Raw genomic sequence first — 111317 nt, forward strand, 5'->3', positions numbered from 1 at the left:
AGTTCATGCCGACCTCGACGGTCTGCTTGCCCTTGGAGCGCACATAGACCTGGCTGGCCGGGTCCTCGCCCACCAGCACCACCGCCAGGCCGGGGGTGATCCCATGCCCGGCCTTCAGCTCTGCCACATGTTCCGCCACCTGGCCCCGTATCCGGGCCGCAAAGGCCTTGCCGTCAATCACAGTTGCTGCCATTTGCTTTCTTCCTTGTTGCCGCCTTGTTGCCGCCTTGGGGTCGCGCCCGCCCGGGCCCGGCCTTCATACTTCCCGGATCACCCGCGCCTCGCGGGCGATCGACCAGTCCACCAGCTGCCGCCACAGATCCTCGATCAGGCCGGGGTCCAGCCCCTGGCCTTCGGCGGCGGCGCGGGCGTTCATGACCACTTCCTCGACCCGTTCGGGGATCCGCGCCGGCCAGCCATTGCCCTGCTTCAGCTCCACCGCCCGGTCGATATAGCCCGCCCGCGCGGCCAGCAGGCTGATCAGCTCGCGGTCCAGCCGGTCGATCTGCGCCCGCAGGCTGGTCATATCCGTGCAATCCTGCGGCGGGATGGATGTGCTCATGTCTTGAAACTCTCACGGCCCGGGATCGGTCCCGGGCCGTGAATTGCGCATATCGCGGCTCAGAACAAGCCCTCGATCTGGCCCGCGTCATTCAACCGGATGGTCTCTGCCGCCGGTTTGCGCGGCAGGCCCGGCATGGTCATGATCTCGCCGCAGACCACCACGATAAAGCCCGCGCCCGCGCTCAGGCGCACCTCGCGCACCGGCACCGAATGGCCCGTCGGCGCGCCGCGCCGGTTCGGATCGGTGGTGAAGGAATACTGGGTCTTGGCCATGCAGACCGGCAGGTTGCGATAGCCGGCCTCTTCCCATTCCTTCAGCTGGTTGCGGATCTTGGCATCGGCCAGAACCTCGTCGGCGCGGTAGATGCGCTTGGCGATGGTCTCGATCTTCTCGAACAGGCTCATGTCGTCGGGATAGATCGGGGCAAAATTCGCCTTGCCCGATTCGGCCAGTTCGACAACCTTGCGCGCCAGCGCCTCGGAGCCTTCCGAGCCCAGCTCCCAATGGCGCGACAGCACCGCCTCGACCCCGTGATTGGCGCAATAGTCCCTGACCGCCTGCACCTCGGCATCGGTATCGGTGACGAAATGGTTGATCGCCACCACCACCGGCACGCCGAAGGATTTGACGTTCTCGATATGGCGGCCCAGGTTGGCGCAGCCCTTGTTGACCGCGGCCACGTTTTCCGCGCCCAGATCGCCCTTGGCCACGCCGCCGTTCATCTTCATCGCGCGCACGGTCGCCACCAGCACCACCGCCGAGGGCGCGATGCCGGCCTTGCGGCACTTGATGTTCATGAACTTCTCGGCGCCCAGATCGGCGCCGAAACCGGCCTCGGTCACCACGTAATCGGCCACTTTCAGCGCCGTCTTGGTGGCAATGACCGAGTTGCAGCCATGCGCGATATTGGCAAACGGGCCGCCATGCACAAAGGCCGGGTTGTTCTCCAGCGTCTGCACTAGGTTGGGCTGCATCGCGTCCTTCAACAGCACGGTCATCGCGCCCTCGGCCTTGATGTCGCGGCAATAGACCGGGCTCTTGTCGCGGCGATAGGCCACGATGATGTCGCCCAGGCGCTTCTCAAGGTCCTTCAGATCCCGGGCCAGGCACAGGATCGCCATCACTTCCGAGGCCACGGTGATGTCGAACCCCGCCTCGCGCGGGAAGCCGTTCGAGACCCCGCCCAGCGAGCAGGTGATCTGGCGCAGCGCCCGGTCGTTCATGTCCACCACACGACGCCACACCACCCGGCGGGTGTCGATATCGGCCTCGTTACCCCAGTAGATGTGGTTGTCGATCATCGCGCTCAGCAGGCTGTGGGCGCTGGTGATCGCATGGAAATCGCCGGTGAAATGCAGGTTCATCTCTTCCATCGGCACGATCTGCGCATAGCCGCCCCCGGCGGCCCCCCCCTTCATGCCGAAGTTCGGCCCCAGAGACGCCTCGCGGATACAGATCATCGCGTTCTTGCCGATCCGGTTCAGACCGTCGCCCAGACCCACCGTGGTCGTGGTCTTGCCCTCGCCCGCAGGCGTCGGGTTGATCGCCGTCACCAGGATCAGCCGGCCATCGGCGCGGTCCTGAACCGAATCGATGAACCCCTGGCTCACCTTCGCCTTGTCATGGCCATAAGGCAGCAGCTCATCCGCCGCGATCCCAAGCTTCGCGCCAATCTCCAAGATCGGCAACTTCCGCGCCTCGCGCGCTATCTCAATGTCACTCTTGTACGCCATGGGTGCGATCCCCCGCTTGATATCCCTGTATACCGGCGCACACGCGCCGGGCTGGTGACAGCAGTAACGTCGCATTTGCGCGGGCAGGATGTGGATTCCGACATAATCGCGACGCGAAACGTCGCGCACCGATTTCGCGCGTCGCGGATCGGAAACCGGCGCTGCGTTATGGCGCCCAGGGGCGCTGATCGGGGATGAACAGGGTCAGCTCATCGCCCAGTCGCAAGGCGCCGGGCCGTTCCACCCAGGCGGTGACACCGCGCCGATCCTTGGCCGCGGGCTTGAAAGCAGCGCCATGTCCCGGTTTATCGGCCTCGACCTCGCGACCGGGAAAGACGCAGGGGCGGTTTTCCATGTCGATGGTCAGGGTGGTCCCGTCCCCGCTCTGCAGGCGCGAGGAAGGCGGCACATGGGTGAAATCGGGAATGCCGCTGATCACGATCGAGGCACCAAGCCAGGCCGGGTCGAGCCGGTCGAGCCCCATCTCGGCGGCAATCGCTGCCATTTCCTCGGCCGACAGGACGGTCAGCTGGCGGGCATTGCGGATCTCGGTATCGCGGTCGTAAAGGTTGCGCACCCGCACACAAGAGGGGCGCGTGACCCCCTCGTGCCGCTCACCGGTCACCCCGGCAAAGCCCAGGTCCAGCATGTCGACCGGTTCGGCCCGCAGCGAGCCGCCCGCAGGTACCCGGCCCAGCCATTCGACCCGGCCGATATGGCCGCTTTTCTCGAGAACCGGCATCACATTTCTCCGTCTTTGATTACCGTCGCAACCCTAGCGGTCTCGTCGCGATTGGCCAGCCGAAATGGAAAAGGCCCGGGCGATGCCGGGCCTTTTCTGGGATGTACTGGTCGCGATCAGGCGGTGGGTTCGGGTTCCATCCCGCCTGCCGGCGGCGCCTTGGGCTTGGTCTTGGGGATCGCGGTCACACTGGCAGCATTGCCCTGATCCGTACCCTGATCCTCGTCATCGCCGGCATGGGGCGGTTCGCCCTTCATCACCCGCTTGATCTCTTCGCCGGTCAGGGTTTCGTATTCCAGCAGGCCCTGAGCCAGGCGATCCCAATCCTCGCGGCGTTCGGTCAGGATGGCATGGGCCTGATCATAGCCCTGCTGGATGAAGCGTTTGACCTCTTCCTCGATCAGCTCCTTGGTATGAGCCGAGACCGAGAACCCGGCGGTATTGCCGGAATAGCCCTCATGCGCCTCGGCATAGTCGATATTGCCGACCTTGTCGGACATGCCCCAGCGCATCACCATCGCACGGGCCAGCTGGCTGGCCTGCTGGATATCGCCCGCCGGGCCGTTGGACACGTGATCCTCGCCGTATTTGAGGATCTCGGCGGCCTTGCCAGCCATGGTCATCGCCAGTTTTTGCTGGCATTCGTCACGATGCCAGTTCAGCCGGTCCATTTCCGGCAGGCTGACCACCATGCCCAGCGCGCCGCCGCGCGGGATGATCGTGGCCTTGTAGACCGGATCGCACATCGGCAGGGCAAGCCCCACCACCGCGTGACCGGCCTCGTGATAGGCGGTCTTTTCCTTCTGGTCCTGGGTCAGCACCATCGAGCGGCGCTCGGCCCCCATCATGACCTTGTCCTTGGCGTTCTCGAAATCCTCCATGGTCACGAAACGCCGGCCCACGCGGGCGGCCATCAGCGCCGCTTCGTTCACGAGGTTGGCCAGATCGGCGCCTGAGAAGCCGGGCGTGCCGCGCGCGATGATGCGCAGATCGACATCAGGACCCAGCGGGGTCTTGCGGGCATGTACGCCCAGGATTTTCTCGCGCCCCTTGATATCGGGGTTGCCGACGGTGACGTTGCGGTCGAACCGGCCCGGGCGCAGCAGCGCGGGGTCCAGCACGTCCTTGCGGTTGGTGGCGGCCAGGATGATGACACCCTCGTTGGCCTCGAACCCGTCCATTTCGACCAGCAACTGGTTCAGCGTCTGTTCGCGTTCGTCATTGCCGCCGCCATAGCCGGCACCACGATGGCGGCCCACGGCGTCGATCTCGTCGATGAACACGATACAGGGTGCGTTCTTCTTGGCCTGTTCGAACATGTCGCGCACACGGGAGGCACCGACACCAACGAACATTTCCACGAAATCCGAGCCAGAGATGGTGAAGAAGGGCACGCCCGCCTCGCCCGCAATGGCACGCGCCAGCAGCGTCTTACCGGTGCCCGGAGGGCCCACCAGCAGCGCACCCTTGGGGATCTTGCCGCCCAGGCGGCTGAATTTCTGCGGGTTGCGCAGGAATTCGACGATCTCTTCCAGCTCTTCCTTGGCCTCATCGATGCCCGCCACGTCGTCAAAGGTGACGCGGCCATGTTTCTCGGTCAGCATCTTGGCCTTGGACTTGCCGAAACCCATGGCGCCACCGCGCCCGCCGCCCTGCATCCGGTTCATGAAATAGACCCAGACACCGATCAGCAGCAGGAATGGCAGCAGGGTGATGATGAAGGACTGGAACCCCGATTGCTGCTGCTTTTCCGCGCGCACCGGGATGTTCTTGTCGATCAGCAGGGTGGTCACCTCGGCATCGCCAGGCTTGATGGTGACGAAATCGCGACCGTCACTGGTGCGGTAGCGGATTTGCTCACCGTCGAGGATCACCTTTGTCACATTGCCTTCATCGACGGCACTGACAAATTCGGAATAGGTCTTTTCCTGGCTCTGCAAAGTTCCGCCCGACCCGCTGAAGAGGTTGAACAGAGCGAGAATCAACAGGAAAAGGACGACCCAGAAGGCGATGTTACGTGCGTTGCCCAAGGACATTCTCCCAATACTTTCCGGCCGCGGAACTCCGCAGCCAGCTTACCCCTTAAAATAGAGATGATCGGGCGAGGTTCAATGCGATAAAAGGGACGCGTAGAAGTCTTCTTCGCCACTTTCCAGTTCAGCGGTCCAGCCATTGGCCAATCCGGCCAGCGGCGCGGCGACCAAATCGGCACCGCTCCAGACCGACGGGCTGGCGATCAGCGCCGCATAGGGGCGCCCGGTCTGGCGCCAGTCGGGGCAGAGTTTCAACCCCGCAGCCCCCAGCGCGCGCAGCTCTCCGTCCTTCACCACGGGGCCGCGCAGCACCCAGCGCCCGTCCCATAACGCACCCTGCGGCACGGTGAGGGTTTCGACCGCCTTCCATTCGCGACAGAACCGGATCCGGCGCCCCTGCCCCAGGATCAGGCAGCCGCCCAGCTGGCTGGAGCGCTCGTGACGCAGGGCCGACAGGGCCTCGGCGACGGCCACACGGCGCGGCGGATATTCGCCGCCGCCGATCCAGCCGACGATATGCAGCAGCAACCGCCGTGCGATCTCGTCCGGCAGGGTGCGAAAGCCGCGCGGCTCCAGCAGCACATCGCCACCGTCGATCCGGGTCAGGTCGCGGGCCGCCAGAAAGGTGTACCAGTCCAGCGCCTCGCGCGCGCGGGCCATGTTCGCGGCCACCTCGGCCAGCCTCTGGGCGTCGATCCCCATCGGGGCCAGCCCCGCCAGCGCCTGACGCGCCTTGATCCGATCGTAGCGGATATCCTCGTTGGACGGATCCTCGGCCCAGGCGATCCCCTCGGCACGCAGGAAATCGCGCAGCGCGTCGCGGGTGATGCCCAGCAGGGGCCGGACCAGCACCACCCCGTCCTGCATCCGCCGGGGCGCCATCGCAGCGAGGCCAGACACGCCGGCAGAGCGGCCCAGTCGCATCAGCAGCGTTTCGGCCTGATCGTCCGCAGTATGGGCCAGCGCAACCGTGGTAACCCGGTTGCGCAGCGCCCAGTCGGTCAGCAGCCCATAACGGGCGCGGCGCGCCTGATCCTGCAGATTGCCCTCGCCGGTCCAACCGGTCCAGAGCAGCGTTTCATGCGGCAAGCCCAACCCGGCGGCCTGACGGGCGACCAGGGCCGCCTCGGAGGCGGACTCGGAGCGCAGGCCATGATCCACCGTTGCCACGCAGAGTTTGACCTCGCCCCGGGGGAAACAGCGGGCGAGGAGATGCATCAGCGCAACCGAATCCCCGCCCCCGGAAACAGCAACGCCCAGCCGCCGCGGCGGCTGGGCTGAAAACTGCGCCCTGAGATGATTTACGAGGTCCTGTGCGCCAATCGTCAAGAGCACCCCAGCGAGGCCATTTCCCGATGTGCATCAGCAACGGAAGCCGCCGACGGGAAGCGAACCGATACCTCGCCCAGCGTGACGCAGGCCTGGCTGGTCTGCCCCAACCGGCCCAGAGCCGATCCAAGTTTGTAAAGCGCCTCGGCAGAAAACGGTCCGCTTCCGTCGCCGGTAAAGCTGGCCAGATAGGCGCGCGCCGCTTCGCGGGTGTCGCCCAACCCGTCCAGTGCCTTGCCCCGTTTCAGATGTGCCTCGGCCGCCAGCGGGCTGCCGGGATAAGAGGCATCGAACTGGGTAAAGAGATCGGCCGCCTTGGCGTAATCGCCCGCCTCGAGCGCCTGCGTCGCGCTGTCGAATTCGGCCCGTTCGCCCACCGCCAACTCGGTCTGGGGCTGGCTAGGCTGGGGCGTGGCTGCCGGCGTGACCGGCACGTCGCCGCCCAGGGTGGTCCCCTGGGACAGTTTCGAGATGTCGCAGGCGGGTTCCAGTTCGCACAGGCGAAATTCCAGATCACCGACCCGGTTGGAGCCATCGGCCACCACCCGGTCGATCCGGGCGTTAAGCTGTTCGGTCAGCCGGGTCAGGCGCTGCAACTCGGACTCGATCGCATCGACCCGTTCCAGCACCGTCCCCCCCGCCGTCGAAGGCGTGGGCGATCCGGTGGTCGAAAACTCACGCTTGAGCCGCTGAACCTCGACATGCAGAACCGTCAGCTCCTGCCGGATATCGGCAAGGGTCTGCTGATCCTGCGCCGGTGCCTGACCGGCAAACGTCAGCGAAACGGCCAGAACGACGCCTGCAACTCTCATCCGCTTACCCCGTCAGATCCGTCGTCAGAACCGTCACGGCGCGGCGGTTCTTGGAATAGCAGGCCTCGTCGCTGCAAATCTCGATCGGACGTTCCTTGCCATAGCTGACGGTCTTGAGCCGGCTGCCGGCCACCCCGCGCGAGATCAGGAACTCGCGCGCCGCATTTGCGCGGCGGGCGCCCAGAGCAAGGTTGTATTCGCGGGTGCCCTGCTCGTCCGCATGGCCCTCGATGGTGGCGGTATAATCGGTGTTGGTCAGCAGCCATTGCGCCTGGGCGCCAAGCGTGGCCTGGGCCTCGGGCCCCAGTGTCGACTGGTCGACCGCAAACAGGACCCTGTCGCCGATCGCCTGGCTGAAATAGGCCGGCGAGGTGGGATCACCCACCAGGCCGCTTCCGGCGCCGGCGCCGTTCAGATCGACGGAATTGCCGTCCCCCAGATCCTCGGGATTGGTGCAGGCGGCCAGCGCGACCAGCGCGCCCATCGCAGCAAGCTTGCTCAATACGTTCATTTCAGGTGCCTCACCTATGCTTTTTCTTTGCTTGTTCATACCACATCGGCCCGGTCATGTGAACGCGGACAAGGGTGTGGAAAACCGGTGTTTACTTTTGCAACGGCGACCATGAAGGATCGCTGCCGCCATCGGGTGTGCGGACCGGGCGCAGGTTGCGGCCCGAGATATCGACCGAGTAGAGCGCGGCGCGCCCGCTGGCGCCTTGCGTCTCGCGGGTGAACATGATGACGCGCCCGTTGGGCGACCAGGTCGGCCCCTCGTCCAGGAACGAAGCGGTCAGCAACCGCTCTTCGCTGCCATCGGCGCGCATCACGCCGATATGGAACCGGCCCTTGCTCTGCTTGGTAAAGGCGATCAGATCGCCACGCGGCGACCAGACCGGCGTGCCATAACGGCCCTGCCCGAAACTGATCCGCGTCGCCTCGCCGCCCGCGGCGGACATGACATAGAGCTGCGGCGTGCCCGACCGGTCGCTTTCGAACACGATGCGGCTGCCGTCGGGGGCATAGCTGGGCGCGGTCTCGATCGAGGGGGCGCTGGTCAGCCGGGTGCTCTGCCCCGAGGCGATGTTCATGGCGTAAAGGTCGGTATTGCCGCCCTGGGCCAGCGAGAACAGCACCGTCTGACCATCGGGCGAGAAGCGCGGCGCAAAGCTCATGGTGCCGTCCTGGCTTTGCAGGACACGCTGCTGCACCTGGCCCACATCCAGGATATGGATGCGCGGGAAGCCACCCTGATAGCTGGTATAAAGCACCCGGTCGCCGGTTGGCGAGAAGCGCGGCGCCAGCACGATCGAGGAACTGTCGGTCAGATACTGCACATTGGCGCCGTCATAATCCATGATCGCCAACCGCTTGCGGCGCTGGTCCTTGGGGCCGCTTTCCGAGACAAAGGCGACGCGGCTGTCGAAATAGCCGCTTTCGCCGGTGATGCGGCTATAGACGGCATCGGCCACCTTGTGCGACATCCGGCGCCAGCCATCGGTGGTACCGGCAAATTGCAGACCGCTGCCCAGTTCGGCCCCGGCGAACACGTCCCACAGGCGAAAACGCACCGTCAGCCGGTTGCCCGAGACGCTGACCGCGCCGGTGATCAGCGCCTGCGCGTTGATCGCCTTCCAGTCGGCGAATTGCACCGGCGCATCAAACGAGGTGACCTGGCTGATATAAGCGGTCGAAGGGATCTCGCGGAACAGGCCGCTGCCGGTCAGGTCGGCCGCAAGCACGCGCGCGATCTCGGCCGCGTATTCGGCGGCGGCCGGGCTGTCGGGCACGAAATTCGGCGCCGCATAGGGCAAGGGTTCGATGATCCCCTCGTCAATGGTGATCCTGAGCGGCTGGTTCTGCGCCTGGGCCGCTCCGGCCAGCAGCGCTGCACCCAGAACAAGGCTGGTCAGAAATCTCATCATTTGATCCGCATCCTCTCGGGATTGAATGTCATTTCGATATCGCGCCAGTGATCGTATTTTTCACTGGGAAGATTATAGCCTTTGGCCCCGCAACGGATGATAGCACGACGCGCCGCCTCGTAAGCCTGTTTCGCGGCACCTGTCGATCCGCCGGAACTGTCGGTTAGCCGGATCGAGCCGATATCGGGGGTGCCATCGGCATTCATCCGCACCGAAACCACCACGGTTGTGCGCAGCGCCTCGCTGGAAAGCGATCCCACGTTCCAGCATTGCGATACCGCCACCCGCAACGACTCTTTCTCGCCGCTGGTCAGCGGCGGGCCGCTGGGGGCCGGTGCGGCGGCGGGCTCTTCGGAGGCGGCCAACGCCTGGGCCAGCGCCTCGTTCACCGCGTTGCGGCTGTCGTCGGTCTGGCCACCCGTTGCGGGTTTCGCCTCGGGTTTCGCTTCGGGCTTGGCCTCGGGTTTGGTCTCGGCGGTTTGTGTGGGCTGCTGCGGGCGCGTCTTTGGGCGGGGCGAGCGCGACGGCGCCACATCGGCCTGCGGATCGGTCTCGGGCTCGATCCGGTCGGTCGCCTCTTCGGGCGCGGTTGCAGGCTGTTCGGGCTGCGGTGCCTCGGCCCCCTCCTCGGCGCTGACCGGAGGGGTTTCGACCGGATCCGGACGCGCATCGGGGGGCGGAGCGGCGACAGGTTCGGGGGCAACCCGTTCGACCGGGCGCGGTTTGGGACGCTTGCCGGGCGGTTCGGGCAACAGCACTGTTTCGGGTTCCGGCCGCTCCAGGCTGGGCGCCTCGCTGGGCACCTGCGGTTCCGGCGTCGGCTGTACCGGTTCGGGCGCGGGCTCGGGCTCGGGTTGTGTCACGGGCTGTGGCTCGGGGCGCGCGGGCTCCGGCTCGGGCGCCGGCTCTAACGGCGCGGGCTGTTCGATGGGCGCGGTAGGCTGCTCCGGTTCGACGGGCTGAGGAGTGATCTCGGGCGCCTCGCGCGGCGCGCTCAGCGCGGCAAACTCCTCGGCCGAAATAACCGAGACTTCCTGCACCTCGAAAGGCAAAGGATCCGAGCGGAAGGCACCACCCAGAAAGGCCCATGTAACCAACGTGACATGGGCGAGCGCGGAAATCTTGGTGCCGGTCTGCAAACCGCTGCCTCACTCTCCGCCACTGTCGAGCCGTGGTCCGCCGGTATCGGTGACCAGCCCGACATTGGAAAATCCGCCCGCGTTCAGCGCGCCCATCACCTGCATGACCTGGGCATAGGGAATGCCGCCATCGGCGCGCAGATAGACGCGGTCGCTGCTGCGTTCGGCAGCAATGGCACGCAGGCGCGCAACCAGTTCGTCGCGCGGAACGGCGGTTGTCTGGATCTGCACCTCGCCCTCTGCCGTGACGGTGACGGTCAGCGGTTCCTCGTCATCCGAGGGCAGCGCGCCGGCGGCAGTCTTGGGCAGTTCGACAGGCACCCCCACCGTCATCAGCGGCGCAGCCACCATGAAGATGATGAGCAGCACCAGCATCACGTCCACAAAGGGGGTGACGTTGATCTCGGACATCGGCCGGGCACGTCCGCGACGGCGTCCACGCCGACGCCCGCCTGCCCCGCCTTCGGTTTGCTGGAGCGCGGCCCCCATGGCTCAGCTGTCCAGCTGACGCGAGAGGATGGTGGCGAACTCGTCGGCAAACGCCTCGTAGCCCGCAACGATCCGGTCGCTGTCGGCGCTGAGCTTGTTGTAGAAGATGACCGCCGGGATCGCGGCCAAAAGACCCAAGCCGGTGGCCAGCAGCGCCTCGGCGATGCCCGGCGCCACCACGGCCAGGTTGGTGTTCTGCTGCTCGGCGATCTCGATGAAGGCGGTCATGATGCCCCAGACGGTGCCGAAAAGCCCCACGAAGGGCGCGGTCGAGCCGACCGTCGCCAGCACCGGCAAGCCGCGTTGCAGCCCCTCGGCCTCCTTGGCGATGGCCACGTCCATCGACCGGTCGATCCGGGCCTGCGCCCCGGCGATCAACCCGCCATCGTTGCGGTGCGAGCGGCGCCATTCGACCATGCCGGCGGCAAAGATTTTCTCGGAACTGCCCTCGGGCTGGGCCCCGATCTGTTCGAACAGCTCGTCCAGCGGCTCTCCAGACCAGAAGGACTGGTCGAACCGGTCCGCCTCGCGCCGGGTCGCGCGATACAGGATGTGTTTCTGGATGATGATCGCCCAGGCCCAGAACGAGGCCAGGACCAGCAACAGCATCACCAGCTTGACCGTCAGCGTCGCGCGGGCAAACAGACCCCACATCGAGAAATCGATTTCCTGCGCCAATGCCAGGGCTTCTGTTTCCATGAACCTGCTCTTTGTTGCCCTACGGCCGGTTGTCCGGCCTTGTTTCGCAAGACGCTATAGCAGATTCCCGGCGATTTCCAACAGAACAGCGGAGCCGCCCAAAAATGTTACAGCAATGCGCGAATCTCCGCCGGAAGCCGCACCGGGCGCCCCTCGCCATTCATGCAAACGGCGGTGACGGTGGCCCGGAATATCTCGGCCTCTGCCCGCCGGACACTCTGCGCCATGGTCAGCCGCGCGCCCGAAAGGGCCACCACCTCGGTCAGCACGGTCAGGTCGTCCTCGAACCGCGCGGGCGCCAGATACTCGGCCTCGATCTTGCGCACCACCCAGACCAGCCCGGCCTCGCGCATCGCGTTCTGGTCGTTGCCCAGGTTGCGCACCCAATCCGAACGCGCGCGCTCGATATAGCGCAGGTAATTGGCGTGATAGACGATGCCACCCATATCGGTGTCTTCGTAATAGACCCGAACGGGAAACACATGCGTCATTGCGGGCGCTCCATGCGGGCGTACAATCTGAGCGCATGAGAGGCGTCCCGCGCCGCCCCCGGCAGGATCGGATCATAGGCCGCCCGGATCAGCCCGGCAATCTCGGGCCGCAGGATCGTTGCGTCACCGGCCAGCGCAAGCGGCGATTGCGCGCGAAACGCCGCCTCGGACCAGAGCAGCATCACCTGCACCACCTGGGCAAGCGCCAATGTCTCGGCCGGCTGCGCCGCCATCTGCGCATCCATCCGCACAAAGACAAAGGCCGCCCGGATCGCCCCGGCCTCATCAAAGCGAAAGGCGCGATACTGGTTGGCGCCCGCCCCCACAAGACGCGCAACCAGCGCCGCCAGATCCGGGATCAGCCGATCCAGATCGGGCACCGCCAACAGCTCCTCCCAGTCGCGAAAGAAGAAGACCATGCAATTGGCGCCCAGTTCGGGATCGGTCTCGGCCATCTTGTGGCCCGCCAGCGCCATCACCGCCTCGAAAGCGCCTTTCACGACCGAGAGCGTTTCATCCTCGACCCCGAACACGATCGGCACCACCGGCCGCCCCCAGCGGGCAAACTGAAAGCTGCCGTCGTCGCGGGTGAACAGGGTCTCGATCGTCTCGGGGGTCAACATGGCAGGCGGCTCCGCAAAAAAGGCGCCCCGTTTCTTGTCGAAACCGGCGCCAAGGTCCACCCCCGCCGCGGCGGAATTGCGGCCTTGGCCCTTCACTTTGCGAAAAGTATTCCGGGGGAGCCTACAAAATTCGACGAATTTTGTACGCGGGGGCAGCGCCCCCTTGCCCATCCCGGCCCCTAGCCGAACAGATCGCTCTGCCCCGGCGGGCGCGGCGCGTCCAGGCCCAGATGTGTCCAGGCTTTCTGCGCCAGCATCCGGCCGCGCGGCGTGCGCTGGATCAGACCCTGCTGCAACAGATAGGGCTCGATCACCTCTTCCAGCGAATCCCGGCTTTCGCTCAGCGCCGCCGACAGGGTCTCGATCCCGACTGGTCCACCGCTGTAATTCTCGGCGATGAGCCGCAGATAGCGGCGGTCGGCGCCATCAAGCCCCAGCTGATCCACCCCCAGCCGGGTCAGCGCATGATCGGCCAGTTCGCGGGTGATCCGCCCGTCACCCTCGACCACGGCGAAATCAACCACCCGGCGCAGCAGGCGCCCGGCGATCCGCGGGGTGCCGCGGGCGCGCCGCGCGATCTCGCGCGCGCCGGCCTCCTCGGCGGGGGCGCCCAGCTTGCGGGCATTGCGGCTGACGATCTCGAACAGTTCGTCAACCGTGTAGAACAGCAGCCGGGTCGGGATGCCGAACCGGTCGCGCAGCGGCGTGGTCAACAGACCCATGCGGGTGGTGGCCCCGACCAGCGTAAAGGGCTGCAACTCGATCCGCACGGTCCGCGCGGCGGGCCCGTCGCCGATCACCAGGTCCAGTTCGAAATCCTCCATCGCCGGATAGAGCACCTCTTCGACCGCCGGGTTCAGCCGGTGGATCTCGTCGATGAACAGCACATCGCGCGCTTCGAGATTGGTCAGGATCGCCGCCAGATCCCCCGCCTTGGCCAGCACCGGCCCCGAAGTCATGCGGAAATTCACTCCCAGCTCGCGCGCCATGATCTGCGCCAGCGTGGTCTTGCCCAGGCCGGGTGGGCCGTGGAACAGCGTGTGATCCATCGCCTCGCCCCGCTGGCGGGCCGATTGCACGAAAATGCGCAGATTGGCCCGCGCCTCGGCCTGGCCGATGAATTCGTCCAGCGCCTGCGGCCGCAGGGCGCGGTCATTGTCCTCGGGCAAGGGGTCGGGCCGCAGGGTGGGATCGGCGTCGGTCATCTGTCATCTCCCGCGAGGACGCCCGCCAGGGCGGATCGAGCGTACCTCATGTCTTGGGCGCCAGCAGGCGCAGCGCCGCGCGGATCAGGTCTGTCTCTCCGGCCTCGGGCGCTTCGGCGGCGGCCTGAGCCACAGCGGCGGCCGCGTCCGAGGGGCCATAGCCCAGATTTGACAGCGCCGACAGCGCGCCAGCGGTCGCAGCACCGGCGCCGCCGGGCGGCGCGGCCTTGCGCGGTGCCGGAGCGGCGGGTTCGATCACCTCGACCACCTCTACCGCGCCCTCCATCGCCTGGGCCACGGTGCCGCCCATCGCCATCACGCCCGGCGCCTTGTCCTTGAGGTCGAGCACGATGCGCTGCGCCGTCTTCGGCCCCACGCCTTTGGCCGACTTGACCGAGGCCCAGTCGCCCAGCGCAATCGCCCGGCTCACCCCGTCCGGCCCCAGCGCGCCCAGAATGGCCAGCGACACTTTGGCCCCGACCCCCTGGACCGAGCACAGCAGCCGGTGCCATTCCTTCTCGGCCAGCGACATGAAGCCAAAAAGCTGCATCAGGTCCTCGCGCACCACCATATCGGTATAAAGCGCCACCACCTCGCCCACGCCGGGCAGTGCCGCCAGCGTCCGGTCCGAGCAATAGACGATATAGCCGACCCCGCGCACATCGATCAGCACATGGTCGGTGGACCGATAGTCGAGCCGCCCCGTCAACTTGCCGATCATGCCCGCACCTCCCTCTGGCTCAGCGCCTGCGCGCTTCCGTAATAGGCGTGGCAGATGGCGATGGCCAGCGCGTCGGCCGCATCCGCCCCCTTGGGCAGACAGCCTGGCAATTGCAGCTTGACCATGTGGATGACCTGTTCCTTTTCGGCATGGCCCACGCCCACAACCGTCTTCTTGACCCGGTTGGGGGCGTATTCGCCCACCGGCAGCCCGGCCTGCGCCAGCGTCAGCAGCGCCACGCCGCGCGCCTGGCCCAGTTTCAGCGTGCCCGCCCCGTCCTTGTTGACAAAGGTCTGCTCGATCGCGGCCTGATCGGGCCGGTATTCTTCGATCACCTCGACGATCTGATTGTGCAGCGACAACAGCCGCTCGCCCAGGTCGTCGCCGTCGGAATGACACAGCCCATTGGCCACATGCGACAGCCGGCTGCCGCGCTGTTCGATGACGCCCCAGCCGAGCGTTCTCAGCCCGGGATCGATGCCTAGAATGCGCATATCTCCGCCCCGCCTGCCCATTGTTGTAACTTTTCTCACGGATTAGCACGAAAGGGGAACATTTTCCAAGCGCTTTACGCTCACGCATGTTTGCGACGCCTCGAAATCCGTTTTCGACTTCTGGCACGAAAACGACATGCTGCATTGCAGAAAGCGACAGGTTTTACCACCCGTTTTCACCAATGTTACAAAGGGATTTCGGCGTTTCGCACCTATGCACACAGCGCATGTCCAACATGCAATTTCCGTGCTTGTGCTGTCGATTTTCGACGCCTAGATGCCCCGCTGAAACAACGACCACCACTCACCAAACCACAAAGGACGCACGGATATGGCCGCACTGGACACCACCCGCTTCGCCCAAGGCTCCTTCGGCCTCGTTGGCCGTATCGCTGCCCTTGGCTCTATCATCGCAAACGCGTTTGTCGCCTGGAACGACGCCCGCGCCACCCGCAACGCGCTGACCGCGCTGAGCGACCGCGAACTGGAAGACATCGGCATGAGCCGCGCCGACATCGACGCCGTTGTCGCAGGCAAGACCGCCTACTGAGTTCATCCCGCTCCCTCGGGACAACAGCAAACGCCGCATGCAGATTACGTGCATGCGGCGTTTTTTCTTTGCCGAGGGAAAGTCAGCGCAGAATGGGCCCGATCTGTTCGGCCAGGAACAGGCTTGCCGGATCGGCCTGCATCACCCAGGCCCCGGCCTGTTCGACCGGCGTGCCCTCTGCCAGGCGCGACAGGCGGGCGTCATAGCTGTCCGGGCCAAGACTGGCCAACAGGAATGCCTTGAAAGCAAGAACCGCTCCGCAGAGCAACACAAGCGCGCGCAGCGGCATGCGGCCACCGCCGCGTCGCGGCTTCAGCTCGATCAGACCATCCTTGCGCATGCGGGCCGTATAGCCGCGCGACAGGGCCTCGTGCTTCTTGTTCAATCGACGAATGCGTTGGTCGAAGTCAACGTTGTTATCGACCATGGCAGCCTCCATACACCGGCCCCCACCAGCGTTGGATCCAAGCTACGGTCGAAATGAGGCAAAACCAAGGCCCATGCCTAAAATGCCCGTAAAACTGGCCTAAAATGCGTCGATTTTGCGAAGCAGCAGCGTGGTCCAGTCACCAATCACCCCACGATCGACAAGATTGGTTCCAGCCTGCGCATAAACCGCGATCACATCATCTGCCTGTTCGTTGAGAATACCGGACAGAATCGCATAGCCGCCAGGGCGCAGATGCGATGCGACGTCCGGGGCCAGCGCCACCAGCGGCCCTTTCAGGATATTGGCAAAGATCAGGTCATAGGGCGCCTGTGCCGCCAGATCGGGATGGTCAAAGCCCGCCGCCTCCAGACAGGTGACCGCGCCCGCCATGCCATTCGCCTTCAGGTTGGCCTCGGCCACCTCGACCGCAACCGCGTCGATATCCGAGGCCAGAAAATCGCCCTGCCAGACCCGCGCCGCCGCCATTGCCAGAACCGCGGTACCACAGCCGATATCGGCCACCTTGGCGGCGCTGAACCCCAGCTCGATCAACCCGTCCAGCGCGCGCAGACAGCCCAGCGTGGTGCCGTGGTGGCCGGTGCCAAAGGCCATCGACGCCTCGATCAGCAGCGGGATACGGCCCTCGGGCACCTTGTCGGCGTCATGGCTGCCATAGACAAAGAAACGCCCCGCCTCGACCGGCGACAGCTCGCGTTTGACATGGGCGACCCAATCCGTCTCGGGCAATTCCGACACCACGAAGGGCTGGGCGCCATGCACCGCCGCCAGCAGCGCCAGCGCGGTGTCGTCCGGGGTCTCGGTGAAATAGCCGCCGACTTCCCACAGGCCCGAGCCGTCCTCCAACTCGAACACGCCGATACCGGTGGGTTCGGGGGTCAGGGTCTCCATCGCCTCGCCCAGCGCCTCGGCCTGGGATTTGCCGGTCAGGGTGGTCAGCGCGGTAAAGGTGGGCATCAGCGTCTCCTGTATCTGTCAGGATGCGCGTAGGGCCGTGGCGGCGCGAGGTCAAGCCGTGGCAGGTGACGGCGGCCCAGGCTGACCACGAACCGCCAGCCCCAGAACGCGGCCCCCAGCCCCACCACGAGGCTGCACAGCGCTTGCGCATAGATCACGCCCTCGGCCCCATAGGCGCCCGCCAGCCAAAGCGCGGCGGGCAGCGTCAGCGCCCCGTCGCGCAGCCAGTTGGTCAGCGTCGCCCGCCGCGCCTTGCCCATCGCGTTGAAGGCAGCATTCGAGACAAAGAGCAGCGCGGCAAAGACAAATCCGCCCGCGCCCACATGGGTAAAGGCATGAAGTACGTCGAGCGCCGGTCCCTGCAGGTCGAACACCGCCCCGATACCGGGGGCGGCAAGGCTCAGCACCGCCCACATCACCAGCGTATAGCCAAGGCCGAACAGAACCGCGTCGCGATAGGTGCTGCGCAGGCGCGCATGTTCGCCGGCGCCAAAGTTCTGACCAAAGATACCGCCGATGGCCCCCGCCAGCGAGAAGATGCCGCCAAAGGCCACCACCGTCAGCCGCCCCACCACGGCCCAACCCGCCATCGCCTGATCGCCAAACTGCGCCATGACCGAGGTCAGGATGTAATTGCCGACCGGGGCGGCCAACTGGGTCAGGATCGCCGCAACCGCAATCGCCATGAAAGGCCGCAGCGTTCCCATGACGTCGCGCCGCCGGGGCCGGGCCAGCAGGTCGTGCGGCCCGGTGGCAAAGCGCAGCGCCATGGCCAGCATGACGAACCGCGACAGCACAACGCCCAGCGCGGCCCCGTCCAGCCCCATGCCAAGGCCATAGATCAGGAACGGGTCGATCACCATCGCGACCCCACCCGAGGTCAGGGTGACAGACATCGAGCGCACCCCGTCGCCCTCGGCCCTGAGCGCGCCGTTGGCAACCATTCCCGCCGCCATCACGCCAAGGGACGGGACCGTCAAAGCCAGATAGCGCGCGGCCAGTATTGCCGTTTCGCCGGTCGCGCCCGACAGGGCGACGATCTGGTGGCGGAACAGGAAAATCAGCAACCCGGCAAGGCTCTGAACCGCGAAGGCGATCATCATCGCGCTGGTGGCGTGCCGCCGCGCCAGCCCGCGCCGCCCTTGCCCGATCCCGCGCGAGATCAGCGCCACCGCGCCGATCATCAGCCCGATGCCGACGCTGACCGACAGGAACTGGATGGCAAAGGAAAACCCGATCGCCGCCATCAGACGCGGCTCTCCCAGCCGGGAAATCCAGTAGAGATTGGCCGCATCGACCAGAAAGACAAAGGTGATCCCCATCGCGCCGGTCAGGGTCATGCGGACCACATGGCCCATGGTCGAACCGCTGAGGAACCGCCCGCGCCGCTCCATCGGGCTATTCCGCCGGGGCGGGCATGTATTTCGACAGCACCGTCTCGTTGCCCGGTTCGGGATGGCGCGGGATCAGCAGCGACAGACCCAGCGAGATCAGCGCCATGCAGGCCGCCAGGGCAAACACCGCCGAGGGCGACACCACCCAGAGCAGACCAAGCAACACCGGCAGGAACACCGCCGCGATATGGTTGATGGTAAAGGCGACAGCAGCGGTGGGGGCGATATCGGCTGGGTCGGCGATCTTCTGGAAATAGGTTTTCAGCGCCAGCGCCAAGGCGAACAGGATATGGTCGATCACGTAAAGGATCGCCGCCAGCGTCACGCCCCAGCCGAACCAGTAGATGCCGCCATAGGCCGCAAAGACCAGCGCCAGCCCGGAATACTCAAAGACCAGCGTGCGGCGCTCTCCGAACCGGGCCACCGCCCGGCCCAACAGCGGCGCCACACCCATGTTGATCACCAGGTTGATCAGATAGAGTCCGGTCAGCTCGTGCACGTCGAACCCGAACTTCTCGACCATCATGAACCCCGCGAAGACCACAAAGATCTGACGCCGCGCGCCCGCCATGAATTGCAGTGCGTAGTACAGCCAGTAGCGCCGTCGCAGGATCAGCTTTTTGGTTTGCGGCGTCGGGGCATCGAACTGCGGATAGGCCAGCAGACAAAAGAGGGCGATCACCACGGTCAGTCCACCTGCCGCCATGAACACCGTATTGTAGCTCAGCTCGAACCGGTCCCAGGTCAGCACGATCAGCCCATAGATCACCAGCGTCGAGGCCGATCCCGTGGCCACTAGCCAGCCCAGCATCTGCGGCGCCCTCTCCTTGGACAGCCATTGCAGTTGCAGCGACTGGTTCACCGTCTCGTAATAGTGAAACCCGATCGAGCTGAACAGGGTCACCATCAAGAGCCCGCCAAGGCTGGGAAACCAGGCGGTGACCGCCGTGGCCAGCCCCAGCAATACCAGCGAGATCATCCCCAGCACCTGCTCGCGCATCACCAGGATCACCGCGATCACGCCAACGGCCAGAAACCCCGGAATCTCGCGCACCGTGTGCAGCAGGCCGATATCAGCGCCGTCGAAATTGGCCACCTCGATGACGAAATTGTTGAGCAGCGCGCTCCATGCATTGAAGGCGATAGGCATGGCGATGGCCATCACAAACAACAGCGTGATGGGTCGGCGCCAGAACGGCAGGCTGGCGGCCTGAGACAGGGGGACGGGTCGAAACATGGCAAATGCCTTACGCCCATTCCCCGATCTTGGCGAGAGCAAAGCCAGCGCCGCACATCCACCCTGCACCAGCGCGCAGGACAGTCCGGCACAGCCGCATGACCTAAATCAAATCACATATCGGAATGTGTCGCTATAACGGCGCAACTTTTGCAGCGCGGAGAGCGTCATGGACCTTGTCAGCCTTGTCGAACGCATCGGCGAAGCCCCAACCGCCGCCCTGTTCGGGCTGATCACCGGCATCACCTTTGGTGTCGCGGCCCAGCGGTCGCGGTTCTGCCTGCGCGCGGCCACGGTCGAATTCGCACGCGGCCGGATGGAGGACAAGGTGGCGGTCTGGCTGCTGACCTTCTCGACCGCGCTGGTCTGGGTGCAGGCGGCGCAGCTGATGGGGCTGATGAACGGTGCCGATGCCCGTATGATGGCGGTGCCCGGCAGCTGGTCGGGGGCGATCATCGGCGGGCTGATGTTCGGCGCTGGCATGGTTCTGGCACGCGGCTGCTCGGGGCGGCTGCTGGTGCTGGCGGCCACCGGCAACCTGCGCTCGGTCGTGTCGGGGCTGATCTTTGCGGTGGTGGCACAGATGAGCCTGTCGGGCCTGTTGTCACCCCTGCGCGACAAGCTGGCCGCGCTGTGGATCACCGAGGGCGGGCGCAACATGAACCTGCTCAGCACCTTTGGCCTGCCGGAATACGGCGGTTTGGTACTCGGCCTGGTCTGCGCGGTGCTGGCGCTGGTGCTGGCGCGGCGCCACAGGATCGGCGCGGCGCGGCTGGTCTTTGCCTCGGGCGTGGGCTTTGCCGTCGCGCTGGGTTGGGTGCTCACCTATGCGCTGAGCCAGGTCGCGTTCGAGCCGGTACAGATCGAAAGCGCCACCTTTACCGGCCCCTCGGCGCATACGCTGATGTTCTTTCTGGACCGCAACGCGGTTCTGGAATTCGACGTCGGGCTGGTGCCCGGCGTGTTCATCGGCGCGATGATCGCGGCGGCGCTGGCGGGCGAGATGAAGATCCAGGCCTTTGACGGGCCGGTCACCATGCGCAAGGCGATGATCGGCGCAGCGCTGATGGGGTTCGGCGGCATGCTTGCGGGCGGTTGCGCCATCGGCGCGGGCGTGACCGGAGGCTCGATCTTTGTCGGTACCGCCTGGGCGGCGCTGTTCTTCATGTGGGTGGGGGCCATGGCCACCGATTTCCTGATCGACCAGCGCGCCGCCAGCCCCAGGGCCGCATAGGCGCGCGATCACGAAAACGCGAGGTCAGGGATTATTTGCGGCGCGCTGGCGTCCTTTGATCTGCCGGTTGCATGAGGCGCCGGTTGCATGAGATCAGAAGGACACCCGATATGACCCTGAAACCGAGCCTTGCCCTGGCCGCCCTGTCGCTGGCCATCGCCACATCCGCCCTGGCGGGCGCCGCGATCCAGACCGGCGACACCGCCAAGGGCGCGGTGCTGACCGATGGTAATGGCCTGTCGCTCTATACCTTTGACAAGGACACGCCCGCCGTGTCGAACTGCTATGACGATTGCGCGGCGAAATGGCCGCCGCTCGAGGCCGCCAATACCGCCCGTCCACAGGGCGAATTCGGCATCGTGCTGCGCGCCGATGGCTCGCGCCAGTGGACCCACAAGGGCATGCCGCTTTACACTTGGATCAAGGATGCCAAGGCCGGTGACATCTCCGGTGACGGCGTCAAGGGCGTGTGGCATCTGGCCCGTCCCTGACGGCGGAGCGGTTGAATGGCGATCCTCGACCAGATCGAAGCCCTGATCCCCGACTTGCGCCGCTATGCCCATGCGCTGATGCGGGACCGCGAGGCGGGCGACGACCTGGTTCAGGATTGCCTGGAACGGGCGGTGGCCGGTCTTGGTGGCCGCCGCCCTGACGGCGCGCTCAGGGCCTGGCTGTTTCGCATCCTGATCAACCGGCATCGCGACCTGCGCCGCCGCGCGGCGCGCGCGGGACATCTGGTTGCGGTCGAGGATCTGGTGGTGGAACCGGCCCGTCCCGCAGGCCAGGACAGCCACATGGCCCTGCGCGAGACCGAGGCCGCCATCGCCCGCCTGCCCGAGGATCAGCGCCGCGCGCTCTTGCTCGTGGCGCTGGAAGGGGCCAGTTTCGACGAAGCGGCGGCGGCGCTCGACATTCCCAAGGGCACGCTGATGTCGCGGTTGGCACGCGCGCGGGCCAATCTGAGAACCATGACCGGGCGCGGGGACCCCGCCACTGGCCCGGCCCAAAGGGGTAAAGGCGCATGACCCAGGACCCGCTGAGCGACGAAGAGCTGATCGCCTATTTCGAGGATGCGCTGCCGCCCGCCGAGCGCGCCGCGCTGGAGGCGCGGCTGGCGCAGGATCCGCGCGCGCAGGCGCTGCTGCTGGATTGGGCCCGGCAGAACGAGGACATCCGCGCGCTTTATGGCGATATGCAGGAGGACGTGGTGCCCGCGCGGCTGCGGGACGCGCTATGCGCCCCCCGCGCCCCGCTGCTGCGCCAGGCGCTGGCGGCTTCGGCTGTGCTGATGCTGGGTCTTGTGGTCGGTTGGGCCGGGCATGCCCGGCTGGGTGACCCTTCACCCGCCCCGGCGCTGGCCGATGCGGCCCTGACCGCGCACAGGACATTTGTCGTCGAAGTGGTGCATCCGGTCGAGGTCCCGGCCAGCCAGCGCGACCATATGAACAGTTGGATGTCCAAGCGGATCGGCGCGCCGGTCAGCCCGCCGGACCTCTCCGCCTCGGGCTTTGCCCTGATGGGCGGGCGCATCCTGCCTGCGGGCAAATGGGTGGCCGGGCTCTATATGTATGAGAATTCCGAAGGCCAGCGGATCACCCTCTATGTGGCGCCGCAGGAGGAGGGTAACAGTACCTTGCGCTTTGCCGGGGACCGGCAGACCGAAAGTCTGCACTGGGCCAAGGGCGGGTTGGGCTTTGTCCTGACCGGTGCGCTGGCCCGTGAGGATCTGCGCCAGATGGCGACCAGCGCCTATGAGCAATTGCTCTAGCATCGGAGGTCGAAAAAGGGGGCGCTGCCCCCTCGGCCCTCGCGGGCCTCACCCCCGGAGTATTTCCGACCAGAAAGAAGCCGGAATGCGGGTCCTGCTTCTTTCTGGTAATAAGTACTCCGGAGCGCGAGGCGGAGCCTCGCAAAAGATCAAAGAAAGCTCTGTGGGTCGATATCGACACTGAGGCGCAGATCGCCCTTCAGCCGCAGCGGCGCGATCCAGCGGGCGATCGCCTCTTGCAGGGGGGCGCCCTTGGGCGCCTTGACCAAGAGCCGCACCCGATGGCGGCCCCGGACGCGGGCGATGGGCGCGGGTGCCGGGCCAAAGACCTGCGCCCCGATCTGGCGCAGGGCTGCGTCGTTGCGTGCCATGGCGGTGCCGAGATCGAAGACCGGCCCAGCCTCGGGGCCCGACAGGATGATCCCCGCCATCCGCCCATAGGGCGGCACTCCGGCGGCCTGACGCTCAGCCGCCTCGGCACGCCAGAACCGTTCCTCGTCCCCCGCAAGGATGGCGCGGATCACCGGGTGTTCGGGCTGATAGGTCTGCAACAGCGCCTGGCCCGGTTTCTCGGCGCGCCCCGCCCGGCCCGCCACCTGCCGCATCAGCTGGAAGGTGCGCTCGGCGGCGCGCAGGTCCGAGCCCTGCAGGCCCAGATCGGCATCGATCACCCCCACCAGCGTCAGCAAGGGAAAGTTGTGCCCCTTGGCCACCAACTGGGTGCCGATGACGATATCCGCCTCACCTGCCGCAATCGCCTCGATCCGCTCCTTCAGCGCGCGGGCGGTGCCGAACATGTCCGAGCTGAGCACCGCGATGCGGGCCTCGGGAAAACTGGCGGTGGCCTCTTCGGCCAACCGCTCGATACCCGGACCAACAGGGGCGAGCCGCCCCTCGGCGCCGCAATGAGGACAGGTTTCGGGGATCGGCTTGGTCTCGCCGCACTGGTGGCACATCAACCGTTTCAGGAACCGGTGTTCGACCATGCGCGCATCGCAATGGTCACAGCCGATCTGTTGCCCGCAGGCCCGGCACAGCGTGACCGGGGCATAGCCGCGCCGGTTGAGGAAAAGCAGCGATTGTTCCCCCTTGGCCAGCCGGTCGCTTACCGCCCGGCGCAGGTTGGGCGAGATCCAGCTGGAAGGCTGCATCGTCTCGGCCCGCATGTCGATGGCCTGCATCTGCGGCAGCACCGCCGGACCAAAACGCGAGGTCAGCTCCACCCGTTCGTATTTGCCCGCATCCGCATTGGCCCAGCTTTCCAGCGAGGGCGTGGCGCTGGCCAGCACCACCCGCGCGCCGCAGATCGCCGCGCGCAGCACCGCCATGTCACGCGCATTATAGAGTACCCCGTCCTCCTGCTTGTAGGAGGTGTCGTGTTCCTCATCCACGATGATCAGGCCCAGGTCGCGGAACGGCAGGAACAGCGCCGAGCGCGCGCCCACCACCAGCTGCGCCGCGCCCTGCCCCACCATGCGCCAGACGCGGCGGCGTTCGGTCATGGTCGCGCCCGAATGCCATTCGGCGGGCCGCGCCCCGAACCGCGCCTCGACCCGGCTCAGGAACTCGGCCGTCAAAGCGATCTCGGGCAGCAGCACCAGCGCCTGCCGGCCCATGCGCAGCGCCTCGGCCACTGCCTCCAGATAGACCTCGGTCTTGCCGGCACCGGTGACGCCCTTGAGCAGCGTGGTGCCGTAGCGCCCGCTGCGCAGCCCCGCGCGCAGGCTGTCGGCGGCGCGGACCTGATCCTCGGTCAGCGCCTTGCCGGGCAGATCGGGGTCGAGATGCGGATAGGGCAGATCGCGCGGGCTGTCCTCTTCCCGCACGGCGCCTTGTTTGACCAGCCCCTTGACCACTGACGCGGTCACCCCTGCCATTTCGGCCAGTTCCTTGAGGGTGAAGGCCAGCCCGCCATAATCGCGCAGCACCTCAAGCACGCGGGCGCGCGCGTCGGTCATGCGGTCGGGGTCCACACCGCCTAGCCGATAAACCTTGCGCATCGAGGGCGGATCGCCCAGGCCCGGCGCGCGGGTGGCCAGGCGCAGCATCGCGGGCATCGGCGTCAGCGTGTAATCGGCGGTCCTGCCCAGAAAACTTCTCATCTCCTCCCGCATCGGTGCAACGTCGAGTACCCGCAATACCGAGCGAATCCTGGAGCGGTCAAAGTCACCCCGCCCCGGCCCCCAGACCACGCCCAGCACCTTGCGCGGGCCCAGCGGCACCTCGACAAAGGCACCCACGAAACAGCCGCCTTCGGGCGCCTTGTAATCAAGCGTCCGGTCGAGCGGCTGCGTGGTCAGGACCGAGACCAGCGCTCCCTCTTCAAAAAACCCGCCGCTGTCCAAGCCGCCCGTGTCCAAGCTGATGGCTCCCGTCAAACCCGATGCGCAGGCACAGCCCGGCATTCGGGGTTTGCGCCGCCTGTCTCATGAGGTAAAGGCAAGCCAGACCGAGGCCAACCCATCAAAGGACTGCCCCATGAAATTCTTCGTTGATACCGCCGAGATCGACGCCATCGCCGAGTTGAACGACCTGGGTATGGTGGACGGCGTCACCACCAACCCCTCGCTGATCAAGAAATCGGGCCGCGATATCATCGAGGTCACGCGCGAGATCTGCGCCATGGTCGACGGGCCGGTTTCGGCCGAGGTGACCGCCACCGATGCCGAAACCATGATCGCCGAAGGGCGCAAGCTGGTCGAGATCGCCGGCAATATCGCGGTCAAGGTGCCGCTGACCTGGGACGGGCTGAAAGCCTGCAAGGTGCTGTCGGACGACGGCCACATGGTTAACGTGACGCTATGCTTCTCGGCCAACCAGGCGCTTCTGGCGGCCAAGGCGGGCGCAACCTTCATCTCGCCCTTCATCGGGCGGCTCGACGATATCAACCTGGACGGGATGGAACTGATCGAGGATATCCGCACCATCTATGACAATTACGGCTTCGAGACGCAGATCCTGGCGGCCTCGATCCGTTCGGTGAACCATATCCTGGACAGCGCCCGGATCGGCGCCGATGTGATCACCGCCCCGCCCGCCGTGATCAAGGCGATGGTGAACCATCCGCTGACCGACAAGGGGCTGGATGCGTTCCTGGCCGATATCAAGGCGGCGGATATCAAGATCCTCTGAGTAATCACTTTTGCTGCGCGCGCCATCGCGCGCGCAGCAAAAGACCGGGCCGGACCGCCAAGAAAATTCGGCGAATTTTCTTAGCCCCGCCGCACCGTCAGCCTGCCGGGTTTCTCCGGCGAGGCTACACCCACCGGTAGAAATCCGCTCGGGTGTTGATTTTTCGGCAGAAAAATCGCAATCCCGTGTTATAAAACGTCCCAACATAAAACGAGGCGTGAATGAGCAGCAGCCCGAAACTGGACGAAACCCTGCGCGAGGCGATCATCGCCAAGCCGCAGGCGGTACTGGATGACAAGGACATCATGCATGCGCTTGTCGCCGCGAACGAGCGGGCGATGGGCGGCAATGTCGTTGATCTGCGCGGCATCGCGATGGAACGGCTCGAGGCCCGGCTCGACCGGCTCGAGGACACCCATAGGTCGGTCATCGCGGCGGCTTATGAGAATCTCGCCGGCACCAATCAGGTGCAGCGCGCTGTCCTGCGGCTGCTCGATCCGGTGGATTTCGAGACCTTCCTGCGGGATCTGGGCACCGAAGTGGCCGAGGTTCTGCGCGTCGACGCGATCCGGCTGGTGCTGGAAAGCAGCCAGGCCGAGCGCGGCGCCTCGCTGGAGCGGCTCGACGATGTGCTGACCGTGGCGCAGCCGGGCTTTGTCGACAGCTATCTGACCGCCGGGCGCAACGCGATGCCCCGCCAGGTCACGCTGCGCCAGCTGCAACAGGCCACGCCCCAGGTCTATGGCCGCCGGGCCGACTGGATCCGCTCCGAGGCCTGCCTGAAACTCGATCTCGGACCTGGCCGCCTGCCGGGCATGCTGGCGATGGGGGCCGAGGATCCGCATCAGTTCACCCCGCAGCTGGGCACTGATCTACTTGCGTTCTTTGCCGGCGTATTCGAACGCACGATGCGCCGCTGGCTGTCGTGAGCCTGATCTCACCCGCCTGCCGCGATGCGTTGCAGCTTTGGCTGGACACGCAACGGGCACTGGCGGGTCGGGCCGAGAACACCATCACCGCCTATCGCACCGATGTGGTCGAGTTCATGTCCTTCATGACCCTGCATTTCGGCGCGACACAGGGGCTGGCGCCGCTGGCCCGTATCGGGGTTCCCGACATGCGGGCCTGGATGGCGCAGATGCGCGCGGACGGGATCGGCGCCCGCTCGCTGGCGCGCAAGCTGTCGGCGGTCAAGAGCTTCTATCGCTGGCTGGCCGAACGCGAGGGGTTCGAACCGACCGCCGTCCTGTCGACCCGAGCGCCGAAGTTCCAGAGGAAGCTGCCCCGCCCGCTGGCCGAGGATGCGGCGCGCGCCATGATCGACACGGTCGAGTTGCAATCGAGCAAACCCTGGATCGCCGCCCGGGACATGGCGGTGGTGACCCTTCTTTATGGCTGCGGGCTGCGCATCTCCGAGGCGCTGTCGCTCACCGGGCGCGCGGCGCCGCTGCCTGCCACGCTTCGCATTCGCGGCAAGGGCGGCAAGGAGCGTCTGGTTCCGGTGATCCCCGTCGCCCGCGCGGCGGTTGACACCTATCTGCGGCTTTGCCCCTGGCCGGTGGAGCCCGAGACACCGCTGTTTCGCGGCGCCCGGGGCGGCCCGCTGAACGCCCGCAGCATCCAGGCGGTGATGGCCAAGGCGCGGATGCAGCTGGGCCTGCCCGCCACCGCCACGCCACATGCAATGCGCCACAGCTTCGCCACCCATCTGCTTGAGGCTGGCGGCGATCTGCGCGCGATACAGGAACTGCTCGGCCATGCCTCGCTGTCGACCACCCAGGCCTATACCGCCGTCGACACCGCCCATCTGATGGATGTCTACAACCGCAGCCATCCAAAGGCCTGAGCGCCCGGCCCGAGCATCGCTTTTGCAGCAGACGAATTGCAACCCCGTCGGTTTTCCGTCATGAGAGGCGGATGACACCTCAGTTCCGCGCGCTCCTTGTTCATCTCTTTACCGCCACCGGCGCCGTCTTTGCCATGCTGGCAATGCTGGCGGCGGTAGATGCCAAATGGGACCTGATGTTCCTGTGGCTGGTGGTTGCCTTCTTTGTCGACGGGCTCGACGGGCCGATGGCGCGCCGCTACCACGTCAAGACCTATGCCCCCGAGTTCGACGGTGTGTTGCTGGACCTGATCATCGACTATCTGACCTATGTGTTCATCCCCGCATTCGCCCTGTTCAAATCCGGGTTGATGGATGGCTGGACCGGCTGGCTTGCGATCATCATCATCACCTTCGCCAGCGCCATGTATTTTGCCGACACGCGGATGAAGACCAAGGACAATTCCTTCTCGGGCTTTCCGGGCTGCTGGAACATGGTGGTTCTGGTGATCTTTGCGCTGGAGCCCAATTTCTGGGTCAGCCTGGTGCTGGTCACGGTACTGGCGGTATCGATGTTCCTGCCGCTGAAATTCGTGCACCCGGTGCGGACCGAGCGCTGGCGCGCCATCACCCTGCCAATGGCACTGGCCTGGACCTTTTTCGCAGGCTGGGCCGCCTGGGTCGGGTTTCACCCCGAAAGCTGGGCCCATTGGGGTCTGGTGGTGACCAGCCTCTATCTGATCTTCGCCGGTATCGCCCAGATGGTCATTCCCGAGAAAGACACAGCCAGTCCCTTCTGACCCCCGCCGCCCGATTGTCGGGCAAAAGCGAGGGGTGGTCCCGGATCAGGCGTCGAACCTGCACCCCCTGTTCCAGCGCCGTCGCGACCAACGCGTCGGTATCGACCGGATGGCCCGGACGTGTCGGCGGGGTTGGCCCATGGCGCAACGACAGGATCATCCTGCCTCGCGCCGACAACAGCGCAAGAGCGGCGCTCAGCCCCTGTTGCTGCGCTGTGGGCGTCAGGTGATGAAACACCCCGATCGCCAGGATCAGGTCAAAGCGCAAACCCAGCGCGCGTACCCGCGCGAGGTCCGGCAAGCTGTCATCGACCCAGGTGATCGCCGCGGCGGCATGCAGGCGCCGCCCCGCCGCCCGGAACTCCGCCACCGGCTCTGCTGCCCAGACCCGATGCGCTCGCCCCGACAGCCAAGCCGCGTCGCGCCCGCTGCCGGCGCCCAGATCCAGACAGCGCCCGGGTTCAGCGGGCAGATCGGCCAGAACCGGGGCCAGCACCGCCTCGCTGCTCAGCCCTTCCCAGACGGCGTACAGTGCCTCCGCTGCCGCCGCATAACCGCGCAGAACCGGGCAGTCGCGGGTCTCGCTCACATGATGTCTTCGATCTCGAAATCCTGACCGTTATGGGCAAAGCTCTCGCCCGCCCGCAGGTCCTTCATCGCCAGATAGATCGGGCTTTGCATCGAGATCCCCATATAGGTCTTGCCATCGACCTCGAACCGGGTGGTCGAGACGCAGACCACGAAGTTGCGCCCGCCAAAGGACACCACCGCGCCCGGCCCAACCGTGTCGGTCAACGCAAAGTCGGTGTTCTCGATCACGTCGATCTTGGCGTGATGGGCCTGCACCGGCGCATCAAAGGCAGCGGCCAGGTCACGACTCTCGCGCGAGGCAACCAGATCGTCCTTGTCATGCACCTCGCGGTCGCCCAGTTGCGCCTCTTTCAGAAAGGCTTCGTAATGCGCCTTGGCTGCAGCCAGTTCGGCCGCCTCCAGCGACATCAGCTTGTCCTGTACGGCCTGTTTCTGCGCGGCGCGATCGGTCATATGCGTCTCCTGTTTCGTGTTCCGGAGGATATCTGAACGGGTTGCCGCCCAGCTTGCCTTGATCTGGGTCAGATGAGCAAGCCCGCAGCCCCTTCCAGACGCAAAAGAGCCACCTTGGTTTCTACCCCGCCCTGCCCGGAAAATCCGGTCAGGCCACGTGCGCCCATCACCCGGTGGCAGGGGATGATCACCGGGATCGGATTGCCGCCACAGCACTGGCCCACCGCCTGGGCCGAGGAGCCCAGATCGCGGGCGATCTCTCCATAGGTACGGGTATAGCCAAAAGGGATCGCGGCAATCGCATCGCAGACCGCCCGTTGCAGAACCGAGCCGCGCACGCGCAGCGGCAGGTCAAAGACCTCGCGCTCGCCCCGGAAATACTCGGTCAGCTGCTCCGCCGCCCGGTCGAGCAGCGGTGTATGATCCGATCCGCCCCGCCCCCATGTGGCGCGGGTGATCGCGCCCTCTTCCTCGGTCAGGACAAAGGCGCCGGTGGGGGTATCTACGGTCAGGCTGGGCATGATCCGACAATGGCCCTGCCGTCGCGCGCGCGCAAGATGCCACGCCCCGACGCAACTTCATTTCGCCCTAAATACTCCGGGGAGCGCGAGGGGCAGCGCCCCTCGCCCGCTCGCCGCCGTCAGGCGGCGAAACCCCGGGTCAAAGAACCAGCCCTGCCACCCGGTAGGGCCGGTCGTGGCGCGCGTCATATCCTTCCATGTCTCCCGCCATCAGAAGCGCGTTCAGGATGGCTTCCTCCGCCGCCTCGATCACCGCTTCGAACAGGGGCGAGCAGGCGTCATTTCCCAGCACCTCACCCGGCCCCACCGAAAAGGCCAGCGCATAGTCGCCCGATCCGTTCGACAGGGACGAGCCGATGCGCGCCAGCCCGGCAAAGCTGCGGGTGGCAAGCCGGGTCAGGTTGCGGGACGAGAGCGGCGCGTCGGTGGCGATCACCAGTACGATGGAGCCGTCGGCATCCGCCTCGGGCACGCCCGCGACGGGGCGTCCGTCCACCCGCAGGGTGCCGCCGAAATTCGACTGTACCAGAACCCCCAGCATGTAATCCCCAACCCGCCGCGAAGCGGTTCCGATACCGCCCTTCAGGCCAAAGGAAATCGTGCCGGTGCCCGCCCCCACCGCGCCCTCGGCCACGGGGCCGGGGCGGGCGTTTGCAAGCGCCGCCAACATCTCGGCCACTGTCGGCCGGGCCGCGCGGATGTCATTGAGACGCCCGTCATTGGTCTCGCCCACCACCGCGTTGATCGAGGTGACATGTCCGTTGCCCGGCTGCGCCAGCGTGTACCGCACCAGCGCCTCGACCGCGCGCCCCACCGCCAGCGTGTTGGTAAGCAGGATCGGCGTTTCGATCTCGCCCAGTTCCTGCACCTGGGTGGCGCCCGCGAACTTGCCGAACCCGTTCAGCACCGACAGGCCCGCGCGGGGCCGGTCGGCAAAGACATTGCCCGGATGCGGTAGGATGGCGGTGACGCCAGTGCGGGTGCGGTCACCTTCGATCAGGGTCACGTGGCCCACGGCCACCTGCCCCACATCGGTGATCGCGTTTAGCGGACCGGGCGGGAACCGCCCGATCGCAAGGCCCAGATCACGGGCGCGGGGCATCTCAGCCCAGCGCCGCGTCGCAGCGGCCGCAGACGCCCGCATGGGCGTGGCGGCCGACATCGGGCAGGATCTTCCAGCAGCGCTGGCATTTCTCGCCCTCGGCCATTTCGAACACCACGCCGACGCCCTCGATTTCGGGCAGGCGGAAGGCCTCGGCAGGCGCCGGATCGGCGCTGACCGTCAGGCCCGAGGTGATGCAGAGATCGTCGATGTCGATCTGCGCCAACAGGGCGCGGGTCTCGGCATCCTCGACATGCACCACGGGGGCGGCTTCCAGGCTCGACCCGATCACCTTGTCACGCCGCTGGATTTCCAGCGCCGCCGTCACCACCCGGCGCACCCGGCGCACGCGGGCCACGTTGGACTCGTTCTGCGGGTTGCGCCAGCTGGCCGGGGTTTCGGGGAAATCGACCAGATGGACCGAGCTGCCCTCGCCCGGATAGCGCTCCAGCCAGACCTCTTCCATGGTGAACACCAGGATCGGCGCCAGCCAGGTGGTGAGCCGGTGGAACAGCAGGTCGAGCACCGTGCGCGCCGCCCGGCGGCGCGTCGTGTCGCCGTCGCAATAGAGCACGTCCTTGCGGATATCGAAGTAGAAGGCCGAAAGGTCCACGGTGGCGAAGTTGAACACCGCGCTATAGACCCCCTGGAAGTCGAAACCGGCATAGCCCTTGCGCACCTGCTCATCCAGCTCGGCCATCCGGCTCAGCACCCAGCGTTCCAGCGGCGGCATCTCGGCCGGATCCTCGATCCGGTCGGCCTCGGTGAAATCCGAGAGCGAGCCCAGCATGAACCGCATGGTGTTGCGCAGACGGCGGTAGCTGTCGGCCACCCCTTTCAGGATCTCGGGCCCGATGCGCTGGTCGGCGGTATAGTCGGTCTGCGCCACCCAGAGCCGCAGGATATCGGCGCCGTATTGCTTGACCACCTCGTCGGGCACGATGGTATTGCCCAGCGACTTGGACATCTTCATGCCCTTCTCGTCGAGGGTGAACCCGTGCGTGACCACGTTGCGATAGGGCGCGCGACCCAGCGTGCCGCAGGCCTGCAACAGCGAGGAGTGGAACCAGCCGCGGTGCTGGTCGGTGCCCTCCATATAGACATCGGCGATGCCGTCCGCGGTGCCGTCTTCGCGGTCGCGCAGCACAAAGGCATGGGTCGAGCCAGAGTCGAACCAGACGTCGAGCACGTCGAACACCTGATCCCATTCATCAGCCTTGTAGTCGTTGCCCAGGAAGCGTTCCTTGGCGCCCTCGGCATACCAGCAATCGGCGCCCTCGGCCTCGAACGCGGCAAAGATGCGGGCGTTGACCGCCGGATCGCGCAGCAGGAAGTCCGCATCGGTCGGCAGCGCGCCCTTGCGGGTGAAACACGTGAGCGGCACGCCCCAGGCGCGCTGGCGCGACAGCACCCAGTCGGGCCGCGCCTCGATCATGGAATAGAGCCGGTTGCGCCCGGTCTGCGGGGTGAACTTCACCAGCTGATCGATCGAGGTCAGCGCGCGTTCGCGGATGGTCTTGCCATAGCTGTCCTGCCCGTCGTTCACGGGCCGGTCGACGCTGGCGAACCATTGCGGCGTGTTGCGATAGATGATCGGCGCCTTCGACCGCCAGCTATGCGGGTAGGAGTGCTTGATCTTGCCGCGTGCCAGCAGCCCGCCGACCTCGACCAGCTTGTCGATCACCGTCTTGTTGGCATCGCCCTCGCCGCCCTTGCGGGACAGGATGTACTTGCCGCCGAAAAACGGCAGATCGGCGCGGAACGAGCCATCGTCCATCACGTTATAGGTGATGACCTGCTCGAGCATGCCCAGATCGCGGTAAAGCTCGAATTCCTCCATCCCGTGGGAAGGGGCGCAATGGACGAACCCGGTACCCTCGGTATCGGTCACGAACTCGGCAGCGCGGAAATCGCGGATATCGTCCCACTCGCCATTGCCGCCTTCGGCGCCGTGCAGCGGGTGGGTCAGACCGCCGATCTGCGACGGATCCACATCACCGACACGGCGATACATGTCCGGGTCGAGCCGGGCGCGGCGCATTACGTCATCGGCCAGCTTGTCGGCAAGGATGTATTTGTCACCCACCGAGGCCCAGCATTCCTCGGGCGTGCCTGTGATCTCGTAGAGGCCGTAGGCAATGTCCTTGCCATAGACCACCGCCTTGTTCGACGGGATGGTCCAGGGCGTGGTGGTCCAGATGACCACCTGCGCACCGTCCAGATCGCCGCTGTTCACCGCCCGGAACTTCACCCAGATTGTGAAGCTTTCCTTGTCGTGATACTCGACCTCGGCCTCGGCCAGCGCCGTTTGTTCGATGGGCGACCACATCACGGGTTTGGAACCCTGATACAAAGTGCCGTTCATCAGGAACTTCATGAACTCGTCGGCGATCACCGCCTCGGCGTGATAGTCCATGGTGACATAGGGGTCGGCCCAATTGCCGGTGATGCCCAGGCGCTTGAACTCTTCGCGCTGGATGTCGATCCAGCCCTCGGCAAAGCGGCGGCATTCCTGACGGAACTCGACAACGTTGACGTCGTCCTTGCTCTTGCCCTTCTTGCGGTACTGTTCCTCGATCTTCCATTCGATCGGCAGGCCGTGACAGTCCCAGCCGGGTACGTAACGCGCGTCGAACCCCATCATCTGGTGGCTGCGCACGATCATGTCCTTGATCGTCTTGTTCAGCGCGTGACCGATATGCAGGTGGCCGTTGGCATAGGGAGGGCCGTCATGCAGGGTAAAGGGCGCGCGGCCCTGCTTTTCGCGCAGGCGGTCGTAAACGCCGATCTTCTCCCAACGCTCCAGCCATTGCGGCTCGCGCGCGGGCAATCCGGCGCGCATCGGAAAATCGGTTTTCGGCAGGTTCAGCGTGTCTTTGTATTCGGGCGTTTCAGCGGTCGTGTCGGCGCACATCTCGGGCGTCCTTTGGCAATCATGTCGGTTGGGGGATATTCGGTTCGGTGCGATGGCTCAAGCACCTTTGCCCGGCGTCTCGATCTGGTCAGAGCGCCGGGGAGGTAATTCGAATAATGATGGCCGCACGGTGGGTCATGGGCGCCTTATAGGCAATTCCCGCACGGGGGGAAAGCGCCGTTGTGACACAGCCGGGCGCCTTACGCGCTTTAGCGTCAAACGGGGTTGCAATCGCATTCCCGATTGCGCATTCCAAGGGGCAACCAGCTATCCAAGACTTCGAGCATCATGAACAAACCTCTTCTGTCCCTTTCCGCCCTTGCCCTGATGACAACCCTTGCCGCCTGCAACGAACCGGCCACCCCTGTCGGACATACAACGCTCAGCCTGTCCGATACGGTGCAGCTGAGCGCTGCGGGCAAGACACCGGCCCCGGAAACGATCACACCGGTTCGGATCACCTTTCCCGACAGCCGCTCCTACTCTGCCGTGCCGCCGGCCTTTCACCCCAAGACCTGCCAGCTGAGCAGCAGCCATTTCACTGCCGAGGTCCAGGTGCCGAGTGAGGTCAATCTGCCCTCTTATGGCACCAAGACACCGCCGATGCGGGTGCGCTGCACGTCGGATCAGTTTGAATTCGACGAGACCGTCAAGCCGGTGAACCTGACGCAGCAAGCCTATTCGACAGCGGCAGCGGCACATATCCTTGTGGGGTACGGTCTGATCGGCGCCGCCGTCACCGCCAGCCAGGCCAGCCAGCGCGACAAATCGCAGGATGTCTATGGCTATCCGTTGAAGATCGAGCTGCAATAGCGCCAACGGTGCGGACGGGTCAGCCCTGAAACAGGGTCCCCACCCCATAGGCGATGGCCGCAGCAGTCCCGCCTATGGCCAGGGTCTCGAGCCCTGACCGCCACCAGGGCGCCAGCGACCAGCGGCTTTTGAGCGCGCCGATGGCAAAGAACACCGCCCCGGTCATCCAGGCTGAAACGGTAAAGGCCTCGGCCAGGCCCAGCAGAAACGGCACCAGCGGGATCATGCCCGCCACCAGAAAGGCCAGAAAGGTCGCGATCGCCGCCCGCATCGGGTGCGGATCGACCCCGCCCAGCCCGTATTCGCCGTCGATCATCAGCGCGATCCAGTTCTCGCGATCGGCGGTGATCGCATCGGTGGCCTGGTCCAGCACCTCGCCCGACAGGCCCTTCTGGGACAGGATCTCGCGCACTTCCAGGCGCTCGCCCTCGGGGTAATGGGCGATATGGCGCTCCTCGATCGCGCGCAGGCGGTGCAGGTTGTCCAGATCGGCCTTGGTGCCCGAGTAATTGCCCGCCGCCATGGAAAACCCGTCGGCCAGCACATTGGCCAACCCCAGCGCCACGATGACAAAGGGCGACAGCCCCGCCCCCGCCACACCCGCCACGATGGCGAAGGTGGTTACCGATCCGTCGATGCCGCCATAGACGACATCGCGCAGCACCCCACGCCCCGGTGGGGCGCCGATGCGTTGCGAGACCTCTTGCGGGCTATGTCCGTGTTCTGTCATGACGCCCCGTTTCTCTTGCCCCGGCGCAGGTGTCCTTGTTCCAGATCAAGGCCGCGCCTGTGACAGTATGGCACTTGCCGGGGGCGGCGCCATATCCGACTTTAACAGTCGGAAAAGAGAGATCCATGCCCAGCCCCCTGCCCCTGTTCCAGATCACGCCCGCCCAGATCGACCATGTCGTGCGGGTCTTCTACGCCCGTATCCGCACCCATGCCGAGCTGGGCCCGGTCTTTGCCGCCCATGTGCGGGATTGGCCCGCACATGAGGCGCGCATCGCCGCCTTCTGGCGCAACGCCATCCTGAAAGAACGCTGCTATGACGGCAACCCGATGCGGGTGCATGTCTCGCGTCCCGATATCCGGCCCGATCACTTCCCGCTCTGGCTTGCCCTGTTTCACGAGGTCCTGACCCAAGAACTTGCCGCCGAGACCGCCGCCCGCTGGGGCGCGCTGGCCGACCGGATCGGCCATGGGCTGAAGATGGGCCTCACCTCGATGCGACAGAAACCGGACGAAGTGCCCTTGTTTCTCTGAGCCCTTCTTCGTTTCGCGCAAAGTGCTCCGGGGGGGCCTACAAAATTCGACGAATTTTGTAGGCGGGGGCAGCGCCCCCTTTTACCACCTCAGATCAGCCACTGGTCTTGCCGACAATCCCCGTCAGGGCGCGGCGCACCACGCCCCGGACCGAGGGTCTGCGCCGCGCCGAAAACGGCAATGGCCGGCAGACCTCCATCGCGGCGACCCCCACGCGGGCGGTCAGCGCGCCGTTTATCAGCCCCTCGCCGAACCGGCGCGACAGTTTGCTCAGGACCGAGCCGCCCAGCACCGTTTCCAGCAGATCGTCGCCCACGGCGACGGCTCCGGTTGCCACCAGATGCGCCATCACCGCGCGGGTCAGTCGCCAACTGCCCAGCACCCCCGAGCGGCCGCCATAGATCTCGGCCACCCGCCGGATCATCCGGAGCGACGAGGCCAGCGCTGCCACCACATCGGCCAGCGCCAGCGGCACCAGCGCGGTGACGGTGGCCACCCGGCGCGCCGCCGCCTCGACCTCGCGTTGCGCTTCGGCATCAAGCGGCGCAAGCAGGCTGTCCTCGGCCAGCGCCAGCAAATCGTGCGCCTCGAACTGCTCGCCTGCGCGTTCGGCCAGCCGTTCGCGGCCCCAACGGGTTTCTTCGCGACCACGATAGAAGGTATCGAGTTTTCGGCACACCGCGCGCGCCTGCGCCAGATCGTTCTCGGCCAGTGCGGCATCCGCGGCCCGGCGCAGCCCGTCGACACGGCCCAGCCGCCCGATCGCCGCCAGTTCCCGCAGCGCGATCAGCAGCGCCACCAGCACGAACCCCGCCAGCAGCGCGGTCATGACCCAGCCCAGCACCGGGACACGCTCCATCAGCCCGGTGACAAAATCCCAGGCCGCAACCGAGATCACCGCCCCCAAAAGCGCAGCGGCCAGCCCCCAGAACCAGCGCGCCAGGCGCGATGGGCGCCGCGCCGCCACACGCGCGGCGGCCAACATGGCCGCGCCCTGCGGGCGATCCGTATCGGGCACCGGTGGCGCCTCGACCACCGCGGGTGGCGGCGTCTTCTCGTCCTTCAGGTCGAACAGGACCGGACCCTGGGTCATGACCGTCTCCATTCATAGCGGATATCGGGCAGGCGCTCTTCGTTGCCGGCGCCATCGGTGCGGGCGGCCTCGACAAAGCCGTGCCGCGCATAGAAACGCTGCGCCCCGGTATTGCGCTGAAAGGTCCAGAGTTCCAGCCGGTCGCTCTGCCCCATTGCATCAGCCAACAGGGCCGTGCCCAACCCCTGCCCCTGCGCCGCATTTGCAAGGTAGAGCGAGCAGATCTCCTGCCCGTCACGGGCGATGAACCCGGCCACTTGCCCTCCGAGAACCACAACCGTAACCCAGCCGCGCGCGATCATGACGCCGCAAAACCCGACCGTCTCGTCGCGCTGATACAGCTTGGGCATCCAGGGCGTGTCCTGAGCGAACCGATAGAGGATGTCTCCGGTCGGTTCGGCATCACCGGGCCGGGCCGGGCGCAGCGCCGCGCTCACAGCCGGTCCCCGAACAGGAACTGCGCCGCCCGGTCAAGCCGGATATGCGGCGGCCCGTCGCCCGGCTTCAGCTGCAGCGGCGCGGGCGCAAAACTCATCGCCTTGAACCCCGCCCCCAACCATGTCTCGGCCCCGGCACGGGCCGGGCTCAGCAGCTGGCCCGGCTCCTCGGGCAGGGCACCGGGGTAGAAGGCCGCCTGGCGTCCATCCTCCAGCAAGGAGCCACGCACACAGGGTAGGTCCCGCCCGTCATGGGCGCGCATCTCCTCGGTGGTGACGCGCAACGCGGCCAGCGCCAGCGCGGCGGTTTCGGCGCCGGCGAACTGCGCCCGGTCGCGCGCTTCACGGGTCAGCGCCTCGATGATCGCGGTCAGCTGAGGATGCTGTTTGTGATGCAGGTGATCGGCCTTGGTGGCGGCGAACAGGATCCGGTCCACTCGGCGCCCCAGCAGCAACCGGTTCAGCCAGGCGTTGCGCCCGGGCCGGAAGGCGCCCAGGATATCGGCCATCGCAAGGCGCATGTCCTCGACCGCCTGCGGGCCCTTGTGAATGGCGCCCAGCGCATCGACCAACACGACCTGCCGGTCGATACGAGCGAAATGATCGCGAAAGAAGGGGCGCACCACCTGCGCCTTGTAGGCCTCGAACCGGCGGGCCATTTCCCGGTGCAGCGAGCGGCGCGGTGCGGCGCCCGTCACCGGCAACGGCGCAAAGGTCAGCACCGGCGAGCCGGCCAGATCGCCCGGCAACAGGAAGCGCCCCGGTGTGCAGTCGGAAAACCCCGCCCCGCGCGCCGCCTCGAGATAAGCGGTAAAGGCCCGCGCCAGTTCCTGCGCCTGCGGTTCATCGTGGCGCGTGGTGGGATCGACGGGTTCGAGCGCCGCCAGATAGGCCGCCGCCTGGGGTCGGGGGCCGATGCGCGCCAGCACCCCGGCCGACCAGTCCTCGAAGCTCTTGTCCATCAGGCCGAGGTCGAGCAGCCATTCGCCGGGATAATCGACGATATCCAGATGCACGGTGCGCGGCCCCTGCAAGCCGCCCAGCAGACCACCGGGCCGTACCCTGAGCGACAGGCGCAGCTCGCTCACGGCGCGGGTGCTGTCGGGCCAGTGCGGCGCGGGGCCGGTCAGCGCCGCCAGATGCGCCTCGTAGTCGAAACGCGGCACGGTGTCGTCAGGCTGGGGTTGCAGGAACGCCGCCTCGATCCGCCCCTCCTGCGCCGCGACAAGGCCCGGCATGCGGCCCCGGTCGAGCAGGTTGGCGACCAGCGAGGTGATGAACACGGTCTTGCCCGATCGCGCCAGCCCGGTCACGCCCAGCCGGATCACCGGCTCGAACAGCGCCTCGCTCAGCGTATCCGAAACGGTCTCGACGCCGCGCATCACGCGGTCTGCGATGGTGGTGATGACCAAGTTCTGCCCCTGCCTGTTTCACCGCCAAGATAAAGAGCGCATCGCCCGGTTGCTAGGGTTGCCATGTTTTTTGCGAGGCTCCGCCTCGCGCTCCGGAGTATTTCGAACCAGAAAGAAGCCCATGCGCCCCTGCTTCGTTCCGCCCGAAATACGCCGGGGTAGGTGCTGCTTGCGGCGGCGGGGGCAGCGCCCCACTGGACAGGGCGGCAGGCGCAGGGTACCAGCGCGGCCATGCCACGCTATGCATTGAAAGTCGAATATCTGGGCACCCCGTTTGCCGGTTGGCAGCGGCAGAAGGACCTGCCCTCGGTTCAGGGCGCCATCGAGACGGCCCTGGCGCGGCTGGAACCGGGGCCCCATACCATCGCTGCGGCCGGCCGCACCGATGCGGGGGTGCATGGGTTGGGCCAGGTGGCCCATTGCGACCTGACCCGCGACTGGGACCCGTTCCGCCTGTCGGAGGCGCTGAACTATCACCTGAAACCGCAGCCGGTGGCGATCACCGCCGCCGCGCGGGTGGCCGAGGACTGGCATGCCCGCTTTTCGGCTACCGAGAGACAATATCTGTTCCGCCTGCTGATGCGGCGGGCGCCGGCGACCCATGATGCCGGTCTGGTCTGGCAGGTCGGGCACCGGCTGGACGCGCGCGCCATGCAGGCCGCGGCCGATCTGTTGCTGGGCCGGCACGATTTCACCACCTTCCGCTCGTCGATCTGCCAGGCCGCCAGCCCGGTCAAGACGCTGGACGAATTGCGCGTCGAGGCGGTGGAGAGCTTCTCGGGTCCCGAGATCCGGTTCCACGTGCGGGCGCGCTCGTTCCTGCACAATCAGGTCCGCAGTTTCGTGGGCACGCTGGAGCGCGTGGGCGCGGGGGCATGGGCGCCCGAGGATGTGCGCAGTGCACTGGAGGCACGCGACCGCGCCGCCTGTGGACCGGTCTGTCCGCCGCAGGGCCTCTATCTGGCGCGGGTGGGCTATCCCGAGCCGGTCTTTGCCGCCGACAGGTCCGCCGCCTCCTGATCCCAGCTATAGGCCCAGTGGACCAGCCCGGCCCGGCCCGCCTCGGTCAGGGTATAGACGCCCTTTTCGGCCCGTTCGAACCAGCCATAGTGATTGTCCCGCATCAGCCGGGTCGCGGCGGCGACACCGGTTGCGCGCGCCACAACGGCGCCGCGTGACGCGCCCTGTTCCGCCAGCCATGCCGCACAGCGCAGCGCATCCTGGCGATAGGCGGTGACGATGCCGTGGCGGGTGGCGCCGCCCGCGTTGGGGTCGCCCTCCAGCCGGTCGAACTCGCGCAGCAGCCGCCCTTCGCGCGCCTTGGACTTGCGCGGGCGATAGGGGCCGGGGTCGCATTGCACCTCGACCCGGCCATCGGCGCGCAGGGTGATCAGGCCCAGACCCAGCCGCCGGCACAGCGCCAGATTGTCGCGCAGCGCCCGCCGCGCCGTGCGCCCGCTCGGGCGCGGCACCGCGATATAGACACTGTCGCTGAGCGCCAGCCGGGCGACCGCCTGATGGAACAGCGACAGCGAAAACCGCAGCTTCATCTCGACGATCACCGGCGGCTCGTCACCGCGGCGTGCCACAAGGTCGGCCGCGCCCACCTCGCCCTTGACGACATATCCCTGCCGCTCGAACATCGCCTTGAGCGGCGGGTAGAGATCCTGCTCTCGTTGCATGGTTGCAGGCTAGGCACATCACCGCCGCAATACAATCGCTGCCCTTGCGCGGACTTGCCCGCCCGGTGCTGGCGGCCTAGCTGTGAAAACAGCCGGAAATTGCAGGAGCCTCGTCATGTTTCGCGTCTTTGTGATCTGCCTCTGCCTTTTGGCGGCGGGCGGGGCGGCGGCCCGCTGTACCGGTACGGACATGCGCGACCGGCTGACGCCCGAAGCCGAGGCGCGGCTGACGCGCGAGATCAAGCAGGTTCCATTTGCCTATGGCAATCACTGGGTCGCCACCAAAGGCAACCGCCGTATCCATGTGATCGGCACCCAGCATACCGGCGACAGCCGGATGCGGGCGGCGATGCGCAATCTGACACCGGTGATCCGGTCGGCCGATGCGGTCCTGCTTGAGGTGACCCAGCAAAAGCTGGCCACGCTCGACACCGTGTTGCGCAGTACGCCCGGGCTGCTCACCATCCCCAAGGGGCCCGGTCTGGACACGATGATGCGCGCCGAGGATTGGCGCCTGCTCAGCGTCAGGATGGCCATGCACGGGGTCGATGAACGGGTGTTGGCGCGGATGCAGCCCTGGTTCATCTCGATGAGCCTGTCCACCTCGGGCTGTGGCGGGCGCGGGTTGTTCGCCTATCGCGGCCTTGACGACCGCATCGAGAAGATCGCGATCCGGGCCAAGGTGCCGATCGGCTCGCTGGAAAACGTGGGCGACGGGATGCGGGCGCTGTCGGCGATCCCGATCCGCGATCAGATCCAGCTGCTGCTGCTCGATCTGAAGAGCGAGGTGAATTACGACGATCAGGTCGTCACCATGGCCAATGCCTATTTCGAACAGCGCCTGGCCGAGGCGATGCTGATCGAAAGCTGGACGCTTTACCGTGACCTGAAAATTTCGCGCAGCGAGGTGACGCGCCTGCTGCGCCAGTTCGACGCCCATATCCTGGACCGGCGCAACCGGGCCTGGATGCCCGTGATCCTGGCCTCGGACGCGCCGGTTCTGGTGGTGGCGGTGGGCGCCGCGCATCTGCCGGGCAAGACCGGCATTCTGAACCTGTTGAAACGGCAGGGCTACAGCCTGAGCCGGGCCGATTTCTGACCTTGCGAGTACCTATGCTGCGATTTCTACCTGCCCTGTTGTTGGTTCTGACGCCCTTCACCGCCCAAGCCGCCTGTGAAGGGCGCGACCTGCGGGACGACCTGTCGCCCGAGATGCGCACCGAGATGGAGCAGGCCGCCGCCGCGATCCCCTTTCCCGAGGGCAATCACTGGACCGCGACGCGAGACGACACGGTGCTGCACCTGATCGGTACGCTACATGTGAACGATGCCCGCATGGAGGCCACCGCCGCGCGGCTGGAACCGGTGATCGCGGGCGCCGATGCGGTCTGGTTCGAGCTGAACACACCCGATCTCGCCGCGTTCGAGCGCGAGGTGATGGGCAACCCCAAGGTGGCGCTGATCACCGAAGGCCCCACCCTGATCGAGTTGATGAGCGAGGAGGGATGGAACCGGGTCGCCCGCGCCCTGGCCGAGCGGAACGTGCCGGCCTGGATAGGCGCCAAGATGCAGCCCTGGGTGCTGGGCTCGATCCTGTCGCTGCCGCCCTGCCTGCTGCGCGATCCCAAGGCGAAACAGGGCATGGACCGGCGGCTGGCGGCCCTGGCCGACAGCCATGGCCTGCCGCAGCACTCGCTGGAAACCGGGGCCGAACTGCTGGCGCTGTTCACCGCCACCCCGATCGAACAGCAGGCCCGCGAGATGGACATGTTCTCGGCCATGCTGGGCGCCGATGCCGACCAGCTGGCAACCCTGAGCGCGATCTATTTCGAAGAGCAAAACGGCGCGTTCATGGAATTCTCGCGACATGACGCGATGACGCGCAGCGGCCTGACGCCCGAAGCATTCGACCCGCTTTGGGATAGCTTCATGCTGGAGCTGGTCGAAGGGCGCAACCGCAACTGGATGCGCCATATCCTGGAGATTCGCGACCAGACCGCGGTGATCGCGGTGGGCGCCGCGCATCTGCCGGGGGACCAGGGGCTGCTGAACCTGTTGAGCGAAGCGGGATACAGTCTGAGCCGCGCCGAATTCTGATCGGCCGCCAGACCAAGGGTCGCAGCCCGCACAGCGCCCCGTGACAAGCCTTGCCCGCGCCCCTATAAGGCGCGCAAATTCGACCATTCGCAGGATAGACACATGACCATTCAGGTATTCGGCCACAAATCCCCCGACACCGACTCCACCGGATCGCCCATCGTCTGGGCCTGGTATCTGACCGAGGTAGCGGGACAGGCGGCCAAACCGGTGCTGCTGGGCGAACCCAACACCGAAGCCGCCTTCATGCTGAGCCGCTGGGGTCTGGACAAGCCCGCGATCATCGCCGATGTCGAGGCTGGCGCCCCGGTGGTGATCGTCGACACCAACAACCCCGCCGAACTGCCCGCCAGCGTCAACGACGCCGATATCCGCCAGATCATCGACCACCACGCGCTGATCGGCGGGCTGAAAACCAAGGGCCCGATCGACATCACCCTGCGCCCGCTGGCCTGCACCGCCACCATCATGGTCGACCTGATGGGTGACGATGCCGCCCGAATGCCCGAGGCGATCAAGGGCGCGGCGCTGACCTGCATCCTGTCTGACACGCTGGAATTCCGCTCGCCTACCACCACCGATCATGACCGCGCCGTGGCCGAGAAACTGGCCGCCGATCTGGGCATCGACATCCCCGCTTATGCCGCCGAGATGTTCGCGGCCAAGTCGGATGTGTCGTCCTTCTCGGATGCCGAGCTGCTGCGGATGGACTCGAAAGAGTACAATGTCGACGGCAAGGAATTCCGGGTCTCGGTTCTGGAAACCACCGCGCCCAAGGTGCTGCTGGACCGCAAGGACAGCCTGATGGCCTCGATGGTCGACGTGGCCAAGGAAGACGGCGCCGATCAGGTGCTGCTGTTCGTGATCGACATCCTGAACGAGGAAGCCACCCTGCTGGTGCCCAACGACCTGGTCAAGACCGTCGCCGAAAAGAGCTTTGGCGCGTCGGTCTCGGGCGACACCGTGGTGCTGCCCGGCATCATGAGCCGCAAGAAACAGATCATCCCGAACCTCAAGGTCTGATCCGGCCCTGACCGATGAAAAGGCGCCCCTCGCGGGCGCCTTTTGCGTTGCGGCCTAGAGCGAGATTACCGGCATCCAATCGGCCTTGCGAACGCGGAAAGAGCCCTGTTGCACCAACAGACGCAGCACAGCGCGCATATGTCGGGCGCCATAGACGATCGCGATGGTCCCGTCCTGCTCCCTGTTCGCCTCGAGAAGCCCAAGCAGAACAGAGCAGAGCCTTTCGTCACGAATATCCAGAATGACCCGCATCAGCGCCTCTTGGTCCGGGGACCAGCCCAGCAGATCGTCGCGGCTGGACAGCTCGTCCATCCCTCTGTTTTCAACAAGCCTGTCGCGGGACATTGTCAGGAAGCGATGCAGTCCGACGCCGGTCGAATGGGCAGGCGCCACGAGCCGCAGCCATAGCGGAAGCCTTGCCCAGGCCTCCTCGAATTCCCGGGCGGACAGGTCAGCATGGATGATCTGCGCCCGGCCCGACCTTCCCTTGATACTGGGTTGCAGAACCAGGCCCAGCCGGTCGAACGCCATCCAGCGATAGCTTCTGGTCAGCTGTTTGACGACAGGAGAATTGACGCCCTCCGCCAACAGGAAATCATGCGCGAGCGCATCGCGATAGACAGTCTCGAAAAAGCTCTCATCACCCACATGCACCATCGGGAACAAGGTGACGGTGGGTTGATAATCCGGAGAAGAGAGAACATAGCACGCCGATCTCAGGCCAATGATGGAACTTTCGAGTATCTGCATGAACGGTCGGGCCTGTCGGGTTTTATGTCCCGAACATGGGGCAAGAACCGATGCGCTGCAATCGGGCTCCTTGGGCAGGGTTGCCCGGCAGCTTCACAACCACCGGGCAGCATCTCGGTTCAGGTCGGCGGCAGCCCGTCAAAGGCATGCACGCCTTCGGGGATGATGTGAAACGCCTGTTTCTCGGCGGCAAACACCGCTGCCCGGGGCCCCTTGAAAAGGGCGGGGTCGTCCAGCGTGCCGATCTTCAGGATCACCGCTGGCAGGCCGGGCCGATGCGAGGCGACCCCGGTGCCGCAGGTCGCACAGAAATCGCGGGTCACGCGGTCGGGGCGATCCTCCAGCCGAAAGCTCTTGGGCGTGCCCTTGACATAGCGAAAGCCAGCGGCGGGCATCACCATGAACAGGTTCGGCGCGCCGCCCGAATAGCTCTGGCAGGCACGGCAGTGGCATTGCGCCTTGAGCATCGGCTCTCCCTCGGCCTCGTATCGCAGCGCGCCGCAGTAACATCCGCCCGTAAGTTTCATTTGTGGTCTCCTGTTGTCGGTATCGCAGCACAGGATGGACGCAGGGGCCACGGGCGGCTAGTGTCATGAATGACATTATCCAGATCGAAATGGACAACACGCCTTGGACGTCCTCCTGCTGCATCCCACCCCCTGCCAACGGTCCAGCCTGGCCATCGCCGAGGACATGCTGGACAGCGCCAACCGGGTGGCCGCGCTGCGCGGCGAGGCGGCGCCGTTTCGCTGGCGCACCCTGCGCCCCGAGGCGGTCGGCCCGGGCACACCGGCGCCGGGGCTGGTAGTGCTGCCGGGGCTGGGGCTTGCCTCGGCTCACGACCTACGGGCCGCGATGGACAGCCCTGCCTTTGCGACGTTGAGTGCAGCGCTGCGCCACCTCGCCCAGCCCGGTACTCGCATCGCCGGTGCCTGCACCGGCGTCTTTGCCCTGGCCGCCGCCGGTCTGCTTGACGGGCGCCGCGCCACCACAACCTGGTGGCTGGCGCCGCTGCTGCGTGCCTGGTTCCCCAAGGTCCGGGTCGAGATGGGCGAGGTGCTGTACAGCGATGGGGCGCTGGTGACGGCAGGGGCGTCCTTTGCCCAGATCGACCTGATGCTGCATCTGATCGAGACCCAGGCGGGCTATGCCCTGGCCGAGGATTGCCGCCGCTTCCTGTTGGCCGACAGTCGGCCCAGCCAGTTGCCCTATCTGTCGGTGGCGACCCTGGTGGCGGGCGATCCGGCGCTGCAACGGGCCGAGCTGCATTTACGCCGCCATATCGCCCGGCAGGTGCCGCTGGCCGAACTGGCAGAGGCCGCCGGGCTGGGCGCGCGCACCTTTGCCCGCCGTCTGGCACGGGTCGCGGGCATGACCCCGGGCGAGTTTGCCCAGACCCTGCGGGTGACCGAGGCGATCCGGCTATACCGGGCGGGCGGGCTGAGCCTGGAACAGATCGCGCATCGGGTCGGATATGGCGATGCCACCGCCCTGCGGCGGGTGATGACGCGCCGCACCGGTCGGCGGCTGGAAAGCTTTCGCACCTGACCACTCGGCTTTGGCCATGGCCAATGCCGGGCGCTTGCGGCATATACGCGCTTGCGACAGTTTCAAAGCCGGACCCAGACATGACCCAGATCATCACCGCCCTTGCCGAGATTTCCGAGCGCTACCGCGCGCTGTTCGTCGATCTGTGGGGCTGCGTCCACAACGGGGTGACGGCCTATCCCGAGGCGGTCGCCGCGTTGCAGGCCTATCGCGCGGCTGGCGGCATCGTGGTGCTGGTCACCAACTCGCCCAAACCGCGTGCGGGTGTCGCAACACAGCTGAGCCAGTTCAAGGTGCCGCAGGACGCCTATGACACCATCGCCACCAGCGGTGACAGTGCGCGTTCGGCCATGTTCCGCGGCGCAGTTGGGCAAAAGGTCTATTTCATGGGCGAGTGGGAGCGCGACGCGGGCTTTTTCGAACCGCTCAAGCTGCTCGATTCCCCGGTTGAAATCACCCGTGTGCCGCTGCAAGAGGCCGAGGGCATCGTCTGTTGCGGCCCCTTCGACCCGATGGCCGACCCGGCGGTGAACCGGCCCGATTTCCTCTACGCCAAGACCAAGGGGATGAAGCTGCTTTGCGCCAATCCCGATATCGTGGTCGACCGTGGCGAAATCCGCGAATGGTGCGCCGGGGCACTGGCGCGGCTTTATACCGAGATGGGCGGCGAGAGCCTCTATTTCGGCAAACCGCACCCGCCGATCTATGATCTGGCGCGCCGCCGGCTGTTGTCCTTGGGGGCGGATATTGCCGATTCCGAGATCCTGGCGATCGGCGACGGCATCCAGACGGACATCGCCGGTGGCCAGGGTGAAGGTATTGATTCCCTGTTCATCTCGGGCGGTCTGGCTGCATCGGAAACCAAAACTGGCCACAGCCCCGACCCCGCAGCGCTAACAGCCTATCTGGACAGGGAAAACCGCATGCCAACTTATACCATCGGACAACTTCGCTGACGAATTAGGGCTTGATTTTCTGCGACTGCAAAGTAATAAAGTTGCCCAAGTATGGCGGGGTCTGACGCAAAATTACTCCGCCGCATGGATAGAGAGGGTGACATGTTGGACAACCTGCCGCGCGGAACGATCTGTATCGAAGATATCGAGATGGGTATGACCCGGTACCTGCGCAAGCAGGTGACCGACGAGGATATCGAGATGTTCGCCCAGGTCTCGACCGACCGCAATCCGGTGCATCTGGACGATGAATACGCCCGCGACACCATCTTTGAGGGGCGCATTGCCCATGGCATGTTGACCGCCGGGCTGATCTCGGCCGTGATCGGCGAGCAGCTGCCCGGCCATGGCACGGTCTACATGGGTCAGTCGCTGAAATTCCTTGCCCCCGTGCGGCCGGGCGATACGGTCTATGCCGAGGTCAAGGTGATCGACATCGACTTTGCCAAGCGCCGGGTCAAGCTGGACTGTCACTGCGCCGTCGATGGCAAGAAGGTGCTGGTGGGCGAGGCCATGGTGCTGGCCCCCTCGCGCAAGTTCGACTGAACGGCAGCAAAGCTGCCATTCGCCGCCTCGCCCCTCAGCAACACACGAAGAAGTGATCGTCGCTCGCGCTGCCCGGGCCCAGTCCGGGTAACGTTTTCCCCCTGCATTTCAACAGGTTGAACAATCCTGCGCAGATCGCAGCCCATTGAGCGCGCGCAGGACAATTCTGCTGAAAGCCAGACTGAACTTGCTATCGTTTGGACAAGACTCACTTAACTTGTTCATGAAGTGGAGTTCGAGATGCGAGCAATCGTTATCGGCGCAGGGATGGGAGGGCTGATGACCGCCCTGGCGCTGCGGCAATCCGGGGTCTTTTCCGCGATCGAGGTCTACGAGCAGACCAGGCAGCCAAGCACAGCCGGGGCCGGGCTGAACATTCCACCCAACGGGGCGCGGATCTGCCGTTGGCTGGGTGTCGATCTGGATGGCGGCGATCCCAAAGGACCGGATGGCGCGATAGATGGCGGCCGGGCCGCGATCCTGAAATCGACCCGGCAGTTCAACACCGATGGCAGCGTGACCGAAAGGCCGTTCGACCATGTCACCGCAGTCGGCGATGGCGCCGGGTTTCATCACATGCACCGGCTGGACCTGCTGATGTGCCTCTACAAGCGGGTGTTCGAGTTCGGCCCCGACAGTGGCACCCCCTGCCCGATATCCGTCCATATGGACAGCAGGCTGACCGGACTGGAGCAAAGCCAAGGCGGTGTGACGGCGGCGTTTGCCAATGGACATACCGCGACCGGCGACATTCTGGTTGGCGCCGATGGGATCAACTCGGCCACTCTCAGTCTGGCCTGGCCCAGTCCGCGCCCCAGGCGCTGGACCGAGGTCACCTGTTTTCGCGGCCTCATTCCGCGCGAAACCGTGGCGGCGCTGCGCAAACCCGATGGCAGCCCGCTGGATTACAACCCCATCCACTCTTTCAGCATGGACCGCCACAAGACGGACCGCAGCGGCGCGACCACCTATTGGGTGCGGGGTGGCGAGCTGTTGAACGTCTGGATCGCCCGCTACGAACCCGATTCAACCGCCTTTGAACAGGAAGAGGGCGACTGGTTTCCCATCAGCCGCGAAGAAATCACGCGCGACGTCGGCGCAGCCTTTGCCGAGCTTCCCAATCGCGACGACCTGGTCGCCCTGGCCGGGGCGATGGTGCGGCCCACGAAATGGGGGCTTTATGACCGCGATGCGCTGGATAGCTGGGTGCAGGGGCGCATCTGCCTGCTGGGCGATGCGGCGCATCCGATGCTGCCCACCTTTGGGCAGGGCGCCGCGCAGGCGTTCGAGGATGCCGCCGCGCTTGGCTGCGCCTTTGCCCTGCACCGCCGCGACGTGGCCACTGCCCTGTTGCACTATGAACGGGTGCGCCACTATCGCGCCAGCCGGTTCCAGCTGGGATCGAAATTCGCCTTCGATCATCTGCGCCCCAAGGATACCGAGGCGCAAAAAGCGCTGCTCGAAGGGCTGGACGAACGTGTCACGCCAGCGTTTTCCCATGACAAGCGCGGCGGCGAGAATGACGCCTGGATCTATGCCTTTGACGCCCGCAACATCGGCCCCACCCTGCCCGCCAAGAAATGGGGACCGTGGGATTATCGCGAGGCGTCGAAAGAGGATCATGCAAAGGCGACGCAGAGCCTCTGGCGGCCAGAGGTTCCGGCCGATGGCGCCCGTCGCGTGACCCGCGCCGAGGTCGCCCGGCACAACACCCGCGACGATTGCTGGATCATCGTTTCGGGCAAGGTCTATGACATCACGGCCTGGGCCCCTCATCACCCCGGCGGCGCGGGCATCGCCCGGATTTATGCGGGCAAGGAGGCAACCGCCGAGTTCGGCGATTATCACAGCGCGCAAGCGGTCGCGCATATGGCGCATTTCTGTATCGGCGAACTGGTCGAGACATCGGATGATATACAACCGCCAGCATGAATCGAGCGCCCCGTCCGGGCGATGTGTAGCGTTGGAAACAGCCCCGCCCGTCAAGTCGCGCTTGAACATGGAGAAACCTGCGTTTACCCAACCTGCATGCGTATCATCCGCGACTACAGATTTCTTGAACCCGCAGACCGGGGCGCCAGCGTCGCCATCGGCAATTTCGACGGTGTGCATATCGGGCATCGCTCGGTGATCGAGCTGGCCCGGCAGGCCGCACCCGATGTGCCGCTGGGGGTGATGACCTTCGAACCGCATCCGCGCGAGTATTTCGCCCCCGACAGCCCGCCCTTTCGCCTGATGCGCGGCCCGGCGCGGGCGCACCGGCTGGAAAAGCTGGGGGTCGAGCGGCTCTATGAACTGCCTTTCAACGCAGCGCTCGCCGGGTTGACGCCCGAAGGCTTCGCACGCGGGGTGATCTGCGACGGGCTGGGTCTGAAACATGTGGTGATCGGTGCCGATTTCTGCTTCGGCAAGGGCCGCAGCGGCAACGCCGCCGACATGGTGCGGTTCGGGCAGCAGATGGGGTTCGGCGTCACCATTGCGCCGCTCCTGGAGCAGACCGAACGCGTGATCTCGTCAACCGCGATCCGTACCGCGCTAAGCGAGGGCCGCCCGCGCGACGCCGCCGCGATGCTGGGCCATTGGCACCGGATCGAGGGCGAGGTGATCGGCGGCGAGCAGCGCGGGCGCGAACTAGGCTTTCCCACTGCCAATATGTCGATCGACGGGCTGCACCCGCCCCGGTTCGGCGTCTATGCGGTGCTGGTCGATGTGCTCGATGGGCCGCACAAGGGCAGCTATCACGGTGCCGCCTCGGTGGGTGTGCGACCGATGTTCAACGGCGAGCGGCCCAATATCGAAACCTTTCTGTTCGACTTCTCCGGCGATCTTTACGGCGCCACGCTGAGCGTCGGGCTGGTTGAGTATCTGCGCCCGGAGATGACCTTTGACGGGCTCGACGCCCTTATCGCGCAGATGGACGCCGATTGCGCCCGCGCCCGCGATATCCTGGCGGCGCCATGACGGATCCAATCGAGCGCAACGGGCTGCGCCCGCGTTTCTGGGAGCGCAAGCCGCTGGCGCGGCTGAACAAGACCGAATGGGAGGCGCTGTGCGACGGCTGCGGCAAATGCTGCCTGAACAAGCTCGAGGACGAGGATACCGGCGAGGTCGAGCTGACCCGGGTCGCCTGCCGGCTTCTGGATGACGAGAGCTGCCATTGCACGCAATACCCGATCCGGCACCAGTTCGTGCCCGATTGCATCGTGCTGACGCCCGACAATCTGGACAGCCACGCCTATTGGATGCCCCGCACCTGCGCCTATCGGCTGCTGTGGGAGGGTAAGCCGCTTTACGACTGGCACCCGCTGATCTCGGGCGACCCCGAGAGCGTGCACCGCGCGGGCGTCTCGGTGCGCGGCATCACCGTATCCGAGTTTGAAACCCCCGAAGAAGACTGGGAAGACCATATCATCGAGGAGCCGATCTGATGTTCTTTGCCTCTGACAACTCCGGTCCCGTCCACCCCGAGATCCTTGCGGGCCTGACTGACGCCAACCAGGGATATGCCATGGCCTATGGGGCGGATACGCAGATGCAGGCGGTGCAGGAGAAAATTCGTCGAATTTTCGAGGCGCCAGACGCGGCGGTCTATCTGGTGGCAACCGGGACAGCGGCCAACTCGCTTGCGCTGGCCACCTTGTCACAGCCCTGGCAGACGATCTTTTGCTCACCCGTGGCCCATATCCACGAGGACGAGTGCAACGCGCCCGAATTCTATTCGGGCGGCGCCAAGCTGACGCTTGTGCCCGGCGGCGACCGGATGACGCCCGAGGCGCTACGCGCCTCGATTACGGGCGAAGAGACCCGTGGCGTGCACGGGCCACAGCGCGGCCCGGTCTCGATCACCCAGGTGACCGAACGCGGCGGCGTCTATTCCATCGCCGAATTGCAGGCGCTTTGCGCGGTGGCCAAGGCGTACGGCCTGCCGGTGCATCTGGACGGCGCCCGCTTTGCCAATGCGCTGGTCGCGCTCAACGCCTCGCCCGCCGAGATGACCTGGAAGGCCGGCGTTGACGCGGTCAGCTTTGGCGGCACCAAGAATGGCTGCATGGGCGTCGAGGCGGTGATCTTCTTCGACCCGAAACATGCCTGGGAATTCGAGCTGCGCCGCAAGCGCGGCGCGCATCTGTTCTCGAAACACCGCTACCTGTCGGCGCAGATGCTGGCCTATCTGAGCGATGACCTCTGGCTGCGCTCGGCGCGTCGGGCCAATGACAATTGCGCCCGCCTGGCCGAGGGGTTGCGGGCGGCCGGGGCCGAGTTCCTGCACGAACCGCAGGCCAATATCGTCTTTGCCAGTTTCCCGCGTGCGATCCATCGGCGCCTGATGGGTGCGGGTGCGTCCTATCACCTGTGGGGGGCCGAGCTGGAAGGCGCGAACGAGGACGAAATGCTGGCCTGCCGCATGGTCTGCGACTGGTCCATCGGAACCGACCAGATCGACCGCTTCCTGTCACTGCTCTGAGGGGGTGCAAGGGGCGCTGCCCCGGTGCAAAATTCGTAGAATTTTGTCACCTCCCCCGGAGTATTTTTAGCGAAATGAAAGGGCGTGCTCAGCCTGTCCGCGACCAGAGCGCGCGGATATGGGCCGCTGTCTCGTCGGGGTGGGTGATCGGCAGCATGTGGCCGGCGCCCTCGATCACCATTTCGACGGCATCGGGCAAGCGGCGCTGGAGGCCCATCGAGATCGCCTGCATCACCGGATGGGTCAATGCGCCCCGCAGCAGCAGCACCGGCATGGCCGCGCGGTCAAGCCGGCCCGGCGCCAGCAACCCGGCGGTATCGTCAAACAATGCCGCATCCATCGTCGGCACCACATGGATGCCGCGTATCATGGCGGCACGAGTGGCTTCGGGCAGGTCGGGCCAGCGCGGGCTATCGGCGGTGCTCCACATCCGGTTGAACAGTCGCGCGGCAAGCGCATGATCCCCGGCGGCAAGCGCATCGAGATAGGGTTGCGCATCACTGGCATGGCTGTCGATCAACTCGGGCGCGTCCTGGCGCGCCACAGCAAAAAAGACCGGCTCGATCAGGGTCAGGCTGCGCACCCGCTCGGGGTGTTCAACCGCCAGACGCAGCGCCACCGTGGCGCCGAAGGAATGGCCGATCACATCCATCGGAGCCTCGGTCAGGCAGGTCCTGGCAATGCCCAGGATACGGTCCTGAAAACAACCCTGCCCGTCCCAGTCCGGGCTGCGACCGTGACTGAGCATGTCGGGCGCGGTAAATTGCGCCTCCTCCCCCAAGATGCGTGTCAGCCCCTTCCAGGCGCCTGAATGGGCGATGGTGCAATGCAGCGCCAGCACCAGGCGCGGACCATGGCCAAAATGGCTGACATGAGCGGTTTGCGGCAGGGCCTGCGCCGCCCTCACCCTTTCATCTCCGCCAGATGGGCGTCGAGATCGTCGAGCCGATCCTGGCCCCAGAACCGCTGCCCGTCAGCGGTGATATAGAACGGGGCGCCGAAGACACCGCGTTCGACCGCTTCTTCCAGGTTGGCGCTATAGGTTTCAGCACCCGCCAGCAGACCGCTGTCGGCCAGCCCCGGATCGAAGCCGGCCTGGGCCAGACAATCGCGGATCACCTCGTCCTGGGCGATATCGCGCTCCTCGGCCCAGCAGGCGCGCAAAATGCCATGACACAGCGCGCCAAGGTCGCCGCCCCCGGCCCGCCCCGCCGCGATGATCGCGTATGAGGAAGGGGCAGCATTGGTGGGCCAGAATGCCGGTTTCATGTTGAGCGGCAGACCGGTTTTGCGCGTCTGGCGCTGCAACTCCTGTGCCCGGTATTCGATGCGCGAGGGATGCCGATCCTTTGGCGGCACCCCGCCGGTGCGGGCAAACAGCGCCATGATATCCACCGGCTTGTAGGCGATCGTGGCCCCGTGGCGGGTGGCGATCTCTTCCAGACGCTGCCCGGCGAGATAGGAGAACGGGGAAAGTGTCGCAAAAAAGTAGTCGATATCGGCCATATTCGTTTTCTCCACTGCCTGCGCTTTGCGGGACCGTACGCCCATGATAAGCGGTGTCAACATCACGAATCTGTCACAACAGACAGTGCTGCCTGGGGATAATCGTCATGCCGTCACTCACCGAGCCCAAGCTGATCGCTGGGAACGCCAATCTTCCGCTTGCCCGCTCCATTGCCCGCCGGATGAGCCTCTATCGCGGGGTCGACCAGGGGCTGGTCGACGCCCGGGTCGAGCGGTTCAACGACGGCGAGATATTCGTCGAAGTGTTCGAGAATGTCCGCGGCGAGGACATGTTCATCATCCAGCCGACGTCGAACCCGGCCAATGACAACCTGATGGAGCTGCTGATCATCGCCGATGCGCTGCGCCGGTCCTCGGCCAGCCGGATTACCGCGGTGATCCCCTATTTCGGCTATGCTCGCCAAGATCGCCGCACCAAGGCGCGCACCCCGATCAGTGCCAAACTGGTCGCCAATATGCTGACCGGCGCCGGGATCGAGCGGATCCTGACCATGGATCTGCACGCGGCCCAGATTCAGGGCTTTTTCGACATTCCGGTCGACAACCTCTATGCCTCGCCGATCTTTGCACTGGACGTGCAGACCCAGTTCAAACAGCAGATGTCGGACCTGATGGTGGTGTCGCCGGATGTGGGCGGCGTGGCGCGGGCGCGCGAATTGGCCAAGCGGATCAACGCGCCGCTGTCGATCGTGGACAAGCGCCGGGAAAAGCCGGGCGAAGTGGCCGAGATGACGGTGATCGGCGATGTGACCGACAAGATCTGCCTGATCGTCGATGATATCTGCGACACCGCCGGAACCCTTTGCAAAGCAGCGCAGGTGCTGCTCGACAATGGCGCGCGCGAGGTCCACTCTTATATCTCGCACGGGGTGATGAGCGGGCCGGCTGTCGAACGGGTCAGCAATTCGGTGATGAAGTCGCTGGTGATCACGGATTCCATCCAGCCGACACCCGAGATCCTGGCCGCCCCGAATATCCGCGTGGTACCGACCGCGCCGATCTTTACCCAGGCGATCCTGAATATCTGGAACGGAACGTCGGTCTCGTCCCTGTTCGAGGACAAGACCCTGCGGCCGATCTACGAATCTCTCTATCACATGGACTGATGCCGATTGCCGGTTCAACTGAACCGGCAATCGGCGAGCGCCCCAGAAAATTCGACGAATTTTCTGGGGCCACCGCAAGGGATCAGATCACGTCCCAATCATCTTCGTTGCGCATGTCGCCGATCGCGGTCCAGCCCAGCCGCAGGCGGGCGACGCGGGTATCGGCCCAGGTACGAAACACCAACTCAAAACCTTCCGGCGTGACATTCTCGGCCTTGACTTCGGCCCGTACCGCCGCGCTGGTATCCACATCCCATAGCGAAATAGTGACCATCACCACCGGGGTAGAGCGGAACGTCTGCTCGAACAGGACTGGCTTGCGCCTTTCACGGCTGCCCGAACCGGTCCACATATCACCGCCATTCTCGAAATCCGAGAACATCGCCTCATCGCCTTGCTGGATGGCGACCGGATGGGAAGAAAACAGCTTCATGGCTCGAAACCCGCACAAATTCCTTGTTTGCCTACGTCTCTACAAGGCCAGTTCGGCCAAAACATGACGCAAAAAGGGCCAGCCCGTTGCCCGGCTGGCCCCCGTTTTCTGGACTGCGCGCGCGAGGCTCAGAGCCCCATATGCGTGCCCAGGGCCTCCATATCAGCCAACAGCTTGGCAGCGTCATCCACAACGCTGGTATGCTCCTGCCCTTTGGCGGCCTCATGCGAGGAACGGGCCTCGGCGATCAGTTCGTCCAGATGCGCCCGCGTTACCTCGGTCACAGGGATGGCTTTCTCGGCCAGCACCGACAGGCTGTCGGCGCCGATCTGGGCAAAGCCGCCCGTGACCAGATATTCGCTGGTGCCTTCGGGTCCTTCGACCTTCAGCACCCCGGGACGCAGCGTGGTGATGGTGGGGGCATGATCGGGCATTGCCGTCATGTCCCCGTCCGCGCCGGGAATCTGGACCGCGCTGACCTGAAGCGACGCAAGAAGTCGCTCCGGGCTGACGAGGTCGAATTGCATCGTGTTTGCCATCAGGGATACTCCTTAGGCGGCTTCTGCGGCCATCCGCTCGGCTTTGGCGATCACTTCGTCGATGCCGCCAACCATGTAGAAGGCGCCTTCGGGCAGGTGGTCGTATTCACCGGCCACAACCGCCTTGAACGACGAGATGGTGTCTTCCAGCGGAACCTGCACACCGTCCGAGCCGGTGAACACTTTCGCCACGTCGAAGGGCTGGCTGAGGAAACGCTGGATTTTCCGGGCGCGGGCCACGGTCAGCTTGTCCTCTTCGCTCAGTTCGTCCATGCCGAGAATGGCGATGATGTCCTGCAGCGACTTGTAGCGCTGAAGGATACCCTGAACGTCACGGGCAACCTGATAATGCTCTTCACCGACAACCTGCGGATCGAGGATCCGGCTCGACGAGTCGAGCGGGTCCACAGCCGGGTAGATACCCAGTTCCGAGATCGCACGCGACAGAACCGTGGTTGCGTCGAGGTGCGCAAAGGTGGTTGCGGGCGCGGGGTCGGTAAGGTCGTCCGCGGGAACGTAGACGGCCTGGATCGAGGTGATCGAGCCTGCCTTGGTCGAGGTGATGCGTTCCTGCATCGCACCCATGTCGGTGGCCAGCGTCGGCTGGTAACCCACGGCTGAAGGGATACGGCCCAGAAGTGCGGACACCTCGGAACCGGCCTGGGTGAAGCGGAAGATGTTGTCCACGAAGAACAGAACGTCGGTGCCGGACTGGTCGCGGAACTGCTCGGCCAGGGTCAGACCGGTCAGCGCAACGCGGGCACGGGCTCCCGGAGGCTCGTTCATCTGGCCGTAAACCAGGGCCACCTGCGATTCTTCCAGGTTCTCGAGCTTGATCACGTTGGATTCGATCATCTCGTGGTAGAGGTCGTTGCCCTCACGGGTCCGTTCACCCACACCGGCGAACACCGAGTAGCCCGAGTGCACCTTGGCGATGTTGTTGATCAGTTCCATGATCAGAACGGTCTTGCCCACGCCGGCGCCGCCGAACAGGCCGATCTTGCCGCCCTTGGAATAGGGGGCCAGCAGGTCGATCACCTTGATGCCGGTGACCAGGATGTCCGACGAGGTCGACTGTTCGTCAAACGAGGGTGCGGGCTGGTGGATGGCACGGGTCTCGGTGGCGTTCACCGGGCCCTTTTCGTCCACCGGTTCGCCGATCACGTTCAGGATGCGGCCCAGGGTGGCTGCGCCCACCGGCACCGAGATCGGGCCGCCGGTATCGGTCACGACCGCGCCACGGACCAGACCTTCGGTCGCGTCCATTGCGATGGTGCGGACGGTGTTCTCGCCCAGGTGCTGCGCAACTTCGAGCACCAGACGCTTGCCGTTGTTTTCGGTTTCCAGCGCGTTCAGAATTTCAGGCAGGGCATCATCGAACTGGACGTCGACGACGGCCCCGATGATCTGCGTGACTTTGCCTTTTGCATTCGCCATGTTTCGTCTCCGGATTTTCTTACAGCGCCTCGGCGCCGGAAATGATTTCGATCAGCTCGTTGGTGATGACGGCCTGACGCGAGCGGTTGAATTCGATGGTCAGCTTGTCGATCATCTCGCCCGCGTTGCGGGTCGCGTTGTCCATCGCCGACATCCGGGCGCCCTGTTCCGAGGCCCCGTTTTCCAGCAGCGCCGAAAAGATCTGCGTCGCCACGCCGCGCGGCAGCAGGTCGGCCAGAATGGCCTCTTCGCTCGGCTCGTAGTCAAACAGCGCAACTTCGTCGCTCTCCCCTTCGGCCTCGAAGGCCGCCGGGATGATCTGTTGCGCGGTCGGCAGCTGGGTCACGACGTTCTGGAACTTCGCATAGAAGATCGTGGCAACGTCGAATTCACCGGCATCGAACCGGCCCAGAACGTCGCGAGCGATGTCCTGAGCATTGGCATAGCCAAGAGCCTTGATACCGCTCAGGTCCACGTGACCCACCATATTGGCGGCAAAGTCACGCTTCATTGCATCGCGGCCCTTCTTGCCGACGGTCAAAATCTTGACCGTCTTGCCCTTGGCCAGCAGTTCATTTGCGCGGACGCGGGCCAGTTTGGCGATGTTCGAGTTGAACCCGCCGCACAGGCCGCGTTCGGCCGTCATGACGACCAGCAGGTGAACCTGATCGCTGCCCGTACCACGGAGCAGCAAGGGGGCGCTGTCGCTGCCCCCGACCGAGGCCGCCAGCCCTGCCATCACGGCATTGAACCGTTCGGCATAGGGGCGGGCCGCTTCGGCAGATTCCTGGGCGCGGCGGAGCTTTGCCGCCGCGACCATCTGCATGGCCTTGGTGATCTTGCGGGTCGATTTGACCGACGCGATCCTGTTTTTTAGGTCCTTGAGATTGGGCATCGACGCCTCTCCTTACGCGAAGGTTGCGGCGTATTCGTCCAGCGCAGCCTTGACCCGACCAGCAGCATCGTCCTTGATCTTGGGATCTTCGTTGGTGATCCAGGCCAGCAGCTCGGCATGTTTGCCGCGCAGATGCTGGAGCAGACCTGCCTCCCAGCGGCCGACATCGGCCAGCGCGACCTTGTCGAGGTAACCGTTGGTACCGGCGAAGATGACGCAGACGATTTCAGCGTTGGTCAGGGGCGAATACTGCGGCTGTTTCATCAGCTCGGTCAGACGCGCACCACGGTTCAGCAGCTGCTGGGTCGCGGCGTCGAGGTCGGAACCGAACTGGGCGAATGCCGCCATCTCGCGATACTGGGCCAGCGACAGTTTCACCGGGCCTGCCACGCTCGACATCGCCTTGGTCTGGGCCGAGGAGCCCACACGCGACACCGACAGACCGGTGTTCACGGCGGGGCGGATGCCCTGATAGAACAGTTCGGTTTCCAGGAAGATCTGGCCGTCGGTGATCGAGATCACGTTGGTCGGGATAAAGGCCGACACGTCGCCGCCCTGGGTTTCGATGACGGGCAGAGCGGTCAGCGAACCGGCGCCAAAGTCTTCGTTCAGCTTGGCCGAACGTTCCAGCAGCCGCGAGTGCAGGTAGAAAACGTCGCCCGGATAGGCTTCACGTCCCGGCGGACGGCGCAGCAGCAGCGACATCTGACGATAGGCCACGGCCTGTTTGGACAGGTCATCGTAGATGATCAGCGCGTGACGGCCGTTGTCGCGGAAATACTCGGCCATCGCGGTTGCGGCATAAGGCGCCAGGAACTGCATCGGCGCAGGGTCGGATGCGGTGGCGGCCACGACGATGGAGTATTCCATCGCGCCGTTCTCTTCCAGCTTCTTGACCAGCTGGGCCACGGTCGAACGCTTCTGACCGATCGCCACGTAGACGCAGTAGAGCTTCTTGCTCTCGTCGTCGCCGGCGGCGTCGTTATAGGATTTCTGGTTCAGGATGGTGTCGAGCGCGATTGCGGTCTTGCCGGTCTGGCGGTCGCCAATGATCAGCTCGCGCTGGCCACGGCCGATCGGGATCATCGAGTCGACGGCCTTGAGGCCGGTCGCCATCGGCTCGTGCACCGATTTACGCGGGATGATGCCGGGCGCCTTGACGTCGGCAACACCGCGCAGCTTGGCATTGATCGGGCCTTTGCCGTCGATCGGGTTACCCAGACCGTCGACCACGCGACCCAGCAGCTCGTCGCCCTGCGGCACGTCCACGATCGAGTTGGTGCGCTTGACGGTGTCGCCTTCCTTGATGTCCCGGTCCGAGCCGAAGATCACGACGCCGACGTTGTCGTTTTCCAGGTTCAGCGCCATCCCCATGATGCCGCCCGGGAATTCGACCATTTCACCGGCCTGAACATTGTCGAGGCCGTAAACGCGGGCGATACCGTCGCCGACGCTCAGCACGCGACCGATTTCGGCCACTTCTGCTTCCTGACCAAAATTCTTGATCTGGTCCTTCAGGATTGCAGAAATCTCTGCAGCTTGGATACCCATTTATCCGACCTCTTTCATTGCATTCTGGAGGGAGTTGAGCTTGGAGCGGATCGAACTGTCGATCATCTTCGAGCCAACTTTGACGACAAGACCGCCGATGAGGCTTTCATCCACGGTCGCATTGATGGTGACCGACTTGCCGACCTTTTCGCTCAGCGTCTTGGTCAGCTTTTCGATCTGGGTCTTGGTCAGCGCCTTGGCCGAAGCGACCTCGGCCGTGACTTCGCCGCGGGCCTCTGCCAGCGCGTCGCGCAGGGCGGTCAGCAGCTGCGGCAGAACGAACAGGCGCCGTTTCTGCGCCATCAGGCTCAGCGCATTGGCCAGAACCGGGTTCAGTTTCATCTTTTTGGCGACCGCGGTGATCGCGGCCTCCTGTTCGGCGCGCGAGACCAGGGGCGAGGCGATCAGGCTACGCAGATCGGCGCTTTCACCCAGGGCGGCGGTCAGATCGTTGATGCCGGTTTCCAGCCCCTTGAGGTCATTATTGTCTTGCGCGATCGCAAAGATCGCGGTGGCATAGCGCTGGGCGATGCCTGCGGAAATCGAAGCTGGTTCGGACACGTCCACCCTTCCGATATTTTGGCCCCGAACGCGCGTGGCGCGCGACCCCGGGGGCGTGAAGATACCCCGCCCTGGCGGCAGGTCATCAAAATCAGGGGGGATGTAGCAGAGCAGTCCCAGTGTCGCAATATAGTATAGCGATAACGGTCTCGCACCCAAATCATGTGTTTTCAATGCGTTACCTGAACTGCGACCCTTTGGACCCCGATAAGTGCTTGAAAAATGTTACCCGATTGCAGCTTTTCGCGATTCCTGTGACGCGGAACGGGGTTCAAACGGCCCTTCGCCGCCACGATGATTACACCCCCTCCTGACCGCACAGGCCCGGATCTACGCTGCACTGCGAGCCCGCCTGCGCCGACTTCGGGATTCGAATTGGGCAGGCTGGCTGCCCTGCGCAGGAGAGGTGCGCGCAGCGGTGCGGCTGCAACTGTTACCTCATATGGACAGCATATATTTTTTTTGCAATCTTACCGCTTGTTATTACTTGTTACTCAACCGGGGAACGCTAGTGCTTGGAACTATTTTATTCGCGGCTCTTGGAGTCGCCGCCATCGCAACGGTGATCAGCAGCGATGACGATAGCCACGAAGAAATCGCTGATGGAGATGTTCCGCCCCCGATCGAGGAAGAAGACGGCACCCCCTCCCTGATCCAGGAAAACGGTCTGACCGTTGTCACCGGAAATGAAGAGCCAGTGCAGATTGACGTCGAGGCGCTGGACGAAGATGGTGACGCGAGGGTGTACCAAGGCAGCGAAGCCGACGAGACGGTCTATATCGACCCGGACACAACCAGTGAATTTTCTATTCTGATGGGAAGCGGAGGAGCGGACACCGTTGTCACCGGGCTTGGCCAAAACATCAGCACCACCGATGGTGCCGATGCTGACGCCGAGGAAGCGGATACCGTCCGCCTGATCTACACCCCCGGTGCCAGCGAGGAGCTCTTTGAAGACGGCTCTGTCCGGGGCAGTTTTTCCATGGACAAAAACGACGTGCTGGACGTGCAGTTTCCCGAGGGGGAAAGTGGAACCTTGTTGCCGGTCTATTCAACTTTCGTTTCTTATCCTCGCGATGCGTGCTGCTCCTTCGAAGAAGAGCACGAACTGACCTTGGTTTATATCCCGGACGAGGTTGAGTATTCTCTGGAAGAGCTGGAAAGCAGCTACTATCACGATTGGGAGGCTTTGGGGATGGTGCCGATTGCCGATTTCCACCTGGGGCAACGCGGGGAAATCGACTTTACGCATGAAGGTGAAAGCGGCGAGTTCAGGGAATGGGATTACGTCAGAGAGCCGCCGACCGTGACCAGCAACCTGGCAATCGAACGTCAAATCTTGATCCGCTACTGATTTTGACGCTACGGGCTGGCCGGTTCGGGCATCGGATTGGACAGCCCTTCCAGCACCCGGATGCGGCCGGGGGTCTTGGCGCGGATCATGTTGCCCTTTTGCGGATTGGTCTGCTTGCTGACCTCGACCATGAACACGCCCCCCGCCATGATGGTGGGCAGCCGGGTGCCCGTCCGCTCGATCAGGGCGCCCGATTTCAGCCAGAAGCGTTTGAACGAGGGCGGCTGATACAGGGCCGAACAGTGGAATTCGGGCAGGAACTGGTGCTTGCGCAGCTGGGTTTCCAGCTGGCCCAGCGTATAGGGGCGGCCAAAGCCGAACGGCGTCTTGTCCGAGCGTGACCACAGCCCGGCCCGGTTCGGCACCACAAAGATCGCCCGCCCCCCCGGCCCCAGCACCCGCCAGCATTCATCCAGCACCTGTGTCGGATGTTCCGAGGTCTCGAGCCCGTGCATCACCACCAGCCGGTCCACATGGCCGGTCTCGATCGGCCACAGCGTCTCCTCGCACAGGACCGAGACATTGGCCATGCCGGCAGGCCAGTGCATGACACCCTGTGGGCCGGGCATCAGGCCGATCACCCGGCGCGCCTGGGTCAGATAGGGCCTGAGCAGCGGCACCGCAAAGCCGAAGCCAGCAACGGTCTGACCCTTGGCCTCGGGCCAGATCTCCAGCAGCCGGCCGCGCACGGCCGCCTGCGCCGCCCGCCCCAGCGTGCTGCGGTAATAGAAATTCCTCAGGTCCTGCACGTCCAGATGCATTGCAGCCGCTCGCCCGATCTGTTTGGCTGGGGCAGTCTAGCAATGAAAGGCCAAAAGACCATGCCCCTTGAGATCGTGACGGTCCCGTGCCTCAGCGACAATTACGCCTATCTGATACATGACGCAGACGCTGGCAAGACCGCGCTGGTCGACGCGCCCGAGGCGGCCCCGATCCAGTCCGAGCTGGACCGGCGCGGCTGGTCGCTGGATCAGGTCTGGCTGACCCATCACCACTGGGATCATGTCGACGGGCTCGCGGCGCTGCGCGACCGCTACAAACCCACCGTGATCGGGGCCGAGGCCGATGCGCATCGCCTGCCCCCGCTCGATCTGGCCGTGTCCGAAGGCGACCGGTTCGACCTTGGCGGCGCCCCGGTCGAGGTCCTGGATGTCTCGGGCCACACGGTCGGGCATATCGCGTTCCACCTGCCGACCGGCAAGGCGGTGTTTACCGCCGACAGCCTGATGGCGCTGGGCTGTGGCCGCCTGTTCGAGGGCACGCCGGACCAGATGTGGGCCAGCCTGTCGAAGCTGGCCGCCCTGCCCGACGACACCCTGGTGTGCAGCGGCCACGAATACACCCAGTCCAACGCCCGTTTCGCCCTGAGCGTCGATCCGGATAACGCGGCCTTGAAAACCCGCGCCGCAGAGATAGATCAGGCAAGGGCCGAGGGGCGGCCAACCGTCCCCAGCCTGCTGTCGCTGGAAAAGTCCACCAACCCCTTCCTGCGCGCAGCCGATCCCGGTATCCAGAGCCTTCTGGGCATGCAAGGGGCCGATCCCGCCCGTGTCTTTGCGGAAATCCGCGCCCGCAAGGACCACTTCTGATGCCGCAAATGCAACATTCGCGCCACCTGTCACCATAAATGTGAGCGGCAAAGGCAAGAAAACCCTTGAAGAGCCGCACACATCAACCAAACTCTAATACTATGAGCACATGGTTGGATGTGGGGTCCGACCGCTACTCGGCCCCCTCCCGACCCAAGACAGAGGAGCACGCCTGTGCCTTCATTCTCGAGCACACTTGAGCAGGCCATTCACGCCGCCCTGGCGGCTGCAAACGAACGGCGCCACGAATTCGCCACGCTGGAGCATCTGCTGCTGGCGCTGCTGGACGAACCCGACGCGGTTCGGGTGATGCAGGCCTGTAGCGTCGATCTGAAGGAATTGCGCGACACTCTGGTGGAATTCGTCGACGAGGATCTGTCGAACCTCGTCACCGATATCGACGGGTCCGAGGCGGTCCCGACCGCCGCGTTCCAGCGCGTGATCCAGCGCGCCGCGATCCATGTACAAAGCTCGGGCCGGACCGAGGTGACAGGCGCCAACGTGCTGGTCGCGATCTTTGCCGAGCGGGAATCCAACGCCGCTTATTTCCTGCAGGAACAGGACATGACCCGCTATGATGCGGTCAACTTCATCGCCCATGGTGTCGCCAAGGATCCCGCCTTTGGCGAGAACCGACCCGTGACCGGCGCCGAACATGGCGAGGAAGAGACATCGAGCGCGCCCTCTGGCGACGGCGAGCAGAAAGAAAGCGCGCTGTCCAAGTATTGCGTGAACCTGAACGCCAAGTCGCGCGCCGGCGATATCGACCCGCTGATCGGGCGCGATCACGAGGTCGAGCGTTGCATTCAGGTCCTCTGCCGCCGCCGCAAGAACAACCCGCTTCTGGTGGGCGATCCCGGCGTTGGCAAGACCGCTATCGCCGAGGGCCTGGCGCGCAAGATCGTCGCTGGCGAAATCCCCGAGGTGCTGTCAAAGACCACGATCTATTCGCTCGACATGGGCGCGCTGCTGGCGGGCACCCGCTATCGCGGCGATTTCGAAGAACGGCTCAAGGCCGTGGTCAACGAGCTTGAGGATCACCCCGACGCGGTGCTGTTCATCGACGAGATCCATACCGTGATCGGCGCCGGGGCCACCTCGGGTGGGGCGATGGACGCCTCGAACCTGCTCAAACCCGCGTTGCAGGGCGGCAAGCTGCGCACCATGGGGTCGACCACCTACAAGGAGTTCCGCCAGCATTTCGAGAAGGACCGCGCGCTCAGCCGCCGGTTCCAGAAGATCGATGTGAACGAACCCACGGTCGAGGACAGCGTCAAGATCCTGAAAGGGCTGAAACCCTATTTTGAGGAGCATCACGAAGTGCGCTATACCGCCGATGCGATCAAGTCGGCGGTGGAACTCAGCGCGCGCTACATCAACGACCGCAAGCTGCCCGACAAGGCGATCGACGTGATCGACGAGGCCGGCGCGGCGCAGCATCTGGTCGCCGAAAGCAAGCGGCGCAAGACCATCGGCGTCAAGGAGATCGAGGCCGTGGTGGCCAAGATCGCCCGCATTCCGCCCAAGAACGTCACCAAGGACGATGCCGAGGTTCTCAAAGATCTCGAAGCCAGCCTGAAACGGGTGGTCTTCGGCCAGGACAAGGCGATCGAGGCCCTGTCGAGCGCCATCAAACTGGCGCGCGCCGGGCTGCGCGAGCCTGAAAAGCCCATCGGCAACTACCTGTTCGCCGGTCCCACCGGTGTCGGCAAGACCGAGGTGGCCAAACAGCTTGCAGAAACGCTGGGCGTGGAACTGCTGCGTTTCGACATGTCGGAATACATGGAGAAACACGCCGTCAGCCGTCTGATCGGCGCGCCTCCGGGCTATGTCGGCTTTGACCAGGGCGGGCTGTTGACAGACGGGGTCGATCAGCATCCCCATTGCGTGCTGTTGCTGGACGAGATGGAGAAGGCGCATCCGGATGTCTACAACATCCTGTTGCAGGTGATGGATCACGGCCAGCTGACCGACCATAACGGGCGCACGGTGAACTTCCGCAACGTGGTGCTGATCATGACCTCGAACGCGGGCGCCGCAGAACAGGCGAAATCGGCCATCGGTTTTGGCCGCGACCGGCGCGAGGGCGAGGATACCGCCGCTATCGAGCGGACCTTCACGCCCGAGTTCCGCAATCGTCTGGACGCGGTGATCTCGTTCGCGCCGCTGCCCAAGGAGGTCATTCTGCAGGTGGTCGAGAAGTTCGTGCTGCAACTGGAGGCCCAGCTGATGGACCGTCATGTGCATATCGAACTGACTCCGCAGGCCGCCGAATGGCTGGCCGACAAGGGCTATGACGACAAGATGGGCGCCCGCCCGCTGGGCCGGGTGATCCAGGAACACATCAAGAAGCCGCTGGCCGAGGAACTGCTGTTCGGCAAGCTTGCCAAGGGCGGTGTCGTCCGGGTCAGCGTCAAGGCCGGAGAGCTGGTGTTGCAGATCGACGGCCCCGACCGGCCGCGGATTTCTGGCGACAGGCCGCCGCTGCTGACCGCCGATTGATGCGCCTGGGGCTTACGCTCCTTCTCTCGCTCGCCGCCTTGCCCGCGGCGAGCGATCCCGTTCTGGACCTGCCCATCGCCTGCACCCTGGGCGAGACCTGCCATATCCAGCAGTATGTCGACCGCGACCCGGACACAGGCGCACGTGACTTTACCTGTGGCGGGCTCAGCTATGATGGGCACAAGGGCACCGATTTCTCGCTCGCCACGCTGGCGCAGATGCGCGCGGGCGTCGACGTGCTGGCCTCGGCCCCCGGTATCGTGACCGGCATGCGCGATGGGGTCGTCGACCGCATCTATGGCCCCGAAAATGCCGCCGAGGTCAAAGGCCGGGAATGCGGCAACGGCGTGGTGGTTCGCCACGAAGACGGCTGGGAAACCCAGTATTGCCACCTCAAACAGGGCTCGGTCCGGGTGCGCAAGGGCGACCGGGTGCAAAGCGGCACGGTTCTGGGTCAGGTCGGAATCAGCGGCAAGGCCCAGTTTCCGCATGTGCATCTGTCGGTGCGCCACAACGGCGCGGTGATCGATCCCTTCGACACCGGCGAGACGGCACAATGCGGTGCGGACGCGGGCAGTCTCTGGCGCGCAGCGCCCGATTACGACCCCGGCGGGATGATCGACGCGGGCTTTGCCGATGCGGTTCCCGACTATGTACAGGTGCAGGATGGCACCGCTGCCCGCGCCAGCCTGCCCGCCGATGCCGGCGCGCTGGTCTTCTTCATCCTCGCCTTTGGCGGGCAGGCTGGCGACATCCTGCGACTGTCCATCGAGGGGCCCAAGGGGCAGCTGTTGCAACAGGATATGGAGCTGGAGCGCACCCAGGCCCGGTTCTTTCGCGCGGCGGGCCGACGCCTGAAAGGCGCTTCATGGCCGGGCGGAACCTATGAAGGCAGCGCGATCCTGATGCGCGGCGGGGTCGAGATCGACCGCACCAACGCCACCGTGACGGTGGATTAACCCTATTTTTCGGTCAGTTTCAGCTCGATCCGCCGGTTCTGCGCCCGCGCCTCGGCGGTGTCGGCCGGATTGACCGGCTGGTACTCGCCGAAGCCGTTGGCCGACAGCCGGTCGGGCGGCAGGCCAAGGGATTCGACCATGTAACGCACCACCGACAGCGCCCGGCCCTGGCTCAGCTCCCAGTTATCGGCATATTTACCGGTGCCCAGCAGCGGCACGTTGTCGGTATGACCATCGACCCGGATCACCCAGTTGATCTCGGGCGGGATATCGGCGGCGATGGCGCGCAGGATGCGGGCCACCTTGGCGATCTCGAACTGCCCCTCGGGCGAGAGATCGGCACTGCCCGGGTCAAACAGCACCTCGGACGAGAACACGAAGCGATCACCCTCGATCCGCACGCCCTCCTGATTGCCCAGCACGTCCCGCAGCCGCCCGAAGAATTCCGAGCGATAGCGTTCCAGATCCTTGGCCTGCTCGGCCAGCACGCGGGCCTCTTCCTCGAGCCGCTTGCGCTCGGCCTCTTCCAGCAGGCGGCGCTTGCGCTCTTCAGAGGCGGCACGGGCAAGCGCGGCGTTCAGGTCCTGGCCCAGGCTTTGCAACTGCACTTCGGCAGAGGCGTTGCGGGCCTTGTAATCATCCAGCAGCGCCTGAAGGCTGCCCAACTGGTTGCGCAGGGCCGCGACCTGCTGGTTCAACAGCGCGGTCTGGCGTTGCGCCTCGGTCGAAACCGCCTGCTCCTCGCTCAACGCCGCACGGGCCTGCGCCAGCAGCGCGGCGCGTTCCTCGGCCAGGCTGCGCTGGCGGGCGGCACTGCTTTCCGCTTCGGTCTGCGCATCAAGCGCCGCCAGCAGGCGCCGCTGCAGCACCTCGTTATCCGAGGCGGCGGCCTGTGCACGTTCCAGCGATTCCAGCGCCATCAGCAGCCGCGCCTCGACCGAGGCGCGATCTTCGGCGGTAGAATCGGCGGCGGCGCGGGCGGCACTCAGGTCGGCACGCGCACGCGCCAGTTCAGCCTCCAGCCCGGCGCGGACGCTGGCCGCCTCGGCCTCGCCGCGCGCCAGGCGCGCCTCCAGATCGGTGCGGGTGGTGTCGGCCTCGGCGCGGGCCTTGGCCAGTTCCGCCTCAAGCGCCGCGCGGGCGGCGGCATGTTCCGATTGCAGCCGATCCAGCTCGTCCTGGTATTGCGATCGGGTCGCCACGGTGGCGGCGCGTTGCTGGGCCAGGGCCGCCTCAAGCGCGCTTTGCGTTTCTTCCGCATGCGCGCGCGCTGCGGCCAGCGCGGCGCGGGTCTCGCCCCCTTCGGCGCGGATGCGGTCCAGCTCGGCCTCGAGCGCGCTGACCCGCGCGGCATCCTCGGACCGGGCCACCTCCATCTGTCCCAGCACCCGGGTCAGACGTTCGGCCAGTTCGTCGCGTTCGCGCGCCTGGGCGCGGGCTGCTTCGATCTGATCCAGCGCCTCGGCCAGTTTCGCATTCAGCTGCTCGCGCGCGGCATCCGCCGCCGCCAGCAGGGTCAGCGTATCCTCGGCCTCACGCCGCTGCGCCTCCAGCGCCAGGGTCATTGCGGTCAGTTCCGCATCGGCATTTTCCAGCTTTTCCCGCAGCGCCTGGGCAGCGGCGGCTTCGGCCAGGCGGGCGGCTTCTTCCTCGCTCAGCTGCTGTTTCAGTGTGCCGATCTGCGCGGCATTCTCTTCTCCCGAGCGGCGCAGATCGGCGATCATCGCCTCCAGCGCCTCGCGCCGAGCGGCGGCCAGCCTTGCGGCCTCGGCCCGGTCGTCGATCTCGTCACGCGCCTGTGCCAGTGCCAGGTTCAGCGCCTCCTGCTGCGAGAGCAGCCTTCCCCGCTCGTCCTCGAGCGCCGCCACATCGCCCAGCGCCCGGTCGCGGTCGGCCAGCAGGGCGGCCACCTGCGCCTCGAACGCGGTGATGCGGGTCGCGGCCTCGTCCAGCGCGGCACGGCTGCGGTCGCGTTCGACCGTCAGCGCGGCGATCAGCGCCTGCGCCTGGCTCAGATCGTCCTGGGTGTCGTTGAGCGTGGCATTGAGCGCGCCCAGACGTGCCTGCAGCTGGCTGTTGGCGCGCTCCTCAAGGCCCAGCGCCTGCGCCAGCCGCCCGACCTCGCCGGCCAGCGCGTCCAGCTCGTCCTCTTGCCCGGAAATGGTCTCGCGCAGCACGAACTGCACCACCATGAAGATGGTCAGCACAAAGGTCAGCACCATCAGAAGGCCGGTCATCGCATCCACGAAACCCGGCCAGACCGACCCCTGAAACCTGTGTCCGGTGCGGCGTGACAGGGCCATGGATCAGCCCTCGTCGCGGGTGACACCGCGCAACGGACGGCGCGGAACCGACAGCGCCTTGGCCAAAAGCTCGATATCCTTGCGCAGCTCGGCCATGCTTTCCTGCCGGCCTGCCGAAATCTCTTCGAGGATGCGCAACATCTGCACGTCGATCGAGCGCAGCCGCATCCGGCTTTCGGCGTCAATCCCGTCATGGGCGCCCTGTTCTCGCAGGAAATCGATCAGCGTCTCCTGCCCCGCCGCCACCCGGTCAAGCGCGGCGGTCACATCCTCGGTCTCGGCCTGACGCTGGTTCATCTCGGCGATGGTCTCGACCAGCGCCCCCAGCTTGCCGCTGATCTCGGCGCGGCCCTCTTCCGAGGCGGCGAACATGGCGTGCAGCGCGTCCATCTGCTCGACCATCGTGTCGATCACCCCGGCAATGGCACCACTTTCCGAGTGCCCCTCCTCGCCCGAGGAGAAGCCGACGCGGGTGATGGTCGACAGCCACTCTTCCAGTTCGCGATAGAACCGGTTCTGGCCGTGGCCGGTGAACAGCTCCAGCAACCCCACGATCAGCGACCCCGCCAGACCCAACAGCGACGAGCCAAAGGCGGTGCCCATGCCACCCAACTGCGCCTCAAGCCCGGTCATCAGCCGGTTGAAGACGGCAAGCCCCTCTTCGCCCTCTTGCGGATTGAGGCTGCGGATGGTGTCCACCACCGCGGGAATGGTGGTCGCCAGCCCAAAGAACGTGCCCAGAAGGCCCAGATAAATCAGCACATTGGTGATATAGCGGGTGATCTCGCGCTCTTCTTCGATCCGCTCGGCCACCGAGTCGAGGATCGAGCGGGTCGAACTGGACGAGATCTGCATCCGCGCCGCACGCGAACGCAGCAGCGAGGCCAGCGGTGCCAGCATCGAGGGTGGCGTGGTATCCTCGCGTTCTTGCCCGGCGGCGAAGTCCTCGATCCAGCGGACCGAGCCGATCAGCTGCACCACCTGCCAGAAACAGGCCAGCACGCCGATGATGAAGACCAGCAGGATGAACCCGTTCAGATATGGATTGGCCTGAAACACCGGCAAGACGCGGGGCATGGCGACAAATACGCCAAAACCCGACAGGCCGATGACGATCAGCATCGTCAGGATCTGGCGGGTCGGGTGCGAGAACTGAGGCCTCGCTTCTCGGTCTGGCTGGGCCATGCGCGGCGTTCCTGAACCCTTGACTGCTCTGGCCCGAACCTATCGAAAAGAGAGGCCCAACGCCAAGGGTTTATGAGGTAATTTCGCGCACCCGGGCGGAAAGCCAGTCAAGATCGGGGTCGCCCAGACCGATTTCGGCCAGATGCGCGGCGGTGTTGTACAGATACTCGGTATTGGGGCCGCGCCCGCCGATGGCGGTGGCGATGATCTGGGCCTGCCGCTCCAGCGGCATGCCGCCGCAATACTGCTCGTGATGGGGGTCGATGACATAGGTTACCGCGCACACCCGCTCGCCGATATCCAGGTCGATCTCCAGCTCGCGCTCCAGATAGGCCGAGGAGATCAGCTCGCGTTCGCGCAGCTCGTCCAGGGTGCGCGCCTCGTGGCCCGGTTCGACCGCAAAGGCGATGCCGCGGCACCGGGCGTTGTGCACGGCGTCAAGCGCCAGCACCAGCCCCGGTTTTTCCTCGGTGCCGCGATGATGGATCGAACTCATGCAGAAAGAGCGCGACCAGCCGCTCAGCGTCGCCAACTCGCGCCGCGCCACCGGAAAACCCGGGTTCCACATCAAAGATCCGTATCCGAATACCCACATCGTCATCATGCTGGTCCTTGCCCGTTTCGGCCTATAAACAGGAAAACGAGCAGAGACAAAAGGGGCAGGCGATGTTGAACCTGGTGCGGGTGGCGCTGCTGGCGGCGGTGATCTGGTCGGGCTATTGGGCGGTTGCGGGGTTCGGCCTGCGCGGCTCGGTCGTGACCTGGTTCGAAACCCAGGCCGCGCGCGGCTGGCAAGCTGATTTTACCGAGGCCGGCCTGTCGGGTTATCCGCTGCGTCATCGCATCGAAATCGAGGCTCCGGCGCTGGCCGACCCGGACACCGGCACCGCCTGGCGGGCCGACCGGCTGGTGCTGCAAAGCCCGGCGATCTGGCCCGGACGGCAAAGCCTGCTGTTTCCCGATACGCCGCAGCGGCTCTCGTATTTCGACCGGACCCTGGTGATCAAGGCCGAGGCGATGCGCGCCGATCTGGACCTGGCGCCGGGGGTGGCGCTGGAACTGCGCACCATGGGGCTGAGCGCGGGCGAATGGTCGGTGACCCGTGATGGCGCGGTTCTGGCCGACGCCGATGCGCTGACCCTGTCGATGACCCAGCAGGACCAGCCCGAGACCTATCTGTTCCACGCCGAACTCAGCGATCTGGCCCCGGGCCGCGACCTGCGCCGCGCCATGGGCGGGGCCGAGGGCCTGCCACGCAGTTTCGAACGGGCCGAGATCTCGATGGCGATGACCTTCGACCGCCCCTGGGACCGCGCCGCGCTGGAAGAACGCCGCCCGCAACCGGTCGAAATCGACCTCTCGCTGGCCGAAGCCGCTTGGGGTGAATTGCGCCTGTTCGCCGCCGGCAAGGTCAGCGTCGACGAATACGGCATCCCCACCGGATCGGTGGCACTGAAGGCCGAGAACTGGCGCGAGATGGTGGCGATGGCACAGCAAGCAGGCGCCCTGCCCGATCAGGCCGCCGAGCCGCTGACCCGTGTCCTGAACATGCTTGCGGGGTTGGGCGGCAATCCGGATGCGCTGGATTTGGAACTGGGCTTTCGCAAGGGCTATGTGACGCTGGGCCCGATCCCGCTGGGCCCGGCACCGCGCATCATCCTGCGCTAAAGGGTCAGCACTACTTCAGCGGCAATAGGGGCCGCCCCGGTGGCGGGCGGTATCCATATGCAGGTGGTCCTTGTGAAAGCGGTCCGCCTCGGGGCCCAGCACGGTGCCGAACGGGCCACAGGCCTCTTTCCACACCTGCCGCAACATCTTGCGGGTGGCGCCACGTTTCCAGCCTTCGAGAACGGTGATCCGCTCGCCATCGTTCATCACAAAGGCCGAGATGTCGATCGCGCGGCCCTTGCCATGTTCCGAGATCTTGGCGCCGCGCTGGTTGTTACGGGTGCGGCAGGCGTAATGCGCGGCAACCTGCAGTTCGACCACCGGGCCGCGCCGGCGAAAGGTCGGTTTGACGCTGCGCGCGACCCAGTGGTTCAACGCCTCTGCGGTTCGGCAATCCATCACCGCCGGGGTGCTCAAACGCACGCCCGAGACCGAGGTGATCCGCACCGCATCCTTGATGCCGCAGCCCTTGATCTTGCCCGGCACATTGCCGGCCGAGGCGCCCTGAATATCCGGGTTGCCGCAGACCGCGCCCTTCATCCGTTTCTTGCGGCCGAACAGCGCGCGCTCTTCCACCTCTTTGGGGCGCAACTCGGGGCGCGGCGACAGGCCGAGACCGGTATCACCCGGAACCGGCGGTGTGGCCGCGGCCAGAATCTCCTGTTCCGAAGGCGGACGCAGGTTTGGGCGCATCCGGGTGACTGCAACCGAGGCGGCGGCCTCTTCGGTCGCCGCTGCGATGGCGGCCTCGACCACCGGGTCGGCAGCCACCGGGCGAAGCAGCGGGCGCAGCGAGCGGGCTGGTGCATTGGCCGCCAGTGGCAGCGCCCAGATCGCCAGCACCAGCGCCGACAGGATACGCCCGCGCCCGGTCATGCGGGCTTGCCCTTGACCCGGCCGAAATCGGGGGCGTCGGTGTCCTGACCCGCCTCGATGATGCCCCGGCGGATCGCCCGTGTCCGGGTGAAATAGTCGAACAGATAGGTCTCGTCGCCCATCCGGATGGCGCGTTGCAGCATGAACAGCTCCTCGGTGAACCGGCCCAGGATATCCAGCGTCGCCTCGCGGTTGTTCAGGAACACGTCGCGCCACATGGTCGGGTCGGACGCGGCGATGCGGGTAAAGTCACGAAACCCTGCCGCCGAGTACTTGATGACCTCGCTTTCGGTCACCCGCCGCAGATGGTCGGCGACCCCCACCATCGTATAGGCGATGGCATGGGGCACATGGCTGGTCACCGCCAGCACCAGATCGTGATGATCGGCCTCCATTTCTTCGACATTGGCGCCCATGCCCTCCCACAGCGCGCGCAACCGCGCCACCGCCTGCGGGTCGCTGCCCTCGGTCGGCACCAGCAGGCACCAGCGATTGTCGTAAAGCTCGGCAAAGCCAGATTCCGGCCCCGAATGCTCGGTCCCGGCCAGCGGGTGAGCGGGAACGAAATGCACGCCCTCGGGAATATGCGGCCCCACCGCGTCGATCACCGCGCGCTTGACCGAGCCGACATCGGACACCGTCGCGCCCGGTTTCAGCACCGGACCGATTTCGGCCGCAACCTGTCCCATCGCCCCAACCGGCACGCAAAGCACCACCAGATCGGCACCCTCGGCCGCCTCGGCAGCGCTTTCGCAGACCCGGTCGCACAGGCCGATCCGGCGCGCGGTGTCCCGCGTCGCCTCGGAGCGGGCAAATCCCGTCACCTCGCCCGCCAGACCGGCGCGCTTGATCGCCCAGAACATCGACGAGGCGATGAGGCCCAGACCGATCAGGGCGACACGGTCATAGACCGGGCTCATGCGCGCGCCTCCTTGAAGGCGCGCACGGCATCGACCACGGCGCGGCAGCCAGCCTCGTCCCCCACCGTGATCCTGAGCGCCTGCGGCAGGTTGTACCCCGCCACCCGGCGTACGATCAGGCCGCGCGATTGCAGGAACAGATCGCAGGCCTCGGCCTCACCCTGGTCGGCGAAACGGGCCAGGATGAAATTGGCGCAGGACACGTCCGAGGGCACGCCCAGTTCAGCCAGCCGCGCGGCCAGCCAGGTGCGCCATGTGGTGTTCTGATCGCGGCAGCGGGCGACCCAGTCCTGATCGCGCACCGCTGCTTCGGCCGCGGCCAGCTGCATGGTCGACAGGTTAAAGGGCTGGCGGATACGGTTCAGCACGTCGATGATTTCGCGCGGCGCATAGCCCCAGCCGATGCGCAGCCCGCCCAGCCCGTAAATCTTGGAAAACGTGCGCGTCATGATGACATTGTCGCGGGCCGAAACCAGCGCGGCGCCACCATCGAACCCCTCGACAAATTCGGCATATGCCCCGTCAAGCACCAGCAGCACATGGCCCGGCAGACCATCGGCGAGCCGGGTCACCTCGGCCTCGGAAATCATGGTGCCGGTGGGGTTCGCTGGATTGGCCAGGAACACCAATCGTGTGCGGTCGTTGACGGCTGCCAGGATCGCATCGACATCGACGACGCGCTGACGCTCGGGCACCTGAACCGGGGTCGCCCCCGCCATCCGCGCCAGGATCGGGTACATCGAGAACCCGTGCTCGGTATGGATCACCTCGTCGCCCGGGCCGGTATAGGCCTGGGCCACGAATTGCAGCACCTCGTCGCTGCCGACACCGCAGATGATGCGGTCGGGGTCCAGCCCGTGCACCGCGCCGATGGCGGCGCGCAGTTCGGCATGGTCGGTGCTGGGATAGCGATGCGCCTGCGCCGCGGTGGCCCGGATCGCCTCGACCGCCGCCGGGCTGGGGCCCAGCGGGTTCTCGTTCGAGCTGAGCTTGATCACATTGGCCACGCCGTCCACATGGGCCTTGCCGCCTTGATAGAGGGCGATGTCCATGATGCCGGGCTGCGGGGTGAACTGGTTCATGCGGGGCGCTCCTGAAGAATAGCCCCTCATACCGGTCTCATCCGGCTGAGAAAAGACGCAATTCCCTCATGCGGCCTTGAAGCGCGCGGTGGCCGGGTCACCCTGATAGAGCGGCACATAGTCCCCGGTCCGGCGCGACAGGTCGTTCACCGCGTCGATGATGAAGCGCACGGTTGCCTCGTCCATCAGGTAGGAGAAGTTGAGCCGCACCCAGCCGGGTTTGTGCATCTCACGCCCGGCGGCCAGATCGGCATGCAGCGCCTCGGAGGTGGCCCGGTCGATCCCGAGCAGCCGGTGCCCGTAGGGGCCGGCGCAGGCACAGCCGCCCCGCGCCTGAATGCCATGCACGTCGCTCAACATCCGGGTGAACAGCTGCTGATGCACCGGGCGGCCAACACCGTCGCGCACCTGGAACGAGAAGAAGGGCAGCCGGTGGCCCTTGTCGGTGCCCAGCAAGATCAGATGCGGGTTACCGGCCCAGCCCTCCAATGCCATGGCGTTATAGTGCGCCTCGCGCCGGGCGATCTCGTCCGCGCCCACCGCGTCCTTGACGACAAAGGCCAGCGCGGCGCGGATATCGCCGATCACGTTGGGGGTGCCCGCCTCTTCGCGCGCGGCCAGGTCGGGGCTGTAGTCATGCCCCCAGGGCGAGACAAAGCTGACCGTGCCGCCACCGGGCCAGGTCGGCACGTCCCGCCGCACCGCGCCGCGATTGACCACCAGAACGCCCGAGGCGCCAGGGCCGCCGGGAAACTTGTGCGGCGAGACCACGATGGCATCCTTGCGCAGCCCGCCCTCGCCCATGTCGATGGGCAGATAGGGGCCACCGCCCGCATAATCCCAGATCGACAGCGCGCCATGCGCCTTGAGCAGGCGGGTCACCGGCACCGTGTCGGTGATGATGCCGGTCACGTTCGAAGCCGCCGAAAAGGCGCCGATCATCAGGTCGCTGCCCGCGTGTGCACGCAGCGCCGTTTGCAGCACGACCAGGTCCGGCCCGCCCTCGGGCGCCTCGGGGATCTCGACGACCTTGGCGCCGCTTTCGCGCCAGGGCAGGATGTTGGAGTGATGCTCATAGGGTCCGATGAACACGACCGGGCGCGCGGCCTGGGCGATGCCCAGCAGGCTGACCAACCGGTTCAGCCCCGCAGTCGCACCAGACCCGGCAAAGATCACCGCGTCATCCTCGGCAGCACCGACCAGCCGGGCAATCTCGGCCCGGGCGGCACGACGCAGGCCGGTGATATAGGCCCCGCAATAAGACGCCTCGGTATGGCTGTTGGCGTAGAAGGGCAGCACATATTCGCTCACATACTGCTCTACCTGCCGCAGCGCCCGGCCCGAGGCGACATAGTCGGCATAGACCAGCGGCACATCGCCGTTGAGGCCGGGGATCATGATCTTTTCGCCGATCAACCCATCGGCCAGGCGCCCGGCCCGGACATCGGCTTCGATCACATTGCGGAACTGGGAAAGGGTCATATCTGCGGTCTCCTGCTGGTGAGGGCAGATTGACCTAAGAAATCAGAGTAAAACTCACCTTATCTTAGTTGATTTTCTGTAATCTTGTGTCATTTGATAGTTTTTATGAGAAAAATCGACCATATCGACACGAGGCTGCTGAAAGAGCTCCAACGCGATGCCTCGCTCAGCCAGCGGGACCTGGCCGACCGGGTCGGGCTGTCGCAGAATGCCTGCTGGCGGCGCCTAAAGGCGCTGACGGATGAGGGCGTGCTCAAAGGGTCGAGCGCTCGCGTCGCGCGCGAGAAACTGGGGCTGGATCTGGTGGTCTTCGTCATGCTGCGCACGCGGCACCATTCGGCCGAGTGGCTGCAGAAATTCCGCACCCATGTGCTGACCATCCCCGAAGTGGTGGATTTCCACCGCATCGGGGGCGATTACGACTATCAGCTCAAGGTGGTGACGCGTGACATGGCCAGCTATGACAAGGTCTATCAGCGGCTTATCGAAAAGGTCGAACTGGACAGCGTCACCAGCTATTTCGCAATGGAAGCGATTGCCGAGGGGCGGCCGCTGCCACTTTAGCCCTCGGGGGTTTCGATCATGTCCACGCGGGTCGCATGGCGGCCACCTTCGAATTCCGCCGACAGGAACGCATCGACGATATCCAGCGCCAGCCCCTCGCCCACCACGCGCGCGCCCAGCGACAGCATGTTGGCGTCATTGTGCATGCGGATCATCCGGGCCGAGAACGTGTCGAAACAGACACCACAGCGGATGCCTGCAACCTTGTTGGCGGCCATCATGATGCCCTGACCGGTGCCACACAGAATGATCCCAAGGCTGCAATCGCCCGAGGCGACCCGCTCTGCCGCCGCGCGGCCATGTTTGGGGTAATGGGTGCTTTCGGTGGTTTGCGGGCCGATATCGACCACCTCCCAGCCCTGTGCCGAGATATGGTCGGCGACCGCGCGACGCAGGTCGATGGCGGCGTGATCGCTGGACAGGACAATACGTTTGCTGGCGGTCATGGCGGCAGGCTCCGGTTGCTCAAGGGCTTTAGCGGCGCGATACCACAGGGACCGACAGGGTCAACCCGGACAAAAGAAAGCCGCGCAGAATTTGCGCGGCTTCCGGAATTCGCAAGAGCTGAACGGATCAGTTCTTGGCGTAATATTCGACGACCAGGTTCGGTTCCATCACCACCGCGTAGGGCACATCGCCCAGGTGGGGGGTACGGACGAAGGTGGCGGTCATCTTCGAGTGGTCGACTTCCAGGTAGTCCGGAACGTCGCGCTCGGCCAGCGACACGGCTTCGAGAACCGAGGCCAGCTGCTTGGAACGCTCACGCACCTCGATCACGTCGCCCTCTTTCACGCGGTAGGAGGGGATGTTGACGCGCTTGCCGTTGACCAGAACGTGACCGTGGTTCACGAACTGACGGGCGGCAAAGACGGTCGGCACGAACTTGGCGCGGTAGACGACGGCGTCCAGGCGGCGCTCGAGCAGGCCGATCAGGTTTTCACCGGTGTCGCCCTTCACACGCTCGGCTTCGCCGTAGATGCGACGGAACTGCTTTTCGGTCAGGTCGCCGTAATAGCCTTTCAGCTTCTGCTTGGCGCGCAGCTGGAGGCCGAAGTCGGACATCTTGCCCTTGCGGCGCTGGCCGTGCTGGCCGGGGCCATATTCGCGGCGGTTGACCGGGGATTTCGGACGACCCCAGATGTTTTCGCCCATCCGGCGGTCGATTTTGTACTTGGCAGACGTGCGTTTGGTCACGGCTGATCTCCTTCGTTATGGTCGAGGCCCCAGGGGCCACTATGAAGGGCGTTGTCCTCTTGCCTTGCGGCATGACAGGCGATCCCTTGCGGGAGCCACCAACACCAATGAAGCCGCGCTTATAGCCGCGCAGTGGTTGGAGTCAACAGGGGTTTTGCAGGCGATGCGCGGAACAGACCGCCCGCGCATCTGGCCGGGCGATCACGCCGCCTCGTGCATCATCAGCGCTGCCTCGGTCGGGGTCAGGCTGCGCCGGGCAAAGCCGCCGTAAAGATAGGGGTCGGCCTCGATCTCGGGCATGCGCTGCAACAGGCGGCGCCGGTCGGTTTCGGCCAGGGCCGAAAGCGCCGCATTGGCGGGATGAAAGCTCTCGGTCTCGATCCCGTTTGCCCAGAGGATCTGGTGACTGGGCAGCAGCAGATGCACATAGGTCACCTCGCGCAGGGTCAGATCCACGGTGATCGTGCTGTCGTTGACCAGATCGCGCGCGGGCACCAGCACCTCGTTACTGTTGAACAGTGCCTGGGCGGCGGGGCCGCGCAGCAGCATCCGGTGTTCGGGCGAGACCAGCAATTCGGCATCGGGCCGGTCGATGCCCAGCGCGCCCACCCGCATGCGGATCGGGCGCAGATGCGGCATCACGAACAGGCGCGCGCCGGTCATCCGGCGCTGGCCGATCCACTGGATTTCCTGCGGACCGCTGTCGCGGGTCTGTACCTTGTCGCCTTCGCGCAGCTCCTCGATCAGGCGCGGCCCGGTGGGTGTGGCGATGCGGGTTCCGGGCGTGAAACAGATCACCCCGCCGCGTTCGCGCGCACCCGGCACCGGATCGGCGGCGCTCAGGTTGTGATGCACCACCCACAGATCGGTATTGCGCGGCGGCAATTCGTCGATGAACATCAACAGCGGCGGTGCGCCGTTGCCTGTCTCGATCACGGTAATGGTATAGCTCTGCGCCCCATTGGTGACCACAAAGGCCTGGTCCATCAGCGGATCCTCGACCTCGATCGCCTCGACATCGGTGCGATGCTGCACCGCAGCCCCCACCAAACGCCTGACCTTGCGGGCCGCGCGTTTGCGCAGCGCCTCTTCTCCGTCCGCCCGGTCCAGCCGCAACACGCCCGTGGGCCCGTCAACCTGCACGGTCTCACCACGCCATGACCATACCGCCCCCGCGGTAAGCGCGTCGAGGGGAGCCCCCTCAAGACCATCCAAATCCGTTTGCGACCAGGAAATGACGAACGTGCCACGAAAGCCCGTTTTCATCTACCGTCTGCCTGCCTCAGTTTTTTTATTAACTTTTCGGTAGCAAATATTCGCCGACAGGGGAAGAACTTTGTTTCCAGTCTCTTAAAACGTGTTCTTAAGGCCGCACACTGGCTGGATCGGACAGGGTGGCGGGTCTCTGCTCAAGATTGGTCTTCTTGAATTTATCTGTTTTGGCCGTTTTTAACCAGTCCTGTCCATCTATCCTGAGCCTCCTGAGATTTGACCGGAGACCAAGATGACTCTCGCCCTGCCCTCTGTCTGCCCGCTGGACTGCCCCGACACCTGTAGTCTGAGCGTCACCGTCAAGGATGGCCGGATCACGCAGGTGCGCGGCTCTGACGCCAATCCCTTTACCGCCGGGGTCATCTGCAACAAGGTCGCGCGCTATTATCCTGATTTCGTGCATGGTCCCCGGCGGCTGACCCGACCGCTGCGGCGCACCGGCCCGCGCGGAACCGGCGCCTATGAATCGATCAGCTGGGAGACCGCGCTTGATCTGATCCACGAGGGGTTCACGCGCGCGATTGCCGCGCATGGGCCGCAATCGGTGCTGCCGCTGAACTATGCCGGCCCGCATGGAGAGCTGGCGGGCGGTTCGATGGACCGGCGTTTCTTCTACCGGATGGGGGCGACGATGCTGGATCGCGGGCCGCTTTGTGGCGGCGTGCGCGGCACCGCCTATACCAGCCTTTTCGGCGCTGCCCCCGGCATGCCGCCCGAGCAGGCGGAACAGGCCGATCTGGTGCTGGTCTGGGGCAACAACGTCACCGTCTCGAACCTGCATCTGATGCGCGTGCTGAAACGGGTGCGCGCGGCGGGCGGCCGGGTGGTGGTGATCGACCCGCGCCGGATCAAGCTGGCCGAGCAATGCGATCTGCATCTGCAAATCAAGCCAGGCTCGGACGTGGTTCTGGCGATGGCGCTGGCGGCAGAGCTGGAGCGGCGCGGCGCGCTCGATCATGCCTTTATCGACGCTTGGGTGCTGGGCGCCGACCAGTATCTGGCGGCGGCGCGCGGCTATGATGTCCAGGCGGTGGTGCAGCATTGCGGGTTGACCCCGGTCGCGTTCCACATGCTGGCCGATTGGATCGCCGAGGCGCGCACCATGGCGACCTCGCTGGGCAACGGGATCGAGCGGGGCCGCTCGGGCGGAGCCGGATTGCGCGCGGCGATGGCGCTAAACGCACTGACCGGCCAGCACGGGCGGCCCGGCGCCGGGGTGATCGCCAAGCCGGGCCTCGCTTTTCCGCGCACCTCGGCCAAGTTGCAGGGCGATCATCTGAAACAGCCCGGCACGCGGGTGGTCAACATCGTCGACGTTGCGGCGCATCTGCTGGACGAGACGCTCGACCCGCCGGTTCAGGCGCTGATGATCTACAACCACAACCCTGTGGCCACGCATCCGGATCAATCCAGCATGATCCGCGCGCTCAGCCGGCCCGATCTGTTCATCGCTGGCGCCGATGTGACCATGACCGACAGCATGGCGTTTTGCGATGTGATCCTGCCCGCCGCCAGCCATTTCGAGTTCGACGACATCTATGGCGCCTATGGGCAGACCTATCTGCAACGGGCCGAACCGGTGATCGCCCCGGTGGGCGAGAGCCTGCCCAATACCGAGATCTTTCGCAGGCTGGCCGCCCGGTTCGGCTATGACGGCCCCGAGTTCCGCGACAGCGACGCGGCGCTGATGGACCAGGCGATGGACGGCACCGACCCGCGTTTGAGGGGCCATGCGCCCAGCCAATTGCCGATCGACCGCGCATTGGAGATGACGGACCCCGCAGGCGCGCCGCTGGTGATGTGCGACACGGTGGTGCCCGCCACGCCCTCGGGCCGGATCGAGCTGTTCAGCCAGGATCTGGAGGATCGGTTCGGCTGCGGCCTGCCGCGCCATGACCCGGTGGCGCCCGACCTGCCCTTTACCCTGATCACGCCCAGCTCGTCGAAACGGACCAACGCCACCTTTGGCAGCCATGCGGACAGCCTTGACCCCGAAATGGTCGAGATGCACCCCGAGGACGCGGCACGGCTGGGGCTGGACGATGGCGTCCCGGTGGTGCTGCGCAACGGGCGCGGTGCCGTGGAGCTGCGAGTGAAGATCACCGACGCCACCCGGCCCGGCGTGCTTTACAGCCCCAAGGGCACCTGGCGCGAAAGCTCGGCTACCGGGCAGACGGTAAACGCGCTGATCCCCTCGGATATCCGCACCGATATCGAAAGGGGCGCATGCTATAACGAGACATTTGTGGAGGTAAGCCGGGCTTAAGCCCGGCCTACGCCCAATTTGTTGCGTTGCTGGCCGTCGGAGGTGAAGTTCTCTGGCGCCAGCCAATCGACAAAGCGCTGCCGCAGCTTGGGCCAGTCGCGATTCAGGATCGAATACCAGGCCGTATCGCGATTGCGGCCCTTGTACACGATGGCCTGCTCGAACCGGCCGTCATAGCTGAACCCAAACCGCTCTGCCGCGCGGCGCGACGGCGCGTTCAGCGCATCGCATTTCCACTCGTAGCGGCGATAGCCCAGTGTATCGAAGGCATGCGCCATCATCAGGAACATCGCCTCGGTCGCCATCCGGCTGCGTTGGAGAACCGGCGCAAAGGCGATGCCGCCGACTTCGATCACCCCATGCTCGGGCTGGATGCGCATATAGCTGGCGATGCCCTGCGCCCGCCCGCTGGCCCTGTCGCAAATGGCGAAGTAGAGTGGATCCTCGGTCTTGCTCATCGCCTCGAGAAAAGCCGTCATGCCGGCCTGATCGTCAAACGGGCCAAAGGGCAGATAGGTCCAACCATGCCCCTCGGTATCAGCGGCGAAAGCGTGCCAGAGATCGGCCCCGTGACGGGCCGCCGACAAGGGTTCCAGCCGGGCAAAGCTTCCCTCCATCCGCTGCCGCTCGGGTCTTGGGCATCCCCGCCAATGCGGCAGCGCCGCCCCGATCGGCTGGCCCAACTCGTTCCTGCGTATCGCCATCTATGGCCCTCCTGTGTTTCTCTTTGTTTGCCCGCGAAGCGGTCAACCGTTAACCTCCAAAAAGTGCATAACAAGGCAAACCAATTTCATGACCCAAACCTCGTGGCCCGCCATCTCGATCGACCGGACCGGACCGGTGCCGGTGTTTGAACAGATCTGTGCCGCCATCCGCGCCCGTGCCAGCACGGGCGACCTGCCCGAGGGCACCGCGGTGCCGCCCACCCGGGTTCTGGCCGTGGAATTGGGGGTGTCGCGCTCGACCGTGGTGATCGCCTATGAACAGCTGGTGGCCGAAGGCTATCTGCGCGCGCGTCAGGGTTCGGGCCATGTGGTCTGCGCCATGGGCGAGGTCGAGGCCGCGCCCGCCGCCGCCCGGCCACGTCCGGCCAGGGCCGAGGCGTCCCCCCCCAGCGCGCGCCCCTTTGTGGCGGGCACCCCGGACATGCGGCTGTTTCCCTACCGGCAATGGGCGCGCACGGTGGCGCGGCTTTGCCGGTCCAACCCGCAGGCGATGTTCACCACCACCGACGCCTTTGGCAATCTTGCGTTGCGCGGCGCCATAGCGGCGCATCTGCGCGACTGGCGCGGGGTTGTGGCCGCGCCCGAGCAGATCATCATCACCGCCGGGGCCACCGATGCGCTGGAACTGTGCATGCGCAGCCTGTCACGAACCGGCGAGACCATCGCGCTGGAGGATCCGGGCTATGCGCCGTTGCGCAGCTTTGCCCGCGCGCAGGGGTTGCGCCCGGTCTTTCTGCCGCTCGACGAACAGGGCGCCACCCTGCCCCCACCGGTCGAGACGCCCCGGCTCGCGGTGCTCACCCCCTCGCATCAGTATCCGCTGGGCGGCGCCATGTCGCCCAGCCGCCGCAGCGCCTGGGCCCATTGGGCGCGCTCTGGCGATGCCTGGATCGTCGAGGACGATTACGACAGCGAGTTCCGCTATGCCGGGCGCCCGATCCCCGCCATGGCCGGGTTTGATCCGCTGAGCCGGACCATCTATGTCGGCTCCTTTTCCAAGATCTTCTCGAACGCGCTGCGGCTGGGCTATCTGATCGTGCCCGAACCGCTGCTGGGCGCATTCCGCCAGACTGTCCTCCGGTTCGGGGTGCGGGCCGGGTCGATGCCGCAGCAAGCACTGGCCGAGTTCATGTCCAGCGGCGAGTTCTACAGGCATCTGCGTCGGGTGCGCCGGATCTATGGCGAACGGCGGCGCTTTCTGCTGGATCGGCTGGCCAGGGATTTCGCCGAATTTGGCAGCGCCACCGATCATCAGGCCGGAATGCAGACGGTGCTGCATCTGCGCCCCGATCTGGACGACGCGGCGCTGGCCGAACGGGCGCGCGCGGCGGGGCTGACCGTGTCGGCCCTGTCGCGCTATTGCGCGGTTCCCGGGCGCGGCAACGGGCTGATCCTGGGGTTCTGCGCCTTTTCCGAGGTCGAGATGGCCCCGGCGCTGGATGCGTTGCGCGACCTGCTGGCAAACGCCTGAGCCAGACGCGAAACGGGCCGGCGCCGATCCGGCACAGGCCCGTTTGCAAAGATCAAGGCCGGGCGGCACCTGGCCGCCCGGTTGATGGCTCATTCGGCCGGGTCGCCCACGGCAAGGCCCAGCTTCTCTCGCTTGCCATCGCGATAAAGCGCCTTGGCCAGCGAGACGCACATCAGCCCCATCACCGCCGTGAACGGCAGGGCGCCGATGATCATCGCGCTTTTCAGTGCCTCCATCGGGTCGGCTCCGCCATTGGTCTTGCCCGCGATCAGCAGCGTGCCGATCACCGCGGTCAGGATCACGCCCCAGACGATCTTGTGCTTGTTGCCGACATTCTGGTCGCCGCCCGACATGATCGTGTTCATCACCAGGATGCCCGAGTCCGCTGAGGTGACGAGGAAGGTCATGATCAGCACCACGCACATGATGGTGATCGCCGACAGGAACCCGCCCGACAGCATCTGGCCCAGGGTCACGAACAGCTTGGCCGTGTTCGAGGCTCCGATGATGGCACCATTGGCGTCGCCGGTCAGCTCCAGGTCGATGGCGGTGCCGCCCAGGATGGTCATCCAGGCAAAGCAGACCAGCGCCGGGGCAAACAGGCAGCCGATGATGAACTCACGCACCGTGCGGCCGCGCGAGATACGCGCCAGGAACAGACCCACAAAGGGAGAGAACGCGATCCACCAGGCCCAGTAGAAGGTGGTCCAGCCTGCCTGCCAGCCGAACTGACGGCCCGGCTCGCCCGCGGCATAGGCCGCGGCCAGAACCTCGTCGGACAGGGCTGCCGCCTCGCCTTCGAGACCGGATTTGAACCCTTCGAACGAGCCCCAGGCATTGGTCGCCCCACCGCGCAGCGCATCGGCATAGGGGGCGGCTTCGGCCGGCAGCGCGGCAACAAACGCGGCCGGATCCTGCGGACCATAGGCGCCGAAGCTGATCGAGAGGAAGTTCAGCAGGTAATCCACCAGCGCCGAGGCATAGGTGGTCATCGCAAACAGGAACGAGCCGAACAGCACGAAGGTGAACAGCAGGATCAGCGACAGTACCAGGTTGAGGTTCGACAGGTATTTCACCCCACGACCGACGCCCGACACCGCCGAGACGATCGACAGGCCCATGATCACCACAAGACCGGCGATCAGGCCGACGGTCCCGGGTGCGGGGGCCTCGCCGGTCATGTCCATCATCCATTCCATACCGGTGATCGCATACATGCCGTCGATGAACTGCGAGACACCAAAGCCGATGGTCACCGACACACCCAGGATGGTGGCCAGCACGCCCAGCACGTCAACCACATGGCCCAGGAACCCGTTCATCAACGAGCCGAACAGCGGGGTCAGCGCCGAACGGATGGTCAGCGGCATGTCACGCGTATAGGCGTAATAGGCCAGCGCCAGACCGGTCACCACATAGATCGCCCAGGCGTGAAAGCCGTAATGGGCAAAGGTATAGCGATAGGCCGATTGCAGCGCTTCCTCGGTATTGCCCTGAACCGCGCCCGAGACCACGACGGGGTTCGACCCCCACAGGCCCAGCGGTTCAGCGGTGGCGAACACCATCAGGCCGACGCCCAGACCGGCGCCGAACATCATCGAGAACCACGAGAAGTTGGAGAACTCGGTCCCCTCGCCGGGCCGCCCCATGATCCGCTTGCCGGTTTGCGGCAGGGCCGCAAGCACGAACAGGAACACGGCAAAGAAACCGACGATGACGATGTAGAAGACGTTGAAATCCTCCAGCAGGCGCCAGTTCAGGCTGCCCAGCACACCGTTGGCATTGGCGGGCCAGACAAGGGCCCAAAGGACAAGGCCGACCATGATCGCCTTGGAGAACAGAGCGATTTCGACGCTATGCCCTTGGTAGAAACCGGACGCGGCCCGTTTGACCTCGATGTCGGTGAATGGTGGTTTGATAGACATGCGATCCCTCCCTGACGCAAGAATTTTGCTATTCTAGCGATCCCTTGCCGGTCAGAGTGACGCGGGACCGATGGTTTGTGGTGCATAAGCGACGTCTGAAATGTCGCTTATGCCGCGATGATCTTCTCGATCCGCTCCAGAGTGGCGCTGTTGACCGCAACGCCCTGCGCACGCGCGCGCAGGCGACGGCCGCGGCGCCCGTCGCCGGGCAGATGCGCGTTGTCCTGATCGTGCACGGCGGCGGCGAGCCTGGCGACCAGCGGCGCAAAGCGATCCCCCGAGGTCGCGCCCGGGTCGATCGCGATAAAGAACTGGCCCGTGCGCGGCGGCCCGCCCGCCGTGCCGGAAAAGGGCGAAGCGTCGATGCCCAGCGTGGCGCCGGTGAGCGCGGCGGCCATGGTCTCGACCAGCAGGGCCACACCCACCCCCTTGTAGCCACCGGACGGCGCCATCGAGCCCTTCAACCCGACCTCGGGGTCGGTGGTGGGGTTGCCCTCGCCGTCCAACGCCCAGCCGACCGGGATCGGCTTGCCCTCGCGGGCATGTTTCATCACCTCGCTCTTGGCGATGGTGCTGGCGCTCTGGTCGATCAGGATCGCCGGCTCGCCATCCTCGCCCGGCACCGCTAGCGAGAACGGGTTGGTGCCGACCACCGGTTTCGAGCCGCCCGAGGGCGCTATCGAGGCAGGCGCATTGGTAAAGCCCAGCCCCACCAGCCCGGCGCGGGCCAGACGGGCGGTGTGATAGCCCAGCACACCGCAGTTATAGCTGTTGCGGATCGCCAGAACGGCGACACCCTGGCTGCGCGCCAACGGCATCAGCTGGTCGAAGCCAAGGTCGATGGCCGCATGGGCAAAGCCGGTCGCCGCATCCACGGTCAGCACCGAGGGCGCAGGACGGTCAAGCCGGGGTTCGGCCTGCCCGTCGACCTTGCCGCATTGCACATGCTCGCAATAGATCGGGATATAAAGCAGGCCGTGGCTGGCGATGCCGTCGGCCTCGGTCGCGGCGGTGGCAACGGCCAGCGGCCGGGCATTGGCCTCGGAGGTGCCGACGGCCACCAATGCGCGAAAGCTCAGATCTTCAATCTCGTCCAGGCTCAGGGTGCGGGTTTCGGTCATGGCGTCCTCGATTCAGTCATTGTCGGAAAGTCCCGCGCCTGCGCCCTTCAACCGGGATTCCTCGGTTGCCGGGGCATAGGTGCGATGGGCAAGGCGGTTCAGGGTGACCCAGGCTTCGGGCGCAGGTCGGGCGCGGCTGCGGATCGGCGTCGCGGCGTCGATCTGGCCACCCGGGCTTACCTCGACCCAGGCCGCGAGGTCCGGCGCCGTGCCGGAAAGATCGAGCGCCACGCCATCGGTGACGGCACTGCCGCCTTCCCAGCGCAGCGTGACCGGGCGACCGATCTGCTGCGCGATCAGCGCGGCAAAGGGCATCAGTAGCGCGGGCCGGGCCAGCTGTTCCAGACGGATCCCCGTATCGCGCAGCTGCGCCGCGCGATCCGACAGCGCGGCCCCTGCCGCCAGCGGGCACATCGTTCCACCCGACGCGACCCAGGTCGTGCCCTTCGGCTCGGGAGCAAGATCGGCAAGCGGCACCCCGTCGATCCGGGTCAGCAGCCCGGCCAGCTCGGCGCAAGCGTCCAGATCATGGGCGGCCAGCCAGCGGGTGGCCTTGGCCGCCTCTTCGGCGAGGCCCCAGGGATAGCCCGCGCCGCGTGTGGCGCGCTTGGCGGTGGCCTCGATCTCGTTGAGGGAGAAACTCATGCCGGAACCTCGGGATAGACCCAGTCATCCGCCGTTTCGGGCGAAAGCTCCTCGGGGTAAGGGGCGCCGGAATACATGCAGATCCGCACCCAGCGGTCGGAACGCGGGTCGAAATGGATGGCGCCAAAGAAGGCGAGTTTCGCCCGCAGCATGTCGATGGGCAGCACCGAGGCGCTGATCGTGTTGTCATGGATCTCGCCATAGGGGGCCAAACGGCTCATCTGCGCACGCCGCACGGTATGGCGGTGTTCGGGATGGGCCAGAAGGAACTCGGCCACCAGGCGGGCGCCGTCCCAATCGGCCAGCGCGGCATGGGCCGCCGCCGCATCGCGGGCCGGGGCCAGCGGCTGCTCGTACTCGGCAACCGGCTCGTCAAACCGCTCGCCCAGACGCGGTTCCAGCTTCTCCTCGGACACATACCAGGCGCGGGCGCAGTTTTCGGGCGCCGACCAGTCCAGATCAAAGGCCCAGGCGTAGCTGGCGGCGATCAGGCCGCGCAGCTCCGAGATCGCCATGGCGCCCTCGATGCGAAACGCACCCGGGTTGCCATCGGCCATGCAGCTGTCCAGACCGTCCACCAGATCGGGATAGGGTTCCAGGATCAGCGAGGCGACCAGTTCCTGCCCCTCCTCGCTGAGCGCGCCCTCTGCCCAGCGCATCAGCCGGTCCCAGGGGTGATCGTTCAGCAGGTCATCCCCCGCCACATGGCGCGAGAGCACCTCCATATCGCGGCGCAGATCACCCAGTTTCTCCAGCTGGATCGGGTGTTCGGAACGCCACTGGCCCAGCGAGACCTCGCTGCGCCTCAGCATCCGGCGAAACTGCGCGGCCGCATCGGGGCTGGCGGTGGCGACGCTGCGCACGCGGGCAATCGCCTCTTCCCGGGCCATGACCCAGTTGTTGAACAGGACCGGGTGGTTGACGATATAGGGCGCCATGCCCAGGCCGGTGGAGTTGCCGATGCCCATCCGCCGGGCCAGCGCCGGGTCCAGATCAACCGCGCTCTCGCCGCCCTTGGCCCGCGCCATGTGCTGCACCAGGTCACGCACGAAAACACGGGTCAGATAGACCGACAGCATCTCGGCCTGAAACGGCACCTGCATCTCGGGGCGGTCGGCGATCTGCTCGCGATCCGCCGCCCCCAGCTTGCCCGAGCCATAGACGGCGGTGGTGCGCATCAGATAGCCCACCTTGTCGATCTCGGCCCGGTCGGGCTGTTGCCCGCTTGCGAGCGCGTCGACCACATGCGCCCAGAGCCGCACCGACCGGTTGGCCCGGCTGACCGAGATCTCGCACTCGCTGACCCGGCCCGCCTCTTGCAGCGGCACGTTCTGCGACAGGCGCGCGATATCATCCTCGGTCGGGATACCGTCGAACAGGGTGAAAGTGGCGTCCCAGGCGGTGGCGATCACCCGGTCCGAGCGCATCTCGGGCGGCAGGTCATGGGCAAAGGCCACCAGAGAATAGGCCCGTTCGGGTCCCTGCGCGGTATAGACCGCATGCCCCACCCCTGCGGCGTCGATGCGGAACACGGGGCGGGAAAAGCTCCAGTTCTCGCGCGCCATGCGCCGGGTCAGGATGCGCATGAAGCTGAGGCGGCATTGATGCAGCGACCCCAGACGCGACAGCCGCATGACTGTCGCCGGATCCCTGCGCTGGATTTGCCTGTTCGGGGCGGTGTCCATCTCTCTTATCCTTGCGGGACGAAGTTCTGGGCAAAGAACCTGTACCAGTTCCCGCCCATGATCCCGGCCACTTCGTCCTTGTTCAGGCCGGTCGCGCGTAACCCGTTCTCGATATTTCCAAAGTCGCGATTGTCCTCGAACCAGTGCGGCATCGGGGGAAGCCCCGGCGCGCTGGCGGAACCCTCGCCAAAGTCGATCTCCTTGGACCAGCGCCCGGTCCGCATCCATTCCACCACGCTGTCGGGCTGGTCCTGACACAGGTCGGTGCCGATCCCCAGATGGTCGACGCCGTACCGCTCGGCGGTACGCGCGATCATCTCGCAGAAGCTGTCCAGCGTGCAGTCGGACTTGTCCTTCAGGTGATGGGGATAGACCGAAAAGCCCAGCATGCCGCCATTTTCGGTCACAGCCCGGATCACGTCGTCACGCTTGTTGCGAAGGGCCGGGGCCCAGTCATGCGGGTTGGCATGGGTGATGGCGATCGGGCGTTCCGAGATCTCGGCGGCCTCGATGGTCGAGCGGTCGGCGGAATGGCTCATGTCCACCACCAGCCCCACCCGGTTCATCTCCTTGATGACCTGACGGCCCATGCGGGTGATGCCCGCATCCTCGGCCTCGTAACAGCCGGTCGCCAGCAGCGACTGGTTGTTATAGGTCAGCTGCATGAAACGTGCGCCCAGCGTGTGCAGGATCTCGACCAGTCCGATATCGTCCTCGATCGGGCTGGGGTTCTGGAATCCGAAAAAGATCGCGGTGCGCCCGGTCTCGCGCGCGGTGTCGATGTCGCTGGCCCATTGCCCTTTCATGATCAGGTCGGGGTATTGTTCGAACCAGCGGTTCCATTTCTCGAAATTCAGGACCGTTTCACGAAAGCTTTCGTGATAGGCGATGGTGACATGCACCGCATCGACATTGCCCGCACGCAGCTGGCGAAAGATCTTTTCCGACCAGTTGGCATATTGCAGGCCGTCGATGCGATAGCTCATTGTGGTGCCCCCGCGCTGATGTATGCGGTCTTGACCGTGGTATAGAACTCGGCCGCCGCCTTGCCCTGTTCGCGCGGCCCGTAAGAGCTGTCGCCCCGGCCGCCAAACGGCACATGGTAATCGGTGCCCGCGGTCGGCAGGTTCACCGTCACCACCCCGGTGCGCGCGTTGCGGCGGAAATGGGTGGCACGCGCCAGCGATTTGGTCACGATACCCGAGGTCAGGCCGAAATTGGTGTCGTTCACCACGCTCAGCGCCTCGTCATAGCTGCCGACCTTGATCACGCTGGTCAGCGGCGCGAACATCTCTTCGCGGTTGATGCGCATGGTGTTGGTGGTGTTCAGGAACACGCCGGGCGACATGTAATAGCCCTCCTGCGGCATTTCGAGCCGCTGGCCGCCGCAGGCCAGTTCGGCGCCCTCGGATTTGCCCAGATCGACATAGGCGAGGTTCTCGGACAGTTGCTGCTGGCTCACCACCGGCCCCATCTGGGTGCCCTCGGCCAGCGCATGGCCCACCTTCATCGCCTGTGTGCCTGCCACCAGCTTCTCGACAAAGGCATCGTGGATGGCGGCATGCACCACCAGCCGCGAGCTTGCGGTGCATTTCTGCCCGGTGCCGCCAAAGGCGCCGCCCAGCGCCAGCGTGACCGCCAGATCCAGATCGGCATCGTCCATCACCGCCAGCGCGTTCTTGGACCCCATTTCCATCTGCACCTTGGTCAGGTTCTGGATCGCGGCGGATGCGATGCCCTTGCCCACCGGTACCGAGCCGGTGAAGGAAATCGCATTGACCAGCGGGCTTTCCACCAGCCGTTGACCGATGCTGCGCCCCGAGCCCATGGCCAGGCTGAACAGGCCCTTGGGGATATCCTGGCGCGCAATGATCTCGGTCAGCGCCACGGCGCTGGCGGGGGTGATATTGGCCGGTTTCCACACCACCGCATTGCCATAGCAGAGCGCCGGCGCGATCTTCCACGAGGCGGTGGCGGTGGGAAAGTTCCAGGGGCTGATCACTGCAACGACGCCCACCGCCTCGCGGCGCACGTCGACCTCGACGCCCGGACGTACGGAATCGGCATTCTCGCCCAGCTGGCGCAGGCATTCGGCGGCGTAATAGGTAAAGAACTGACCGGCGCGATAGACCTCGCCCTTGCCCTCGGCCAGCGGCTTGCCCTCTTCGCGGCTGAGCAGCGTGCCCAGTTCCTCGGCCCGGGCCATCAGCTCGGTACCGATGGCCATCAGCACCGCCTGCTTGCGCTCCATCCCATAGGCGGCCCATTCCGCCTGTGCGCGCCGGGCCTGGTGCAGCGTCGCGTCAAGCTGATCGGCGCTGGCCTGTGCGAACATGCCAACCAGATCGCTCAGGTCCGACGGGTTGCGGTTTTCGATTTCGGCTTCGCCCGCCAGCCATTCGCCCGCGATGAGATTGAGTTTTGTGTCCGACATGCTTCTGGCCCAGTTCCTCGAATGAATTGGGTCATGGTGGACTCTGCCCGCCACATCGGTCAAACTTAAACTTCTTAAAGAAATTTCAGAAAACCTGAACTCATGATCAAGATCGAGATGCTGCGCTGTTTCAGCACCGTGGCGCAAACCGGAAACCTGGCCGATGCGGCGATGCGGATGGGGCGGACCCAGTCCGCCCTGTCGATGACCCTGAAACAGCTTGAGGAACATCTGGGCCAGCGCCTGTTCGAGAACGAGCGCAAGAACCGCCTCACCCCGCTGGGGCAAGAGGTGTTCCGCTTTGCCCAGCAGCAATTGCGTCAGTTCGACGACACCATACAGGCGATCGAAGCGGCGGCGCGGGCGCCGCAGGGGTTGCTCAGGGTGGCTTCGATCCCATCGGCCTCGGGTCTGGCGCTGCCGGGCGCGATCGAGACGATGATGCAGCGCCATCCAGCGCTGGAGCTGGAGCTGCGCGACATGGATACCGGGCGCGTGGTCGACGCGCTGTTGCAGGGGCAGGCCGATCTGGGCATCGTCTCGGGCCAGCCGGTCCTGAACGGAGTCGAAAGCGAGACCCTGTTCGAGGATGCCTTTGGCCTGCTCTGCGCCACCGGGCACCCGCTGGCGCAGCAGGCACAGCTGCCCGATGTCGACGCGGTCTTTGCCTCGGGCTTTATCCGCAACAGCCTGTGCGCATTGATCGAGGCGCCCGAGATTCGCGCCGCCCTGCCCCGGGCCCGGATCACCGTGCACAACACCCATTCGCTGCTGGCGATGGTGCGCACGGGGAAATGGGTGACGATCCTGCCGCGCTCGGTCGCGCAGGTGCAGCCTAAAGAGTTGGTGTTCCGCCCCATCGCCGGGCTGGAGGAGCAGCGCAGCGTCTCGATGCTGATCCACACCCGGGCCCAGTTCCCGCAACTGGTCGCGGAATTCGCCGACATCCTGCGCCACAGCCCCTGGACCGGCTGAGGCTCAGATCACCCCGATCTCGGCCAGGGCCCGGTTCAGGTCCTCGGGCAGCGCGTCGTCCTGGGCGCGCCCCTTGGGCAGATCGGGCGGCGTATCAGCGGGGTTCAGATAGCGCCAGCCCTGGAACGGGCGTTTCTGGGTGCTGTGAGTGCGATGCAGTTCGGGGTCGAGCACCAGCGCGCAATGGCGGGTGCCGTCCTGTCCGGTGACCTCGTCCATCCGAATCACCCGCTGTCGGCACTGGATCAACCCCTTGATCACCCAATAGATCGACCCGCCATTCAGGATCTCCCCCTCGCGCTTGGGCCACATGCGGGTGACATGGCGCGGCAATCCGTCCGGCGTCTGCGCCCGGCGCGTCGCCTGCCATTCGGCCAAGCTGTCGACACTTTCCGAGCCGACGCTGAGCTTGATCAGATTGACGTAGTTATCCACAGCTTTCCCACAGAGTCGTCCCGAGACCCACCTTGATATTGTAGCTCACCCCTCGCCGGCATCAAGCAGTTGTGGCCCACCTCACATTTGGTTTAAGCTGGATACCTCTTCCAGCACGAGGGAATCATCCGATGAGCCGTTTCGCCGCCCCCATCGCCGAGCAGATTTGGGACATGAAATACCGTTTCAAACAGGCGGACGGCACCCCGATCGACCAGACGGTCGAGGACAGCTGGCGCCGGATCGCCCGCGATCTGGCCCGCGTCGAACAGGATCCCGACCGCTGGGAGCGGGAATTCTACACCGCGCTGGAGGATTTCAAATATCTGCCTGCCGGGCGCATCACCGCCGGTGCGGGCACCGCGCGGCAGGTGACGCTGTTCAACTGCTTTGTCATGGGCACCATCCCCGACAGCATGGGCGGCATCTTTGAGATGCTGAAAGAGGCGGCGCTGACCATGCAGCAGGGCGGCGGCATCGGCTACGACTTCTCGACCATCCGCCCGCGCGGCGCGGATGTCAAAGGCGTGGCCGCCGATGCTTCGGGGCCGCTCAGCTTCATGGATGTGTGGGATGCCATGTGCCGCACCATCATGTCCGCCGGTTCCCGCCGGGGCGCGATGATGGCGACCATGCGCTGCGACCATCCCGATATCGAACAGTTCATCGGTGCCAAGTCCGACCCCGCCCGCCTGCGCATGTTCAACATGTCGGTGCTGGTGACCGATGCCTTCATGGAGGCCGTCAAGGCCGACGGCTCGTGGGAGCTGCAATTCGACGGCAAGGTCTATCACACGGTCGAGGCGCGGACCCTGTGGAACAAGATCATGCAGGCCACCTATGATTATGCCGAGCCGGGCGTGATCTTCATCGACCGCATCAACGCGGCCAACAACCTGAACTATGTCGAGACCATCGCCGCCACCAACCCCTGTGGTGAACAGCCCCTGCCACCCTATGGCGCCTGCCTGCTGGGCTCGGTCAACCTGGCGCGGCTGGTGTCGAACCCGTTCGAAGACGCGGCAGAACTTGACCCCGAAGCGCTGCAAAAGCTGGTCGCCACCGCCGTGCGGATGATGGACAACGTGGTCGATGCCTCGAGGTTCCCGCTGCCCGAACAGGCCGCCGAGGCACAGAACAAGCGCCGGATCGGGCTGGGCGTGACCGGGCTGGCCGATGCGCTGTTGATGCTGGGTTTGCGGTATGGCAGCGACGAGGCCGCCAAGCAGACCGAGGACTGGCTGCACGCCATCGCCCGCGCCGCCTATCTTGCCTCGGTCGAGCTGGCCAAGGAAAAGGGCGCCTTTCCCCTGTTTGACGCCGAGAAATACCTGGCCTCGGGCACCATGCGGGCGATGGACGAGGATGTGCGCGAGGCGATCCGCACCCATGGCATCCGCAACGCGCTGTTGACCTCGATCGCGCCGACCGGGACCATCTCGCTTTATGCCGGCAACGTGTCGTCGGGGATCGAACCGGTCTTTGCCTATGCCTATACCCGCAAAGTGCTGCAAAAAGACGGCAGCCGGACCGAGGAAGAGGTGGTCGATTACGCGGTGCAGATGTGGCGCGACAAGTTCGCCGACGCCCCCCTGCCCGACTATTTCGTCAACGCCCAGACGCTGGCGCCTGCCGATCACGTGCGGATGCAGGCGGCGGCGCAGAAATGGATCGACAGCTCGATCTCCAAAACGATCAACTGCCCCGAGGATATCTCGTTCGACGCGTTCAAGGATGTCTACATGCAGGCCTGGGATCTGGGCTGCAAGGGCTGCACGACATACCGCCCCAATGATGTGACGGGCTCGGTCCTGACAGTCTCGGAAAGCGCCGACAAGGCGCCGGGTGAAAGCGCCAGCGCCCCGCACGGGACCGAGGGCGGCGACGTCATCTATATGTCTGAACCGCTGGACCGGCCGCAGACGCTCGAGGGCAATACCTACAAGCTGAAATGGCCCGACAGCGAGCACGCGATCTATCTGACCATCAACGACATCATCATCAACGGCCATCGCCGCCCGTTCGAGGTGTTCATCAACTCCAAGAACATGGAGCACTACGCCTGGACGCTGGCGCTGACGCGGATGATCTCGGCGGTGTTCCGGCGCGGCGGCGATGTGTCCTTTGTGGTCGAAGAGCTGAAGGCCGTGTTCGATCCGCGCGGCGGCGCCTGGGTCAAGGGCAAGTACATCCCCTCGATCCTTGCGGCCATCGGCGGCGTGATCGAACAGCACTTGATTGCCATCGGCTTTCTCGAAGGCGAGGGCATGGGCCTGAAATCGGACCCACAGGCGCAAGTGGTGAATGGCGACATGCCCCGTGGCAAGGCCTGCCCCAGCTGCGGCCAGTTCGACATGCAGATGGTCGAGGGCTGCATGACCTGCCGCAGCTGCGGCCATTCCAAATGCGGCTGAGACCCGCGCCGATCCATCGTGTCGTGTCACGCGACGTGGCCTGAACGGATCAAAGGGTTAATTTGCAGATCGAATGAAGAAACGGCCTCGGAACCCCTCCGAGGCCGTTTGACTCTGGGCCTGTGTCAGAGCCTGCTGGAAGGGATTTGCAAAAGACAGGCAACCGGCGCGCGCTCGACACGCAGGGATATGTCTTGCGCGACTGCGCCAAAGATGCCTTCTTTTCTGGCGAAGCTCTTGCGGTGAAGCAAACATACTTGTCTGAGGTAAGGCACATGGGAAAAACGGCATTTATCTCGAACGAGAAGTGCTTTTGGCATTTCGGAGGCAACTATGCGCTGCTTGCGCCGGTCGGCGGGCTGGTACAGCCCATGGTGGCGGGCGGGCTTCCCGAGGCGCCCGAGACAAAACGGCGCCTGAAGAACCTGATCGAGGTCACCGGACTGCACAGCGATCTGGAAATGGTCACGGGCGGCAGCGCCACGATAGAGGACGTGCTCAGGGTCCACCCCCGTTCTTACATCGACGAGTTCCGCCGCCTGTCCGACTCAGGCGGTGGCGAACTGGGGCTGAGAACGCCCTTTGGGCCGGGCGCCTTTGAAATCGCGATGCTGTCCGCAGGTCTGGTGATCGACGCCGTCGAAGGGGTTGTGCAGGGCCGCTACAGAAACGCCTATGCCCTGTCGCGGCCGCCCGGGCACCATTGCCTGCCCGATTGGCCCAACGGGTTCTGCCTGCTTGCAAATATCGCCATCGCCATCGAAGCGGCCAAGGCCAAGGGGCTGCTGGGCAAGGTCGCGGTTCTGGATTGGGATGTCCATCACGGCAATGGAACCGAAGCGATCTATTACGAACGCGACGATGTGCTGACGATCTCGATCCACCAGGACAGATGCTATCCGCATGACACGGGGTCCATCGACGATCAGGGCAAGGGCGCCGGCCTCGGGTTCAACATGAACATCCCCCTGCCCCCCGGTTGCGGCCACAACGCCTATGTCGAGGCGACCGAACGGCTGATCATCCCCAAGCTGAAGGCATTCGATGCCGATCTTGTCATCATCGCATGCGGTTTCGATGCGGGCGGTTTCGATCCTCTCGCCCGGATGATGTGCTCGGCGGAGACGTTCAGGGAAATGACACGGCGCGTCATGCAGGTTTCGGACGGCAAGCTGGTGGCCGCCCATGAAGGCGGGTATTCCGAACTGTATGTGCCCTTCTGCGGCCATGCGATGCTCGAGGAAATGTCCGGATCGACCATCCACGCAGCCGACCCGCTGGCGCAGCGTGTGATGGGGCAACAGCCCGGCGAACGCGTGCAGGCGTTCCATTCCGAGCTCATCGACGACATGGTTGCAAAGCTATTGTGACCCTGGACCCGGACAGCGTGACACCCATGTCGCAATCCTTGCCGCATGCCCCGTCTCTGACCCCGAGTACACGAGAGGAGCGACATGGACTGGCGTGATCAGGGCATCCTGCTGGCCGTGCGCCGCCATGGCGAGACCTCGGCGATCATCGACACCTTTACCGCCAGCCATGGCCGCCATGCGGGCGTGGTCCGCGGTGGCACCAGCCGCCGCATCGCGCCGATCCTGCAACCGGGTGCACAGCTCGACCTCAGCTGGCGCGCCCGGCTGGAGGACCATCTGGGCAGTTTCACGGTGGAACCCCTGCGCTCGCGCGCGGCGGCGGCGATGTCGGGGCGGCTGGCGTTGGCCGGGTTGAATGCGGTGGTCTCGCTGCTGTCCTTTTGCCTGCCCGAGCGCGAGGCGCATCCCCGCCTCTACAAGCAAAGCGAACAGCTCCTCGACCTGTTGGGGCAGGACGAGATATGGCCGCTCGCCTATCTGCGCTGGGAACTGGCGCTGCTTGACACGCTGGGATTTGGCCTTGATCTGAGCAGCTGCGCGGTGACCGGCAACTCGGACGATCTGGTCTATGTCTCGCCGCGCAGCGGGCGCGCGGTCAGCGCGGGCGCGGCGGGCGAATGGGCCGAACGGCTGTTGCCACTGCCCCCCTGCCTGCGCGGCGAAGGCCCGGCGCCGGACCCCGAGATCGCGCAGGCCCTGCGCACCACCGGCCATTTTCTGGAACACCGCGTCGCGCCCGCCCTGGGCCATGCGCCGCTGCCGCAGGCACGCGGGCGGCTGCTCGACCTGATCAGTCGGCTGCCCTGAACAGCATCTCGTGCCCGGCCTCGTTGCGCAGGATCAGCACCTCGCCCGAGACCTCGATCTGTTCCATCGCCAGAAGCGCCGCAAAGAAGGCCCCCTCGGCCTCCAACTCGGGACAGGCGGCGCGGGTGGCGACCAGATCGGCGATTTCAAACCACGGATAGGGCGCGTCCAGCCGGGCGGTAAAACTGTTGCATGGCCCCTGCCCCGCGATCCGTCCCGGTTCGGGAAAGCGCAGCTCTGCCCCTACGGCAAAGGCGGCGGCGTCGATGCTCTGGGCCTGCCAGACCTGCCCGGCGGCACCATAGGCGGTGGCGGTCTCGTCCTGTCCGCAGTATCCCAGCGCCAGCGCCGGCAACAGAAGGGCGAGGCGGGCCGGCATCGCAGACCCTAGTCCAGACTGTCGAGCAACTTGCGCGCGGCGGCCTGTTCGGCCTGCCGCTTGGCCCCGGCGGTGGCCTCGGCCCGGCGACCATCGGCAAGTTCCGCCAGAATGGTAAAGACCGGCGCATGATCGGGGCCCGAGCGTTTCACCAGCTCATAGCGTGGCGGGGTCTGGCCGCGCGCCTGCGCCCATTCCTGCAGCGCGGTCTTGGCATCGCGCGCGTCGGCCTCGACCTGATGGACACGCGCCCCCCAAAGCCGCAGGATCACCGCCTCGGCGGCGGCAAAACCGCCATCGCGATAGACGGCGGCGATCACCGCCTCCATCGCATCACCGAGCAGCGCCAGCTTGCGCCGCCCGCCCGACATCATCTCGGAGCGGCCCAGTTTCAGCACCGCGCCCAGATCGGCCTCGCGGGCGACCTCGGCGCAGGTCTCCTTGCGCACCAGCGCGTTGAAGCGGGGTGCCAGCTGACCCTCGGTCGCATCCTTGTCCGCCTCCAGCAATGCCGTCGCCATCACCAGCCCCAGCACCCGGTCGCCCAGAAACTCCAGCCGCTGATTGTCCTGCCGGGTGGATGAGGAGATCGAGCCATGGGTCAGCGCGCGCACCAGAAGCTCGGGCCGCTCGAAGGAGTAGCCCAGCCGCGCCTCAAAGGCCTTCATCTCTGCCGAAAGCTTCACTCGATCCCCTTGAAGAAACGGTCGCTGCGCCAGGTCCAGAAGAACAGCATCGAGCGGCCCGCCGACGAGAACATGATGCGGTCGGCCCGACCGATCAGGTTTTCATAAGGCACATAGCCGACCCCACCCGCCGATTGCGGCAGGCGGCTGTCGCTGGAATTGTCGCGGTTATCGCCCATGAAGAAGTAATTCCCCTCGGGCACCGTGTAGACGCCGGTATGATCCGAAGCCTGATTACCGATATTGACGATCTTGTGGCTGACGCCGTTGGGCAGCGTTTCGATCTGGCGCGACTTCTGGCAGATGCCACCCTCGCCCACCGGGCCGTTTTCGCAGCGCGGGCGCAGGCGCTGGGGGCCTTGCGCCTCGGCCAGCTCCTCGAACACGCCGTCGTCTTCGAGCTTCACCGCCTGATCGTTGATGTAAAGCACGCCGTCCTTCATCTGGATGCGGTCACCCGGCACGCCGATCAACCGCTTGATGAAGTCACGCCCAGAGACCGGATGACGGAACACCACCACATCCCCGCGTTCGGGGGTGCCGCCGAACAGGCGGTCATTGTCGCCCTTGGCCCAGCCACAGACATCCTCGGCGTCGATGTCGATGCCGAATTGCGGCAGCACCAGGCTGGGGCACGACGCATAGGAATAGCCATAGGCCATCTTGTTGACGAAGAGGAAATCACCGATCAGCAGCGTTTCCTTCATCGAGCCCGACGGAATCCAGAACGGCTGAAAGAACAGGGTCCGGAACACGCCCGCGATTAGCAGCGCATAGACGATGGTCTTGATCGTCTCGACAAAGGCATTTCCGGTCTTGGCGGCTTTGCTGGCCATCAGGCTCTCCAGTTGCTGCGGGCGTTTCGGGGGCTACATGCGGGGCGGGGCGGGGTAAGTCAAGTTAACCTCCCCCACCTCGGCAAGCGGGCGCGCCTCGATCACGACAAAGGCCTGTGCCCAGGGGTGATCGTCGGTCAGGGTGACATGGATGATCGCCTCGTAGCCTTCGGGCGTCATCTCGCGCAGGCGCTCGGCGGCCCAGCCAGTGACCTGCATGACGGGCTGGCCACTGCGCAGGTTGCTGACCGCCATGTCCTTCCACGAAATCCCCATGCGCAGGCCGGTGCCCAGCGCCTTGGAACAGGCCTCTTTCGCGGCCCAGCGCTTGGCATAGGTGCCTGCGGTGTCAGAGCGGCGCTCGGCCTTGCGCTGTTCGATCTCGGTGAAGACGCGGTTGCGAAAGCGGTCGCCAAAGCGGTCGAGCGTGCGCTCGATCCGCTCGATATTGGCGAGGTCTGTGCCGATGCCGAGGATCATTGCGGCGCCCCAAAGTTTTCCAGAAACTTTGGACAAGACTTTTTGAAAAAGTCTTGTGCCCGGTTCATGCCCGCGCCTCGTCCATCAGGCGGCGCATTTCGGCGATGGCAGGGTGCAGCCCGCGAAAGATCGCCTCGCCTATCAGGAAATGGCCGATATTCAGCTCCATCACCTCGGGGAATGCCGCGACCGGCTGCACCGTGTCATAGGTCAGCCCGTGGCCCGCGTGCACCTCAAGACCCAGCGAATGGGCAAAGGCGGACATTTCGCGCAGGGCCTCCAGCTCGCGGTCGCGCGTGGCAAAGTCGCCCTCGGCATGGGCATCGCAATAGGCGCCGGTATGCAATTCGATCACCTGCGCGCCGATCCGGTGCGCGGCCTCGACCTGGCGTCGGTCGGCGGCGATGAAGATCGACACCCGGCACCCGACCTCGCGCAGCGGTGCGATGAAATGGGCCAGCCGGTTTTCTTCGCGCGCGACCTCAAGCCCGCCCTCGGTGGTGCGTTCCTCGCGCTTTTCGGGCACGATGCAGACCGCGTGCGGCTTGTGGCGCAGGGCGATCTTCTGCATCTCGTCAGTGGCGGCCATCTCGAAGTTGAGCGGCACGCTCAGCGCCGCCATCAGCCCGTCGATATCGGCATCGGTGATATGGCGGCGATCCTCGCGCAGATGCGCGGTAATGCCATCCGCGCCCGCCTGTTCGGCGATTTTGGCGGCGCGGATCGGGTCCGGATACTCACCGCCGCGGGCGTTGCGCACGGTTGCCACATGGTCGATATTCACGCCAAGGCGCAGGTGGGGAACAGACATGAGGGGGCTTCCTTTCGACTCGCTCGCGCCCGACCCTAGCCGGGATTTCCGGGGTTTGGCAGATCGGCCTGCGCCTTTTTCTTGATCGCTTCGAACTTGGCCTTGATCTTGGCGCGGCGGCGCTTCTGATAGGTGCTGATCACCGGCAGGCTGAGGTAATAGCAGACCACGCCCGCAACGATCCCCGGTGCGATGCCGCCGATCATGTAGGGAAAGAACACCTCGTCAAAGAACAGGCCGAGCGCCTGCCAATCGGCGTCGCGATCGGTGAACAGCGCCAGGAAATTGTCCTTGAGATCGCCCGCCGCACGGGCGAACTTGCGCATCAGCCCCTGTTTGGCACCCTCGTGAAATTCGGTCCCCAACAGGAAATGCCCGGTTTGCAGCGAGACCACCCCGATCGGCACATAGGTCAGCGGATTGCCGAAGAAGGTACCGCTGAGCCCGGCGAGAATATTGCCGTTGATCAGCCGCGCCAGAATCGCCGCGATCACGAAATGGATACCGTAAAAGGGCGTGAACGAGGCGAAGACCCCTGCCCCGATGCCGCGCGCGATACGTTCGGGCCGGTCCGGCAGGCGGCGCACCCGGTGTTTGACATAGTGAAAGGCACGGGTCCAACCGCCGCGCGGCCAGATCAGTTCCCACAGCACCTGCAGCGGGGAGCGTCGATCTCGGCGCTTGAAAACCACGCTTGGTTGTCCTTTCCGTGCCTGTCGGCCTTTACCCAGCCGCGGCGCCCGCCTTGGCCTTTTCCCTGTAGCGTTCGACCGAAGCCACGTCACCCTCTGCCTCGAGCGCCAGCATCAAAGAATGCAATTGTTCCACATCCCGCAGTTCGACGCTGATCATGAGGCGATAAAAATCCGGTTTACGGTCGATGAATTCCAGATTGGAAATATTGGCCTTCTTCTCGCCGATCAATGTGCAAATCCGTCCCAGCACGCCCGCATCGTTGCCGATGGTCAGGTCGAGCGTGGCGCCATAAGCGGCCGGATGGGTGCCGGAATGCCAGTGCAGGTCGACCCAGCGTTCGGGCTGGGTCTCGAACTCGCTCAGCCGGTCGCAGTCGATCGTGTGCACCACCACGCCCTTGCCGCGATAGGTGATGCCGACGATGCGCTCGCCCGGCAGCGGCTGACAGCAGGGGGCGCGATCAAAGCTCTGCCCCGGTTCCAGGCCGATCACCGCCCGGCGCGGCGGGATGGCATCGCCCTCGTCGGGGGCCAGTTCGGGATAGACCGCCTGCACCACGTCATGAGCGGTGAGTTCGGCCGAACCCAGCCGCGCCAGCAGCTCGCTGCGATCCTTCAGCCGCAGGTGTTTGGCAGCGGTGTCCAGCGCCTTGTCGGTGGCCTTGCGCCCCACATGGTCAAAGGCCGAGCGCGCCAGTTCGTGCCCCAGCTTGATGAAGCGTTCGCGGTCCACCTCGCGCAATGCGCGGCGGATCGCGGTCTTGGCCTTGCCGGTCACCGCGATTTCAAGCCAGCTCACCTGCGGGGTCTGGCCCTCGGCGGTGATGACATCGACCGATTGCCCGTTCTTGAGCCGGGTCCACAACGGCACCCGGATCCCGTCCACCTTGGCCCCGACGCAGGCATGCCCGATCCGGGTGTGGATGGCATAGGCATAGTCGATCGGGGTGGCACCGCGCGGCAGCTTGACCACATCGCCCTTGGGGGTGAAGCAGAACACCTGGTCGGAATACATCTCGAGCTTGACCGCTTCGAGGAAGTCTTCGTGATCCTCCTCGCTGTCAAACTGTTCGGTCAGGCCCGCGATCCACTTGGCCGGATCGACGGCAAAGGGGTTCTGGGTGCGCACCCCGTCACGATAGGACCAATGCGCCGCCACGCCGGTTTCGGCCACGTCATGCATCTGGCGAGTGCGGATCTGCACCTCGACCCGCTTGCCGTCACGCCCCGATACGGTGGTATGGATCGAGCGGTAGCCGTTCGATTTCGGCTGGCTGATATAGTCCTTGAACCGCCCCGGCACCGCGCGCCAGCGCTGGTGGATGGCACCCAGCGTGCGGTAACAATCCTCTTCGGACAGGGTGATGATGCGGAAGCCGTAGATATCGGACAGGCGCGAGAAGCCCTGATCCTTTTCCTGCATCTTGCGCCAGATCGAATAGGGTTTCTTGGCGCGGCCGAACACTTCGGCCTCGATCCCCGCCTTGTCCAGCTCGTGCCGCATGTCGCCGGTGATCCGGTGGATCACGTCGCCGGTTTCGCGCTGCAGCGTGATGAAGCGGCGGATGATCGACTGGCGCCCCTCGGGGTTGAGCACGCGAAAGGCCAGATCCTCCAGCTCTTCGCGCATCCATTGCATGCCCATGCGTCCGGCAAGGGGGGCATAGATATCCATGGTCTCGCGCGCCTTGACCGCCTGCTTCTCCGGGCGCATCGCCTTGATGGTGCGCATGTTGTGCAGCCGGTCGGCCAGCTTGACCAGGATCACCCGCAGGTCCTTGGACATGGCCATGAACAGCTTGCGGAAGTTCTCGGCCTGCTTGGTCTCGCGCGAGGAGAGTTGCAGGTTGGTCAGCTTGGTCACGCCATCGACCAGCATGGCCACCTCTTCGCCGAACAGCTCGGACACCTGCCCATAGCTGGCCTTGGTATCCTCGATCGTGTCGTGCAGCAGTGCGGTGATGATGGTGGCATCGTCCAGCCGCTGTTCGGTCAGAATGGCGGCGACGGCAACGGGATGGGTGAAATAAGGTTCGCCGGAATGGCGAAACTGGCCGTCATGCATCTGTTGCCCGAACTCATAGGCCCGGGTAATGCGTTCGGCATTGGTCTTGGGGTTGTAGTTGCGGACCAGAGCAATCAGGTCGTCAGCAGAAATCATCCGGTCCGCATCCTTTCGCGCGGCGTCCTCAGCCCTGCCCCTGCGCCTCCATGAGGGCACGCAGCAGGCGTTCTTCGGACATGTCGTCCTCGACCGGGCGGTCGCTCTCGGCACCCATCAGCAGGGCCATCTGGTCCTCTTCGGGTTCGTCCACTTCGATCTGGGTCTGGTTCGCCTCGATCAGGCGCTCGCGCAGATCGTCGGCGCTCTGGGTCTCGTCAGCGATCTCGCGCAGCGACACGACCGGGTTCTTGTCATTGTCGCGGTCCACGGTGATCGCGGCACCGGCAGAGATCTCGCGCGCACGATGAGCGGCAAGCAATACCAGCTCGAACCGGTTCGGAACCTTGTCTACGCAATCTTCTACCGTCACGCGGGCCATCAGCGACTCTCCAAAGTGCAGCTTTGTCCAGAAAGCACGGTTCTAGGCGCGATTCCCCAGCTTGACAAGCGGGAAATGCCCGGTTTTGCGGTCAAAGCAGCCGGATCTCGGCAAGGTCTCCGGCAGGCAGCGCCGCCAGCATCTCCTGCACGCTCAGACCCAGGACCGGATGGCGCCAATCGGGGGCGACATCGGCCATCGGCACCAGCACGAAGCCCCGATCCTGCAACCGGGGATGGGGCAGGATCAGCTGGTCGGGGGCCAGTTCGGCCTGGCGTGCCGGGTCCAGCTGCCTCCAGGCATCGTGACCTGCCCTGTCAGGCAGGACGCTGTCGCCATGACAGATCAGGTCCAGATCCAGTGTACGCATCCCCCAGCGCTGTTCGCGGGCGCGCCCGAATTCCGCCTCCACCTGGTGCAGCAGCTCAAGCAAAGCAACCGGTGATAGATTTGTGTTGATAGAAATCGCCGCATTGATGTAATCAGGTCCTGCGCCTGCCGGGAAGCAGGGAGTGGTGAAAAACCGGCTCTCGTCGCGAATCACCAATCCCCTTCGTGCAAGCATCCGTACCGCATTCCGCAACGTCACCTCGGGGGGGGTTTGATCAAAAGATAGATTTCCACCCAATGCGATAACGGCAAATTGCTCGGAAACCATCACGGTTGGCTTCCGTTAACGTCAAGAGTGCACTTGCTATACATGCCTATTCTCCTACATTAGGACCACTGATCCGCCGATTTTAAGCACTCACTCACGGATACCTGGCGGTTTCGGTACATACCGGAAGGAACAATTATGTTTTATAAGGACGAACGGCTAGCGCTGTTCATCGACGGTTCGAATCTTTATGCGGCGGCCAAGGCTCTCGGCTTTGATATCGACTACAAGCTTCTCAGGCAGGAGTTCATGCGTCGCGGCAAGATGCTAAGGGCCTTCTATTACACGGCGCTGCTGGAAAACGACGAATACTCTCCGATCCGTCCGCTTGTCGATTGGCTGCACTATAACGGGTTCACCATGGTGACCAAACCGGCCAAGGAATACACCGACAGCATGGGGCGTCGGAAGGTCAAGGGGAACATGGATATCGAACTGACCGTGGACGCCATGGAACTGGCGCCGCGTGTCGATCATATCGTGCTGTTCTCGGGCGATGGCGATTTTCGCCCGCTGGTTGCCAGCCTGCAGCGTCAGGGCGTGCGTGTCTCGGTGGTCTCGACCATCCGCAGCCAGCCGCCGATGATCTCAGACGAGCTGCGCCGGCAGGCGGACAATTTCATCGAGCTCGAAGAGCTGCGCGAAGTGATCGGACGCCCGCCCCGCGAAGTGCCGGCAGAGCCGCGCTCGTTTGCGGCCAACGGCAACTGATCCACGCCCCAAAGACCATGCAAAAAATATACGGCCAGATGAGCAATCATCTGGCCGTATGTCATTAAATATCACTGCCTGCTTCAATACCCGCCTTCTATCCGGTTCCGGTGACGGATTCGTGACACCCAGAACCGGGCTGGATCTGGGCGGCACAAAACCTTACCTGTGCACAGGCAAGGAGACCCGCCCATGACCAAATCGCCCCTGACCCTCTATCTTGCCGCGCCGCGCGGGTTCTGCGCCGGTGTCGACCGCGCCATCAAGATCGTCGAGATGGCGATCGAGAAATGGGGCGCCCCGGTCTATGTCCGTCACGAGATCGTGCATAACAAGTTCGTGGTCGACGGGCTGCGCGCCAAGGGCGCGGTCTTCGTCGAGGAACTCGATGAATGCCCGGACGACCGGCCAGTGATCTTTTCCGCCCACGGGGTTCCCAAAGCGATCCCGGCCGAGGCCGAGCGGCGCCAGATGGTCTATGTCGATGCCACCTGCCCGCTGGTATCCAAGGTCCATATCGAGGCCGAGCGGCACGCCGAACACGGTCTGCAGATCATCATGATCGGCCATCGCGGCCATCCCGAAACCATCGGCACCATGGGACAATTGCCCGAGGGCGAGGTGCTGCTGGTGGAAACGGTCGCGGATGTGGCCCGCATTGCGGTGCGCGACCCTGCCCGCCTTGCCTTTGTCACCCAGACCACCCTGTCGGTGGACGATACCCGCGACATCGTCGCGGCCCTTCAGGCGCGGTTCCCGCAGATCGTCGGCCCGCACAAGGAAGACATCTGTTACGCCACCACCAACCGGCAAGAGGCGGTCAAGGCGGTGGCGCCGAAATCGGACGCGCTCTTGGTGGTGGGGGCACCCAACTCCTCGAACTCGCGCCGCCTGGTCGAGGTTGCCGCCAAGGCGGGCTGTTCCTATGCGCAACTCGTACAGCGCGCCGATGACATCGACTGGCGCGCGTTGGACGGCATCGCAACCATTGCCGTCTCTGCCGGCGCCTCGGCCCCCGAACTGCTGGTGAACGAGGTGATCGACGCCTTTCGCGCGCGGTTTGACGTGACGGTCGAGGTGGTGGAAACCGCGGTCGAACATGTCGAGTTCAAGGTCCCGCGCGTGCTGCGGCAACCGGCGTGACCCCGAACCGCCCGGCCCTGACCGGCTATCGCTACAGCGTCTATACGCGGGCGGCCCGGTTGGCGCTGATCGAAAAGGCGGTCGCATACGACTATCACGAACACGACCCCTTTGCCCCCGGCGCGCAGGGCGCGCACCCGTTTGGCCGGGTTCCCGTGCTGCATCACACAGGCGCGCGGTTCTATGAAACCGCCGCGATCACCGCCTATGTCGATCTTGCCTTTCCCGGCCCCGCGCTGATGCCCGAACGCCCCGCAGCGGTGGCGCGTGCCGTGCAGGTGATCTCGATCGTGGACGCCTATGCCTATTGGCCCCTGGTCCGGCAGGTCTATTCCCACGCGGTGTTTCGCCCGGCGATGGGCGAACCCGCGTCGCAGCAGAGCCTGCGCGAGGGGATGGAGCGTGCACCGGCGGTTCTGGCCGCGCTTGACGAGATCGCGGCCGAGGGGCTGGTGCTCTCGGGGCCGGTGACGCGCGCCGATTGCCATCTGGCGCCGATGATCGCAGCCTTTGTACAGGCGCCAGAGGGGGCGGACCTGCTGCGGCGCTATCCCGCATTGGCGGCATGGTGGCAGGATATGGCCGGGCGGGACAGCCTGCACCTTACCGAAACCCCGCTTCCCTAGCCGCAGGTTCACCGCTAGGCTGCATAGGAACCGACAGCGGACCGACGACAGAAAAGGGTTAGATTCATGATTTCATTGCAATTTTTCATCACCGCCTTTGTCGTTGTCCTGGCCCCCGGCACCGGTGTGATCTATACGCTGGCGATCGGTCTGGGGCGCGGTCGCAGCGCGGCGGCCTGGGCGGCGCTGGGCTGTACGCTTGGCATCCTGCCGCATCTGGCGGCGGCTATTCTGGGGCTTGCGGCGATCCTGCACAGTTCGGCGCTTTTGTTCCAACTGGTCAAGGCCGCTGGTGTCGCCTATCTGCTCTACCTCGCCTGGCAGGCGCTGCGCAGTGACGGCGCCCTGGCGATCCGATCCGAGCACAGCCACCAGCCCGGCTGGCGGATCGCCTGGCGCGGGGCGCTGATCAACATCCTGAACCCCAAGCTTTCCGTCTTTTTCCTGGCGCTGCTGCCGCCGTTCCTGTCCGGCAACCCGGCCAGTGCCACTGCCGAGATGAGCCTATTGGGCCTCGTCTTCATGGCGATGACCTTTGCCGTGTTCCTGCTCTATGGCGCCTTCGCCTCGGCCGCGCGCACCTATCTGATGCAAAGCGAACGGGCGCTGCGCTGGATGGGGCGCGGCTTTGCCCTGGTCTTTGCCGGGCTTGCCGCCCGTCTCGCGATGGAGCGCGCATGACCGCCATCCCCCGCGCACCGCTGATCCTGGGCCTTGCGGGGCTGATCCCATTCCTCTGGGGCGCGCTTACCTATCTGAGCCCGGCGGCGCAGGCCTGGGGCGCTGCTGCGCTTGGCCCCCGCTTTGTGGGGCCTTATGTGCAGATCGCCTATGGCCAGATCATCCTGGCCTTCATGTCCGGCGTGCTCTGGGGCTTTGCGACCAAGGCCGATGACCGCCGCGCCGCGACCGGCTATGTACTTGCGGTGCTGCCCGCGCTCTGGGCCTTTTTCATGACCGGGGGCGGCCCGACCGGCGCGGCGATCAACCTGATCTTCGGCTTTCTGGGCCTGTTGATGCTGGATGCGGCCTTTGCCAGCTGGGGGCTGGCGCCGGTCTGGTGGATGCGGCTGCGCCTGCTGCTGACGGCGGTCGTTACCATTTGCCTGGCAGTAGGAGCCTTCTTGTGAGCGACCCGGAAACGATCCGCATCTATGACGACCGCGCCAGCGATTATGCCGCGCTGACCGAGGATCACAACGCCGCCGACCCCGCGCTGGAGGCCTTTGTCGCCGCCCTGCCCCCGGGGGGCCGGGTGCTTGACCTCGGGTGCGGCCCCGGCACCTCTGCGGCCCGGATGGCGCAGACTGGTCTGACGGTGGTGGCGGTCGATGCCTCGGGCGAAATGGTGGCGCTGGCCGCGCGGCACCCGGGCGTCACCGCCCGTCAGGCCCGGTTCGACGAGATCGACGAGACCGCCGCCTATGACGGCATCTGGGCCAATTTCAGCCTGTTGCACGCCCCGCAGGCCGAGTTCCCCGGCCATCTCGCGCACCTGTTTCGGGCCTTGAAACCCGGCGGGATTTTCCATATCGCCCTCAAGCTCGGGACCGGCGAAGGGCGCGACAGCCTCGGTCGGTTCTACAGCTATTACCAGGAGGACGCGTTGGAACATCTGTTGCAACAGGCCGGATTCACCATCACCGCCCGCTCTTTCGGCGCTGGGCCGGGGCTTAGCGGCAAGGTCGAGGACTGGATCGCGATGCGCGCCCATGCCTGAGCTGTTTGCCTATACCGACGGCGCCTGTTCCGGCAATCCCGGCCCCGGCGGCTGGGGCGTGCTGTTGCGCGCCATCGAGGGCGAGACCGTGCTGAAGGAACGCGAGCTGTGCGGTGGCGAGGCTGAGACCACCAACAACCGGATGGAACTCTTGGCTGCGATCAACGCGCTGGAAACGCTGGAGCGGCCCTCGAAAATCACCGTGGTCACCGACAGCGCCTATGTAAAGAACGGTGTGACCGGCTGGATATTCGGCTGGAAGCGCAACGGCTGGAAGACCGCCGGCAAGAAACCGGTCAAGAATGTCGAACTGTGGCAGCGTCTTGACTTGGCGCAGGCACGCCATGACGTGACCTGGAAGTGGGTCAAGGGCCATGCGGGACATCCCGAGAACGAACGCGCCGACGAGTTGGCGCGTGCAGGCATGAAACCCTTCAAGCCGAAAAAGGCCCGCGCGTGAGCCTGCTTGCGCTGCTTGATTACGCCTCGGTTCTGGTCTTTGCCCTGACCGGCGCGCTGGTGGCCAGCCGGGCGCAGCTCGACCTGGTTGGGTTTGCCTTTGTCGCCTGCCTGACGGCGGTGGGGGGTGGCACCGTGCGGGACCTGCTTCTGGGCCGTGACCCGGTGTTCTGGGTGGGCCAGCCCGCCTATATCCTGATCGCCTCCGGTGCTGCGGCGCTGGTCTTCTTCACCGCGCATCTGGTCGAAAGCCGCTATCGCCTGCTGATCTGGCTGGACAGTTTTGCACTGTCCATCGCGGTGGCGGCCGGCACCGGGGTCGCACTGGCGCAGGGGCAACCGCCCGTGATCGTAGTCCTGATGGGGATGATGACCGGCTGCCTGGGCGGGCTGATGCGCGATGTGGTCTGCAACGAGGTACCGCTGGTCCTGAAACAGGGCGAACTCTATGTCTCTTGCGCGCTGGCGGGAGCGGTGGCGGCGGTGATCGCCACCGGGCTGGGGCTGGCCACGCTGCCCGCGCTGGGCCTTTGCGCGCTTGTCTGCTGGGGTCTGCGCGCCGGGTCACTGATCTTTGGCTGGCGCCTGCCGGTCTATAAAAGCCGCCCGCCGCGCACGCGCGGCTGACGCCTCTTCATTTCGCCCAAAATACTCCGAAGCGCGAGGCAGAGCCTCGCACTCGTCCGGCGCGTCTCAGCGCCGCCGCAGATAGGTCTGCCAGAGCCAGACCACCAGAAGCGCGCCCAGTACCGCGCCGACAAAGCCCGACAGCCAGCCCATCATGGTCAGAAGCGCCCGCAGGATCAGCCCGCCGATCAGTGCGCCAACGATGCCGATCAGCATGGTGGTGGGAATATCCGCCTCGACCCGCATCAGCCGGGTGGCCAGAAACCCGGCAGCGGCGCCGATGATGATCAGGACAACGATATGCATCTCATTTCCTCCAGTGGAAGGGGACGATGATCAGCGCGCCGATAGACGAAAGGATGGCGTTCATCCCCGCAGATCCAAAGCCGATCCCGAACATGATCCGCACAAAGTAAAACAGGAAGGCCCCGCCCACGCAGATGATGATGGATTGCAGATAGCCGTTATGGGTGAACCCCGATTTCTCGGAAATGTAGCCGACGATCCCGGCGATCACCACCGTTCCCATCAGAACCATGAACATGCGCAATCCCCTTCTACAGGCGGGTTCCCTTTGGCACGGGCCAGCCGCGCAGGAAGATATCGGCATCCTGCGCCGCCTTGCCCGCCCGTTGCAAGCGGATGAGTGAGATGGCGCCGGTGCCACAGGCGATGGTCAGGGCATCGTCCAGCACCTCACCCGGGGTGCCCTGCCCCTCGTCCAGGCGCGAGGCGAGCAGTTTCACCCGCTCGCCCGCAATCTCGGTCCAGGCGCCGGGAAAGGGCGAGAGGCCCCGGATTTGCCGGTCGATCGCGACCGCGGGGCGGGTCCAGTCCACCCGCGCCTCGGCCTTGTCGATCTTGGCGGCATAGGTGACGCCATCCTCGGGTTGCGGCTCGGGCGTCAGTTCGGGCAGGCGTGCCAGAGCCTCGACGATCAGGTCGGCGCCCATCGCCGACAGCCGGTCGTGCAAGGCGCCGGTGGTCTCCTCCGCCCGAATGGGCGTCCTCGACCTGAGCAGCACCGGACCTGTATCGAGACCCGCCTCCATCTGCATGATGCAGATGCCGGTCGCTTCGTCACCCGCCATGATCGCCCTGTGAATCGGCGCCGCGCCACGCCAGCGTGGCAACAGGCTGGCGTGGATATTGAGGCAGCCATGGCGCGGCGCGTCCAGCACCGCTTGCGGCAGGATCAGCCCATATGCCACCACCACCGCCACATCGGCGCCGAGTGCGGCGAAATCCGCCTGCGCCTCGGCCCCTTTCAGCGAGACCGGGTGGCGCACCTCCAGCCCCAGGTCCAGCGCGCGGGCATGGACCGGGGTCGGGCGGTCCTTTTTCCCGCGCCCCGCCGGGCGCGGCGGCTGGCAATAGACGGCAGCGATCTCATGCCCGGCCGCGACCAGCGCCTCCAGCACCGGGACCGAGAAATCGGGGGTTCCCATGAACACGACGCGCATGACCTCAGCCCCCCAGCTTGCGCGCCTTGCGCAGCAGCATGTCGCGTTTCACCTTGCTGAGATTGTCGAAATACATCCGCCCGTTCAGGTGGTCGATCTGGTGCTGCACGCTGGTCGCCTCGATGCCGACGAAATCGCGCCGGTCGACCTGCCCCTGTTCGTTCAGGAACCGCACCGTCACCGCGCGCGGGCGTTTC

General features: G+C 65.3%; 118 protein-coding genes (2 of these 118 only partly in view). 44 read left to right on the forward strand and 74 right to left on the reverse strand.

The window, feature by feature from the left end; translation table 11 throughout:
• The 17 genes from folD to ruvC all read right to left on the reverse strand — a co-directional run.
• A protein-coding gene (gene folD / locus SPO_RS15715) for a bifunctional methylenetetrahydrofolate dehydrogenase/methenyltetrahydrofolate cyclohydrolase FolD (protein ID WP_011047296.1) crosses the window boundary here: on the reverse strand, positions 1–193 show its beginning. The gene continues 698 nt to the left of window position 1, outside the view; only the first 193 of its 891 coding nucleotides appear in the window; it begins with the start codon at positions 191–193; the stop codon falls past the left edge of the window.
• 63 nt (positions 194–256) lie between these two features.
• On the reverse strand, positions 257–562 hold the full coding sequence (locus SPO_RS15720) for a chorismate mutase (RefSeq protein WP_011047295.1): 306 nt from the start codon (positions 560–562) through the stop codon (positions 257–259).
• A gap of 59 nt (positions 563–621) precedes the next feature.
• Entirely contained in the window at positions 622–2298 is a 1677-nt protein-coding gene (locus tag SPO_RS15725; RefSeq protein WP_011047294.1) for a formate--tetrahydrofolate ligase, read from the reverse strand.
• 166 nt (positions 2299–2464) lie between these two features.
• The gene (locus tag SPO_RS15730) at positions 2465–3040 is read right to left on the reverse strand and encodes an MOSC domain-containing protein (RefSeq protein WP_044028658.1); all 576 of its coding nucleotides are present in this window, start codon (positions 3038–3040) and stop codon (positions 2465–2467) included.
• Positions 3041–3156: 116 nt separating this feature from the next.
• Positions 3157–5070, reverse strand: a complete 1914-nt coding sequence (gene ftsH / locus SPO_RS15735) for an ATP-dependent zinc metalloprotease FtsH (protein WP_044029341.1) — start codon at positions 5068–5070, stop codon at positions 3157–3159.
• Positions 5071–5148: 78 nt separating this feature from the next.
• Positions 5149–6408: a tRNA lysidine(34) synthetase TilS gene (tilS, locus tag SPO_RS15740; RefSeq protein WP_011048796.1), complete on the reverse strand. Its 1260-nt coding sequence runs from the start codon at positions 6406–6408 to the stop codon at positions 5149–5151.
• A complete protein-coding gene (ybgF, locus tag SPO_RS15745; protein ID WP_011048797.1) occupies positions 6399–7214 on the reverse strand; it encodes a tol-pal system protein YbgF in 816 nt (271 codons plus the stop codon). The genes tilS and ybgF overlap by 10 nt, the downstream gene beginning before the upstream one ends.
• Positions 7215–7218: 4 nt before the next feature.
• Entirely contained in the window at positions 7219–7725 is a 507-nt protein-coding gene (gene pal, locus SPO_RS15750; protein ID WP_044028661.1) for a peptidoglycan-associated lipoprotein Pal, read from the reverse strand.
• A gap of 91 nt (positions 7726–7816) precedes the next feature.
• Positions 7817–9136: a Tol-Pal system beta propeller repeat protein TolB gene (gene tolB / locus SPO_RS15755; protein ID WP_011048799.1), complete on the reverse strand. Its 1320-nt coding sequence runs from the start codon at positions 9134–9136 to the stop codon at positions 7817–7819.
• Complete coding sequence (locus tag SPO_RS15760; RefSeq protein WP_011048800.1) at positions 9133–10275, reverse strand: biopolymer transporter TonB; 1143 nt, start codon at positions 10273–10275, stop codon at positions 9133–9135. The genes tolB and SPO_RS15760 overlap by 4 nt, the downstream gene beginning before the upstream one ends.
• Positions 10276–10284: 9 nt before the next feature.
• Positions 10285–10764 carry a protein TolR gene (gene tolR / locus SPO_RS15765; RefSeq protein WP_011048801.1) on the reverse strand — a complete coding sequence of 160 codons (480 nt, stop codon included), beginning with the start codon at positions 10762–10764 and terminating at the stop codon, positions 10285–10287.
• Positions 10765–10767: 3 nt separating this feature from the next.
• Positions 10768–11463 (reverse strand): protein TolQ, encoded by a 696-nt coding sequence (tolQ, locus tag SPO_RS15770; protein ID WP_011048802.1) that lies wholly within the window; start codon positions 11461–11463, stop codon positions 10768–10770.
• Positions 11464–11570: 107 nt separating this feature from the next.
• Positions 11571–11954 carry a tol-pal system-associated acyl-CoA thioesterase gene (gene ybgC / locus SPO_RS15775; RefSeq protein WP_011048803.1) on the reverse strand — a complete coding sequence of 128 codons (384 nt, stop codon included), beginning with the start codon at positions 11952–11954 and terminating at the stop codon, positions 11571–11573.
• Positions 11951–12577 carry a hypothetical protein gene (locus tag SPO_RS15780; RefSeq protein ID WP_030003251.1) on the reverse strand — a complete coding sequence of 209 codons (627 nt, stop codon included), beginning with the start codon at positions 12575–12577 and terminating at the stop codon, positions 11951–11953. The genes ybgC and SPO_RS15780 overlap by 4 nt, the downstream gene beginning before the upstream one ends.
• A gap of 179 nt (positions 12578–12756) precedes the next feature.
• Positions 12757–13782 (reverse strand): Holliday junction branch migration DNA helicase RuvB, encoded by a 1026-nt coding sequence (ruvB, locus tag SPO_RS15785; RefSeq protein ID WP_011048805.1) that lies wholly within the window; start codon positions 13780–13782, stop codon positions 12757–12759.
• 46 nt (positions 13783–13828) lie between these two features.
• Positions 13829–14503, reverse strand: a complete 675-nt coding sequence (gene ruvA / locus SPO_RS15790) for a Holliday junction branch migration protein RuvA (protein WP_011048806.1) — start codon at positions 14501–14503, stop codon at positions 13829–13831.
• Positions 14500–14997 carry a crossover junction endodeoxyribonuclease RuvC gene (ruvC, locus tag SPO_RS15795; RefSeq protein ID WP_011048807.1) on the reverse strand — a complete coding sequence of 166 codons (498 nt, stop codon included), beginning with the start codon at positions 14995–14997 and terminating at the stop codon, positions 14500–14502. Before ruvC ends, ruvA begins: the two co-directional genes overlap by 4 nt.
• A 331-nt stretch (positions 14998–15328) precedes the next feature.
• Here ruvC and SPO_RS15800 point away from each other — a divergent pair, with 331 nt between their 5' ends.
• On the forward strand, positions 15329–15547 hold the full coding sequence (locus tag SPO_RS15800; protein ID WP_011048808.1) for a DUF1127 domain-containing protein: 219 nt from the start codon (positions 15329–15331) through the stop codon (positions 15545–15547).
• A gap of 82 nt (positions 15548–15629) precedes the next feature.
• On the opposite strand, the gene SPO_RS15805 is transcribed toward SPO_RS15800, so the two are convergent.
• The 4 genes from SPO_RS15805 to SPO_RS15820 all read right to left on the reverse strand — a co-directional run bounded on the left by SPO_RS15805 (position 15630) and on the right by SPO_RS15820 (position 19583).
• A complete protein-coding gene (locus tag SPO_RS15805) occupies positions 15630–15974 on the reverse strand; it encodes a hypothetical protein (RefSeq protein WP_044029343.1) in 345 nt (114 codons plus the stop codon).
• A gap of 99 nt (positions 15975–16073) precedes the next feature.
• The gene (locus SPO_RS15810; RefSeq protein WP_011048810.1) at positions 16074–16952 is read right to left on the reverse strand and encodes a 50S ribosomal protein L11 methyltransferase; all 879 of its coding nucleotides are present in this window, start codon (positions 16950–16952) and stop codon (positions 16074–16076) included.
• Entirely contained in the window at positions 16952–18346 is a 1395-nt protein-coding gene (locus SPO_RS15815) for an MATE family efflux transporter (RefSeq protein WP_011048811.1), read from the reverse strand. The genes SPO_RS15810 and SPO_RS15815 overlap by 1 nt, the downstream gene beginning before the upstream one ends.
• Positions 18347–18350: 4 nt before the next feature.
• A complete protein-coding gene (locus SPO_RS15820) occupies positions 18351–19583 on the reverse strand; it encodes an MFS transporter (RefSeq protein WP_011048812.1) in 1233 nt (410 codons plus the stop codon).
• Between the two features lie 169 nt (positions 19584–19752).
• On the opposite strand from SPO_RS15820, the gene SPO_RS15825 reads away from it, so the two are divergent.
• The 4 genes from SPO_RS15825 to SPO_RS15840 all read left to right on the forward strand — a co-directional run bounded on the left by SPO_RS15825 (position 19753) and on the right by SPO_RS15840 (position 22585).
• Positions 19753–20817 (forward strand): YeeE/YedE family protein, encoded by a 1065-nt coding sequence (locus tag SPO_RS15825; RefSeq protein ID WP_011048813.1) that lies wholly within the window; start codon positions 19753–19755, stop codon positions 20815–20817.
• Positions 20818–20927: 110 nt separating this feature from the next.
• Positions 20928–21308 carry a COG4315 family predicted lipoprotein gene (locus tag SPO_RS15830; RefSeq protein ID WP_044028662.1) on the forward strand — a complete coding sequence of 127 codons (381 nt, stop codon included), beginning with the start codon at positions 20928–20930 and terminating at the stop codon, positions 21306–21308.
• Positions 21309–21323: 15 nt separating this feature from the next.
• Complete coding sequence (locus tag SPO_RS15835; protein ID WP_011048815.1) at positions 21324–21842, forward strand: sigma-70 family RNA polymerase sigma factor; 519 nt, start codon at positions 21324–21326, stop codon at positions 21840–21842.
• Positions 21839–22585 (forward strand): anti-sigma factor family protein, encoded by a 747-nt coding sequence (locus SPO_RS15840; RefSeq protein WP_011048816.1) that lies wholly within the window; start codon positions 21839–21841, stop codon positions 22583–22585. Before SPO_RS15835 ends, SPO_RS15840 begins: the two co-directional genes overlap by 4 nt.
• Positions 22586–22734: 149 nt before the next feature.
• Here the strand turns inward: SPO_RS15840 and SPO_RS15845 are convergent, their stop codons facing one another.
• Entirely contained in the window at positions 22735–24945 is a 2211-nt protein-coding gene (locus SPO_RS15845) for a primosomal protein N' (RefSeq protein ID WP_011048817.1), read from the reverse strand.
• A 118-nt stretch (positions 24946–25063) separates the two neighbouring features.
• Here SPO_RS15845 and fsa point away from each other — a divergent pair, with 118 nt between their 5' ends.
• The 4 genes from fsa to SPO_RS15865 all read left to right on the forward strand — a co-directional run bounded on the left by fsa (position 25064) and on the right by SPO_RS15865 (position 28342).
• Complete coding sequence (gene fsa / locus SPO_RS15850) at positions 25064–25717, forward strand: fructose-6-phosphate aldolase (protein WP_011048818.1); 654 nt, start codon at positions 25064–25066, stop codon at positions 25715–25717.
• Positions 25718–25938: 221 nt separating this feature from the next.
• A complete protein-coding gene (locus SPO_RS15855) occupies positions 25939–26646 on the forward strand; it encodes a DUF484 family protein (protein ID WP_011048819.1) in 708 nt (235 codons plus the stop codon).
• The gene (locus tag SPO_RS15860) at positions 26643–27563 is read left to right on the forward strand and encodes a tyrosine recombinase XerC (RefSeq protein ID WP_011048820.1); all 921 of its coding nucleotides are present in this window, start codon (positions 26643–26645) and stop codon (positions 27561–27563) included. Before SPO_RS15855 ends, SPO_RS15860 begins: the two co-directional genes overlap by 4 nt.
• Before the next feature lie 71 nt (positions 27564–27634).
• The gene (locus tag SPO_RS15865; protein ID WP_011048821.1) at positions 27635–28342 is read left to right on the forward strand and encodes a CDP-alcohol phosphatidyltransferase family protein; all 708 of its coding nucleotides are present in this window, start codon (positions 27635–27637) and stop codon (positions 28340–28342) included.
• Here the strand turns inward: SPO_RS15865 and SPO_RS15870 are convergent.
• From SPO_RS15870 to ileS, 5 genes are all read right to left on the reverse strand, one after another.
• A complete protein-coding gene (locus tag SPO_RS15870) occupies positions 28308–28931 on the reverse strand; it encodes a class I SAM-dependent methyltransferase (protein WP_011048822.1) in 624 nt (207 codons plus the stop codon). The two genes, SPO_RS15865 and SPO_RS15870, sit on opposite strands and share 35 nt — an antisense overlap.
• Positions 28928–29386, reverse strand: a complete 459-nt coding sequence (locus SPO_RS15875) for a hypothetical protein (protein WP_011048823.1) — start codon at positions 29384–29386, stop codon at positions 28928–28930. Before SPO_RS15875 ends, SPO_RS15870 begins: the two co-directional genes overlap by 4 nt.
• A 68-nt stretch (positions 29387–29454) precedes the next feature.
• On the reverse strand, positions 29455–29907 hold the full coding sequence (locus tag SPO_RS15880; RefSeq protein WP_011048824.1) for a methylated-DNA--[protein]-cysteine S-methyltransferase: 453 nt from the start codon (positions 29905–29907) through the stop codon (positions 29455–29457).
• A 139-nt stretch (positions 29908–30046) separates the two neighbouring features.
• Positions 30047–31009 carry a P1 family peptidase gene (locus SPO_RS15885; RefSeq protein WP_011048825.1) on the reverse strand — a complete coding sequence of 321 codons (963 nt, stop codon included), beginning with the start codon at positions 31007–31009 and terminating at the stop codon, positions 30047–30049.
• A 1-nt stretch (position 31010) separates the two neighbouring features.
• Positions 31011–33923 (reverse strand): isoleucine--tRNA ligase, encoded by a 2913-nt coding sequence (ileS, locus tag SPO_RS15890; RefSeq protein ID WP_011048826.1) that lies wholly within the window; start codon positions 33921–33923, stop codon positions 31011–31013.
• A gap of 327 nt (positions 33924–34250) precedes the next feature.
• Between ileS and SPO_RS15895 the strand changes: the two genes are divergently transcribed.
• On the forward strand, positions 34251–34736 hold the full coding sequence (locus SPO_RS15895) for a hypothetical protein (protein WP_158454185.1): 486 nt from the start codon (positions 34251–34253) through the stop codon (positions 34734–34736).
• Positions 34737–34755: 19 nt separating this feature from the next.
• On the opposite strand, the gene SPO_RS15900 is transcribed toward SPO_RS15895, so the two are convergent.
• A complete protein-coding gene (locus SPO_RS15900; protein WP_011048828.1) occupies positions 34756–35466 on the reverse strand; it encodes a VIT1/CCC1 transporter family protein in 711 nt (236 codons plus the stop codon).
• Between the two features lie 125 nt (positions 35467–35591).
• Between SPO_RS15900 and SPO_RS15905 the strand changes: the two genes are divergently transcribed.
• Positions 35592–35999, forward strand: a complete 408-nt coding sequence (locus SPO_RS15905) for a group III truncated hemoglobin (RefSeq protein ID WP_011048829.1) — start codon at positions 35592–35594, stop codon at positions 35997–35999.
• Positions 36000–36093: 94 nt separating this feature from the next.
• On the opposite strand, the gene SPO_RS15910 is transcribed toward SPO_RS15905, so the two are convergent.
• Genes SPO_RS15910 through SPO_RS15920 form a run of 3 tightly spaced genes read right to left on the reverse strand, consistent with a single transcriptional unit; the run spans position 36094 to position 38911 of the window.
• Positions 36094–37092, reverse strand: coding sequence for a YcjF family protein (locus SPO_RS15910; RefSeq protein WP_044029346.1), 999 nt, complete (start codon positions 37090–37092; stop codon positions 36094–36096).
• A complete protein-coding gene (locus SPO_RS15915; protein ID WP_011048831.1) occupies positions 37089–37529 on the reverse strand; it encodes a GNAT family N-acetyltransferase in 441 nt (146 codons plus the stop codon). Before SPO_RS15915 ends, SPO_RS15910 begins: the two co-directional genes overlap by 4 nt.
• On the reverse strand, positions 37526–38911 hold the full coding sequence (locus SPO_RS15920) for a YcjX family protein (protein ID WP_413243707.1): 1386 nt from the start codon (positions 38909–38911) through the stop codon (positions 37526–37528). The genes SPO_RS15915 and SPO_RS15920 overlap by 4 nt, the downstream gene beginning before the upstream one ends.
• 261 nt (positions 38912–39172) lie before the next feature.
• On the opposite strand from SPO_RS15920, the gene truA reads away from it, so the two are divergent.
• Positions 39173–39961 carry a tRNA pseudouridine(38-40) synthase TruA gene (gene truA / locus SPO_RS15925; RefSeq protein WP_011048833.1) on the forward strand — a complete coding sequence of 263 codons (789 nt, stop codon included), beginning with the start codon at positions 39173–39175 and terminating at the stop codon, positions 39959–39961.
• Here truA and SPO_RS15930 read toward each other — a convergent pair.
• Complete coding sequence (locus SPO_RS15930; RefSeq protein WP_011048834.1) at positions 39916–40623, reverse strand: DUF2161 domain-containing phosphodiesterase; 708 nt, start codon at positions 40621–40623, stop codon at positions 39916–39918. The two genes, truA and SPO_RS15930, sit on opposite strands and share 46 nt — an antisense overlap.
• Before the next feature lie 115 nt (positions 40624–40738).
• Here SPO_RS15930 and SPO_RS15935 point away from each other — a divergent pair, with 115 nt between their 5' ends.
• The 3 genes from SPO_RS15935 to SPO_RS15945 all read left to right on the forward strand — a co-directional run bounded on the left by SPO_RS15935 (position 40739) and on the right by SPO_RS15945 (position 43743).
• On the forward strand, positions 40739–41722 hold the full coding sequence (locus tag SPO_RS15935; protein WP_044028668.1) for a TraB/GumN family protein: 984 nt from the start codon (positions 40739–40741) through the stop codon (positions 41720–41722).
• Between the two features lie 14 nt (positions 41723–41736).
• A complete protein-coding gene (locus SPO_RS15940; RefSeq protein ID WP_044028670.1) occupies positions 41737–42720 on the forward strand; it encodes a TraB/GumN family protein in 984 nt (327 codons plus the stop codon).
• 102 nt (positions 42721–42822) lie between these two features.
• Positions 42823–43743: a manganese-dependent inorganic pyrophosphatase gene (locus SPO_RS15945; RefSeq protein ID WP_011048837.1), complete on the forward strand. Its 921-nt coding sequence runs from the start codon at positions 42823–42825 to the stop codon at positions 43741–43743.
• Positions 43744–43797: 54 nt separating this feature from the next.
• Here SPO_RS15945 and SPO_RS15950 read toward each other — a convergent pair whose 3' ends face one another.
• Complete coding sequence (locus SPO_RS15950; protein WP_011048838.1) at positions 43798–44493, reverse strand: hypothetical protein; 696 nt, start codon at positions 44491–44493, stop codon at positions 43798–43800.
• Positions 44494–44612: 119 nt separating this feature from the next.
• A complete protein-coding gene (locus SPO_RS15955) occupies positions 44613–45020 on the reverse strand; it encodes a GFA family protein (protein ID WP_044028672.1) in 408 nt (135 codons plus the stop codon).
• A 103-nt stretch (positions 45021–45123) separates the two neighbouring features.
• Between SPO_RS15955 and SPO_RS15960 the strand changes: the two genes are divergently transcribed.
• From SPO_RS15960 to SPO_RS15990, 7 genes are all read left to right on the forward strand, one after another.
• Positions 45124–46041, forward strand: a complete 918-nt coding sequence (locus SPO_RS15960; RefSeq protein WP_011048840.1) for a GlxA family transcriptional regulator — start codon at positions 45124–45126, stop codon at positions 46039–46041.
• An 80-nt stretch (positions 46042–46121) separates the two neighbouring features.
• Positions 46122–46997, forward strand: a complete 876-nt coding sequence (locus tag SPO_RS15965; protein WP_030003252.1) for an HAD family hydrolase — start codon at positions 46122–46124, stop codon at positions 46995–46997.
• A 102-nt stretch (positions 46998–47099) separates the two neighbouring features.
• A complete protein-coding gene (locus tag SPO_RS15970) occupies positions 47100–47543 on the forward strand; it encodes a MaoC family dehydratase (protein WP_044028673.1) in 444 nt (147 codons plus the stop codon).
• A gap of 240 nt (positions 47544–47783) precedes the next feature.
• On the forward strand, positions 47784–49475 hold the full coding sequence (locus SPO_RS23455) for a cytochrome b5 domain-containing protein (protein ID WP_011048843.1): 1692 nt from the start codon (positions 47784–47786) through the stop codon (positions 49473–49475).
• Positions 49476–49571: 96 nt separating this feature from the next.
• The gene (locus tag SPO_RS15980; protein WP_011048844.1) at positions 49572–50504 is read left to right on the forward strand and encodes a bifunctional riboflavin kinase/FAD synthetase; all 933 of its coding nucleotides are present in this window, start codon (positions 49572–49574) and stop codon (positions 50502–50504) included.
• The gene (locus SPO_RS15985; protein WP_011048845.1) at positions 50501–50971 is read left to right on the forward strand and encodes a YcgN family cysteine cluster protein; all 471 of its coding nucleotides are present in this window, start codon (positions 50501–50503) and stop codon (positions 50969–50971) included. The genes SPO_RS15980 and SPO_RS15985 overlap by 4 nt, the downstream gene beginning before the upstream one ends.
• Entirely contained in the window at positions 50971–52008 is a 1038-nt protein-coding gene (locus SPO_RS15990) for a threonine aldolase family protein (RefSeq protein ID WP_011048846.1), read from the forward strand. Before SPO_RS15985 ends, SPO_RS15990 begins: the two co-directional genes overlap by 1 nt.
• Positions 52009–52096: 88 nt before the next feature.
• Here the strand turns inward: SPO_RS15990 and SPO_RS15995 are convergent, their stop codons facing one another.
• Positions 52097–52915 (reverse strand): alpha/beta fold hydrolase, encoded by an 819-nt coding sequence (locus SPO_RS15995; protein ID WP_011048847.1) that lies wholly within the window; start codon positions 52913–52915, stop codon positions 52097–52099.
• Positions 52912–53514 carry a 2-hydroxychromene-2-carboxylate isomerase gene (locus tag SPO_RS16000; protein ID WP_011048848.1) on the reverse strand — a complete coding sequence of 201 codons (603 nt, stop codon included), beginning with the start codon at positions 53512–53514 and terminating at the stop codon, positions 52912–52914. Before SPO_RS16000 ends, SPO_RS15995 begins: the two co-directional genes overlap by 4 nt.
• A 107-nt stretch (positions 53515–53621) precedes the next feature.
• Between SPO_RS16000 and SPO_RS16005 the strand changes: the two genes are divergently transcribed.
• Entirely contained in the window at positions 53622–54641 is a 1020-nt protein-coding gene (locus SPO_RS16005) for a ribose-phosphate pyrophosphokinase (RefSeq protein ID WP_011048849.1), read from the forward strand.
• Positions 54642–54723: 82 nt separating this feature from the next.
• On the opposite strand, the gene SPO_RS16010 is transcribed toward SPO_RS16005, so the two are convergent.
• The 6 genes from SPO_RS16010 to SPO_RS16035 form a co-directional block, all read right to left on the reverse strand.
• Positions 54724–55074, reverse strand: coding sequence for an H-type lectin domain-containing protein (locus SPO_RS16010; RefSeq protein ID WP_044028674.1), 351 nt, complete (start codon positions 55072–55074; stop codon positions 54724–54726).
• A gap of 128 nt (positions 55075–55202) precedes the next feature.
• Positions 55203–55613, reverse strand: coding sequence for a F0F1 ATP synthase subunit epsilon (locus SPO_RS16015; protein ID WP_011048851.1), 411 nt, complete (start codon positions 55611–55613; stop codon positions 55203–55205).
• Between the two features lie 12 nt (positions 55614–55625).
• The gene (gene atpD, locus SPO_RS16020) at positions 55626–57050 is read right to left on the reverse strand and encodes a F0F1 ATP synthase subunit beta (protein ID WP_011048852.1); all 1425 of its coding nucleotides are present in this window, start codon (positions 57048–57050) and stop codon (positions 55626–55628) included.
• A 19-nt stretch (positions 57051–57069) separates the two neighbouring features.
• Complete coding sequence (locus tag SPO_RS16025) at positions 57070–57945, reverse strand: F0F1 ATP synthase subunit gamma (RefSeq protein WP_011048853.1); 876 nt, start codon at positions 57943–57945, stop codon at positions 57070–57072.
• Positions 57946–57957: 12 nt separating this feature from the next.
• Entirely contained in the window at positions 57958–59496 is a 1539-nt protein-coding gene (atpA, locus tag SPO_RS16030) for a F0F1 ATP synthase subunit alpha (protein WP_011048854.1), read from the reverse strand.
• On the reverse strand, positions 59497–60057 hold the full coding sequence (locus SPO_RS16035) for a F0F1 ATP synthase subunit delta (protein WP_011048855.1): 561 nt from the start codon (positions 60055–60057) through the stop codon (positions 59497–59499). It lies immediately after the preceding gene.
• A 418-nt stretch (positions 60058–60475) separates the two neighbouring features.
• Between SPO_RS16035 and SPO_RS16040 the strand changes: the two genes are divergently transcribed.
• Positions 60476–61411: a hypothetical protein gene (locus SPO_RS16040; RefSeq protein WP_144084023.1), complete on the forward strand. Its 936-nt coding sequence runs from the start codon at positions 60476–60478 to the stop codon at positions 61409–61411.
• An 8-nt stretch (positions 61412–61419) separates the two neighbouring features.
• Here SPO_RS16040 and SPO_RS16045 read toward each other — a convergent pair whose 3' ends face one another.
• Positions 61420–62172: a class I SAM-dependent methyltransferase gene (locus SPO_RS16045; RefSeq protein ID WP_011048857.1), complete on the reverse strand. Its 753-nt coding sequence runs from the start codon at positions 62170–62172 to the stop codon at positions 61420–61422.
• 60 nt (positions 62173–62232) lie between these two features.
• On the opposite strand from SPO_RS16045, the gene gloB reads away from it, so the two are divergent.
• The 3 genes from gloB (at position 62233) to SPO_RS16060 (ending at position 66461) form a co-directional block, all read left to right on the forward strand.
• Positions 62233–63000, forward strand: coding sequence for a hydroxyacylglutathione hydrolase (gene gloB, locus SPO_RS16050; protein WP_011048858.1), 768 nt, complete (start codon positions 62233–62235; stop codon positions 62998–63000).
• Between the two features lie 174 nt (positions 63001–63174).
• Positions 63175–65502, forward strand: a complete 2328-nt coding sequence (gene clpA / locus SPO_RS16055) for an ATP-dependent Clp protease ATP-binding subunit ClpA (RefSeq protein WP_011048859.1) — start codon at positions 63175–63177, stop codon at positions 65500–65502.
• Positions 65502–66461 (forward strand): M23 family metallopeptidase, encoded by a 960-nt coding sequence (locus tag SPO_RS16060; RefSeq protein ID WP_044028678.1) that lies wholly within the window; start codon positions 65502–65504, stop codon positions 66459–66461. Before clpA ends, SPO_RS16060 begins: the two co-directional genes overlap by 1 nt.
• Positions 66462–66463: 2 nt before the next feature.
• On the opposite strand, the gene SPO_RS16065 is transcribed toward SPO_RS16060, so the two are convergent.
• The 3 genes from SPO_RS16065 to SPO_RS16075 all read right to left on the reverse strand — a co-directional run bounded on the left by SPO_RS16065 (position 66464) and on the right by SPO_RS16075 (position 70496).
• Entirely contained in the window at positions 66464–68764 is a 2301-nt protein-coding gene (locus SPO_RS16065) for a peptidoglycan -binding protein (protein ID WP_011048861.1), read from the reverse strand.
• Between the two features lie 3 nt (positions 68765–68767).
• A complete protein-coding gene (locus tag SPO_RS16070) occupies positions 68768–69949 on the reverse strand; it encodes a hypothetical protein (protein WP_011048862.1) in 1182 nt (393 codons plus the stop codon).
• Positions 69950–70019: 70 nt separating this feature from the next.
• Positions 70020–70496 (reverse strand): gamma-glutamylcyclotransferase, encoded by a 477-nt coding sequence (locus tag SPO_RS16075; RefSeq protein WP_230981810.1) that lies wholly within the window; start codon positions 70494–70496, stop codon positions 70020–70022.
• Between SPO_RS16075 and SPO_RS23345 the strand changes: the two genes are divergently transcribed.
• Positions 70444–70581, forward strand: a complete 138-nt coding sequence (locus SPO_RS23345) for a hypothetical protein (protein ID WP_230981815.1) — start codon at positions 70444–70446, stop codon at positions 70579–70581. The genes SPO_RS16075 and SPO_RS23345 overlap by 53 nt on opposite strands.
• Positions 70582–70615: 34 nt before the next feature.
• Positions 70616–71617, forward strand: coding sequence for a DUF2125 domain-containing protein (locus tag SPO_RS16080; RefSeq protein WP_044029352.1), 1002 nt, complete (start codon positions 70616–70618; stop codon positions 71615–71617).
• 15 nt (positions 71618–71632) lie between these two features.
• Here the strand turns inward: SPO_RS16080 and SPO_RS16085 are convergent, their stop codons facing one another.
• The 4 genes from SPO_RS16085 to SPO_RS16100 form a co-directional block, all read right to left on the reverse strand.
• Positions 71633–72493, reverse strand: a complete 861-nt coding sequence (locus SPO_RS16085) for an extensin-like domain-containing protein (RefSeq protein WP_011048865.1) — start codon at positions 72491–72493, stop codon at positions 71633–71635.
• Complete coding sequence (locus SPO_RS16090; protein WP_011048866.1) at positions 72490–73413, reverse strand: prephenate/arogenate dehydrogenase family protein; 924 nt, start codon at positions 73411–73413, stop codon at positions 72490–72492. Before SPO_RS16090 ends, SPO_RS16085 begins: the two co-directional genes overlap by 4 nt.
• Entirely contained in the window at positions 73410–74495 is a 1086-nt protein-coding gene (hisC, locus tag SPO_RS16095; RefSeq protein ID WP_044028681.1) for a histidinol-phosphate transaminase, read from the reverse strand. Before hisC ends, SPO_RS16090 begins: the two co-directional genes overlap by 4 nt.
• Positions 74496–74561: 66 nt before the next feature.
• Entirely contained in the window at positions 74562–75977 is a 1416-nt protein-coding gene (locus SPO_RS16100; protein WP_011048868.1) for an aminotransferase class V-fold PLP-dependent enzyme, read from the reverse strand.
• 105 nt (positions 75978–76082) lie between these two features.
• Here SPO_RS16100 and SPO_RS16105 point away from each other — a divergent pair, with 105 nt between their 5' ends.
• Positions 76083–76541, forward strand: coding sequence for an Lrp/AsnC family transcriptional regulator (locus tag SPO_RS16105; protein ID WP_011048869.1), 459 nt, complete (start codon positions 76083–76085; stop codon positions 76539–76541).
• Here the strand turns inward: SPO_RS16105 and rpiB are convergent.
• The 3 genes from rpiB to SPO_RS16120 form a co-directional block, all read right to left on the reverse strand.
• Positions 76538–76987: a ribose 5-phosphate isomerase B gene (rpiB, locus tag SPO_RS16110; RefSeq protein WP_011048870.1), complete on the reverse strand. Its 450-nt coding sequence runs from the start codon at positions 76985–76987 to the stop codon at positions 76538–76540. The genes SPO_RS16105 and rpiB overlap by 4 nt on opposite strands.
• A 127-nt stretch (positions 76988–77114) precedes the next feature.
• Positions 77115–77735: a 30S ribosomal protein S4 gene (gene rpsD / locus SPO_RS16115; protein ID WP_011048871.1), complete on the reverse strand. Its 621-nt coding sequence runs from the start codon at positions 77733–77735 to the stop codon at positions 77115–77117.
• Between the two features lie 201 nt (positions 77736–77936).
• Positions 77937–79001 carry a Hint domain-containing protein gene (locus SPO_RS16120; RefSeq protein ID WP_011048872.1) on the reverse strand — a complete coding sequence of 355 codons (1065 nt, stop codon included), beginning with the start codon at positions 78999–79001 and terminating at the stop codon, positions 77937–77939.
• Between the two features lie 238 nt (positions 79002–79239).
• On the opposite strand from SPO_RS16120, the gene SPO_RS16125 reads away from it, so the two are divergent.
• Positions 79240–81273: a molybdopterin oxidoreductase family protein gene (locus tag SPO_RS16125; protein ID WP_011048873.1), complete on the forward strand. Its 2034-nt coding sequence runs from the start codon at positions 79240–79242 to the stop codon at positions 81271–81273.
• On the opposite strand, the gene SPO_RS16130 is transcribed toward SPO_RS16125, so the two are convergent.
• Positions 81270–81977: a GNAT family N-acetyltransferase gene (locus tag SPO_RS16130; RefSeq protein ID WP_011048874.1), complete on the reverse strand. Its 708-nt coding sequence runs from the start codon at positions 81975–81977 to the stop codon at positions 81270–81272. The genes SPO_RS16125 and SPO_RS16130 overlap by 4 nt on opposite strands.
• An 88-nt stretch (positions 81978–82065) precedes the next feature.
• Here SPO_RS16130 and SPO_RS16135 point away from each other — a divergent pair, with 88 nt between their 5' ends.
• Positions 82066–83469 carry a PLP-dependent aminotransferase family protein gene (locus SPO_RS16135; protein WP_011048875.1) on the forward strand — a complete coding sequence of 468 codons (1404 nt, stop codon included), beginning with the start codon at positions 82066–82068 and terminating at the stop codon, positions 83467–83469.
• 89 nt (positions 83470–83558) lie between these two features.
• Here SPO_RS16135 and SPO_RS16140 read toward each other — a convergent pair whose 3' ends face one another.
• The 6 genes from SPO_RS16140 to SPO_RS16165 all read right to left on the reverse strand — a co-directional run bounded on the left by SPO_RS16140 (position 83559) and on the right by SPO_RS16165 (position 91279).
• Positions 83559–85394 (reverse strand): BCCT family transporter, encoded by a 1836-nt coding sequence (locus SPO_RS16140; RefSeq protein ID WP_011048876.1) that lies wholly within the window; start codon positions 85392–85394, stop codon positions 83559–83561.
• A 107-nt stretch (positions 85395–85501) separates the two neighbouring features.
• Positions 85502–86515 carry an Ldh family oxidoreductase gene (locus SPO_RS16145; protein WP_011048877.1) on the reverse strand — a complete coding sequence of 338 codons (1014 nt, stop codon included), beginning with the start codon at positions 86513–86515 and terminating at the stop codon, positions 85502–85504.
• Between the two features lie 12 nt (positions 86516–86527).
• Complete coding sequence (locus tag SPO_RS16150) at positions 86528–87160, reverse strand: DUF3726 domain-containing protein (RefSeq protein WP_011048878.1); 633 nt, start codon at positions 87158–87160, stop codon at positions 86528–86530.
• Entirely contained in the window at positions 87157–88845 is a 1689-nt protein-coding gene (locus tag SPO_RS16155; protein WP_011048879.1) for a hypothetical protein, read from the reverse strand. The genes SPO_RS16150 and SPO_RS16155 overlap by 4 nt, the downstream gene beginning before the upstream one ends.
• 5 nt (positions 88846–88850) lie before the next feature.
• On the reverse strand, positions 88851–89831 hold the full coding sequence (locus SPO_RS16160; RefSeq protein ID WP_011048880.1) for a membrane dipeptidase: 981 nt from the start codon (positions 89829–89831) through the stop codon (positions 88851–88853).
• Positions 89828–91279 carry an aldehyde dehydrogenase family protein gene (locus tag SPO_RS16165; RefSeq protein WP_011048881.1) on the reverse strand — a complete coding sequence of 484 codons (1452 nt, stop codon included), beginning with the start codon at positions 91277–91279 and terminating at the stop codon, positions 89828–89830. Before SPO_RS16165 ends, SPO_RS16160 begins: the two co-directional genes overlap by 4 nt.
• 102 nt (positions 91280–91381) lie before the next feature.
• Here SPO_RS16165 and SPO_RS16170 point away from each other — a divergent pair, with 102 nt between their 5' ends.
• Positions 91382–92254, forward strand: a complete 873-nt coding sequence (locus tag SPO_RS16170; RefSeq protein ID WP_011048882.1) for a LysR family transcriptional regulator — start codon at positions 91382–91384, stop codon at positions 92252–92254.
• Between the two features lie 3 nt (positions 92255–92257).
• Here the strand turns inward: SPO_RS16170 and SPO_RS16175 are convergent, their stop codons facing one another.
• Positions 92258–92689: a DUF1489 family protein gene (locus SPO_RS16175; protein WP_011048883.1), complete on the reverse strand. Its 432-nt coding sequence runs from the start codon at positions 92687–92689 to the stop codon at positions 92258–92260.
• Positions 92690–92820: 131 nt separating this feature from the next.
• Between SPO_RS16175 and SPO_RS16180 the strand changes: the two genes are divergently transcribed.
• The 3 genes from SPO_RS16180 to recO all read left to right on the forward strand — a co-directional run bounded on the left by SPO_RS16180 (position 92821) and on the right by recO (position 97283).
• Positions 92821–95103: an adenosylcobalamin-dependent ribonucleoside-diphosphate reductase gene (locus tag SPO_RS16180; protein ID WP_011048884.1), complete on the forward strand. Its 2283-nt coding sequence runs from the start codon at positions 92821–92823 to the stop codon at positions 95101–95103.
• Positions 95104–95378: 275 nt separating this feature from the next.
• The gene (locus tag SPO_RS16185) at positions 95379–96473 is read left to right on the forward strand and encodes a class II histone deacetylase (RefSeq protein WP_011048885.1); all 1095 of its coding nucleotides are present in this window, start codon (positions 95379–95381) and stop codon (positions 96471–96473) included.
• 84 nt (positions 96474–96557) lie between these two features.
• A complete protein-coding gene (recO, locus tag SPO_RS16190) occupies positions 96558–97283 on the forward strand; it encodes a DNA repair protein RecO (protein WP_011048886.1) in 726 nt (241 codons plus the stop codon).
• On the opposite strand, the gene SPO_RS16195 is transcribed toward recO, so the two are convergent.
• From SPO_RS16195 to folK, 9 genes are all read right to left on the reverse strand, one after another.
• Positions 97267–97662: an META domain-containing protein gene (locus SPO_RS16195; RefSeq protein ID WP_011048887.1), complete on the reverse strand. Its 396-nt coding sequence runs from the start codon at positions 97660–97662 to the stop codon at positions 97267–97269. The genes recO and SPO_RS16195 overlap by 17 nt on opposite strands.
• Before the next feature lie 8 nt (positions 97663–97670).
• Complete coding sequence (gene rnc, locus SPO_RS16200) at positions 97671–98348, reverse strand: ribonuclease III (RefSeq protein WP_011048888.1); 678 nt, start codon at positions 98346–98348, stop codon at positions 97671–97673.
• Entirely contained in the window at positions 98345–99184 is an 840-nt protein-coding gene (gene lepB / locus SPO_RS16205) for a signal peptidase I (RefSeq protein WP_011048889.1), read from the reverse strand. Before lepB ends, rnc begins: the two co-directional genes overlap by 4 nt.
• A gap of 33 nt (positions 99185–99217) precedes the next feature.
• On the reverse strand, positions 99218–99664 hold the full coding sequence (gene acpS, locus SPO_RS16210; protein WP_011048890.1) for a holo-ACP synthase: 447 nt from the start codon (positions 99662–99664) through the stop codon (positions 99218–99220).
• Between the two features lie 64 nt (positions 99665–99728).
• The gene (locus SPO_RS16215; protein ID WP_011048891.1) at positions 99729–100475 is read right to left on the reverse strand and encodes a pyridoxine 5'-phosphate synthase; all 747 of its coding nucleotides are present in this window, start codon (positions 100473–100475) and stop codon (positions 99729–99731) included.
• A gap of 35 nt (positions 100476–100510) precedes the next feature.
• Positions 100511–101167, reverse strand: coding sequence for a DUF2062 domain-containing protein (locus SPO_RS16220; RefSeq protein WP_011048892.1), 657 nt, complete (start codon positions 101165–101167; stop codon positions 100511–100513).
• Positions 101168–101198: 31 nt separating this feature from the next.
• On the reverse strand, positions 101199–103331 hold the full coding sequence (locus SPO_RS16225) for a RelA/SpoT family protein (protein WP_030003253.1): 2133 nt from the start codon (positions 103329–103331) through the stop codon (positions 101199–101201).
• Between the two features lie 28 nt (positions 103332–103359).
• Positions 103360–103713 carry a DNA-directed RNA polymerase subunit omega gene (gene rpoZ / locus SPO_RS16230; RefSeq protein WP_011048894.1) on the reverse strand — a complete coding sequence of 118 codons (354 nt, stop codon included), beginning with the start codon at positions 103711–103713 and terminating at the stop codon, positions 103360–103362.
• Positions 103714–103804: 91 nt separating this feature from the next.
• On the reverse strand, positions 103805–104371 hold the full coding sequence (gene folK / locus SPO_RS16235; protein ID WP_011048895.1) for a 2-amino-4-hydroxy-6-hydroxymethyldihydropteridine diphosphokinase: 567 nt from the start codon (positions 104369–104371) through the stop codon (positions 103805–103807).
• A gap of 138 nt (positions 104372–104509) precedes the next feature.
• Here folK and SPO_RS16240 point away from each other — a divergent pair, with 138 nt between their 5' ends.
• From SPO_RS16240 to SPO_RS16275, 8 genes are all read left to right on the forward strand, one after another.
• Entirely contained in the window at positions 104510–105082 is a 573-nt protein-coding gene (locus SPO_RS16240; protein ID WP_011048896.1) for an NYN domain-containing protein, read from the forward strand.
• A 192-nt stretch (positions 105083–105274) separates the two neighbouring features.
• Positions 105275–106225 carry a 4-hydroxy-3-methylbut-2-enyl diphosphate reductase gene (gene ispH, locus SPO_RS16245; protein ID WP_011048897.1) on the forward strand — a complete coding sequence of 317 codons (951 nt, stop codon included), beginning with the start codon at positions 105275–105277 and terminating at the stop codon, positions 106223–106225.
• Positions 106222–106851 (forward strand): glutathione S-transferase family protein, encoded by a 630-nt coding sequence (locus tag SPO_RS16250; protein WP_011048898.1) that lies wholly within the window; start codon positions 106222–106224, stop codon positions 106849–106851. The genes ispH and SPO_RS16250 overlap by 4 nt, the downstream gene beginning before the upstream one ends.
• 66 nt (positions 106852–106917) lie before the next feature.
• Positions 106918–107532 (forward strand): LysE family translocator, encoded by a 615-nt coding sequence (locus SPO_RS16255; protein ID WP_011048899.1) that lies wholly within the window; start codon positions 106918–106920, stop codon positions 107530–107532.
• A complete protein-coding gene (locus tag SPO_RS16260) occupies positions 107529–107981 on the forward strand; it encodes a DUF3429 domain-containing protein (protein ID WP_011048900.1) in 453 nt (150 codons plus the stop codon). Before SPO_RS16255 ends, SPO_RS16260 begins: the two co-directional genes overlap by 4 nt.
• A complete protein-coding gene (locus tag SPO_RS16265) occupies positions 107978–108571 on the forward strand; it encodes a class I SAM-dependent DNA methyltransferase (protein ID WP_044028682.1) in 594 nt (197 codons plus the stop codon). The genes SPO_RS16260 and SPO_RS16265 overlap by 4 nt, the downstream gene beginning before the upstream one ends.
• Positions 108564–109031, forward strand: coding sequence for a ribonuclease HI (gene rnhA / locus SPO_RS16270; protein WP_011048902.1), 468 nt, complete (start codon positions 108564–108566; stop codon positions 109029–109031). Before SPO_RS16265 ends, rnhA begins: the two co-directional genes overlap by 8 nt.
• Positions 109028–109657 carry a trimeric intracellular cation channel family protein gene (locus SPO_RS16275; RefSeq protein ID WP_011048903.1) on the forward strand — a complete coding sequence of 210 codons (630 nt, stop codon included), beginning with the start codon at positions 109028–109030 and terminating at the stop codon, positions 109655–109657. The genes rnhA and SPO_RS16275 overlap by 4 nt, the downstream gene beginning before the upstream one ends.
• Positions 109658–109723: 66 nt before the next feature.
• On the opposite strand, the gene SPO_RS16280 is transcribed toward SPO_RS16275, so the two are convergent.
• The 4 genes in view from SPO_RS16280 to def are tightly spaced (at most 13 nt apart) and all read right to left on the reverse strand, a layout consistent with a single transcriptional unit that may run on beyond the window.
• A complete protein-coding gene (locus SPO_RS16280) occupies positions 109724–109963 on the reverse strand; it encodes a GlsB/YeaQ/YmgE family stress response membrane protein (RefSeq protein ID WP_011048904.1) in 240 nt (79 codons plus the stop codon).
• A 1-nt stretch (position 109964) separates the two neighbouring features.
• On the reverse strand, positions 109965–110201 hold the full coding sequence (locus SPO_RS16285) for a hypothetical protein (protein ID WP_044028683.1): 237 nt from the start codon (positions 110199–110201) through the stop codon (positions 109965–109967).
• A 13-nt stretch (positions 110202–110214) separates the two neighbouring features.
• A complete protein-coding gene (gene fmt, locus SPO_RS16290; RefSeq protein WP_011048906.1) occupies positions 110215–111120 on the reverse strand; it encodes a methionyl-tRNA formyltransferase in 906 nt (301 codons plus the stop codon).
• 4 nt (positions 111121–111124) lie between these two features.
• A protein-coding gene (gene def, locus SPO_RS16295) for a peptide deformylase (RefSeq protein ID WP_011048907.1) crosses the window boundary here: on the reverse strand, positions 111125–111317 show its 3' portion. Its footprint extends 305 nt past the window's final position; 193 of the gene's 498 nt are visible here — the last part of the coding sequence; its start codon lies off the right edge, out of view; it ends in the stop codon at positions 111125–111127.

Source organism: Ruegeria pomeroyi DSS-3 (assembly GCF_000011965.2).
Taxonomy (GTDB): domain Bacteria; phylum Pseudomonadota; class Alphaproteobacteria; order Rhodobacterales; family Rhodobacteraceae; genus Ruegeria_B; species Ruegeria_B pomeroyi.

Coding starts and splice junctions, on each gene's coding strand:
- SPO_RS16135 (WP_011048875.1), top strand. CDS start 82,066: ATGACCCAAACCTCGTGGCCCGCCATCTCGATCGACCGGACCGGACCG.
- SPO_RS16090 (WP_011048866.1), bottom strand. CDS start 73,413: ATGAGCCCGGTCTATGACCGTGTCGCCCTGATCGGTCTGGGCCTCATC.
- lepB (WP_011048889.1), bottom strand. CDS start 99,184: ATGGCCAGCAAAGCCGCCAAGACCGGAAATGCCTTTGTCGAGACGATC.
- rpiB (WP_011048870.1), bottom strand. CDS start 76,987: ATGACCGCCAGCAAACGTATTGTCCTGTCCAGCGATCACGCCGCCATC.
- SPO_RS16185 (WP_011048885.1), top strand. CDS start 95,379: ATGGGAAAAACGGCATTTATCTCGAACGAGAAGTGCTTTTGGCATTTC.
- ybgC (WP_011048803.1), bottom strand. CDS start 11,954: ATGACGCATGTGTTTCCCGTTCGGGTCTATTACGAAGACACCGATATG.
- SPO_RS16125 (WP_011048873.1), top strand. CDS start 79,240: ATGACTCTCGCCCTGCCCTCTGTCTGCCCGCTGGACTGCCCCGACACC.
- folK (WP_011048895.1), bottom strand. CDS start 104,371: ATGGTTTCCGAGCAATTTGCCGTTATCGCATTGGGTGGAAATCTATCT.
- SPO_RS16000 (WP_011048848.1), bottom strand. CDS start 53,514: ATGGCCGATATCGACTACTTTTTTGCGACACTTTCCCCGTTCTCCTAT.
- SPO_RS15805 (WP_044029343.1), bottom strand. CDS start 15,974: ATGGTCGATAACAACGTTGACTTCGACCAACGCATTCGTCGATTGAAC.
- rnhA (WP_011048902.1), top strand. CDS start 108,564: ATGCCTGAGCTGTTTGCCTATACCGACGGCGCCTGTTCCGGCAATCCC.
- SPO_RS16255 (WP_011048899.1), top strand. CDS start 106,918: ATGATTTCATTGCAATTTTTCATCACCGCCTTTGTCGTTGTCCTGGCC.
- SPO_RS15940 (WP_044028670.1), top strand. CDS start 41,737: ATGCTGCGATTTCTACCTGCCCTGTTGTTGGTTCTGACGCCCTTCACC.
- SPO_RS15875 (WP_011048823.1), bottom strand. CDS start 29,386: ATGACCGATCGCGCCGCGCAGAAACAGGCCGTACAGGACAAGCTGATG.
- SPO_RS15920 (WP_413243707.1), bottom strand. CDS start 38,911: ATGCGCGGCGTCGAGACCGTTTCGGATACGCTGAGCGAGGCGCTGTTC.
- SPO_RS16160 (WP_011048880.1), bottom strand. CDS start 89,831: ATGAGCTATCGCATCGACGGCCTGCAATATGCCAACTGGTCGGAAAAG.
- SPO_RS16060 (WP_044028678.1), top strand. CDS start 65,502: ATGCGCCTGGGGCTTACGCTCCTTCTCTCGCTCGCCGCCTTGCCCGCG.
- SPO_RS15780 (WP_030003251.1), bottom strand. CDS start 12,577: ATGTTGACCCCCGAGACGATCGAGACCCTGTTCACCCGCGACGACGGC.
- SPO_RS16180 (WP_011048884.1), top strand. CDS start 92,821: ATGAGCCGTTTCGCCGCCCCCATCGCCGAGCAGATTTGGGACATGAAA.
- SPO_RS15800 (WP_011048808.1), top strand. CDS start 15,329: ATGGCCGCACTGGACACCACCCGCTTCGCCCAAGGCTCCTTCGGCCTC.
- SPO_RS16070 (WP_011048862.1), bottom strand. CDS start 69,949: ATGGCCCAGCCAGACCGAGAAGCGAGGCCTCAGTTCTCGCACCCGACC.
- SPO_RS15815 (WP_011048811.1), bottom strand. CDS start 18,346: ATGGAGCGGCGCGGGCGGTTCCTCAGCGGTTCGACCATGGGCCATGTG.
- pal (WP_044028661.1), bottom strand. CDS start 7,725: ATGAACGTATTGAGCAAGCTTGCTGCGATGGGCGCGCTGGTCGCGCTG.
- SPO_RS16100 (WP_011048868.1), bottom strand. CDS start 75,977: ATGACCCTTTCCCAGTTCCGCAATGTGATCGAAGCCGATGTCCGGGCC.
- SPO_RS16260 (WP_011048900.1), top strand. CDS start 107,529: ATGACCGCCATCCCCCGCGCACCGCTGATCCTGGGCCTTGCGGGGCTG.
- SPO_RS15955 (WP_044028672.1), bottom strand. CDS start 45,020: ATGAAACTTACGGGCGGATGTTACTGCGGCGCGCTGCGATACGAGGCC.
- SPO_RS15950 (WP_011048838.1), bottom strand. CDS start 44,493: ATGCAGATACTCGAAAGTTCCATCATTGGCCTGAGATCGGCGTGCTAT.
- SPO_RS16065 (WP_011048861.1), bottom strand. CDS start 68,764: ATGGCCCTGTCACGCCGCACCGGACACAGGTTTCAGGGGTCGGTCTGG.
- ileS (WP_011048826.1), bottom strand. CDS start 33,923: ATGTGCGCCGACACGACCGCTGAAACGCCCGAATACAAAGACACGCTG.
- SPO_RS16215 (WP_011048891.1), bottom strand. CDS start 100,475: ATGTCTGTTCCCCACCTGCGCCTTGGCGTGAATATCGACCATGTGGCA.
- SPO_RS15985 (WP_011048845.1), top strand. CDS start 50,501: ATGACGGATCCAATCGAGCGCAACGGGCTGCGCCCGCGTTTCTGGGAG.
- SPO_RS16010 (WP_044028674.1), bottom strand. CDS start 55,074: ATGAAGCTGTTTTCTTCCCATCCGGTCGCCATCCAGCAAGGCGATGAG.
- SPO_RS16240 (WP_011048896.1), top strand. CDS start 104,510: ATGTTTTATAAGGACGAACGGCTAGCGCTGTTCATCGACGGTTCGAAT.
- SPO_RS15855 (WP_011048819.1), top strand. CDS start 25,939: ATGAGCAGCAGCCCGAAACTGGACGAAACCCTGCGCGAGGCGATCATC.
- SPO_RS16105 (WP_011048869.1), top strand. CDS start 76,083: ATGAGAAAAATCGACCATATCGACACGAGGCTGCTGAAAGAGCTCCAA.
- SPO_RS16165 (WP_011048881.1), bottom strand. CDS start 91,279: ATGTCGGACACAAAACTCAATCTCATCGCGGGCGAATGGCTGGCGGGC.
- SPO_RS23455 (WP_011048843.1), top strand. CDS start 47,784: ATGCGAGCAATCGTTATCGGCGCAGGGATGGGAGGGCTGATGACCGCC.
- SPO_RS23345 (WP_230981815.1), top strand. CDS start 70,444: ATGCAGAAAGAGCGCGACCAGCCGCTCAGCGTCGCCAACTCGCGCCGC.
- SPO_RS16025 (WP_011048853.1), bottom strand. CDS start 57,945: ATGCCCAATCTCAAGGACCTAAAAAACAGGATCGCGTCGGTCAAATCG.
- hisC (WP_044028681.1), bottom strand. CDS start 74,495: ATGAACCAGTTCACCCCGCAGCCCGGCATCATGGACATCGCCCTCTAT.
- SPO_RS16120 (WP_011048872.1), bottom strand. CDS start 79,001: ATGAAAACGGGCTTTCGTGGCACGTTCGTCATTTCCTGGTCGCAAACG.
- SPO_RS16195 (WP_011048887.1), bottom strand. CDS start 97,662: ATGCCGGCCCGCCTCGCCCTTCTGTTGCCGGCGCTGGCGCTGGGATAC.
- SPO_RS15935 (WP_044028668.1), top strand. CDS start 40,739: ATGTTTCGCGTCTTTGTGATCTGCCTCTGCCTTTTGGCGGCGGGCGGG.
- SPO_RS15980 (WP_011048844.1), top strand. CDS start 49,572: ATGCGTATCATCCGCGACTACAGATTTCTTGAACCCGCAGACCGGGGC.
- rpoZ (WP_011048894.1), bottom strand. CDS start 103,713: ATGGCCCGCGTGACGGTAGAAGATTGCGTAGACAAGGTTCCGAACCGG.
- fmt (WP_011048906.1), bottom strand. CDS start 111,120: ATGCGCGTCGTGTTCATGGGAACCCCCGATTTCTCGGTCCCGGTGCTG.
- SPO_RS15900 (WP_011048828.1), bottom strand. CDS start 35,466: ATGACAGAACACGGACATAGCCCGCAAGAGGTCTCGCAACGCATCGGC.
- ruvC (WP_011048807.1), bottom strand. CDS start 14,997: ATGCGCATTCTAGGCATCGATCCCGGGCTGAGAACGCTCGGCTGGGGC.
- SPO_RS15930 (WP_011048834.1), bottom strand. CDS start 40,623: ATGCAACGAGAGCAGGATCTCTACCCGCCGCTCAAGGCGATGTTCGAG.
- SPO_RS15905 (WP_011048829.1), top strand. CDS start 35,592: ATGCCCAGCCCCCTGCCCCTGTTCCAGATCACGCCCGCCCAGATCGAC.
- atpD (WP_011048852.1), bottom strand. CDS start 57,050: ATGGCGAATGCAAAAGGCAAAGTCACGCAGATCATCGGGGCCGTCGTC.
- ispH (WP_011048897.1), top strand. CDS start 105,275: ATGACCAAATCGCCCCTGACCCTCTATCTTGCCGCGCCGCGCGGGTTC.
- SPO_RS15820 (WP_011048812.1), bottom strand. CDS start 19,583: ATGTTTCGACCCGTCCCCCTGTCTCAGGCCGCCAGCCTGCCGTTCTGG.
- SPO_RS15990 (WP_011048846.1), top strand. CDS start 50,971: ATGTTCTTTGCCTCTGACAACTCCGGTCCCGTCCACCCCGAGATCCTT.
- SPO_RS15725 (WP_011047294.1), bottom strand. CDS start 2,298: ATGGCGTACAAGAGTGACATTGAGATAGCGCGCGAGGCGCGGAAGTTG.
- SPO_RS15835 (WP_011048815.1), top strand. CDS start 21,324: ATGGCGATCCTCGACCAGATCGAAGCCCTGATCCCCGACTTGCGCCGC.
- SPO_RS15945 (WP_011048837.1), top strand. CDS start 42,823: ATGACCATTCAGGTATTCGGCCACAAATCCCCCGACACCGACTCCACC.
- tolQ (WP_011048802.1), bottom strand. CDS start 11,463: ATGGAAACAGAAGCCCTGGCATTGGCGCAGGAAATCGATTTCTCGATG.
- SPO_RS15825 (WP_011048813.1), top strand. CDS start 19,753: ATGGACCTTGTCAGCCTTGTCGAACGCATCGGCGAAGCCCCAACCGCC.
- SPO_RS15895 (WP_158454185.1), top strand. CDS start 34,251: ATGACAACCCTTGCCGCCTGCAACGAACCGGCCACCCCTGTCGGACAT.
- SPO_RS16285 (WP_044028683.1), bottom strand. CDS start 110,201: ATGTTCATGGTTCTGATGGGAACGGTGGTGATCGCCGGGATCGTCGGC.
- SPO_RS15810 (WP_011048810.1), bottom strand. CDS start 16,952: ATGCCCACCTTTACCGCGCTGACCACCCTGACCGGCAAATCCCAGGCC.
- SPO_RS16015 (WP_011048851.1), bottom strand. CDS start 55,613: ATGGCAAACACGATGCAATTCGACCTCGTCAGCCCGGAGCGACTTCTT.
- SPO_RS16150 (WP_011048878.1), bottom strand. CDS start 87,160: ATGAGTTTCTCCCTCAACGAGATCGAGGCCACCGCCAAGCGCGCCACA.
- SPO_RS15885 (WP_011048825.1), bottom strand. CDS start 31,009: ATGCCCCGCGCCCGTGATCTGGGCCTTGCGATCGGGCGGTTCCCGCCC.
- SPO_RS15830 (WP_044028662.1), top strand. CDS start 20,928: ATGACCCTGAAACCGAGCCTTGCCCTGGCCGCCCTGTCGCTGGCCATC.
- SPO_RS16080 (WP_044029352.1), top strand. CDS start 70,616: ATGTTGAACCTGGTGCGGGTGGCGCTGCTGGCGGCGGTGATCTGGTCG.
- SPO_RS16140 (WP_011048876.1), bottom strand. CDS start 85,394: ATGTCTATCAAACCACCATTCACCGACATCGAGGTCAAACGGGCCGCG.
- SPO_RS16155 (WP_011048879.1), bottom strand. CDS start 88,845: ATGGACACCGCCCCGAACAGGCAAATCCAGCGCAGGGATCCGGCGACA.
- ybgF (WP_011048797.1), bottom strand. CDS start 7,214: ATGAGAGTTGCAGGCGTCGTTCTGGCCGTTTCGCTGACGTTTGCCGGT.
- tolB (WP_011048799.1), bottom strand. CDS start 9,136: ATGATGAGATTTCTGACCAGCCTTGTTCTGGGTGCAGCGCTGCTGGCC.
- SPO_RS15865 (WP_011048821.1), top strand. CDS start 27,635: ATGACACCTCAGTTCCGCGCGCTCCTTGTTCATCTCTTTACCGCCACC.
- SPO_RS16225 (WP_030003253.1), bottom strand. CDS start 103,331: ATGATTTCTGCTGACGACCTGATTGCTCTGGTCCGCAACTACAACCCC.
- acpS (WP_011048890.1), bottom strand. CDS start 99,664: ATGATCCTCGGCATCGGCACAGACCTCGCCAATATCGAGCGGATCGAG.
- ruvA (WP_011048806.1), bottom strand. CDS start 14,503: ATGATCGGCAAGTTGACGGGGCGGCTCGACTATCGGTCCACCGACCAT.
- tolR (WP_011048801.1), bottom strand. CDS start 10,764: ATGGGGGCCGCGCTCCAGCAAACCGAAGGCGGGGCAGGCGGGCGTCGG.
- recO (WP_011048886.1), top strand. CDS start 96,558: ATGGACTGGCGTGATCAGGGCATCCTGCTGGCCGTGCGCCGCCATGGC.
- SPO_RS16280 (WP_011048904.1), bottom strand. CDS start 109,963: ATGCATATCGTTGTCCTGATCATCATCGGCGCCGCTGCCGGGTTTCTG.
- SPO_RS15965 (WP_030003252.1), top strand. CDS start 46,122: ATGACCCAGATCATCACCGCCCTTGCCGAGATTTCCGAGCGCTACCGC.
- SPO_RS16130 (WP_011048874.1), bottom strand. CDS start 81,977: ATGGCGATACGCAGGAACGAGTTGGGCCAGCCGATCGGGGCGGCGCTG.
- fsa (WP_011048818.1), top strand. CDS start 25,064: ATGAAATTCTTCGTTGATACCGCCGAGATCGACGCCATCGCCGAGTTG.
- SPO_RS16045 (WP_011048857.1), bottom strand. CDS start 62,172: ATGCATCTGGACGTGCAGGACCTGAGGAATTTCTATTACCGCAGCACG.
- SPO_RS16085 (WP_011048865.1), bottom strand. CDS start 72,493: ATGACCGGGCGCGGGCGTATCCTGTCGGCGCTGGTGCTGGCGATCTGG.
- SPO_RS15910 (WP_044029346.1), bottom strand. CDS start 37,092: ATGACCCAGGGTCCGGTCCTGTTCGACCTGAAGGACGAGAAGACGCCG.
- SPO_RS15720 (WP_011047295.1), bottom strand. CDS start 562: ATGAGCACATCCATCCCGCCGCAGGATTGCACGGATATGACCAGCCTG.
- SPO_RS15970 (WP_044028673.1), top strand. CDS start 47,100: ATGTTGGACAACCTGCCGCGCGGAACGATCTGTATCGAAGATATCGAG.
- gloB (WP_011048858.1), top strand. CDS start 62,233: ATGCCCCTTGAGATCGTGACGGTCCCGTGCCTCAGCGACAATTACGCC.
- atpA (WP_011048854.1), bottom strand. CDS start 59,496: ATGGGTATCCAAGCTGCAGAGATTTCTGCAATCCTGAAGGACCAGATC.
- SPO_RS16170 (WP_011048882.1), top strand. CDS start 91,382: ATGATCAAGATCGAGATGCTGCGCTGTTTCAGCACCGTGGCGCAAACC.
- SPO_RS16145 (WP_011048877.1), bottom strand. CDS start 86,515: ATGACCGAAACCCGCACCCTGAGCCTGGACGAGATTGAAGATCTGAGC.
- SPO_RS15840 (WP_011048816.1), top strand. CDS start 21,839: ATGACCCAGGACCCGCTGAGCGACGAAGAGCTGATCGCCTATTTCGAG.
- SPO_RS16005 (WP_011048849.1), top strand. CDS start 53,622: ATGCCGTCACTCACCGAGCCCAAGCTGATCGCTGGGAACGCCAATCTT.
- truA (WP_011048833.1), top strand. CDS start 39,173: ATGCCACGCTATGCATTGAAAGTCGAATATCTGGGCACCCCGTTTGCC.
- ruvB (WP_011048805.1), bottom strand. CDS start 13,782: ATGACCGACGCCGATCCCACCCTGCGGCCCGACCCCTTGCCCGAGGAC.
- SPO_RS15880 (WP_011048824.1), bottom strand. CDS start 29,907: ATGCCCAGCCTGACCGTAGATACCCCCACCGGCGCCTTTGTCCTGACC.
- SPO_RS15730 (WP_044028658.1), bottom strand. CDS start 3,040: ATGCCGGTTCTCGAGAAAAGCGGCCATATCGGCCGGGTCGAATGGCTG.